Consider the following 107,297-nt stretch of genomic DNA (forward strand, 5'->3'; position numbering starts at 1 on the left):
CTGCATCCAACTGGCCGGCGAACTTGCCACCTTCACCACCGACCGCAAGCGTGCGACAGACTTTGCGCCCTATCGGCATGACGACCTGAAGGCGACCTTCGCGACGGTCTTCGACGATCTGCGCGCCTCTCTATCTGCCGTGCTGGAACAAGCGGCGGTGGCGATCGAACTCGCCGAACGTCGGCACGGGGTCCGCGTCGGGACGATCAACGACCGCTCGCTGCTCAAGGATGCCGGTTTCGTACTGGCGGTGCGAGCGGAAATGCCGGCCGAGGACGTGCGGCGCAAGCTGCCGGCACAGATCAAGGTGGGACCGGTCGAGCGCATCGCCGAACTGGTCAATGTGGCCTTGCCTGGCATCCCTGTCCGACCGTTGCCGGTGCTGCCCCGCCAGCTACCCTATCGCTCCGGCACCATTTACTTCGAACTCGACACCAAAAATCCGCTTTGGAAGCAACTCGATACGTCGGGCGCCATCGCCCTGCACCTCGCAGGCGACTTCCCGGGTCTCGAAATGGAACTGTGGGCGCTGAGAGAATGACGAATGATTCCACATCCTCGTGGCATGATCTGCCGACCGTCGTCGAACTGACCGAAGACGGCGTGCGGAAAAAACACTCTGCCCAGAAAATGGCGGAAATGCTCAACGACGTTCTCGATTCTCCGGAAGGCAGACCTATGCACGATCTGCCGAAATCGCTTCCGGCAGGCGGCTGGTCGGTCGAGACGCTTGTCAGGAATTTCCGCTTCGGAGGCGAGGAGGTGCCGACGCTCGTGCGCTCGGCAGCACCCCTGCTCAATCTCGCTCACGCCCTGCGCTATACCAATGAGCAGCCGGATATGGACCAACTTCGCCGGGTCGCCGTCGAAGCTGTCGGCCGTTACGAGCGAGATCTCGCAGGCGCCCGGATCAGCCCGGAACGGGCACGCGCTGCCCATTATGTGGTCTGCGCCACCGTAGATGACGTCGTGCTCAGCAAGCCCTGGGGCGTGCGCGCCGGTTGGGCGCGGTCAGGTCTCGTCTCGACCTTCCATATGGATGTCACGGGTGGTGACCGGGTGTTCGATCTGCTCGACCATTTCCATCAGAGCCCAGGTTCGAACAAGGACCTGCTCCTCCTTATCTATCTCAGCCTTTCGCTCGCATTCGAAGGGCGCACTCGGGTATCGCCGCGTGGCAACCTGGAACTCGGACGCATCCGCGACAGCCTCTACAAGACCCTGCTTGGCCAATATGGCGTGTTCGAGCGCGAGCTTTCCCCCCACTGGAAAGGCGTCTCGGCCCGCCACAAGCCGTTGCGCACTGCCGTCGTGCTCTGGACGCTGCTGTCGATCCTGGCGCTGGTCTTCGGGCTCGGTTACCTGTTCTTCACCATGTCGCTCAACCGGGCCTCCGACGGCACGTTCGAACGGCTCGCCAGCCTGCCGCCGCGCGATACGCCGAGCGTCCTGATAAAGCTGCCGGAGCCGCAACCCGCCCCGGCTGTCGCCGAGGTCAAACCCGTCGAGCCGCCGGCTCCCCCGCCCGTGCAAAAGCCCGTCCCGACCAGGCTCGACAACCTGCTCGCCTTTCTCCAGCCGGAGGTCGAAAAGAAACTCGTCAGCCTATCGGATTCGAACGGCCGGCTTCTCGTCCGCATCAACAATTCCGGCCTGTTCGACACAGGCAGCGCCGAGGTCAGCGGAAAGTTCCGCGACCTAATCCGGAGGATCGGCGGGGCGCTTGCCGCCGAGAATTTCCGTGCCGTCGTTGTCGGTTATACCGACAACGTGCCGATCCGGACCATCCAGTTCCCCTCGAACTGGCACCTGTCCGAAGCCCGTGCCAAGGCGGTCGGCGACATCCTGATCTCCTATACCGGACCGGAAGCTATCCTCACCGAAGGCCGGGCAGACAGTGACCCGATCGCCGGCAATGACACGCCCGAGGGCCGCGAGATGAACCGACGCACAGAAATCCTGGTTTTGACGAACCCGAGCGAGCGCCTGACCGACGCCGGCCTCAAGACGCCGGCCGTCCAGTCGCAGACGCAAGACACACCCATTGTGCCCGCTGACGGAGGGGCCGCGCCATGAACCCCTTAAGCCTGTTTTATACGCTGCGGTCCTATGTCGAGGCCTATGCCGGCCTGATCGGCCGCCGCTTCATCTCGGTTATCTGGGTGGCGGCCCTCTGCGTCGTCATCTGGTTCTACGGATACCTTGCCGCCTATGGCAGTTTGCGGCCGCTCGCCAGCGTCAACAACCGTCTGATACTGATCGGCGTGATCATTGCCGCCTGGCTCGCCTATCTCATCTTCACCGTAATCCGTGATCGTCGTCGCGACAAGAAACTCGTCGCGGGCATTGAGGGCAATGCGGAGGCAGACGCGGCCGCCAGCCAGCAGGAAGAAGTCGGCGAAATCCACAACAGCCTCAAGGAGGCGTTGCGGCTCCTGCGCCGGCTGACCAAGAAGCGCTTCGGTTATATCTATGAACTGCCCTGGTACGTCATCTTCGGAGCGCCCGGTTCCGGCAAGACGACGGCGCTTAGCAATTCCGGCCTTAAATTTCCGCTCGGGGATGCGCTGGGTAGCAATTCGGTGCAGGGCATTGGTGGCACCCGCAACTGCAATTGGTGGTTCACCGACGAAGCCATCCTTATCGACACCGCCGGTCGTTATACCACCCAGGACGATCTAAACGGCACGGCCAAGGCCGGCTGGGAAGGATTTCTCGGGCTCCTCCGAAAATACCGGCGTTCGCAGCCGATCAATGGCGCCCTCGTCACCCTGTCCACCGGCGACCTGATGACCCCCGACCCGGAAGCGCAGCGCGAGGAACTGCGGGCGATCCGCAAGCGGCTGTCCGAGCTGGACGAATTCCTGCATGCGCGCGTCCCGGTCTACCTGGTGCTGACCAAGGCGGATCTGCTCGACGGTTTCGTCGAGTTCTTCGACGGCTTCAACAAGAGCGACCGCGAGCAGGTCTGGGGCACGACCTTCGGGTTGGACGAAAGCTACAAGGCGGCAGACCTGCCCGACCGGTTCATGGAGGAATTCGGACTGCTGCAGGAACGGGTCGGCGCTATGCTGATCGAGCGGCTGCAACAGGAGCCCAATCCAGAACTGCGTGGCCGGATTTTCCGGTTTCCGGCCGAGCTCGCCTCGTTGAAGGAGCGGCTGCACGAGGTGATGACCGAACTGTGCTCCGGCTCCAAACTGGTCGAGCCGCCGCTTCTTCGCGGCGTCTATTTCGCATCGGGCACCCAGACGGAAGAGACGATCACGGCGGCTACGGCGGCGCCGCGCATGCGGCGCAGCTATTTCCTGTCGCGCCTCTTCAAGGACGTCATCTTCGATGAAGCATCGCTGGTGTCGCGCGACAAGCGGCTCTCAGGCCGGCAACTATTTTTCCGGCGCGCCGCCTATGCGGCTGCTGTCCTTGTGCTGGCAATCGTGCTGGCAAGCTGGACCGCCACCTATTTCCAGAACGCAACGGCGCTGGCGAGCGCTGAAAAGCGCATCGACGCCTACGAACAATTGGTGCGCGGTGTTCCCGTGCGGGATGTTTCGGACGCGGACTTCCTCCGCATCCTGCCAGCACTGGACAATCTTGCTGCTGTCACCACCGACTTTTCGAAAGGCCGCGTATGGCCGATCAGCTTCGGCCTCGACCAGGAAAGCAAGGTCGCCGGCCGTCAACGAGATGCCTATCAGCGGGCGTTGAACGCATTGCTACTACCGCGCATGCTGGTGCAGCTGCAAAAGCAAATGACCGACACCACGGATGTCAAACGGACATTCGACGCGCTTAAACTCTACGGTATGCTGGGAGGACTTGGCCCGATGAACGCCGAATTTGCCTCGCTTAAGTCCGAGGACATGTTTACCGCGCTTTATCCCGGGGAAGGCAGAGCGGCAGCCCGTGAGGCACTGATCGCGCATGCTAGTGCCATGGCGAAAGGTTCTCTGCCGCCGATCGAACTGGACAATGCGCTGGTCGCCAAGGCCCGTGAAACGGTCCGCGCGCAGAGCACCGCCGATCGCGCTTACGACATCCTGGCGGATCATCGCCAGTCGCGCGCCCTGCCGGCCTGGAGCCCTGCAACAGCACTTGGTCCGCTTGGGGAAAAAGCCTTTGAGCGGGCATCCGGTGCGCCGATCACCGACGGCATACCGGGTCTGTTTTCCGCTGCAGGCTACCGTGCAGTCGTCCTTGCAAAGATTAGCGATGCGGCCCGCGAGGCGATTGACGAACAATGGGTGCGCGGCGCGGCCAACACGGCGGGTATTACCGTCGATACGGTCGCTCAGGCGGCGTTGCAGCTTTATTTCGACAAGTTTGAACAACGCTGGTCCACCATTCTCGTCGACATGCGGGTAAAGCCGTCGCAGACGATAGCGGATGCCGCCGAGACCACACGCATCCTTGCCAGCGAACCAAACCCGATCGAGTCGGTCGCGAAATCAATCGTCGGAGCAACCGATCTTCGCGGACCGAGCGCTGAAGTCGCCTCCGCCAACAATGACGACCTGCCGGCCTCGACAACGGTGCTTGCCAGTGCCGCCAATGCACCCGATCCTTTTGCACGGTTGCGCGAAGCGCTGGACGCATCGTTCGGTCAATCCCCGCTTCCGGACCAATCCAAGGATGCCCCGAAGTCGCAGATCGGCCAGCTGAAACCCGCGCTGCAGAAAGTCCAGGAGCAATTGTCGCGGGCAACCACCTCGACCGCTGAGGTGGCAAAGGTCTTCGACGTTGACGGTCAACTCACCAATGCCAATCAGGATCTGTTACAGCAGGCCCGGCGTTTGCCGGCACCCGTGGATACTTGGATGGCAGGGGTTGCGGCCGATGTCGGATCGCTGGCGGTCAAATCTGCCCGGACCCGGATCAACGATGCCTGGACGGCAGAGGGCGCGAGCTTCTGCTCGAACGCCGTTGCCGGCCGTTACCCATTCGATCGGGAATCGCCGCGTGACATAGCGATGAGCGATTTCGTTCGGCTGTTCGGACCGAAGGGCCTGTTTAAGACGTTCTTCGCCTCCAAGCTCGCGGCTTTCGTCGACACGAGCGCGACGCCTTGGGGTTGGAAAGGCACATTCGGATCGGCAAGCATTCCGAGCGAAGCAATCGCTCAGTTCGAGAACGCCGACAAGATCAATCGCGCCTTCTTTCCGGACGGCAGCGAGAACCCGTCGATCTCAATCGACATCAAGCCGATCGCTCTTTCGGAAAATGCCAATGCCGTCATGCTGGAGATCGAGGGCGAACGCGTCGTCTATTTCCATGGCCCGATCCAATCGAAATCGATTACCTGGCCGTCCACCCAGGCCAGCAACGTGTCACGGCTGGCGTTCCAGCCGGGCGGTTGGCAGCAGGCCTTGACGAAAAACGGGGACTGGTCCCCCTTCCGTCTGTTCGATGATGCCAATATCAGCATGCAGGGCGATAATCTGTTCCGGGCGAAGTATCAGCAGAACGATCAGACGGCCGAATTCGACGTACAGTTCGGCTCCGTCCTCAACCCGTTCAAACTGGGGGCGCTGAATGCCTTCTCCTGCCCCACACAGTTCTAAGCGGCAGGCCATGGCCGAGCGCGCTGCCCTGGAGCAGAACCCCACCGACACGGACCGGCTCGGATTCTTTGGGAAGTTACGTACCCACGGAGATTTCGTCTCGATCGGCATGGGGCGTAGTCTGCAGACCTTCCTTGATGCCTGGCTTCAGGCCGGTCTGCAGGCCGTTCAGCGGGATGGTGGCAGTGACTGGGAACGGCAGTTCCGGGCTATGCCCTCCTGGCGTTTCGTCGTCGGGCGGGCTCTTTGGGGGCCGGCGACTATCGCCGGCATCATTGTTCCGAGCCTCGACCGCGTCGGTCGCAGCTTTCCGCTGGTGCTGGCGGCGCAGTTGCATGACTTTGCCGGCCATCCACGCCGGATCCGTCAGGACGAGACATGGTTCACAGCAGCGGAAGCGATTGCCGAGACCTGCCTGCGCAAGGATTTCGACATCGACAATTTCACGTCGCGTCTGAGTAAGTTGCGGGGCTTGCGGCCGGCCGATCTCGCCGAAGACGATTTCGGCCCGAACTCGTCCTCCGTATCCGGCAGCCTCTGGTGGAGGATCGATCCGCAAGACAGGCAGGTCCGCGAGTTTCGCAGCGTGGGCGCACCTCTTCCAGAACATTTTGCCAAACTTGTACATAACGGATCGGCCGGGCCTGTGCCGGAACCAAGGCCTGTGCAATCGCAATCGCAATCCCGCCCGGTCGCACCCGCCGCACCGGTCGGCGCGTCGGCACGTTTGACGCTTGAGCATCGCTACGCCATTCATCCGGGCACGCGGCTTACCGTCACGGCCGATGCTGTGCTGATTGCGCAGAACCCAGTTTTGTTTGCCGTGGCCGACGGAGTGGGGGACGGCAACGGTGCGGTCGAAGCGAGCAGGCTTGCCATTCACACGCTGAGCAAAAGCGCTGTGCAGGACACGATAGAAGCGCTAGTACAGGAGGTGAAAGGTAAGCTTGGTCGCGCCCACGGCCTGCTGCAGTCGGCACACCTTTCGTTTGAACGCGAGCCTTCATCCGCCAGCATCGTCGTGCTCTGCGTGGTTCAGGACCGTTTCGCGCTGCTCTGGGCTGGAGATGCCCGTTGCTACCTGATCCGCCACGGAATGATGCGGTGCCTGACGCGTGACCACATCGAGATTGGCCTGAAGCGCAAGCTGTCTCGCAGTATCGGTACGAAAGGACAGCTGGTTCCGGAAGTCCTTTCCGGTGAGTTGGAGCCCGGCGATCGCATATTTTTATGCAGTGCGCCGCTGCCTCGGGTGCTGCGGGAACGCAGCATGGCTGAAATCCTCCTGTCTTCGACCCTCGATGAGGTTTCCAACGTCCTCATTCAGGAAGGGCTGATCGCAAATTGCCGCGATAACATCAGCGTGCTCGTGATCGATGTGACATCGAATGAGGCCTGACACTCTCCAAATTGCACTGGAAGAAACCGCCCGGCGTTTTTCCAAGCTGTGGCACGTACTGAATCACGGCACAGACGGCCCTCATTCACCGGAAACCCGCAGGATGCTGGTGGACCGGGTGCGTGACGCGCTCGACCGCGGTCAGGCCCGGCTGGCTGACACAGACGGGCAGTTCATCGCCAACAGCTTTGCCCTCGACGCGTTAGTCCATCAGGGACCGACGACCGAGGTGCATCGCGCCCGCCACCGCGATCTTGGCACTTTCCATGCGATCAAGATGATCCGCCCGGATTGCGCAGGGGACGCGGGCGCCCGTGACCTGCTGCTGCGAGAAGCGGCGATCGGCCTGACGGTGCGGCATGGCAACGTCGCCAGCACGCAAACGGTGATAAGGCTGGAGGACGGGCGGCCAGCCTTGGTGATGGAATGGCTGGAACACCGGTTATCGACCGCCTTGCACACGAGACAGCTATCCGCTGCGGACGTCATCGCCGTCATAACGGCGATACTGTCGGGGCTCGACGCGATCCACGCCGTGGGCTTCGTGCACTGCGACCTGTCGCCGGTCAATCTTCTGATGGCAGGCAAGAATCTTTCGCAGATTAAGATAGCGGATTTCGGGATCGCGCTCGGAACCGGACATCGGCATGGCGAACTGGATCTCTCCTTTGCTGGCCAACCGAATTTTGCGTCGCCGGAACAGAAAGCCGGGCAGCCGCTGGACGGGCGATCCGATCTTTACTCGGCCGGCCTTCTTCTATCGCTGCTTCTGCGCCATTGTAGCGACCCCAGCGATAAGATAGAGGCCCTGAAGGCAATCTCGATCCAGCTTTCCCGCAAGATGCCGGCAGACCGGCCGCAGCACGCGAAGGCCGCCCTGATGATGCTAGCCAACCTTGGCAAATCCGATCCGATCGGCGCTTACTGAGTTCCTGCACCCGGTAGGGGCGCGGCCGCCGTCGCGGCGCTTTTCTGGTATATGTTGAAGAACTTCGCGAAATCCACCAGTCCCGAATTGCTCGCATAAAGGATATCGCCGTCCATCACCCGGAACTGCTGCATCAGCGACAGGTTGGATACATCCTTCAAATCGACGCGGTAGATTGCCGGCCTGGAGGTCGTCGAAGGTGCGCCCGGATACTTGGCTGAGGTCGCCGACGAATAGACCGGCTGATTGCGCACGACATAGAAGTTGCTGGCGTCGGCGCGATCGTCCAGCAGCCCACCTGCCCGACCCAGCGCCTGCGCCAGGGTAAGCTTGCCAGGTTCGAACTCGAATTCACCGACGCTCTTGAACGCGCCGAAGGCGGTGAAAGTGGTCGCATCCTTGCCGAGATAAAGCTGATCGTCCGGCAGGAGGTAAACGTTCTGGCTGGCGTCATCGAGGATGCGGCTAAGCGGTGCACTGGCACGCTGTTTGCCGCGGATTAGCGTAACGGTCGACGCGCTGGGCGTGGAAGAGGCACCGCCGGCTAGCGCGATCGCATCCAGGACGCGCTCCTTGCGAGCAGTAAGCGGAAAACGGCCGGCCGAACGTACATCACCATTGACTGTGAAGCCGCTTGTCGGTTTGTCGACAACAGTCACAATCGCCTGCGGGTTGACGGCCGAACCCTTGAGGCCGCTGACGATGCGCGCCTGGAGGGCTTCCGGTGACGATTCCAGGACGCGCTGCCGCCCGACGAAAGGCAGCGTAACCGAGCCAGACGAGTCGACAGTAAAGCGGCCAAGATTGAGAGTCTTGCTCTGGGTAGACGAAAACAGACCCTCTTCGCCCGTATCGAGAATGGTAACCTCGACAACATCGCCCCGGCGAAGCCGGGTGTCGGCAAAACCGCCCGAGCGCATCAAACTCAGTCCGGGATCGCTCGCCGTGTAAATCAACGGAGTCACACCTGGCGGATACATCGGAGCATCGGCAAGCCTCACGACCGGAATCTTTTTGCCCGTATTTGGATCAGTCGCACTGTAAAAGCCACCCGCAGTTGGCCCGTCCGATGGTCTAGCACAGGCACTTAAAATTGCCACGAAGACGAAGGGTGTCAGCTTTCGCATCACGTATCCATCTGAAGAAGATCATTAAACCAATGAAATATCACCAGCTATCCTAGCGACAACCTCCACGAGCCCTAAAAAACGAAATGTGACGATAAAGAGGCAGAAGTTGTGACTTATCCGCCACCAGCCATGTCTGCGCCGACGCGCCCTCCGATATGCTTGGTCGAAGGATTGTCGTAGCCGTTACGACAACTTGAAACGAGGCCTATTAAGTTGCCATTGGTCTTGGCATAGGCACCGATACCACTTCATGGCCGGCAAGGCATTTTGAGTTTGCCAGGTGTCGGTTCGGCCCGACCGATAGGGTGCGTCAGCTTGCTTGGAAACAATGCCCTCAAGCGGCAGGCGGCAGGCGGATTTCAAGACAGCGTCACCACCGGTCTCGAAATGTTCGACGAAGCGCAGACGCGGGTCTTCGCCCGAATTCGATAACAGCGCTGCCAGACGGTCCTTGCGCTCTGTCAGAGTTATTTCCCGCAGATCTTCGTCTCTAACGAACAGCAAATCGAACCCGAAATAGACGAGATCATATGTTTTGCCCTCCGACAGTGCGGCCTGAAGTGCTGCGAAGTCCGGTGCGCATCTCGGATTTGGCGCGTTGCGCAACGGCCGGCTTTTTCTTCGTCGCTTGAGCTTTCACTACGGTCTTTGTACCGGCTTCGCGCTCTTCAGCCGCAAGACCGTGATTGCTGTCCCAGATAGCGCCGGCTTCAACCACCCCGCCCTCAAGCATGAACGGCTTCGGTTTCTTTCCCTTGCCGGCAGCGATGGCTTCCATAGTCCGGCCCGATGCGACCGAGGTGTCATTGTCATCAAGGACCGCTGCGCCATTCTCTTCGACGGCCGCCTCATCGCGATGTTTGATCAGAAGCCAGTTGGTGCGTTTGCCGCCATCGCGGTCATACCGCATGCGCACGAGAACGAAGCTCCCATGCAGCCGGTTGCCCTTCAAGGTGAACTTGAAATCTCCCTTGGCGAGCGCCTCCTCGGGCGTCTTGTTTCCCTCCGGCTCCCAGTAGCCACGATCCCACAGCATCACTGTGCCACCGCCATATTGGCCTTCCGGGATCGTGCCTTCGAAGTCGCCATAATCGAGAGGGTGATCTTCGACCTCGACGGCAAGTCGCTTGTCGTGAGGATCGAGCGAAGGGCCTTTGGTCACTGCCCAGGATTTAAACACACCATCAAGCTCCAGCCGCAAGTCGTAATGCAGGCGCGTGGCATCATGCTTCTGGATCACGAACCGCCAGCGGTTCGAGGCCTTGACCTCGCCGCTCGGCTCGCCCATCTTTTTGAAGTCGCGCTTGGCGCGGTAGGTCGAAAGATTGTCGGCCACTCATCGATCCTCTACGCATACGAGTACGCAGCCGGCATGGCGCCGCCTGCGAGAATGCTCATCGGCCGGAGACGCGGATCGCGCCAGCCTCACCCAAACTGCGTTGGACAGCGGCGATCTGGCTGTCTGATATGTCGGCCGAGACCTCGATCTCCCCTTCAAGTGCAGCGTCATCGCGATCGCCGCCCTCATGGGAAGCGTCGCCGCCCGACGGCTTTGAACCGGCGGTATTTGCGTCCGTGGCGGACTGGATGAAAATGTCCGGTCTGGAGATGCCGTGCTGCTGAACCAGGTGTTCGACGGCAAGGTCGGCGGCCGCTCGCGTCTCGAAAGTCGCCCGGATCGTGGTAGTGCTGTCGTCTGCCATGTCCCTGTCTCCTGTTTTTAGCCTCAGTTTAACAAACGCCCCAAACACTCCGGTGGTTTCGCGGTCCTTATGTTCAAACAGCACGAATGTTGGCTTATTCTGCGAAGACTGTTATGTTCCCTTTTTGTTTCCATAACCGGCAGTGATTGACCCATGAGTGCGATGATGCAGCCCACCGTCCGAAAAATTATCCACGTCGACATGGATGCTTTTTACGCGTCGGTCGAACAGCGGGATAACCCCGATTTGCGTGGGAAACCGCTTGCAGTCGGTGGGTCGGCTGCTCGTGGCGTGGTGGCTGCAGCCAGTTATGAGGCGAGGGGCTTCGGCGTCCATTCGGCAATGCCGTCGATCACTGCCAAGCGCAAATGCCCGGACCTGATTTTCGTGCCCCCACGCTTTGACGTCTACAAAGCCGTCTCCCAACAGATCTGCGAGATTTTTGCAGAATACACCTCGTTGATCGAGCCACTGTCGCTTGACGAGGCCTATCTCGACGTGACTGAAAACCTGAAAGGCATGGAAATTGCCACCGAGATTGCGCTGGAGATCCGCGCAAAGATCAAGCAGGCGACCGGATTGAATGCGTCTGCCGGGATTTCCTACAACAAGTTCCTCGCCAAGATGGCGAGCGATCTCAACAAGCCCAACGGCCAGGCGGTGATTACCCCGAAGAACGGACCGGGCTTTGTGGAGTCCTTGGCCGTCAAGAAATTTCATGGGGTAGGTCCGGCGACAACCGAGCGTATGAGGAAATACGGGATCGAAACCGGCGCCGATCTCAAGTCGAAGTCGCTTGCCTTCCTTACCGAGCATTTCGGCAAGTCGGGGCCTTATTTTTACGGCATTGCTCACGGGGTCGATCAACGTCAGGTTCGCCCGGACCGGATCCGGAAATCCGTAGGTGCCGAGGACACGTTCGTTCAAGACATCGACAACCTCGATCTGGCCAAGGCCGAGTTAGCGCCACTTGCAGAAAAGGTCTGGCGCTACTGCGATGCGAACCGTATCGGAGGCAAGACCGTGACCGTGAAGATCAAATATTCCGATTTCACCCAGGCGACGCGAAGCCGGTCGGTCGCGTTGCCGTTTGCAGGGATGCACGAGCTTCTCGAAGTCGCGTGTGGTCTGTTGACCACTGTTTTCCCTTTCAAGCGATCGGTTCGATTGCTTGGAGTCACTCTTTCCTCGCTCACCAACAACCAAATCGCCGTGGCCGATAGATCACCGCAGCTCGATCTCGATTTCTGAGCAGTTCCGGAGTTTGAAAGGCAGGTCAGCATCGCTGAATTTTCCAACGCAAGGGTTCGCGTCATCGATCTGGAGACCGGCGGTAATGGACCGAACGACGTCTGCGAGATCGGATGGCAGGACGTCGTCACCGATGAGGACGGCAGATGGCAGATCACGGATGAGCGCGGCGCGTTGTTCGTCAATCCGGGGCGACCGATCTCGCCGGACACAATGGCGGTGCATCATATCCTTGACGCAAATGTGGCTGACGCACCCTACTGGAAACAGGTTGCCGCCGGCATCCTTCGCCCGGCAGGGCGGATCGATGCGTTGGCGGCCCACCGAGCATCCTTCGAGCAGCGGTACTGCACCCCGCGTTTCACCGGAGGCACGCCATGGATTTGCACCTGGAAATGTGCGCTGCTTGCATGGCCGGAACTTCCGCGCTTCTCCAACCAGATGCTTCGATACCAGCGGATGCCCGAAGGTCTGGATCATGAGACTGGATTGCCCGCTCACCGCGCAATGCCTGACGCTTATGTCACAGCCCATCATCTGCGCGATCTCCTCAACGAACGATCGCTTGAGACCCTTTTGGCGTGGAGCAGTGAGCCTGGCCTTCTGCCCCGCGTGCCATCTGGTCCGGATCGCGGCAAGGGTTGGGATCGCCTCAGTGATACGACGCTGCAAGAATTCATTCATGATCGGGATGTCGACATCCGGTTTAGCGCACAAACCGAGCTGACGCGGCGTGGAGACCGTGAACAGCCCCAGGTCGGCGAACCCGCACAACGGACATTTTTGTGATGTGACACGCTCAGACACGGCCACATATTTCCACGAGCGGCCGCGGCGGGCGAGCCATTGAGCGAGAGAATGAAGAGCATCGGAGTTTTCAGCATCGCGCCGGCCCAACGGGACGGGAAAGCGGGAATTCTCGACACGGTTGGGCCGGAGGATGGGCAGCCGCAGGAGGCTTAGCATAGCGCCGCAACGCGGAAGGCGGGACCGACTGCCCCGGCAAAACCGTTCCGTAGATCTTCTGCCTACGGTGCCGACAGACTGACTACAAGCAATGGCTCGAAGCTGTTTTGCGGAGGGGATCGGACTGAACTGCTGGCCGCTTCAGCATCCAAGGACGGAAGCCGCGTGCCAGTTGGCCTGGTTGGTTCACTGTCCCTCATCACGGTTTGGTGTTACGTCGCTGAGGGGTGATACCCCAAACATCCTGCGGTACTCGCGATTGAACTGCGACTGATTATCATACCCGACTTCGAAGGCGATCGTGCCTGCCTTCGAACCACCGAGATGCAATCTGCGACGCGCCTCGTGTAGTCGCAGTCGGGTTCGGAACTGTAATGGGCTCGATCCTGTTGCCGATTTGAAAGCACGATGAAACGACGTGATACTCATTCCGGTCATTTGGGCAAGGTCGGCAACGCTCAAAGCCTTGTTGAAATGTGCCTTGATCCAGGCTGTTGCTTCGGCAATTCTGGATATCTGGGTACCAGTTGTCCCGGATTGCCTGACGAGGGCTGAAAGGCTGCCGACGAGAAGCCGGTAATGGATCTCGCGTTTGATGAGGGGTGCGATTACCCTTATATCCGCTGGCCGATCCAGAAGCCGAACAAGCCTCTCGAAAGGCTCGAGGATGTCTTCGCTTTGTGATGCCGTTTTGGCACCGGCCGTTTCGCTGATCCCGCCGCGGCACTCTTGTTCGAACATTAGATCCACGATGAGCTCCGCGTCGAGATCAAGGGTCAGCGCAAAGTGTGGCTCCAACGGCGTTGCCTCGGTGATGTTGGCCGAGACTGGCAGGTCGATGACCGCGACCAGGTAGTCATCGGGGCCCACATCTAACCGCGTACGATCCAGAGAAATTTGCTTGCGCCCTTGCAGAACAATGCAGATCCGGGGGTTGTAGAGACTTCGTACCGGTTCCGTGGGATGATCACTGCGGAACAAGGTCAATCCAGGTACCGCCGTTGCCTGCTTTGACCCCCGGCAATGCGCCCGCAAATGATCTATCAACCGCCGTTTCGTCGTTTCCATGGAGACTCACGTTAAAGGAATTGGAAACGAACTGCAGCACGTCGCGATGGAATTGGTAGGATTGTGCAACACTCTGGAAGTCCTGATCTAAGCGTCATGGTGTGTGGGTCCCATCTTTCATGCAAGGCCGCGCGGTCTTGCTCATTTGAAAAGGGAAACACAATGACTGACGATGTATCTGTCTGGCTGATCACCGGCGCCTCATCAGGATTAGGACGAGCACTCGCCGAAGCAGCGCTCAAGTCTGGCTACAACGTCGCGGCGACAGCCCGGCGTCCCGAAGCTCTGGCTGACCTGGTGCAAAAATATCCCGATCGCTGCGTTGCGACAACACTCGATGTGACCGATCCTGCGAGTGTCAGAGCTGCGGTTTCAGAAATCGAAAGCGGATTCGGTAAGATCGATGTTCTGGTCAACGCCGCTGGCTACGGATACTTGGCCGCCATCGAGGAAGGCGAGGACGCGAATGTGCGTGCGCAGTTCGAAACAAATGTCTTTGGACTGCTCGATGTCACCAAGGCCGTGCTGCCTGGTATGCGCAGCCGTCGAAAGGGAGCGATCGTCAATCTGTCCTCCCTGGGCGGTTTGGTCGCTTTTGCGGCAACTGGTTATTACCATGCGACCAAATTCGCCGTCGAAGCTTTATCGGAATCACTCTCGCACGAAGTTCAGCCGCTGGGGATCAAGGTTCTCATTGTCGAGCCCGGTGCCTTCCGGACAGATTGGGCCGGCCGCTCCATGGTTGAATCGCCGGTTGTCATTGAAGACTATGCAGAGACGGCGGGGAAACGTCGATTGGCTACGCGTTCCGTCTCGGGCTCACAGCCCGGCGACCCGGCAAAAGCTGCGGCAGCGATCATCAATGCAGTTCAGTCCGAGAGCCCCCCTCTTCGTCTCCTTCTCGGGTCGTCGGCACTGAAGATTGCGCGTGATCGACTTGATGCCCTTCGAGTAAATTTCGACGCCACAGCCGATGTCACGACCGGCGTCGATTTCCCGGCGATGTAAAAAGATCCGGGAGAGTTTGTCCTAAGATATGGCGTTGTGCCTGGGTCCGCACGATCATGAGCCGGGTGCCGAAAGAGCTCATCGGCGTCTGTTCCGCAATCGCAGTATTCAGCAAGCCGCGATCATCGACCGCGTTGGCGCAAATCTTCTAAATTTGCAGCGCTGCAAAATGCCCACTAACATATCGAGCAAATCTCCGAATTTCGCGACAATAGATCATCAGGATGTCCTCGGTCATCGGGACCAAACTCTGCGATAAAATCGGAACGGTGACCAAACATCTTTGCGATCGCGCGTTCCAGGTTCTCCGGCGAGAATTGAAGGACGGCGTTCCGGTCGCTGAGCGGAATATAAGCCAAGGAGTTGCGGCCGGGGACCCGTACCGCTTGGTAAAACCGGAGATCGCGTCCCGCGCATCTATCATACAATGCGATCCTACCGGCTGCGGACGACCTATATCCGAAGACGATGTAGTCAATTTTGAATGGCGAACTCAAAAGCCTCTCGCCTTTGTGGCTGGTAATACGCCACTCTTTCTCATGTGACCACTCGCGGCCTTTTGAAAACCAGATTGCGTTGTGCCATCTCTTGTCCTGACGCAGAAAAAAGTCACGCGCGAGAACCGGTCTGGAACGGCGGCTGTAGATCACAGGCCTGATTATCATGTCCTCATTGATGAACTCGCCCCCCTGGAGGCACAGCATAGCCGATCAGGAGTCCTGAATGTCCTCCCGCGTAGTAGGACCAAAGGAGGTTACTGTTTCCGACCGACGAAAAGGAATGAACGCCCATCATATAGAAGGCATCTCTGATGAAACTCGAATTGTTGAGGATCTGAAGCAGTATTTCCTTCGGGAAATCTTTCACCTTTCCATCGACAAAGTCATATCCATCTGCGGTCTGCACAAACTGCGAAGCGTCCATCTCCGCAATCGCGTGCAGTATTTTTGTGTCTATCTCCCTCCGCTTGAGGGGGCGGATCTCCGGTTGGACATCAAAAGGATCGTTTAGCTTCGAGGGTAAACTTACCCAAATTCTATTCTCTACGATCGCTGCAGATCGGTAGTCCGCAAAGGTGCAGTACTTGTAGAGGAAACGCGGTCTGCGTTTCACCTTCGCAATAAGTTCGAGCGTCTTGGTCGACCTATGATGAAATAATGTTTCCATGCTTCCACAACGTTTGGTCCGCTTTTGCGTCACTACAACAAGGCTTTTGGCACACACTATAGGATTCGGATCGCGCGTCTGCGTAACGCATGTCAGCTGCCTCCGCAATCTAAGCGTCTATTCGAGCGATTTTCGGTACTGGCAAATACGCGTTCACTGCATCCCTCGATTGGGAGCGATTTTACGTATTCGTTCGCAAAGCCGAAGAGAGATGCCTGAAGGTGCACTGCGCCCCTTTCTAGTTCAAAAGGCTTCCCCGCAGAAACTGCGCATATGCTCAGCGAATTGTACCATCATCTATGGCGCTTTAAGCAGCTAAGGTTTTAGGCGTTACCGGTTCTCAATCCGAGGCGGCATCGCCATAATCCGCCTTCAACGGATTTAAATTAGCGATAGTCCAAAGCGTGAGCGACTTGGCTATAAGAAATCCGACCTTATTCGTGTTGAAGCCTGATAGGGAACATATCTTCGCCGTGATGGTGCAAGCAGGTAGAGCACTGATCGCGGTGGGCGCAGATGCGGCAGCCGCACTGCACGGGGCTACGCCCCGATCTGCTATCCTCAGGATGTCACAGCGGCGATGATCGAAGCGTTTCGTTAATAATAAATACAATGTCGATTGACGGAGCGCTATCCTAAAAGAGTACCCAGTCACAACCTGCGGAGATTACACGAAACAATATCCGCATATCTGCGGAGAATACGCTTGCTATTCTCCGCATCCAAGGCTTATCGTCTAGGCATGTCCTATATCTGGCAGTCTCCCCATTGGCCGAGATTCGAATGGAAACTCGACCACCTTTCATCCAGGATCGCAGCCGTGCGCCTCGATCAGGGACGCCTAATCGGCCGCGTCGAAAGCCTCGGTTTTCACACGCGGGAAGCGACGGTTCTGCGCACGCTCACGGACGACGTCGTCAAGTCGTCGGCGATTGAAGGAGAGCGGCTGAATGAACAACAGGTGCGATCATCCCTGGCAAGACGGCTCGGCATCAATATCGATGGATACGTGACGCCCAACCGCTCGGTTGAGGGCATCGTCCATATCACGCTCGATGCCACGATCAACTGCGCGGAACCACTGACGGCAGAGCGACTGTTCCAATGGCATGCGGCCTTGTTTCCGACCGGCCGCAACGAATGGGGCCAGAAGCTTCGCGTCGGCGATTGGCGTGACGATACAGGTGGCCACATGGAGATCGTCTCCGGCGCATTCGGACACGAGAAAGTGCATTACGTAGCTCCACCTGCCGATTGCTTGGACGCTGAGATGTCAGCCTTCCTCGGATGGTTCAACGGATCGCATGACCTCGACCCTCTCGTGAAAGCGGCAACTGCCCACCTTTGGTTCGTCGCCATCCATCCTTTCGGCGACGGCAATGGCCGTATAACCCGCGCAATTGCCGATATGGCGCTTGCACGCGGGGATGGAGGCGCCCAGAGACTTTACTCCATGTCCGCGGCGATAGAGAGATCGCGTACGAGCTATTATGAAGCGCTGCAGTCGATCACGAGCAAAGAAGCTCTCGACATCACGAGCTGGATCGAGTGGTTCCTGGATCGATTGGGCAATGCTGTTGGCGACACGCTGCAAACCCTCGACAACGTCATGGTCAAGAATAACTTCTGGCAGGCGCATGCAGCAAGCGATCTCAATCCGCGGCAAGCCAAGGTCCTCAATCGATTGCTAGAGGGCGACTTCGAAGGCAAACTCACATCGACGAAGTGGGCAAAGCTAACGAACGCATCGCAGGACACGGCGTCTCGCGACATTGCGGACCTGTTGGCGAAAGATATTTTGCGAAAAGGCGAGGCCGGTGGACGCAGCACGGCCTATGAATTGGCTCTGGATTTTCCGATAAAACACGCCCCCCGATACGAATGAACGATCCATTTGCCCGTGCGGGCGCCCCGCCGCTGCTCTGCTGCCGACGCCAGTGCTTTGTTGAATTTGGCTCGGTTGTCGGCATGTCGTGGTTGGCTATCCAACGGGCGCGGACGCGGTCTGGCAGCCGATAGAAAGATATTAAGTAGATGGCACGTAAGAACAGAGATGATTTTCCTTCGCGGGACGTCGAGGCGGAGCCCGTAATCTGCCCGCTCTGCGAGAGAGCGATACCCGACGACCAGATCGAGGACCACCATCTCGTTCCCAGGAGTAAGGGTGGCAAGATCAAGGTGCCTTTACACCGAATATGTCATAGCCACCTACATGCAGCCTTCACAGACGCTCAGCTGGCGAAGAAGTTCTCCACGATCTCCGCTATTCTCGATGACCCCTCGATTCAGAAGTTCGTCGGTTGGGTGAAAACAAAACCACCTGGCTTCGATGATGAAGCAAAGGAGCGTGGCCGTCGTCGATGAAAGTTGGCCAGGAGACTGCGTGCGTTAGTCATGGATTGAAGATCGCCAGCACGTTGTCTGTCCGGTTCAATGCTCTGACCCTCTCTTCGCCCGATAAAGCGTCAATGCCGCGTAATTCGCCTTGAACGGATATGAACCAACGGTCCTGTTTCTAGAAATTCCCGCGGTGACGAATTTATTGTGAGCCAGAATCTTAGCCGAGCTGGACGACTGAGTTGAGGCCAGCTCTTGACTGTAGGGTTTTGGGGTCGAGGATGAAATAGCTACCATGAACGCGGGCCGGCCTCAATGACCGCTTCCGACCCCATGATGGCCATTCAAGGCTTCTGATCCCGCTCAGAGAGCAGACGTTACTCGAAATGGCAATGGGACGGATGGCAGATCCCCTTCATAGAGAACTTATCGCCCTTGAGGCCTAGCGGGCGGGAACACGATGCACTTGCTGCGTTCGTCCGGGATATCGAGGCGCGCTTGACGTCGGCGGCACCGCTTAAACGTGCTCGCCAAGAGGTATCCTTTTGAAACCCAACCCCCGACTAAAGCAATCTTCTCACTCGTCAAAGCGGTAGGCCGGCACTCATCTGGTGCTGCCCGCGCGTTGGTATGCCTAATGAACTTATTGCCCTTTTGATGTTCCGGTCTTCCTCGCCTACGATCATGCGAGAGGGAATACGGAGCGTGGCCCGCTCCCGTCTCAAGAAGAGGTTAATTGCCTAAGGTATGTCTTAACGGAGAATACCGGCGTCCCGAGCCGCGAGCCGGAACGCGACTTCGGCGGCGGACGCATTACTGCGGCCCTCGACGGCATCCATGCAGACCCGCTTGGCAATGGTGAAGGATTCACCGCCTCTCTTCGGCCAACAGGTCATTAAATATGCAACCGCTTCTCTGCTATTGCGGATGCTCTTAAAGTGATCGCCGGACTCGATGGCAACCTCGATCGGACGGTCCCACAGATCATGGTCCATCATTCATCTCTCGTTTCAGACTGTTGCGGAGAACGCCATCGAGTTGGGCTCGTTCCAGCCTAGGGCTTTGGTCCCAGACGGGCCTCTCGTGGGAGATGAATAGCTTTCAGGAACATCTGCTCATAGCCCATAGCGGATCTGCGAAGCGCTGGCGTGTTGCTCATCGCCGCTGTCGGAAGAGTCGTTCAACAGGTTGAGTACTTAAATGGGCAGCGGATCGAGCATTTTTCTCAATTCCAGTGGATCTTTTATGCCGAACAAGAACCAATTCACGAGATCACGAGCGATTTCCTGCGCGTCTGGATGGTCCAGTGGAATGGATTTATCATCACAGACCTCTTCCAGCACTCTTCTTAGGAGAGCAATATCCCCTGGCTCCAATGTGTCGTGTGACGAAAATACCATTGCGGCCCCCGAGTGTTCCACCGAAGTAGTAGAGTAGCCGCGCAGTTGCGAAACCCGCAAGAGCTTCTAGTATTCTCAGACTTCTGTCCGATGCTGAACCGGTCCACCTGGCAGCCACTAGGGCGCCTCCTATTTTCACGGCACGCCCGTGACCACAAGATACTCGAATCGCTCCCTTTCCAACTGTGATCGATCGGATGGTAAGCCGTAATTCAGTCAAGGCGCTTTACGCTGGCAGTACCAATGCACCTATCTCGCCGGACTCAACGGGAGCCGAGGAACTGGATGGATCAATTGAGCGGGCACTCGAAGAGACACTCGGCTGAGGCGCGCTCTGTGGTCGGCTTATGTCGTTTTACTGTGCGAGGTGCCTGAACCGTTCTGTAATCCAACAACAAGAACCTGATGGAAAAGAGGAAAAGGCGGTCACGCCGAATTAGGACCTCGGCAGGCTTTCTCAGGCTATATCGCCGCCGAGATGGCCGGGGATGCTGCGTTAACAGTGACCAGTCGGTTGAACGTTAACACATCAAGCTTGGGCGCCCGCTCATGACGGTTTTTGCTCGTTGCCCCATAATGAACTTTGCTCGGACTTAAGTCCCGCCGGCTCGGTCGGGCGGAACATCATGATATCTTTCGCATTCTGTTGCCGAACCCACGGGGTAACATTTTGATGAAAGCGGTTTTGGTCATACTCGGAGGATCTGTCCTCGCAATCAGCACCTTCATGGGTGGGTTGATATCGGCGGCTATGTTCACCAGCCATCACGAGCCAAACCGTCTAGCCACCAGCGCTGATGTCTCGCAGCTTTGGACCAACGAACCAGCCAGGGTTAATACGGCCGCTCAATCACTTGAGCGTATCCCAGCGCGCTCACCGTCGCTGCAGACAGCAGAACTAGGCGCTGGCCCAACCACGCCTCTGATGGTCGAAGGAAATGTTTCAGTACGCAGGCCCGACGATACCGGACGCTCGCAAGGCTTCGCCTCTATAGATCCGCAACCGGAGCTGGCCGCTGAGCATTTGCAGTGGTGCGCCAATCGATACCGCTCCTACAGACCACGTGACAATTCCTATCGGTCCTTCAGCGGCGCTCGGAATCAATGCGAGTCCCCATTCTCCGCAACACAGGACACCGGCAGCTCAAGCGCCGGAGATGCTGGCGGAGCCATCGGTAATCGTCGTGGTCACGGAATCGAGCCGCGTCAGTCCCGTCAGTTCGTCCTCGATCTTGCGGGCGACCTCAGTTTCAAGCTGCGAGGCCGCCGCGCCATCGAGAGACGCACTGATCTGGATCGTCGGAAGATCCATGTCGGGAAAGTTCTGGATGTCGAGACGGTTGAACGCCCACAGGCCGCAGCCTGTCATCAGAACGAACAGCAGGATTGGTGGAACGGGATAGCGGATGGACCAGGAGGAAAAGTTCACTTCTTCGCCTCCGTCCCGGCCACAGCAGTGGCATCGACCACCCGCACCACAGAACCGTCCGCGAGGAACGCGCCGCCGGAGGTCACGACTTCGTCGGTCTTCTGAATTCCGGCAATGACCTCGACCCGGTCGCCTTGCCGCCGGCCGGTTTCGACACGCTTGCGTGACACCGTCGGCTGATCGGTTGCGTTGAGAATGAACACGTAGGAAAATCCGTCGCGCAGGGTGACGGCCGTTGCAGGAACCGTCAGGGCGTCGGTCGCGCCAAATTCGAAATTGCCGCTGACGAGAATGCCGGTCTTGGGTTGGGGCAATCCTTCGGCCGGCTGCAGCGCCACATACACAGTTACCCGACCGTTTGCGGTGGATGTCGTCGGGGATACCAGCCTCACCTCGCCGCTGACGTCGCCGAGTGGCGTCGGGATGAGGGCTTTGGTGCCTTCCTTGACATCGGCCAGCCGCTTGACCGGCAGCTCTGCCTGCCACTCGACCCGGTTCTGGCGGATCAGCTTGAACAGTTCGTCGCCGGCATTCACCACCTTGCCAAGCGAGGCGGACCGTTCGGAAATCACCCCATCGTCGATCGCGTAGACCTTTGTGCGATCAAGGGTCAGCTGCGCGGATGCCAACGCAGCCTTCGACGATGCAAGCGCCGCTTTCGACTTGCGCTCCGTGATCAGATACTCCGTCGTCTGCTGGTTTGAGATCGCACCGGAGCCGGTCAGCCCGCGGGCGCGGTCGCCGTTCGCGACTGCCTGGTCGAGATCGGCCTTGGCCTGCTCGACGCTTGCCTGCTGCTGTTCGAGTTCCGCCTGCGCGGTGTCCGCGTCGAACTGGACCAGCAGGTCACCCTTCTTGACCGCCGTCCCCACATCCGCCTTGATGTCTATGATGCGCAGACCACCCGTCTCGGCCGAGATAACTGCCTCATGCCAGGCGGCAAGCCGACCGCTTGCGGGAATGAGCACCGGCCACTGCAGCATCTCCGGCTTCGTCAGGCTGACGGTGAGTGCAGCCGCGCCGGCCGTCGCCTGATTGGCTTCCTGGGCCGAGGTGACGTGGACAAAGGCGAGACTGGTGACGAAGGCGAGCGCCATTTTCGCAAGAAAGCGGGTGTGTTTGCGCATTATTTTGTTCCCTGTGCAGAGGCAAGGCTCACAACCGGGGCGGACCAGCCGCCTCCGAGCGCCTTGTAGAGGGCGATCCAGTACTGGACAGCGTCGCGCCTGATTTCGATGAGGGTGATGGCCGCCGACTGCGCCGATCGACGGGCTTCTTCGCGGTCGAGAATGCTGACGCCGCCAGACGCCCAGTTCTGGTCGACGGCGCGGAAGTAGCGCTGGTAGTTTTCGGCAGCGTTGCGCGCATCGGAGATCCGCCGCAGCGCTGTATCGACACGGACCATAGCCGTTTCAACTTCGGTCACGGCGCCAAGCACGCCGGACTTGTAACTTGCGACCGCGATATCATAATCCGCGACGGCGCTGCGTACCGCTGCCCGTCGTGAGCCGCCATCCAGTAGCGGCACCGATAGCGCTGGACCGAAAGACCATGGCACCGAGCGGCCGGTTACCGTCGACTGACTGATCGAAATCGAGCCGCTGAGGCTAAGGCTGGGATACAGGTCGGCCTTGGCCGCCCCGACGTCGGAGATCGTCGCGGCGACCTCGGCTTCCAGCGCGTTGACATCGGGTCTCTGACGCAGGACCTCGGCGGGCACGGACGTGATACACGCGGCGGATGGTTTAGGAATGCCTCGTTTGCCCTGGTCGAGCAGGCGGCGGACCGCCGTTTCGTCGCCGCCGGTCAGCTGTGTGAGCGATTTGACCAGAATTTCGCATTCACCGCGCTGGGCCGTTAGACTTGAAGAAGAAGAAGCAGCGCTTGCCCGTGTCAGCGCCAAGTCGGCTGTCGACGTTAATCCGGATTGGGCCGACCTTTCGGTGGCGCGAATGGTTGCCGTCTGCGACGCAAGCTCTTCCCTATAGAGACGCTCCAGCTCGCGACAGGCGCGATACTGGACGTAATCGTCGGCCACTTCGGCAGCAACTGAGATCCGGGCATCGTGCCAGGACCAGACCTCGCCATCGGCCCGAGATTGGGCGGCCCGGACCTGCTGTTTGGTCTTGCCAAACAGGTCTAGCTCCCAGGCGGCATCAAGCCCCCCGCTCTTTGTCGTCCCTGCCGCCAGTCTGTTGCTGCCGTCGCCCCTATTGCCCTCCCGGTCTGCCGAGGCAGAGCCGTCGAGCGATAGGAAAAGCCCGGCCTTGGTGCTGTCCAGCGTTGCCCGCGCCTTGTCGATATTGGCGACCGCTTCCTGAACCGTTGGATTTTCGCGCTCGGCCAGGCGCAACAATGCTTCCAGCGAGGGATCCTTGAAGCTTGCCCACCAGGCAATGAGATCCCTCGAGCGGCCGCCATGCGGCACCGTCGCATGCCAGGACGACGCAACGGGCGACACGACCGGATTGAGGGTGGCAAGGCTCGTGCAGCCAGTGAGCATGGCCGCGACGACCGGTACCGGAAACAAGGGAGAAAAAATGCTGCGCATCGATGGAGGGCCGCCCTTAACTGGAGGCCGCACTATAGGGATCGCGGTGTTAATGTCGGTCAAGACCGTGTTAAGTTGGGTAAAACCGCTGTCTTCCTGGTCCGGAGGTCGTAAAGCTGAAGTCATTGAAGGGGCGGAAGCAGGGCATGGCCAAGGTACTTCTGATCGATGACGATACCGAGCTCACCAACCTGCTTGGTGAATATCTGTCCGAGGAGGGCTTCGTTGTCGAAACGACGGCAGATGGTCGCGTCGGCGTGGCGGAAGCCATGTCGTCCTCGACCGATCTGATCGTGCTCGATATCATGATGCCACGGATGAACGGCATCGAGGTCCTGCGCAAGATCCGTCAGGTGAGCGAGGTGCCGGTTCTGATGCTGACGGCCCGCGGAGACGATATTGACCGTATTGCCGGTCTGAACCTCGGCGCAGACGATTATGTGTCCAAGCCATGCTCCCCCGGCGAACTCGCCGCGCGCATTCGCGCCATCCTACGCCGGTCCGGCCGAACCGAACGCGACGGTGCGACAGACGAGATCAGGACAGGCGAACTGGTCCTCTATCCCTCCAAGCGGAGGGCCGAGTGGCGTGCCGCACAGTTGGAACTGACCGGTACCGAATTCAGCCTGCTGGAGGTGCTCGCCCGCTCCGCCGGACAGCTCGTTTCCAAACAGGACATTTCGCTTCGCGCCTTCGGCAAGCCGTTGACCGCGTTTGATCGCCGGATCGACGTCCATATCAGCAGCATCCGGCAGAAGCTCGGGGCGCGGCCGGATGGGCAGCCCTGGATCCAAGCGGTACGCGGCCGTGGCTACCAGTTGCTGGAAGGCTAGCCATGAACCGCCTGTTCTGGAAATTCTTCACGGTGGTCTGGCTGGCCATGGCCGGTTCGATCGCGATCCTTTTTGCAATCAGCACGCTGTTCCAGTCGCCATTCGAGGAAGAAGTCGCCGCACGCGAGCTGGCCCTGACACTGGAGACTGCAGCGCAGGTGCTACAGGCCGACGGTGTGGAAGCGGCAGCCAAGCTGGCGGCCGCCGTGCGGCGGACTGGTCGCGACATCCCGGTTACCATTACAGCGGTCGGACCGGCAATCGACTGCACAGCGCACGATGAGGATGCGCTTGTTCGAAACGCCGTGCGCGACGGGGACTGCTACCGGATTAAGATTGCCGGTCCGGCGCCGAGCATGATCGCAAAAACCTGGCCGCGGGCAGTTCCATGGCTGGCAGCCCTGCTTGCGGCGGCGGCCTCCGCCTATTGGCTCGCGCGTCACTTCATTACCCCGGTCGAGCAATTGCGCTACGGGCTCCGAGCGCTCGCCGAAGGCAAGCTTGACGTGCGGATCGCCCATACGATTGGCGCCAAGCGCGACGAGATCACAGCGCTGGCACATGACCTGGACATTACCGCCGCCCGGCTCCAGGAACTTCAGGTCGCCCAGCAGCAGTTGTTTCACGACGTGTCGCATGAACTGCGCTCACCTCTGTCGCGGCTGCAGGCCGCCATCGGAGTGCTCCAGCAGAACCCGGCGCGGCTTTCGGCAATGATCGAGCGGATGGGCAGGGAGGTCGAGCGTCTCGATGAACTGGTCGGCGAAATCCTCACATTGGCCCGGCTGTCGGATCGCGATACACCGCGCTTCGAGCGGCAGACGCTGGATGTCGTCGATCTCCTGCGGGAAATTGTGGAAGATGCCGGCTTTGAGGGGCAGGAGCGCGGCATCACTGTCCAATATGAGGGCGTCGACAGCTTCGTTGCCTCAGTCAACGGCGAACTCATCTACCGCGCGCTGGAGAACGTCATCCGCAACGCCATAACCCATACCAGGGCTGGCACCGCCGTCCGCGTCGCCTCCACGGTCCCGAACCGACAACTGGTCGTGACCGTCGAGGACGATGGCCAGGGCGTGCCGGACGCGGAACTGGAGGCGATCTTCAAACCTTTTTCGCAGAGTTCCGCGGTGACCACCCGTTCGGGCTTCGGACTGGGCCTTGCCATCACGCGAAGGGCCGCGGAGTGGCACGGCGGCGGCGCGATGGCGGAAAACAGGGCCGCCGGCGGCCTTCGCGTGTCCATCACGTTCCCTGCCCTTGACGCAAGCCTGTCATCGCCCGTTGCCCCGTAATTAGGCGAAGGTACGCTGCTGTTCCCGCTTCTCTCCAAAACGGGCGAGGAGAGCGCTATGTTCGACGTCTTGGAAGACTCTGTCGAATTCATACGGTTTTGGCCCGAACGAGAATCACGGAATTCCTGTATCAGGCGGCGGCTTTCTTCAAGACAAGGACGCCTTTCGAAGGGATACAGGAATTGTCGAGATTGATAGACCCAATTATCCGGGCCGCACGGGCCGACGAGATTATTAGGTCGTGTTGAAAAAGCGGGTTCCCATCTAATCAGCCGAAGCGCTATTGAGTCAGATGCAAGAGGTGGCGGCGCTATGCCGGCCATCGCCTGATGCGACAATCCACATCCGACGCCTTGAACCAGTTCGAACCTTCAACAGTGCGCCTCGTCACCCAAACACTCTGTAAGGCCAACTTTCTTGCATAGGTCGAGCGGATTCAAAAGCTCTCGCAAGAGGAATGACGAACCTAGCCTCAATATTCGTGAAGGACACGCGGTATGCGAACTGGTCTTCGTGCGGCATCGGCGTCGAGATAAAGTGTAACGGAAACGACCAGTTCGCCTGCCCCCTCAATCCGGCCGGGACCGGCGCTTTCGCGGCGTTTTGAATTCTATGGCGCGGAGCTATGTCCCGTTTGTAGACCATGATCGCTACGGTTGGGTTTAGTGGTAGTCTTGGTACCACGGCCAAAGACAGGGCGAACCAATTTAACGAGTTCAAGAACAAAGGGCGGGACCGCTGCCAGCACGAACAAAAAAATCTTTGAAGGCTATTTGCGAAGTTTTGTAGAGCCAATGGTGACCGGCGATAAGTTTCCTACTACTCCAAATTCTTCAGATAGATGGACAGCAGCTGCGTCTGCGAGGAAATGCCGAGCTTACGGTAGACGTTGCGGCGGTGAACCTTCACGGTTCCTGTGGATATGCCAAGCCGCAGACCGATCGATTCCGACGAATGCCCCTGCAGCACGAGCTCGATGATCGACGCCTCCCGTTCCGTCAGGTTGAGATTGCGCCAGACCCTGTCGGCCGCTGGATGCGCCGATTTTCGCCTGCCCTTCGTGCTCTTCGCCAAGGCCGCATCGAACCGGCGCCCGAGATCCGGCCAGGCGTGATGAACCAGCCCGGCGACCATCGGCTCGGCCTTCTTCAGCAGCGCAAATTCGGCGCCCGAGAATACGCCTGAGCCTTCCCGCCGCATCAATGACAGGACGATCGTGATCCCCTCCTCCAGAGCGATGAAGAAACCGATCTCCTCGGCCAATCCCGTCTGGGTATAGTAGCTGCGAAAATATTCGCTGGAGAAGAAGCGATCCGGGGCAAGCTCGCGCATCCGCCAGACACCCGGCTTAGGCTCCCGAGCGGCGTGATAGAACGGGTCGAGCAGGAACGGACCGGCCTGATAAAGGCTGACGAAGACCACATGCTCTTCCGGCGTGAACGTGCTGTAGAGATCGATCGGGCGCTCTTTCTCCCGGTAGGCGAAGATCACGGCATAATCGAACGTTACCAGCGCGCGCATCAGCGAACAGAAATTGCGCCCGGCCTCCTCGTCACCGGTAGCGATGCCGCCGATCATCGGCCCAACCGTTTCGAACAATGCTTCCAGATCAATGCCCATGCACGCTGTCCAGTCTTTGCAAAAAAGAACGGCAATTGCCTCCAGGGTATACACCTTCCACGGCAGCAGACGCCTTGAAATACCTCTTTCGGGGTATATACCGCAAACAACCTGCTTGAATAGGTTAACAACAGACGGTGAGAAACGGGGCGGTCGCAGGATTGTCCGGTATTCTAAAAAACAACCGCGGGGAATGAAGACGTGACAGCTGCTCCAGCGAACGACATCGAGTTCCGTTCGGTTACCAAGCGCTATGGCAGCGTAACCGCAGTATCGGACATCAATCTGGCCGTGCCGAAGGGCGCGTTCGTGGCGCTGCTTGGCCCCTCCGGCTGCGGCAAGACGACGTGCCTCAGGATGATCGGCGGCTTCGAGCAACCCAGCGAAGGCACGGTGCTGATCGATGGTCGCGAAATGAACGGCGTGCCGCCGTATCACCGGCCGGTCAACATGGTGTTCCAGCATTACGCCCTTTTTCCGCATTTCGATGTCGAGCAGAATGTCGCCTATGGCCTGAAACAGGCGCGGCCAAAGCTGGCCGCATCCGAGATTTCCGCCCGGGCGCGTCAAGCCCTGGAGATGGTCCGTCTGGGCGGCTTCGAAAAGCGCCGGATCCATGAAATGTCCGGCGGCCAGCAGCAGCGCGTCGCGCTTGCCCGCGCCATCGTCAACAAGCCCTCTGTGCTTCTGCTCGACGAGCCCCTGGCGGCCCTCGACAAGAAGCTGCGCACCGCCATGCAGATCGAACTGCAGACATTGCAGAGCGAACTCGGCATCACTTTCGTGCTGGTCACCCATGATCAGGAAGAGGCGCTGTCGATGAGCGACAGGGTTTGCGTGATGAATGCCGGCCGCATCGTCCAGATGGCGAAGCCCCAGGACGTCTACGATAAGCCCGCCGATCTTTTCGTCGCCGATTTCGTCGGCAAGACCAACCGGATTGCCGCAACGGTCGAGGCCGACGGCTCGACGTTGCGCCTTTCCAACGGCACGGCGCTGGCTGCGAAATCCGGCTTGAAACCGGGCGTCGCGACCGTGGCGCTGCGACCGGAAGCGATCGAACTGACGCGGCAGGCAGGCAAGGACGCCGCCGGCTTGGCCGGCACCGTCACACACCGCATCTTCCTCGGCTCTACGGCCGAGTACCAGATCAGCGTTGACGGCCTTGGCGATTTCCTCGTGACGGCCGACCGGCGCAGCGTGCAGGAAAGCGGCCTCGTCGAGCCGGGCGAACGGGTCGTACTCACCTTCGATCCCGGCAAAATGCATGTTTTTCCGGCCTGAGGAATGGTCGTACACGTCAAGACAAAAAAGGGAACACAGTCATGACAAAGTGGTACAGAGAAAATGCCTCGATCACGGCCGAAAATCTTGCGGATGAATGGATGCGCCTGAAGCGTGGCTCGGTCACCCGCCGCCATTTCCTTGGCGTCACCGGCCTCAGCCTTGCGACCGCGGTTCTTGCCCGCCAGCCGGGCATCTTCAGCTCGCCGGCCTATGCGCAGGACCTCGGCACGACCATGTCGCTCGCCACCTGGCCGAACTACCACGATCCGGCAACCTTCGAAGCCTTCACGGCCGCGACCGGCGTCGCCGTCGAGGTCAACGTCTTCGGCTCCAACGAGGAAATGCTGGCCAAGCTCCAGGCGGGCGGCACCGGCTGGGACCTGTTCGTTCCGACCAACTACACGATTTCGACCTATGTGAAGCTCGGCCTGATCGACCCGCTCGACATGTCCAAGCTGCCGGCCTTCTCGCAGGCCAGCCAATCGCCGCGCTTCACCTCGGAAGGCGCGGTCGACGGTACGACCTATGCCCTGCCGAAGAACTGGGGCACGACCGGCATGGCCGTCAACACCTCCAAGATCAAGACCAAGATCACCTCCTGGAAGGACTTCTTCGAGGTCGCCATGACCGAGGCCGATGGTCGCGTCCTGGTTCACGACTACCAGCTGACCACCATTGGCAGCGCGCTGGTGTCCCTCGGCTACTCATTTAACTCGATCAAACCCGAAGAACTGGCCAAGGCGGAAGAACTGCTGATCAGGGTCAAGCCGCATCTCTATGGCATCAACAGCGACTACCAGCCCGGCATGCGCGCCACCGATGCGTGGATGACTATGTGCTGGACCAATGACGGCGCCCAGCTCAACCGCGACATGCCGGAGATCGCCTATATTCTCGGAAGCGACGGTGGCGAGATTTGGACCGATTTTTATGCCATCCCGAAGAGTGCTGCCAACAAGCCGGCCGGCTACGCGCTTCTCGACTACCTGATGAAGCCGGAAAGCGCAGTCAAGGAGCACATCGCCAATGGCGCTCCGACGACCGACAGCCGCGTGATGGCTTTGCTTCCCGCCGACGTCACGTCCAACAAAATCGTCTATCCCGACGAAGCGTCGCTCACCAAGCTCGAATTCGGCGCCGCCGTGACCCTGACCGACCCGGCTCGCGCGGAACTGATGGCGCGCTTCAAGTCGGCTTGAGGATATAGCCCCTAATCCGGCTTGCCGGCCACCTTCTCCCCGCTTGCGGGGAGAAGGACCAAGCGGCAACTCCCTCACGCGACCGAATTGTTTTCGCGATGAACGAACCCCGACCTCAATAGTCCCCTCTCCCCGCAAGCGGGGAGAGGGCTAGGGTAAGGGGTAAAGCCCACACATGACCTACAAAGCAGGACCACTTTTATGCCCCTGACGACAGACAGAAAACGACAGCTGACGACCGCCGCACTTGTCGCGCCGGCGGGTCTCTGGCTGTTCGTCTTTCTCGTCCTGCCGTTCATGGCGATGGTCGTCTTCGCCTTTGGCGAGCGCGCGCCGGAGGGTGGATATCAAGCGGCATTCACCTTCGCACAGTTCGCCAATCTTCCTTCGCGCGCTGCGGCCTTCTGGAACACGATGATGATCGCGCCGGTCGGTGCTTTCCTTTGCCTGATCGTTGCCTATCCCGTCGCCTATTATCTGTCGATCAAGTCCAATCCGAAATACCGGCTGGTGCTCGTCTCCCTCGTCGTGGTGCCCTTCTGGACCAGCCTGCTCGTGCGCACCTATGCCTGGATGTATATCCTCGGGTCACGCGGCATTCCCAATCTGCTCGGCATGATCGGCATCGAGGACGTCCGTCTGCTCAATACGCCCGGCGCCGTGCTGCTCGGCATCGTCTATGGCTACCTGCCGCTGATGATCATGCCGATCTATGTCAGCCTGGAGAAACTCGACCGCCGCTTGCTGGAAGCTTCGGCGGATCTTGGAGCGAAACCGGTATCGACTTTTTTCCGTATCACCTTGCCGCTTTCTCTTCCTGGCGTCATGACCGGTGTGGCATTGGTGATCATCCTTCTGCTCGGCGAATATCTGATCCCGCAATTGCTTGGCGGCGGCAAGGTGTTCTTCATCGGCAATGCGCTGGTCGATCTTTTCCTGCAATCGCGCAACTGGCCCTCCGGCTCGGCAATCGCCGTCACGCTAGTCGTCGTGGTGGTTCTCGTGCTCAGCGTCGCCATGCACATCGCCTGGAAAGTTTCCGGCTCCAGACAGGTGGAACTCGTCTGATGCGTACACTCGTCACCTCCGTCTATTTGTTCCTCTACGCACCGATCGCGCTGGTCGTGCTGTTCTCGTTCAATGCGGGCCGCAGTGCCAGCGAGTTCACCGGCTTTTCGACCATGTGGTACAGCAAGGCGCTCGGGAACACCTTCCTGATCACCGCCCTTCAAAACAGCCTGATGATCGCCTTCACCAGCGCTGTGCTGGCGGCGGTTTTCGGCACGATGGCGGCGCTTGGCATGCAGCGGCTGAGCAGCCGCGGTCGCGCTATCTTCGACGGATTGTTTGCCGCAGCCATTGTCGTTCCCGGCGTGGTCATCGGCATTGCCACGCTGGTGGCGCTGGTCGAGGTCTTCTCCTTCCTCAATCCGGCGCTGGCCTCGATCTGGCCTGGCGACAAGCCGCCGCAGCTCGGCCTCGGCTATGGCTCGATCATCGCCGCGCATGGCCTGTTCTCGCTGGCGCTCGTCACCATGATCGTCAAGGCGCGCATAGCCAGCCTCGGCCGCGATATCGTCGAGGCCTCGAGCGATCTTTATGCGACGCCGTTCACGACGTTCCGCCAGATCGTTCTGCCGCAGATCCTGCCATCGGTTCTGGCCGGTTTCCTGCTCGCCTTCACCTTTTCGTTCGACGACTTCATCGTCGCCTTTTTCGTCGCCGGCTCGAAAACGACACTACCGATTTATGTCTTCGCCTCGATCCGACGCGGCGTGACGCCGGAAATCAACGCGATCGCCACGATGGTGTTGGTCGCTTCGCTTCTGATCATCCTTATTGCCCGCGTGCTGATGCGGGACAAGACAACAAAAGTGCAGGCCGGAGAGTAAAACATGATTCTGAAAAATCGGGTGGCCATCGTAACCGGCGCTGGCTCCGGCATCGGCCAGGCGGGCGCCATGATCATGGCCAAAGAAGGCGCCCACGTTGCCGTTGCCGACCGTAGTGCTCCGGGTGCCGCCGAGACGGTATCGATGATCCGCGATGCCGGCGGCAGCGCCGAAAGCCTGATCCTCGACGTCACCGACGACATTTCGCTGGAGGACGGCATTGCCTCCGTGCTGAAACGTCATGGCCGTATCGACATTCTTCACAATCATGCCGGCGCGCAGATTGCCGGCGACCTGGAACAGGTCGAGGTTGAAGGCTTCGATCGGTCCTGGAGCCTAAATGTCCGCGCGCATTTCATGGCCGCCCGCTTCGTTATGCCGGCGATGAAGGCGCAAGGCTCCGGCGTCATTCTCAATACTTCCTCCTCCTCCGGCGTGCTCTACGACCGCGAGATGATCGCTTACACCACCACCAAACACGCCGTCATCGCCATGACCAGGCAGATGGCTGGCGACTACGCGCGGTTCGGCATCCGCGTGAACGCGGTCTGCCCCGGCTGGGTCGATACACCTTTCAACGGACCCTTCATCACCCAGATGGGTGGGCGCGATGCGATCGAAGCCTATGTGCGCGAAAAGGTGCCGATGGGGCGATGGGCCCAGGTCGAGGAAATCGCCGAGTCGATCCTCTTTCTCGTGTCCGACCGTTCATCTTATATGACCGGCCAGATCTTGGTGGTTGATGGTGGCGAAGCCGTAGTCTGATATTGTAGTTATTACAGTCTATCGGCTAAAGCCGCAGCCGCCTTGGAAGGATGTGAACCTTCGGTGCTCGCTGCGATTGATTTAGCCACTGAACCGGAATTCAGTGGCCTCTGCAAAGATTTCATGTACCTGATCGGTGGCGCGCTGCTTCAGGAATCGAACCTCGCGGACGCCTGCCGGCGCCTCGTCGCGGCCGTATATGCCTAATGCGCATGTTACCGCATCGGAACGTAGCCGATCGCCTTGATGGGATTCGAACATCCGATTGTTCTGCCACCGCTGAGATTAGCTGGGGGATCTCAGTGCTAGTACATAACCCGACCGAACGGGCCGGGCGGAGCGGAAACAAAATCGCGCAGGTAGAAAGACCCGAGCGGTGGCTGGAAGGAGCCTCTTGGGCACCGCCGCGCGTCTAAGGTAGCTTCTCGACCTCCGTTAGTACGGTGACTGTCGTGGACAGACACCTCACGCGAAACCAGTGGGAGACGATGGTTCCTGAAGCGGAATGGAAGCTCAAACCGAGCTCGACTTCAGGTAACAATTCTCGCTGGTACTGGCGTCATAAACGAGAGGTTATTATTTGACCAATTGGTCAGCTTTTCACCTGACCGCCGCTCGGTTTTCTCATTGATGCGATCGATATTCTAGTGAAAACAAAACGCTAGATAGTGGCATGGATTTTGCTGCATTGGATGCGGTGCAAACACTGCCATTAGGGGAACGCCATGACCAACAAGCCTCAGTTACCAAAGGCAACGTCATCCAAGTCAAGCTCGATCTCGCGCCGCATGCTGCTAGGCAGTGCTGCAGCCGGAGCTGCTGCTACGACATTCGGCAATTTTACGATCTTGTCACGCCAGGCGCAGGCCGCCGAGCCGCTGCGCGTATTGTGCTGGCCAGGTTATGAAGAGAAGGACGTAATCGCTGAGTTCGAGGATCTGCACAAGACCAAGGTCGAGTTCAAGATCTATATCGGCGGCGAGCAGATGCTGCAGTTCTTCGCCCAGACCGCTCCAGGCACGTTCGATGCGATCATCTCGGATGCCGAGTACGTTCAGAAGCTGAAGGCCAACAAGACGATCGAAGCCTACAAGACCGACGGTTTTGCCGAGTTGGCCAACTACCACCCGAAGTTCCGCGACTTCGCGCCGACCAAGGGGGAGACAGCCGGCACCGTTTACGGCATTCCGACGCGCTTCTCGTTCTACGGCATCTCCTACAATACCGACGAAATGTCGGCCGAGCAGGCTGGCGACTGGAATTCGCTTCTCGACAAGAAATATGCCGGCAAAATCGGCATGTTTGACTGGTACCTGCCGAACCTCGGCAATGCAAGCCTCGCCGTCGATCCGGGCAACCAGACCCCTTACGCAATCACTGACGACCAATTGAAGAAGGTCAAGGAATTCCTGACCAAGCTTCGGCCGCAGATCGGCATGTTCGGCTCCTCCAACCAGCCGATCGCTCAGGCAATGCTGGCCGGTGACATCTTCGCCTCGCCGACCGGCGACCTCGACATCGACCTGAAGCTTGCCGGTTACGACAACTTCTCCTCGACCATTCCAAAACAAGGCGGCATCCGCTGGCAGGAAGTGGCCTGCGTCTGCTCGGCGTCGAAAAACAAGGATCTCGCCATGGAATGGGTCAAGTACATGACCTCACCAAAGGTCCAGTCGAAGCTCGTCTATACCAAGGCTTTCAAGGCGCGCGGCCCGAACATGAAGATCGTCGATTACTGGGACGCCGATCAGAAGAAGCTTCTGTCCTACGTTCCGGACCCGGCAAACCCCGGCAAGATGCTGGTCGAGACGCTGATCGACCGCTCCATGCCGCGCGGCCTGCCGGCCAACCAGCCGGAACAGGCCTGGATCGACATCTTCAACGAGTTCAAGACGGCCTGATCTCTCCCCATGACAGGCGTTCCGGCTTGCCGGGACGCCATCCCCTGATTTTTTCCGGATGACCCATGACAGCCGCTACCGCCGATCTCGAACTTCTGTCGATCACCAAAAACTTCAACAGCTTCGTTGCAGTGGACAGCGTCAACCTCAAGGTCGGGCGCGGGGAATTCGTGGCGATCATGGGGCCGTCCGGCTGCGGCAAGACCACGCTCCTGCGGATCCTAGCCGGCCTTGAGACCGCCTCTTCCGGCCAGCTCTATATCAGCGGCAAGGATGTCTCGGATGTCCCGGTCAACCTGCGCTCCACCCGTCTCGTGTGGCAGAACTACGCTTTGTTTCCGCATCTCGACGTCGGCGGCAATATCGCCTTCGGCCTGACGCTGAAGCCTTACGACAAGGCGGTCGTCGCCGGCAAGGTGAAGGCGATGGCCGAACTCGTCGGCCTTTCCGATTTCATGGGCCGCAAGATCAGCCAGCTTTCCGGCGGCCAGAAACAGCGCGTAGCGCTTGCCCGGGCGCTGGTGACCGAGCCGGAAATCCTGCTGCTCGACGAGCCCTTGTCGGCACTCGATGCACATTTGCGGATCCGCATGCAGGGCGAACTGCGGCGTATCCAGCGGCAGCTGGGCATGGCCTTCATCTATGTCACCCACAACCAGGTCGAGGCATTTTCGATGGCGGACCGGGTGGTGGTCATGAACAAGGGGCGGATCGAGCAGATCGACGCGCCCGAAGAAATGTATGCCCGGCCAAAGACGGAATTCGTCGCCCGTTTCGTCGGCACCAACAATCTGTTTACCGGCCGCATCCAGGAGATCGGGCATGATCGCGTCATCGTCCACTGCGCCCATGGCCAGGTGGTGGTGATGACCGACGATCCGCCGCCGGTCGGCGCGTCCGTCTTCGTGGTGGTGCAAGCCGACAAGCTAACGCCAGCGCCGATTGGGTTGGCCGGCGAAAACCGCCTGGATGCAACGTTGCGCGGACGTGAATATGCCGGCTCCCACAATATCTATCTGCTTGACCTTGTCGACGGGACTGAGGTCAAGATGACCATGCCGCAGATCTTGCCCGTCGAGATCAACCGGCCCGTCACCGCGTGGTTTTCACCGCAAAACGCCGCACTGATCCGGGGTGCCGCATGAGTTCGATAGACGAGGCCCCGCCCAGCCGGCGTATGAGGACGCCGAACGACAGTCCCCTAAAGGTGTGGTTCCTGGCGCCGCTTGGCCTCTGGCTGATCTTGCTGTTCCTGCTGCCGCTGCTTTTCCTTCTGTGGATCGGCTTCTGGCGGGTCGAAAATTTCCAGGCCATTCCGGATTTTTCCCTTAGTAATTACACGGACATTTTTGCAAGCTTCTTTTCGAAGTCGCGTTACGGACTGGCAATGATCCAGTCGCTCTGGGTGGCGATCACCACCGCCTTCTTTGCCACCATCCTCTCCTACATGGTGGCGCTGTCGATCGCCTTCGCCGTGCCGGCCCGCTGGCAACGGCTCGCGCTTCTACTTGCCATCGCGCCGTTCTGGTCGAGCTATGTGTTGCGGCTTTATGCGTGGCAGACGATCCTGTCGCGCAACGGCGTGATCAATTCGATTATGAGGCTGGTCGGCCTTTCCGACTACCGCATCGATATCATCTACACGCAGATCGCTACCCGCATCGGCCTCATCCATTATCTGGCGCCGATCCTGATCGTCATCCTCTATGTCAGCATCCTAGCCATCGACCGGGTGCTGATCGAGGCAGCAAGGGAACTCGGCTGCACCCGATGGCAGGCATTTACCCGGGTCGTCCTGCCGCTGTCGCGTTTCGGACTGATGACCGCGGGAAGCTTCGCGGTCATCGTGTCGCTTGGCGATGCGCTCTCCGGTAACCTTTTGGGCGGCGGTGCCGGTACCTCGATCATCGGCAAGCTGCCGACCTATGCCTCGATGATCATGTCGGACTATTCGAGTTCGACGAACCTGCCTCGGACGTCGGCGCTCGCGACCATCCTGATCGCCGTCATGGTTCTGGCGCTCGCTGTCGGCTTCGTGCTGGCCGACCGGGCGCGCCGGAGGATCGGCTGATGCGCGGCAACCCCTGGATCTTCGCCGGCCGGCTGTGGCTCGGCCTCGCCTATGCCTTCATGTTCCTGCCGCTCGTCGTGCTGGTGCTGTTCTCGTTCCAGAAGAACCGCTTTCCCGGCTTTCCGCTGCAAGGCTGGACCTTGCAATGGTACGACAAGCTGTTTTCCGACGGCACGCTCCTCAATGCGCTCGGCAATACGATGATCGTCTCGCCGGCGGCAGCCACGATCGCCACCGCGATCGCCTTTTTCGCGGCCTATGCCTTCAACCGCTTCGCCTTTCGCGGCAAGACCGCGTTCCTGGCGCTCGTCACGCTCCCGATCCTCATCCCGCCGCTCATTCTCGGCGTCGGCTTCCTCGGCCTGCTTGCCCGCATCCATCTGTCCGGCACGCTATTTGCGGTGTTCCTGACCCATGTCGTGCTGATCACGGCACCGGCTCTCGCGATCATCCAGCTCCGCCTGTCGCAGATGCCGGTTTCGCTGGAGGAAGCCGCCTGGGATCTCGGCGCCACCGAATGGCAGACCGTCAAGAAGGTGGTGCTGCCCTTTGCGCTCCCTGGCATTTTCGGAGCCTGGCTTCTCGCCTTCACCTTCTCGTTCGACGAATTCATCATCGCCTGGTTCGTCTCCGGCTTTCAGCCGACCCTTCCGGTGGCGATCTATTCGGTGCTGGTCGCGGCCATCGATCCGTCGCTGAATGCGATCGGCACCATCGTCTTCGGCATATCCTGCCTGGTCCTGATCGGGCTCGAACTGGTGCTGCTGCCGCTTCTCCTCGGCAAGTCCGAAAATCAATCATAGAGCATGTCCATGACCCTTCTCTTCAGGAATGCCACCATCCTCTCCATGGACAAGGTTCATGGGACGATGCCCTTTGCCGGCGACCTTCTGGTCGAGAACAACCTCATCGCCGCGGTCGGCATCGACCTTGCCGTGCCTGTAGAGGCGCGCGTCATCGATGCCAGCGGGAAACTCCTGATGCCGGGCCTCGTCAACGCGCACATGCATTCCTCCGAGACCTTCTTCAAAGGCCGCTACCAGGGTACGCCGCTCGAAGTCTGGATGCTCTATTCCTACCCGATCCTGATGAAGGGCCCGATCCCGGAACGGCTGCTCTATCTGCGAAGCCTGTTGACGGCGATGGAATCGCTGAAGGCGGGCGTCACCACGATGGTCGATGATTTTTTCGATCCGCCGGGCTTCGAACTCACGCGTCTGAAGCGGGTCTTTGACGCTTACGAGGACGCCGGCATCCGCGCCAACGTCTCTCATTGCGTCATCGACAAACATGTCCTCGATACCATGCCCTATCTGCGGGACATCATCCCGGCCGATCTGCAGGCCGAGGTCGATGGTCCATCGATCACGACAGCCGACTACATGGCGTTTTGCCGCGACGTCTTCGCTTCCCAGCATGGTCGTGCCGGCCGGCTGGGCTTCATGGTCTCGGCATCCGCGCCGCAGCGCTGCTCGGTGGAGCTGATGCAGGCTTGCCTGGCATTGGCGCAGGACAAGGGTGTGCCTTACCACACGCATGTGCTGGAAACAAAAACGCAGGCCGTTACCGGGCCGGAGTTCTACGGCAAAAGCCTGATCCGCTATATGCATGAACTGGGCCTGCTCACCCCCAATACCACGATTGCCCATTCGATCTGGGTCAGCGACGACGATATGGCGCTGATGGGCGCAGCAGGCTGCTCCGTCGCCCACAACGCCGTTTCCAACCTGAAGCTCGGCTCCGGCATCGCGCCGATCCGCCGTCTGCTGGATGCCGGCGTGCATGTCGGTCTCGGCACGGACGGAATGAGCAGCAACGACACGGCCCGCATTTTCGACGTCATGCGGTTTGCAGCCTTGCTGCACGATGTCGCGGCACCCGATACCGACCGCTGGATAACGGCTGCCGAAGTGTTGCGCTCGGCAACGATAGAGAGCGCCCGCACCGCAATGCTCGACACCATCACCGGCTCGCTGGAGGTCGGCAAACGTGCCGATCTGATCATGCTCGATCTTTCCGGATACGACTACATGCCGATGAACCGGCTCGACCATCACCTGGTCTATTGCGAAAACGGCTCCAACATCCGCATGGTCGTGGTCGATGGCAGGATCGCTGTCGAAGACAACAAGCTTCTGACGGTCGACGAGGTGCAGATCTTCGCGGAATTGCGGGAACTGCTGCCCGCCTACATGGCCGAACATGCCGAACTTGAAAAACTGAACGCCCGCTTCGAGCCCTATATGCGCGAAATGTATCGGCGGGCGACGATCCAGGATATCGGCATGAACCGCTATCAGGGCGACCTGCCGCTCTGGCCCGGCGCAAACCACCGGGGAAGCTGAAATGTCGGCCTTCATCCCGGCCCAGGTTATCCGCACCAAGCGCAACGGCGAGCAACTTTCCGCCGACGAGATCCGCCGCTTCGTCGAGGGCATTTCCAGGGTCGAGGTGTCCGAGGCGCAGATCGGCGCCTTTACCATGGCTGCCTTCCTGAACGGTATGGCGCCCGAAGAGACCGCAGCGCTGACGCTCGCGATGCGGGATTCGGGTGAGGTCGTCGACTGGTCAGGCACCGGCATTTCGCCCGAAACGATCATCGACAAACATTCTAGCGGCGGCACCGGCGACGAGAAGGTGAGCCTGATCCTCGCACCGCTGGTGGCGGCCTGCGGCGTGCACATGCCGATGATCTCGGCCCGCGGACTTGGCCATACCGGCGGTGAGGTCGATTTGATGGAGGCAATCCCGGGCTGCGATATTGCCCCCTCGACCGCCGCTTTTCGCGACGCGGTGCTATCCGCAGGCGCTGCCATTATTGGGCCGACGCCAAAACTGGCGCCGGCGGATGCGGCGATCTATTACGTCCGCGACGTGACGGCGACGGTGGAATCGATTCCGCTGATCACCTCGTCGATCCTCTCCAAGAAACTGGCGGCCGGCATTTCCGGTCTGGTGATGAGCGTCAACTACGGTTCCGGCGCCTTCATGCCGACCTATGAGGCGGCCGAACAACTCGCCTCTAGCCTGATCGCGGTCGCCGGGATCGCCTCGTTGCCGATGGTCACTCTGATCGCCGAGATGGACGAGGTGATGGGCGATGCGGTCGGCAGCCGGCTGCAGGTCCGCGAAGCCATCGATTTCCTGGCGGGAAGAAAGCAGGAGCCGCGTATGCGGCACCTCGTCATCGACCTCTCCGCCGACATCCTGCTGATGGCCGGCCTTGCAAAATCCGCTGACGAGGCGACGGCGATGCTCGATGAAAATCTTGCAAACGGCGCCGCGCTCGATCGTTTCGGCCGGATGATCGTAGCTCTCGGTGGCCCTGCCGCTCTGGTCGAGAACCTCGACGACTATTTTCCGCCGGCACCCATCGTCGGGCCGGTCCTTTCCACTTTCCACGGCCATGTACAGCGGGTCGATGCCTATGCAGTCGGGCTTGCCATGGTCGGCCTCGGCGCCGGCCGCAAGGTTGCCAGCGATGCGATCGACCATGATGTCGGGCTCTCGGGCATCGTGCATGTCGGCGACCATGTCGCGGAGGGCGATCCGCTCTGTTTTCTCCATTGCCGTTCGCCGGCAGATTTCGACAGCGCGGCCGATGCGATCCGCGCCGCCATCACGCTTGGACCGACTGCTGCCGCACCCCGGCCTGTCGTTACCGGGCGCCTTTCCACACTCGATCAGAAAAGCTGAGACACCCATGCCTTTTGCCCAGGAACATGCGATCACCGACATCTGCATTCTCGTCAAAGACGCGCAGCGTTCCGTCGACTTCTATGTCGGAAAGCTCGGTTTTCAGCTCAACCGGCAGGCCGAGGGTTTTGCCGAGTTCATCGGTGCCGGACTGACGCTTGCCTGCTGGGAGATCGACCATTTGAGCGACAATACCGGCGTTTCCAATGCCAAGGCGGATGGGCCGCACAAGGCCTGCATCGCAGTCCGTGTGCCATCGCCATCAGCGGTCGATGATGCCTATTCCGAACTGAAGGAGAAGGGGGTGCCCTTCTATGGAGAACCAGCCGATTATGTCTGGAACGCGCGCGGCGCCTATTTCACCGGGCCCGACGACGAACTCTGGGAAATCTATGCCTGGAAGGACGGCGGCTCTATGGGCAATTTCTAAGCCGCCGAAACGGTTATATCAGCTGGCAGCTGCCTCCACCGGCGCATACCGCCAGGGTTCGACGGTCGCCGGCCGGCCTTCGATGGATAGCGTCGCAGTGCGCGGCGCCGTCTCGGAGATCACCTTGCCGCGGCGAACGACCGCCAGCCGGTTCGGTTTTAGTCTGACGGCTTCGATCGCATCGCGCGCGTCCAACAGCACGAAATCGGCATTGCAGCCGGGCGCCAGGCCGTAACCGTCGAGACCGAACACTTTTGCGGGGTTTTCGGTGATCGCCTTAAAGTTGGCTTTGACGGCATCACGGCTGGTCATATGGCCCGTATGCACCGCCATATGGGCGACTTCCAGCATGTCGGCGCTGCCGAACGAATACCACGGATCCATGCAGCTATCCTGACCAAAGGCGACATTGACGCCGAGTGCCATCAACTCGGGCACCCGCATCATGCCGCGGCGCTTGGGATAGGTGTCGTGCCTCCCTTGCAGGACGATATTGGCAAGCGGGTTTGGCACGCAATGGATCTGCGCCTCCGCAATAAGCGGCAGGAGCTTGGAGGCGTAATAGTTGTCCATCGAATGCATGGATGTCAGATGCGATCCAGCGACCCGGCCTTGAAGCCCGAGACGCTGGGTCTCGTAGGCGAGACTTTCGATATGCCGCGACATCGGGTCGTCGGTCTCGTCGCAATGCAGATCGACCATCAGCCCGCGCTCGGCGGCGATCTCGCACAGCGCCTTCACCGAAAGCCGGCCGTCTTCCATGGTGCGCTCGAAATGCGGAATGCCGCCGACCACCTCGACGCCCATGTCGAGCGCCCGAATGAGATTTTTCGCAGCCGTCGGCGCGCGGAAGAACCCATCCTGCGGAAAGGCAACGAGTTGCAGGTCGAGATAATCCTTCACCAGATCGCGGACTTCCAGCAGCGCTTCGACGCCGACGAGACGGTCGTCGCAGACGTCCACATGCGAGCGGACGGCAAGCAAGCCTTGAGCAACGGCGAGATCGCAATAACGCAGCGCCCGCTCGATCACGGCGTCCCTGGTCAAAAGCGGTTTCAGTTCGCCCCAGAGCTGGATACCCTCGAGCAGCGTGCCGGAGCGGTTGAGCCGCGGCGTGCCAAGCGACAAAGTTGCGTCCATGTGAAAATGAATGTCGATAAAGGGAGCCGTCACCAGCCTGCCGCCGGCGTCGATGATGCGGCCAACCTCCGAGGTGATCCCGACTTCGACCGCGACGATCTTGCCGCCGGAAACGGCGATATCGATGCCGGTCCGGTCATCGGGGAGATTGGCATTCTTAACGAGTAGATCAAAGGTCATCGGTTGGCTCCGAATGTTGATGTGTGTCGCTCCCCAGATTGAGCATTGATCGCCGATTTTCTTTGCCGGATCCGGTCGTTGTCATTTCGCCAGACTAGATGTAACCTGACCAAGTCGTCAATTTTTAGTAGGCTCCTGTAGCAGGAAATGCAACGCCGCGCCTACCCTGCAAATCGCAGTTCGTTTATATCGCTGCAAAATAGGAACACGTGGCAAAAGCCACGGGGGAAAGGATAGTCCATGCCTCGGACAGCCGAAAGACTCGACGAGAAAATCCGTGCCCGCAATATCAGGATCATCCTCGATGTCGCAACAGAGGTGTTTTCGCGCAAGGGATTTGACGGCACCAGAATTGCCGAGATCGCGGAACTGTCGAAACTTCCTAAGGCGAACATCTATTATTACTTTTCCTCCAAGCAGGAAATTTACTCAACCATCATCGCGCATCTTATCGCGGGTTGGGACGATGCCTTGTCCAAATTGCGTGCCGACCGGGATCCTGCGGATGCTCTGCGCGACTACGTCCGAGCCAAACTCGAATACACGCGAGGAAACCCTCGGGAATCGCGGCTTTTTGCAAGCGAGATTATACAGGGAGCTCGCTTCCTAAGCGAAAGCGATCGCGCTCACATGCGTGCAGCCACCGACAAATATGTCGCTGTTCTCGATCAGTGGATGCAGGAAGGGCGTATGGTGACAATTAACGCGCGGCATTTCTTCATCATGCTTTGGGGAGCGACACAGTTCTACAGTGATTTCGAACCACTCGCCTGCGACGCCCTTCACAGAAAGACAATCAGCGCTGAAGACTACCATGTAGCGGCTGAAACAATTGTGAACTCGATTGTAGGCGGCGTAATCCCTTCGTGCTCAACTGATAAACTCCTCTGAGTACATTAAGTGGGGTATCCAAGACATACAGATGCCTTGCAGCCATACGGCCCTCTTGCTCCGACGCAGCTCTCGCTGCTAATATTCTTGATCGGATTTGGGGAGACCAGCAGGCGGCTTAGGTTGAAGCGCCCGTGATCCAACCCGAGGGGTCGCTCCGTTTTTCCACTGAGAAGTGAGCCACCTCTTAGTATGATTTTTCCGATCAAGGTTTGGTCACGGGATCGGCTGTTTTCTCCTCTCGCCGGCCATTTCGTGAATGCAAGGTCTTAAGGGATTCGAACCCATACGCGATCAATGCAGGTTCAATCTAAGCGGCTTGGAGTTACGGGATCCCTATGTGTCGATAGGTATTGCTCTGGATTGCCTGTGTCGTCGTTCAGCAGAAGCCGCCTGCGGGTGATAGCCTCGTGAAACTTCGCACCATGGATCAGGACGTCGTCGTTGAAATCAAAGCCCGGGTTGTGCAGGGGCGCGGAATCCACGCCGTTTCCGAGGAACACGAAGCAACCGGGGACGAAATCGAGGAAGCGGGCAAAATCTTCGGAAGCCGTCATCGGTTCCGCTCTTGCCTCTATGCTACCATGTTCGAGCACTTCGCTTGCGGCAGCAAAGGCCTCATCGGTCAGTGATGTATCGTTCAACAGCGGAACGAACTCACGAGTATAGTTCACCTCGCACGAGAGGTTGTAGGTCAGAGCCGTCCCTTCAGCGATGATGCGCATCTGCTTTTCTATCTCAGTGCTGACCTGCGGATAGAAGCTTCTTGCATCACCCAGTATCCTGGCAAGGCCCGGCAATGCATTGCGCGTGCCGTCGGTTGTCAGTTCGGTGACGGAAACCACGCCTATGCTGGTCGGATCAAGGCGGCGGGATACGATTGTCTGCAGGTTCATGACCAGAGCACAGGCTGCAACGAGAACCTCGTTGCCAGCGTGAGGCCGGGCGGCATGCCCCCCGACACCTCTGAGAACGATCTCGAAATTGTCTTCCGCCGACATGATTGCGTCTGCCCGTGTCTGGAAATGCCCGACCGGCAGACCCGGCATGTTGTGGATGCCGTAGATCTCATCGAATGGAAAGCGCTGCATGATCCCGTCATCGATCATGGCAAGCGCACCCTTCCCCCACTCTTCCGCCGGTTGGAAGATGAAACGAACCGTACCATCGAAACCGCCCTCTTCCGCCAGAAGTCTGGCTGCGCCGAGCAGCATCGCCGTATGGCCGTCGTGGCCACAGGCATGCATGACACCAGGATTTTGTGACGCGTAGGGCAAATCCGATTGTTCCGATATACGTAAGGCATCCATGTCGGCTCGCAGCGCGATCGAACGGTTGCCGGCTCCACGTCTCAATGTTCCCACCACACCCGTGCCACCGACACCTTCGACGACATCGTCCAGTCCAAACTCTCGAAGCTTCGTTGCCACGAAAGCTGCCGTCTGCTGTTCCTCAAAGCCGAATTCCGGGTGGCTGTGAAGATGCCGCCGCCATTTACGCATATCTGCGGTCAGTCGATTGATATCCATGGTTTATTCCTTTCCCGCCATTTCGCCGTCCACAACATCGGGTGAAACGCCGACGATGTCCTGATATTTTCGGGGATCGGTGGCGCCTTCGGTATTGACCAGGAAGATACGTGAACGATCGTCGATCGACAGGGCCGCTTTGATTGCGGGATCGGCGACGGCCTTCAGCAGCCCGGCTAGGCCGACACCGCCGCTTTCGCCGGCTACGATGGCCCGATCGCCACCAGCGGGATAAGCCAGACGCTTCATCACCGAGACCGCGTCTTCTTCATCGACGGTCATGAAGGCGTCTGCGACGCGGGACAGAATGCGCCAGGCGACGAGGGATGGCTCGTAGCATTCCAGCATCGCCATGACGGTCGGCTCCGTGTGCGGAACCGTCACTGGATGTCCGGCACGCGCCGTCTCGAACAGGCAGGCCGCGCGGGCGGGGTCGACCACGGTGAAGATCGGTCGGTCCTCGCCAAGCACGATTGCAAGATGACCCGCGACGGCCGCCGCAATGCCGCCAACGCCGGATTGGATGAACACATGCGTCGGCGGCAACTGCATCTGCCTCAGCGCTTCGCGGACAAGTACCGTATAGCCCTGCATCACCAGACCAGGGATCCGTTCGTAACCGGGCCAGGATGTATCCGAAACGACGGTCCACTGACGTTCCTCAGCGACGCTGGCGGCCATCTTGACGGAGTCGTCGTAGCTGCCATCGACCCGGATCATCTCTGCTCCGAACCGTGCAATCGCCGCAACACGCTCATTGCTGACACCGGCGTGAACGAAGATTGCCGCTCGCGCGCCGACGAGAGAGGCGCCCTGCGCGACCGACCGGCCATGATTGCCATCGGTCGCGCACGTGAAGGTCATCGTTTCTGCGACATTTCGGACAGCGGGGGACTGAAACTCAGCCATATCGACCGCACGTCCGAGGAGCGCTCCCGCTTCTTCGAGGACGAGACAGACAACGGCGTAGGCGCCACCCAGCGCTTTGAAGCTACCCAGCCCCAGCCGATGCCCCTCATCCTTGATATGGATGGCGGCAACACCTGCTTCAGCCGCCAGCGCGGGCAGTGAGACAAGCCGCGTCTCGGTGTTGTTGTCGCGATATTTTAGATGGCGCTCCACACCAGCGGCGGCGGCAATGCCGAGCGTTTCCGCATCGGCCGGTTCCAATGGGCGACGGTAATCCCGGTTGGTATTGAGAATGAACATCATGGCCTCGCTTGTCTCGTTATGAAAACATATTGCAGACCAAGCGAAAAAAGCGCTGATAATGAACCCTGCTTCTGCAATTTTGTTTCATGAGGCTCGCCATGTCCGGCTCTTTTCCACCGCCGCTCGATGCCTTCGACCGCAAGATCCTCGCGATTCTGCAACGCGACAATACCACGCCGCAAAGGACGATCGGCGAGGCCGTCAACTTGTCGGCGCCCTCGGTTCAGAGGCGGATCAAGCGGATGACGGAAGACGGCGTGATCCAGGCCAATATTGCCGTCATCGATCCGGTGGCTGTCGGCCAGGCAATCACAATCTTCGTTGAAGTGGAGGTGATCAGCGAGACGGCCGATCAGATCGAACAGGCCAAACGGGTCTTTGCCGCCGCCCCAGAAATTCAGCAGTGCTACTATGTAACCGGCGAAGCTGACTTCATGCTCGTCATCGTCGTACCCGCCATGGCGGAATACGAGGCGCTGACCCGCCGCCTGTTCTTCGGCAACAACAATGTCAAACGCTTCCGGACATTCGTCGCCATGGATAGGATCAAGGTGGGCTTAAGTGTTCCCACCTGATGGCTTATCAGAGCCGAGGGGCACGACGTGAATGACCGGTTCAAATGAATCGCGCGAGAAGAATTTCCGTTGCCCGCCATAAAGCCCGCCGCGTCTGTTCGTCGTCCGCGGGCGGGAAAGGTTTGAGATCGGCGGCATTTTTGACCGAGACATAGGCTCCGCTTCGACTGCCGAACGCAGGATCCGTCGCGAGCCGCGTTATGATGTGAGCGCCTCGCTCCGGATCGCCGATCCTGAGCCAATTGAGAAGCTTGGCGAGCGGGCCGGAAAAACCCAGCTCCCGTCCGAGGCCGGTGACGTTGAAGCCCGGACACAAGCAGTTGGCGACAATACCTGTGCCGTCCAGTTGCCGCGCGAGTTCAAGCGAGAACATGATGTCGAGGAGTTTACTGCGTCCGTAAATCCGCGACGACCCCCGGGCGGTAAACGTGGCCGTATCGGTCAGATCCTTTTCGATGTCGAGACCGCGACTTTGACGCGATGCCTGCGAGCCAACGGTTATAATCCGGGCCGGTGCAGACCGCATAAGCGTTTCACGCAGGGTTTGCGTCAAAAGCCAGGGTGCGAGATAGTTGACGGCGATCATTTCTGCAAAGCCTTCCCTGGTGATGCGCTGCTCGAAGGCGTGGAGACCCGCATTGTTGATCAAGACATCGATATGGGGATGCTGCCGGGCGATCTGCCTTCCGGTGGAGACCACGGCTCCCAGGTCAGAAAAATCTACGTGATGAACATCGACGCGTGTGCCCGGGGCTGCCGCTTTGATCAAGGAGCGGGTTTTATCCGCCTTCTGCCTGTTGCGCGCCGTGAGGATGAGGTCAGCACCCTGGCGTGCAAGAGCAACGGCCGCGCGTTGGCCGATGCCGTCAGTGGCTCCGGTGATGAGTATTTTAGGTCGATTGGCCATAGTCAGAACCACCATTTAGTTGCTATAAGTCAACAGACCATATTTGTTGATATATGTCCACTATAATGATCAAAGAAACGGCGGGACTGAAACGATGACCCACGCAAAGCTGTTGGCAGATCTCGGCGGCGAGATCAGCGCGCTGCTGGTGGCGTCTCGTGCTTTGTCAGCCGCATCTGCCGCACGTTTCCACCCTTCTGTTCAGCCCGCAGCCTATCAACTGGCGGTGGCGATTTCGGCCAAGGGTTCGGCAAAGGCGGGGCAACTGGCGGAACTGCTCGACATGGACAAGAGCGCCATCAGCCGGCTGGCAAAATCCCTGTGCGAATACGGACTGGCGCAATCCTCACCCGACCCCGTTGACAAACGGAGCACGATCTACAGCCTGACGAATGAGGGACGAGAGCGGTTGAAAGCATCAAACACCGCCAAAGCGGGCGCCTTTTTCGGGCGCTTAGAGGGATGGAGCGAAGACGAACTCGCTCAATTCATAAGCCTGCTCAGGAAATTCAATCGCGGCTAGGCCAGGCGACCTGAAGGGGGCCGATTATTGCGTCACAGCATAAGCTGCGACGTATGGAGTACCGTTGATCACCAGTTCGCGCGTCCCGGCGATTCTGCCGACACGGCCGCTCGCCGGAAAATCAATTAAACGACGAGCAGCCGTGACGATCCGTTCGTCGACCATGACGGCAGCTGAGGGATTGTCAGCCTCGATAAAGGTGAAGATCGCGTCTCGATCTGATAAAGCATACGCTGACCAAATAAGCTTCACGATTTACGCGTCGCTGCTTTAAGGCGCGCCGCCGCTCGCCGTTTTTCGAAATGAGCCTCAACTTCAGCATCCGGCGCGTCCGGTCGCGTGTCATTCAGCGCTTCAAGGACCTTGCCGCGAAACCAAGTATCGTGAGCTTCGCTACCTGATATAAGTTCGAGCGGTAATGCTCCCTCGTTCGCCGTCCGGGTGAGTAGGATACGAACTGCGTCCGACACTGTAAGGCCCATGCTTTCAAGCACCGCTGAGGCGCGATCTCGAACATCAGCATCAATGCGAGTTTGAACGAGCGCGTTCGAAGCCATAGTTATCTCCAACTGAAAGAGCAGTTGTAATACATATGAATTACGACGTCTATAGAAGATTTCCGTGTACGCCACACCGCTGCGTTCTTCGCCTTGAAGGGAATCGAACCACCGGCGCGTTCACTGGAGATTGATGCTGTTCTGTGGTGGAGGGCATTGCGTGCAATAATTCAGCCAAAGCTTGGAAGCATTTCGCTACCTACACGTGATGGGTGGTCCGTTTTGAGATCAGATTGCGCCCAAAACGGACCGAATGCGTCAAAGCCCGCCCAGGCTCAGATACTTGATGTGGAGATAGTCCTCGATCCCATGAGATGAACCCTCACGGCCGATACCGCTGTCCTTTACCCCGCCAAACGGGGCTTCCGGTGTCGTGATCACTCCGGCGTTGATACCGATCATACCGCTCTCGATTGCGCGGGCAACGCGGAAAGTACGTGCCAAGTCACGCGTGAAGAAGTAGGCGGCAAGGCCAAACTCGGTAGCGTTAGCCGCGTCTATGCCCTCCTGTTCGTGCCTGAACCGGAATAGCGCTGCGACAGGGCCAAATGTCTCCTCATGCGCAATCAGCATGTCGGGGGTGACATCGGCGATCACCGTTGGCTCAAAGAACGTTGCACCCAACGCGTGCCGCTGGCCGCCGGTAAGAATACGTCCACCCCTGGCCTTGGCGTCCTCGACATGCGCTTCAACTTTTTTGACGGCCGCGTGGTTGATGAGCGGCCCTTGCTCAACGCCTGCCTCAAAGCCGTTGCCGACCTTCATCTGCTTGACGCGCTCAGTCAGTCTCCGGGCAAACTCGTCATAGATACCGTCTTGCACATAGAAACGGTTGGTGCAGACGCAGGTTTGGCCACTGTTGCGGAACTTGCCGGCGATAGCCTGTTCGACGGCCAGATCGAGATCCGCATCGTCGAAGACGATAGTCGGTGCATTGCCGCCCAGTTCCATCGACAGCTTCTTCATGGTGTCTGCCGATTGCCTATAAAGCAATTTGCCGACGCGCGTGGAGCCGGTGAAGGTGATCTTGCGTACTTTTGCGTTGCTGGTGAGTTCACCGCCGACTGCTGCGCCATCACCAGTCACAACATTGACCACACCTGCAGGCACGCCAGCCTCTTCTGCCAGGATTCCATAGAGCAAGCCGCAGAACGGCGTGAACTCGGAGGGCTTGATGACGATGGTGCAGCCCGCAGCCAGCGCCGGCGCCACCTTGCGAGAGAGCATCGAGAAGGGGAAATTCCACGGCGAGATCGCACCGACGACACCGACCGGCTCGCGGGTCACCAAAATCTGGCGATCCTTCCAAGGGGACGGCACGATCTCGCCGTTGATGCGCCGCGCTTCTTCGGCAAACCACTGGATATAGTCCGCACCCAGCTTCATTTCTGCGCGGGCTTCGGCCAGCGGCTTGCCCTGCTCTAGAGTGAGCATGGTGGCAAACGTGTCGAGGTTGTCGTAGACGATCTGCGCCATTTGATGCAGTCGCGCGGCGCGCTCGGCCGCCGTTGTTTGCGACCAGCTGACGAACGCGGACTGCGCTGCGTCGATGGCTCTGCGGGTTTCGGCCGCACCGACCCATGGAACATCGCCGATCCAAATCTCGGTCGCCGGATTTTCCACGGCGTAAGTCCTGCCATCGTCGGCGCCGACCCATTCACCGGCGATATAGTTGGCTTCCTTCATCCAGCCATCCGCTTTGAGTTGTTCGATTGACATTGTCATTGGTTTGCCTTTTCCCAGGTCTGATGGATTGATCTATCTCAAGTGTTCACGCGGAGAAATCGCTTCCCGTGACGATCGCTTTTTTGTGCAATCGGCACGCCAAGTCGTCAGTTCCAGGGATCGCCGTTACCAAAGGACCAGTCGGAGCGATCGACATAGACCATGTTGATCATGATGTCGTCGGGACGGACGGAGAGCTCTTCCTTCAGTTCATCGGCGATGAAGCGGAAGAAAGCGAGTTTCGAAGGCTTGTCGTTGCCGACCGTGCTGGTCACCTGGATCAGCAGGAAGTCCGGCGAGCGCTCGAATCCGAGGAAGTTCGGATCGTAGATGAGATTGTCGGCGGTATGCTCGCCGACGACGATGAAGCGATCGCCGTCCGGAGCTTTCAGAACATCGACGATGCCGCGGTAAACGATGTCGGCAACGGCAGCGCGGTATTCCGGGGTCTTTCCTTTGATCAGATCGATACGTGCGAAGGGCATGGTGGTCTCCTTTGATTGAGGTTGAAGTGCAAGCTGCGAGATTGATGGCTTAAGGTTTCAGGGGGGCGGCCACGGAGTTGCCGGTTGCGCCGACGACTAGCGCTCGTCGATTTCGGTCACGCCGCTGTTGCGGTCGGCATAGGCGGACTGGAAGGATGGGCGCGCTTGCCAGCGCTTCCAATAGGCATCGATATGCTCGAAGCGCTCGTCGAGCGGCGTTGCGTTGATGGGGAATTTCGAGAAGGCGATGGCAACCGCCATGGTCATGTCCGAGAAGGTCGGCGCCTCGCCGCCGAGCATCCATTCCCGGCCGTCGGCCAGATGCTGGTTGACCAGGCTGGCATGCGCCAGGGCCTCCTTGCGGCAATGCTCACCCCAGGCGTGATTGGTGGTCAGTTCGAGCTTTGGGCCGAGGCCCTGGTGGAGAACGTGGAAGGCGGTGACAATGCGGTAGAGGATGTGAACCCAGATGCGGTTGCCCCACATGGTGTCCAGCCCCTGCTCCAGCGCCGTCTCGCCCATAATCTTGCGGCCAGGCATCGACTGATCGAGGTAGCGGGCAATCGCATCGGTCTCGGCAATGTAGGTGCCGTCGGAAAGCTTCAGGGTCGGCGTCTCGCCCCAGGGGTTCATCTTGACATGCTTCCATTGGCGCTGCTCGCCGACCGGGCTCATGTTGTAGACCTGTTCCTCAAACTGGTCCGCGATGCCCTTCTCATGCATGAAAAGGCGGAGGCGCTGCGGGTTTGGGAAGGCGGAAGGCGAGGTGAAGAGGTGAAATTTGTCAGACATTTCGAAGTTCCCTTTGTTGGCATTCATCTACCTGACGTCAGGTAGTTGATGGTCGATACCTACGCCTTGCAATTTCCCCTGTCAACGGCTATCTGTCGTCAGGTAGATAAAATATTTGGGCAACGAAAGCAGGAGAGGACGATGACGGCGGATACCAAGGATCGGATCATGGAGGCGGCACGGCTGACCGTGCAGGATCTCGGCTATGGCGGCCTCAGCTTTCGCGAGCTTGCAAAGGATGTCGGCATCAAGAGCGCCAGCATTCACTATTACTTCGCGACCAAGGGCGAACTGGGTGCGGCTCTCGCCAATCGCTATACGGCGCATTACGGGGCTGTTCTCGAGGATATGCTGACGCAGGGGCTCGACGTCGAGACATGCATGGCGCGCTACACCGAGGTCTTCGCCGACACCTTGCGTGCCGACAACCGCCTGTGCCTTGCCGGAATGCTGGGCGCCGAGCGCAACCAGCTGCCTGAAGAAGTCCAGGCCGAGGTCGTAGAATATGGCATCATGAACGAACGATGGCTGGCCCGTGTCCTGGCCATGCGCAATCCAGACAGACACGAGGAAAACGAGCGTCAGGCACGGGCGATTTATGCCGCGGTGCAGGGCGCGCAGTTGATCGCCCATACCAGAAACGATGTATCCGTCTATGAGGAGATAATTGCCACCTATCGAGCAAATCATCTCATTCCGTGAGTTTCTGCAGCTTCCGTGCTGGCGATTGGCCCTACCCTATTGATCGGCTGACGCAGCGCCAGTTTGTGCGTGGACTGACGTTGGGCGCCGTGAAGTAACCACACGAATTCCGAACTGAGCCTCTTGCAAACACAAAGGGTGGTCGCCTCCAAGGACGCAATCGGCCGAAGAAGCAAGATGGGTCATCTCATCGGGGACGCTTGACGGAGTTGCAACTCCTTCGCAATCGGAGTTAATCCCTGCCTGAGATTAAGCGGTAGGCGCTTGAGTCAGGCTGCCCTCACCACGGTTGAACCGTTTGCCCTCCAAACATCACCTGCGTCGGAAGGTTAAAGATGAAGTAAGGATTGAATACGGGCGGTGCGCGGATCTAATCCATCCGTGCCCGTTGATCGGATGTCAGTGTAATCTCAAGCGACGCGACATTCTGCGTAAGCTGCTCTGCCCGCTGGCACCTACAAGAACGGTGTCGATGCCGGGACGCTGTATCGTCCTGACCAATGCGACTTACGCCGTCGTTCCCCGCTTTCGACGAGCGATCGGCGAGGATGCCGGATCAAGCTACGCTGGCGCCAAGGTATCGTTTCTAAAGCGACGGACCGGAGGTCCTTCCTCCGGTCCGTCCTAATGCAGAAGTTCGAATTTGACGAACTACCTTGCGGCCTGAATGATCAACTTGGCGACAACGTCGGGATGAGACAGCATGACGACGTGGCTGGCAGCCACCTCGACGGCAGTCGCCTTGAGACGTTTGACCTGGTCTCGCTGTAGCTGCGGCGGAATGACCTTATCGTCCGTGGATACAACCTCGAATGAAGGCACCGTATGCCAGGCTGCCTGTGTGACGGGCGTTGAGACGGCCTTTACGCCAAACGCACCCTGTGTGGCCGCTATCAATTCACGCTCGCTACGAGGCAAATCCGGCGCGAAATAGTTGAAGATGCCTTCGTCGGTGAATTTCAGATATCCGGCATCATCCTTCACGATGAATGGCCTGCCGGGCGCATCCGGATATGGCTTCTGAGTATCGAGCACCGACTGGCCGACCTCTGGCGCGTAGGCAGCGACATACACCAGCGAATGCACCTTCGGATTGACACCTGCCTGGGTAATGACCGCACCGCCGTAGGAGTGGCCCACCAAGACCACCGGACCTTCAGCATCGGCAATGGCGCGGGTCGTGAAGGCGACGTCATTTTCCAAGGTGTCCAATGGGTTCTGGACTGCGACGACGTTCAATCCCGCCTTCTTCAGGAGGGGAATGACCTTGTTCCACGAGGAACCATCGGCAAAGGCGCCGTGCACGAGAACGACGGTCTTGGCCTTGAAGTCTGCCGCAGCGGCCGGCAGGGCGATGGCTGTGATTGCGACGACGGCGACAGCCGAGATGAGCGAGTTCAGAAGTTTCATTTTCAAGGATCCTTTTTTTGAGAATTTCTGTTGATGGGAGGGTAGGTCGGGCGCGCACTTGTCCCGTCCCGACCAACCGCAGTTGAAATCAGGCGCCAGGCTTTGCGATGAGGGATCAAGCCGCGGACATCGGCTGTCGGGATATGATCAGATTAGCGGGGCCGAAGGCGATTGGCTTCGGCCCCAGCCTTTGGCTCAAGAGCGAACAAAGGCGAGTAGGTCTGCGTTCAGGACGTCGGCGTTGACGGTCAGCATGCCATGCGACAAGCCGGGATAGGTCTTGAGTGTACTGCTCTTCAGAAGCTTGATCGACTTGTGGGCTGAATCTGCGATCGGCACGATCTGGTCGTCTTCACCATGCAGGACAAGAGTCGGTACGGTGATCGCCTTCAAGTCTTCAGTCTGGTCGGTTTCGGAAAAGGCCTTGATACCGTCATAATGCGCCTTGGCACCGCCCATCATGCCTTGGCGCCACCAATTCTGGATCACGCCTTCCTGGGTCTTGGCGCCATCACGGTTGAAGCCGTAGAAAGGGCCGGCTGGAACGTCGCGGAAGAACTGGGCACGGTTGGCAGCAAGTGCCGAACGGAAGCCATCGAACACGTCCATCGGCAGGCCCTCTGGATTGGCAGCAGTCTTCAGCATCAGCGGCGGCACTGCCGAGACGAGGACGGCCTTGGCGACGCGGCCAGACGGCTGGCCATGCTTTGCTACATAGCGGGCCACTTCGCCGCCACCGGTGGAGTGTCCGATATGAACTGCATTCCTGAGATCGAGATGGTCGACGACCGCGAAGGCGTCGGCTGCATAGTGGTCCATGTCGTGACCGTCGGAGACCTGGGCGGATCGGCCGTGGCCGCGACGGTCATGGGCAACGACCCGGTAGCCGTTGGCAAGGAAGAACAGCATCTGCGCGTCCCAATCGTCCGACGAAAGCGGCCATCCGTGGTGGAAGACGATTGGCTGAGCATCCTTCGACCCCCAGTCCTTGTAGAAGATCTCGACGCCGTCCTGTGTGGTGATCGTGCTCATGATAATATTCCTTTCTTCAGCGGTTTTTAAACTGACAGCCGACACCGGCAGCTGTCAGGGAATGCTTGTTCAGGCAGCCTTGACCTGAGCATAGGTCAATGCCGTGACAAGAGCTTCAGCTGCTTCACCGGAGGACGCGGGGTTCTGCCCGGTAATCAACTTACCATCGACGACGGTATGAACGCCCCAATCCTTCACCTTGGAAAACACCGCACCCTGGCCGACAAGCTCATCTTCCACCAGGAACGGCACGACCTTGGTCAAGCCAACACCTTCTTCTTCGGTGTTGGTGAAGCCCGTGACATAGCGACCCTGGACGAACGGCGTGCCGTCGGCATTCTTGACATGGCGCAGAACTCCTGGAGCATGGCAGACCAGCGCAATTGTCTTGCCGGCTGCGACGAAGGATTCAATCAGGCGGATGGAATTCGTGTCCTCAGCCAGATCCCACATCGGGCCATGGCCGCCGGGATAGAAGACCGTGTCATAATCCTTTTGGTCGACGCTATCGAGGCGTACGGTCTGGGCCAGCTGGGCATTGGCGTCAGCGTCGGCCTTGAAACGCGCCGTCAGCTCGGTCTGAAACATTGGCTCGTCGCTCTTGGGGTCGAGCGGCGGCTGTCCACCCTTGGGCGAAGCGAGTGTGATCTCGGCGCCCGCATCCTTGAAGACGTAGTAGGGCGCTGCCAATTCCTCAAGCCAGAAGCCAGTCTTTCGTCCGGTGTTGCCGAGGGTGTCGTGCGAAGTGAGTACCATGAGAATTTTCATCGTCGTGTCCTTTTGTTAGATGCGGCCGGCTGGCCTGAAGTTCGATCAGCCGCGCTGGCCTTTCGATGAGGTGATCATGCCATCCAGACAGGTATTGGAGAAATTTACTTATTGGATTTTAGATATTCACATGACATTACAACTCAATGAAATATGATCTGAATCTCTTGCCTGTTTTCCTGGCCCTCATGAAGGAGCGCAGCGTAACGCGAGCCGCCAACCGGCTTGGCATTACGCAGCCAGCGCTTTCGAACTCATTGAACCGGCTGCGCGACATGTTGAAGGATCCGCTGTTCATCCGCGAGCGATACGGCATCAGACCGACACAACTGGCGGAAGAAATCGCGCCGACTATAGAGGCAGCCCTGGCCCAACTCGACGATCTGATCGTCCATCAGCAAGATTTTGAGCCGGGAAATGCGGAGCGCTTGTTCATGATCGCGCCCAACAGCTATGTCGAACTGGTCCTGATGCCTCCGTTGGTCGCTAGGCTGCGCGAGCTTGCGCCAGGCATTAAGCTTCGCTTGACGCCCTTTGGCAACGATCTTGCTGAGACCGGCGTGATATCTGGAACAACGGCCATGGTGCTTGGAAGGGTTATCGACCCACCTGACAACCTCGTCGTTCAACACCTGATGGACGACGGGCTAGAATGTATCGTACGGCGGGACCATCCACACGTCGCCGATCTCCTCACGCGGGATCTTTATGAGAGCCTGAGACACGTCAATGTTCTTCCGCCTGGGCGAATACGGGCGGGTGTTTTCCAGGCTCTGGGGCAGCAGAATCTCAAGCGCGAGGTTGCCGTTTCCGTCACGCACTTCCTCGCGGTTCCGGAGATGATCGCTGTTACCGACTACTGCGCAACTCTGCCCCGACTGATTTGTCGCTGGCTAGAACGCGACCCCCGGCTCAAGGTGGTACCAGCGCCAGTCGACCTCGGAACGTTCCCGGTCGAAATGGCTTGGCATGTCCGCTATCGTCACGATCCCGCGCATCGCTGGCTCAGAGGCGTGGTGAGCGAGCTCGCCAAGTCTCTAACAACCTTATGAGAACGGCGTAGCCGCCCCCCGCCGCAAGGTGCACCTGTCAGTCAAGCATCCATTCTCACTGATGCGCCAAACGCCGCAAACCGCATGCACGCGACGACCGACCAGCTTCTTCATTGGAAGCTGCAATGACCTTAAGCGGCCCCAGCAAGCAGGTCGGCCGCAGTCGCCCCGCGACCCGGTAGATCACGTTAATCCCCGTGCCGAGCATCATAGTTCCGTCTCGCCACTTCGAGATCGTCCAGATGGTTGATCGACCAGTCGTACACGGCTCCGAACGGAACTTGCAGCGTCTTTCCCAGCGGCGTGATCGAATATTCCACGGCGACCGGGGACGTGGCTAGAACCCGGCGGGCGATCAGGCCGTTGCGCTCGAGCCGTCGTAGCGCTTGCGTCAAAGCCTTGTGCGTGACGCCTTCTAGCCGACGCCTCATCTCGTTGAAGCGAATGGGGCGGTCGCTCAGAAGGGTGAGAATCATGACCGCCCATTTATTGGCAACCTGATCAAAAAACGATCTTGCAGCGCAGTCCGCAAAGAAAACGGGATCGACGTCGGTCGGCACGATATCCTCCAATATACCTACGCACTGTCAAGTGCGTAATTGAACCTAAGTAGCCATCGTATATCTAAGAATCCGACTTGAAAAGCAGTTGGCCGTGCGTGTTGCGCGGCTCTAATGAATGGAGACAGACGATGACTAATACAGATCTTTCACGGCGTAGCCTTTTGGGCTTTGTGGGCGGCGCGATTGCCATGGCGTCCCTGCCGGTCAACGCGATCGCTGCGACGCCGTCGCCTGTTAAGCTTTTTACGACGGAGTCCGGCAAGGGGCGCAACGTGATGCTGCTTCACGGATGGACGGCGGAAGGGGAGGACTGGATTTGGCAGCTTCCGGTGCTGGAGCCGCGCTATCGTACCGTCACCGTCGATTTGCGCGGCCATGGCCGGTCGCCGGTGCCACCGTCCGGGCACTATCTCCCGGGTGATTACGTTGCGGATATCGAGGCGTTGATTGCGGGCAGGTACAAGGGCGAACGGTTCATCTTGATCGGCCATTCGATGGGTGGGCAGATCGCGGCCCGGTTGGCTGCCCGACGCCCTGACCTGATCGAGGCAGTGGTCTCCGTTGACGGATCGCTAGGCTTCTCGGCGGAAACCGTGTCGCTATTTGGCAAAGTTGCCCACGACCTACAAACCGGCGATCCCGCGACTGTCGCTCCGGCATTGTTCGAGAGCGTCTACGACAAGGCTACGCCCGCTGCGCTCCGGCGCTGGCACGCTCGCCGTGTTCAGGGAATGCCGGCCCATGTCGTGCGCGAATCATTTGGCCCGTTGTTCGTTGGACCCGATCAGGTCGGAACGGGTGCGCAGAGCGAGCAGTTCCTGAAAAGTGTGAAAACGCCGTTCTACCACCTTTGTCGTGATCCGGAGCAGGCTCGACGGATGCAGCCGTGGTTTTCTCATTCTGCCTCCAAGGTCGAAGCCTGGGATCATGTCGGACACTGGGTCATGCAGGATCGCCCAGATGACGTGAACGCCGCGATAACGGCATGGATCGATCAGATCTAATCGCGCCTTCATTAAACACCCCGTAAACCGGTCCGCTGTCCCGTCCTACCGAAGGTTGGCGGTGTCGTCGAACTTACTCGGAGAAGCGGGCCTGAGTGCATTCCCTCCCCTCGGACAGGTGCAATGAGACGCAACATAAGGGCGTAGAGAAAGGCGACCCATGCGCCGACGTCGTGCGCCGCAAGGCCGTAGCGTTTGATGCCAAGGTGTGCGACGAGGGCATGGACACGCTCCGCGACGGTTTGCGTATCGTACCCGTCGAGCGGTCGGTCGCTGTCGCCTTGCCCTGGCGGGTCTATCCCGACGACGCGGTGGCGCACCCAACAGGGGCATGACGTACCGCCAGGCGAACCATGACTCGGGAAAGCCAGCGAGGAGGACGATGGTCTGGCCGACGTCTGCGCCGCCGATGACATAGTGAAGTCTGATGCCGTCGACCCGTTCGAAGTGATGTCGAAATCCAGTTGGCGCGGGCGGTAGGTTCAAGTCGTTCAATGTGTCTCCTTCGGGAATAAGGGGGCAGCAACCCACATTCACGCTAACGGATGTCAACGCGGCTGATGGTCGAGAATGGATGGTCAAAGAGACCAAGACGAAATCGGCTAGTCGAGAACTTTCAAAGCTGTTGCCACGAAGACTTCGGCGTTCGCAGTGCAGCTCCCGGTTTTTCCTAGAACGCGCATGCCATACAGGAGAGAAAGCAGCAGCTCGGCGACGGTGTCCGGATCGCTGGCAGATCCAATTGATCCGTCCTGCTGACCCTGCGAAATCAGACGAGCGATTAGCACCCTGCGATTGGAAATCTGCTCGCGCAACACAGCGCCAACATGGGAAAAATGGCCGAGCTCAACAATGCCACCAACGAGCAGGCAACCGAGCTTTCCTTCGTCGCCGCGGCTCAACCGGAGGCCTCGTAGGTAAACCAGGAATTCTGCTAACCGACAACAATTCTGGGTAAGTCTCCTAGCCAGAGATCGGACGTTCAGCCGCTTTCGGTTGTAGTCGCCTTGAACCATATCGAACGTCGACCTCTCCATATTTCGAGCCGGTTATCGCTGGCTTCTCCCAGTTTGTGTTTCCTACAAGCCGAGTCCGTTGCCTTGCACGCGATCTAGGGCAAAGCTTGTGATGTCGGCCTTTGAGGCAGCGGCGCTAGTCAGCGAATGAGCGCTGTGGTGTCGTTGCCGTTTTGGGGCTTGCTCCCTGCAGGAACAGCGTGACAGCCGCCTCGATCAACGTCTTTGCCTCGTCTGCCGTTGGAGGTTTGGCAACCCCAAGGCCCGCGTCGCGCATCGGTTCGGCAAACACCATCGACATCAGCATCCTTGCAGCAAGGACGGGATCATTCAGCGATAACTTTTTCGCTGCTACATAGGCTTGGAGATCACGTGCCAGGGGCTCGATGCCGAACATCGCGATAGCCGCGATATAAAGATTTGCCATTTCAGCAAACCGCGCACCCTCGCTCATGAACAGTCGATAGGAGGTAATGCCCCTTGTGGAAAACGCCAGTTCCGCAAAGGCATGAAGATGGGCTGCGAGCCTTTCTCGAGGAGGCACATCGAGATCAAGAGGGCCGAGACTAACGAGCGTCGGGGCCATACTCGCATTCATGACAGCGTGAAGCAAATCCACCTTGGAATTGAAGTGCTTGTAGACCGTTTTTTTTGATATTCCGGCCGCCGTGGCGATCCTGCCGACATTGGCCTGCTCATAGCCGCGAGCGAGAAACTCGCTCGTTGCCGCTTCGATAAGCCGTGATCTGGCGTCCGTGCCCTCCATCCTATCCTCCAAAAAAACAATCCCCCACTGGAAACCGATGGGTTTCCAGCCTATGTCATTACCCACTGCAGTTAATCGGAACGGGTGATCGGGTCAAACACCGCTCTCCCATCTCCTGTCCGAAGCGCAATGCCAACCATGTCGCAGGCCGACCGCCAAAGCGAACGTCTCGAGGAGCAGCACTATGCCGAAGCTTGAGCCCATACCTCAGCCAAAAGGATTGCCGATCCTCGGTCATGTGACCTCCATCGATCCTGGCGCACCGATCCAGAGCCTGATGCGGCTGGCGCGAGATCTTGGACCGATCTATCGCTTCGAGACCTTCGGGCGAGAAATCATCATCGTCAGCAGCCAGGAACTGACGGCCGAACTTTGTGACGAGAGCCGTTTTCGCAAAGCGTTGCACCCGCCGCTGCGGGAATTGCGGGCGGTCGCGAAGGACGGGTTGTTCACCGCTTATGACGAAGAACCGAACTGGGGAAAGGCGCATCGCCTGCTGATGCCCGCGTTCGGGCCGCTTGGGCTGCGCAATATGTTCGACCGGATGCTCGACGTGGCCGAACAGATGATGGTGCGCTGGGAGCGGTTCGGTGCGGGCGCAGAGATCGATGTCGCCGACAATATGACCCGGCTGACGCTCGATACGATCGCGCTTTGCGCTTTCGATTACCGCTTCAACAGTTTTTACCAGAACGAAATGCACCCATTCGTTGCAGCCATGACCGGCGCGCTGGAGGAAGGGGCCGACCGCTCGCGACTTCCTCAAGGCGCCTCGAAGCTGATGTTGCTGCGCAATCGCCGTTTCGAAGCCGACACGAAGACTTTGCGACAGGTCGCCGATCGCCTGATCGAAGAACGGCTGGGCGATCCGAGGCTTGGAGAGCGCGGCGACCTCCTGGACGTGATGCTGACGGCAAAGGACAAGGAAACAGGGGAAACGCTGAGCCGGGAAAATATTGGCTACCAGATGATCACCTTCCTTGTCGCGGGCCATGAAACGACAAGCGGCCTGCTGAGCTTCGCAAGTTTTCTGCTGCTTAAAAATCCGGAGGTGTTGACCAGGCTTCGCGCCCATGTGGATGGCGTGCTGGGAGGTGACACCCCGACAGTTCAGCACCTCGAGCGACTGAAATACGTCGAACAGGTTCTGATGGAGACGTTGCGGCTCTGGCCGACCGCCCCCGCCTTCGCGGTGCACCCCCTCCAGGACACGACGATCGGTGGCAAATATGCCGTTAAGACCGATGATGTTCTCCTGGTCCTGTCTCCCATCTTGCACCGCGACCGCAAGGTCTGGGACGAGCCGGAGGCGTTTCGCCCGGAGCGCTTTACCCCGGAGAATGCCGAACAGCTGCCACCGCATGCCTGGAAGCCGTTTGGGAATGGGCAAAGAGCCTGCATCGGCCGCGGGTTTGCCATGCAGGAGGCAACGTTAGTGCTGGCGATGATGCTGCAACGCTTCGATATCGAGCTTGTCGACAGGAACTCTCAGCTTGTCGTCGGCGAATCCCTGACGCTGAAGCCGAAAGAACTTCGCATACGGGCGCGGCGCCGGGATATTCCGGCAGGTACGCCAATAAGCCGAGCCCCCATAGCTTCGGCCCGGCCTCTCTCCAGGCCGCAGGCAAACACGTCGATAGATCGCGGGCCGCTGCTTGTTCTTTACGGCAGCAACACCGGAACCTCGGAGTCGTTTGCGCAGAAGCTTGGAAGCGAGGCACAGGCGCGCGGTTACCAGGCGATCGTCGCAACTGCTGATGAATATGCGTCTGGTATTCCAGATGGCGTACCGCTGGTCGTGGTCACGGCGTCTTACGAAGGCCAGCCTCCGGACAATGCAGGGCAATTCCTTGCCTGGGCGGAAGCCCTTCAGCCTGATGCGCTCAAGGGTCGCCCGGTCGCCGTGTTCGGCTGCGGCAATCGTCAATGGGCGCGCACCTGGCAGGCGGTTCCGAAGCGTGTAGAAGCGGCTCTCCTGCAGGCGGGAGCGATATCCATTCTCCCACGAGGCGAAGCCGACGCCGGGGGTGATCTGTTTGGCGCATTTGACGAGTGGATGGGGGCATTCTGGCCGGCTCTTGCCCGGGCTCTTGGTCAGGAAGCTCCGGAAGAAACGACCTCTACTGCAGCTATCGAAGTTGAAATCCGCAAAGGCGAGCGCGAACGGCTGTTGCGGCTGGAGGAACTGCAGCCGGGAACGGTCGTATCCAACACCGAACTCGTCGATATCACCAAGCCCGGGACGCGCTCCAAACGGCATGTGGAAATCAGACTGCCGAAGGGAATGTCGTACCAGACCGGCGATTACCTGGCGGTGCTTGCGCGCAATCCCGCAGACGTCGTGGCACGGGTGCTCCGCAGGTTTGGCTTGAGTGAAGATACCGAGCTCGTCCTGCACGGCTCGCCCGGGGCGTCTTCTTCCCTTCCGCTCGACAAACCGATCACCGCAGGCGAGTTGTTTGCAAACTATGTCGAGTTGCAGCTGCCGGTGACGGAAGCGCAGGTGCGAATGGTGGTGGAGGCCATTTCGTGTCCGCCAGAACGGCGGGAGGCGGAGCGGCTTGCCGATCCTGGCGTCTACAAGGCAGAGCTGCTTGCAAAGCGGGTCAGCCTGCTCGAACTCACCGAGCGCTTCATGTCGGCTGACTTGCCCCTGGGCAAGTTCCTGGCCGCCCTGCCGCCTATGAAGGTTCGCCTTTACTCGATCGCCTCGTCACCACTGGTAGCGCCCGATGTCTGCTCCTTGACGCTCTCCGTTCTCGATGCGCCGGCGTTATCGGGCAACGGTCAGTTCAAGGGCGTTACCTCGACCTTCCTGGCGGAGGCGCAGACGGGCGATCCTGTTACGGTCGCGGTTCGCCCCAGCCAGCGCGGTTTCCGCCCCCCGGAAGATAACTCCGTTCCGATCGTGATGGTGTGTGCCGGAAGTGGCATCGCGCCGTTTCGAGGCTTCCTGCAGGAGCGGGCTGCGCGCAAGGCAGCAGGTGCGCGGACAGGTCCAGCTTTACTCTTCTTCGGCATCCGCGATCCGGAAACGGACTATCTGCACCGACGGGAACTTGAGGCCTGGGAAGAGGATGGCGTGGTGTCCGTCCACCTCGCCTGCTCCGGTTCATCGAAGGCCCAATATGTTCAAGATCGGATCTGGGAGGATCGCAAGCAGGTCGAAGACCTATTCCGGCAGGGTGCGCATGTTTATGTCTGCGGCGACGGCGAGAAGATGGCGCCCGCGGTGCGGGATGCATTCCTCAACATTTATCGTGAGACAACGGGCGCTTCGTCCGAGGAGGCACAGGCATGGGCCGACCGGATAGAGCGCGAGTCCGTGCGGTATGTCGCCGATGTGTTCAGCTGAAATGAGAGACTATCAAGTGCCGGATCAAATCGCTTTTCCGTTTCTCTCATTGCGCCGGGTCGGTTGGGCTTTGCTCGCGCTTGTCTTCCTGGGCGGTTGTGCATCGCGGCCTGATCAACCAGCCATCGAGATTGGCGCGACCAGTCAACCGGTAGGCTCCACGGTGACCGTATTTGCGGCGACGACCCGATCCGTCAAAGAACAGAAAGGCTCCGTCGTCTATACAGCGGACAAGGCATTTGCCCTGAGCTACGCCCGGTTCAGGATTGCGGTTCCCGCGGCCAGCAAAGGCAAGGTCGGTTATAGCCTTTCTGGCTTCTCGGTTCTGGACCGCAAGATATTGACGCGGACGGAGTTTCTCGACCAGGTTCAGACACAGGCCTCGACCCGGAGCTCCATCGGCTTGCCGAGGATCGGTATCTACGTCCACGGTTTCAACAACAATTTTCCGGAGTCACTGTATCGTCTGGCTCAGATGAAGGAGGCGTCCGGTTCCGATGCCGTGCCGATCCTGTTCTCCTGGCCGTCCGAAGGGACTGTTGGCGGATATGGTGCGGACCGGGACTCTGTCACCTATTCGCGCGACTACCTTGCCGACCTTCTGCTTGACGTCACCAAAGGCCGTAGGCGCGGCGACGTGATCCTGCTGGGCCACAGCATGGGAGCGTGGCTGACGGTGGAGGCTGTTCGCCAACTCAAACTCTCCGGCCATGACGAAACGCTTGCTCCTCTTCAGCTGGTTCTGGCAGCTCCCGATATCGACGAGCAAGTCTTCCGGCAGCAGATGAAGGTCATCGGAAAGCTACCGATCGCTCCGGTGATCCTGGTGACGAAGGATGACCGCGCGCTGGATATATCGAGGCTTCTGGCAACGGACAGGCGGCGGCTTGGCTCGCTTTCCGTCGATAGTCCGGTGGTGCGCCAAGAAGCTCTCAAGGAGGGAGTGCAGATTATCGACATCTCCGAACTGACATCGATCGATCCACTCAATCACGACCGGTACCAAGGTCTTGCACCTCTCTTTCAGCAGCTAATGTCGAGGCGGATCGGTGAGAGCAAACTGAAGCAGCCGGGCTCGTTCGAACTGGCGCGTGGCGCCGCCATCGTTCCAGCAGCATCGGAATAGCACCATGGCCGCAGCTACAACCGACCGCTTCCAAGCCAAAGCCCTCGTCGTCGAGTGCCGTTCGGACTACGCGCTCGATTACGAGCTCATGCTGAACGGCTACGGATACGACGTGGTGTTTGCGCCAGGAGCCGCAGCCGCCGGTCTGGCAGTGCTTGAATATCCGGAGATTGCACTCGCTCTCATCGATGCCGATACGGTTGAAACCGCGCGGTGCCTCGATGTCATCGGTGGCATCCGCGCAATCCCGATCGTCGTGATTGCCTCTCCGGAAGTGCTCAATGCGGAAGCAATCCCCTCCAATGTCCGGATATGCCGGAAGCCGATCGTGATCCGCGAGGTCGAGCGCCTGGTGACTGGGATAATCAACGAGAAGGAGACGTAATGTGACTGTTACAATGTTTAAACGAGGACTGGCGGCAGCCATGATGCTTGTTGCGGCCCAGGCTGGAGCGGCCGAGCCGATCGAAGGCAATTGGAGAACAGCCAACGGCGACACTGCCCAGATCGCCAAATGTGGACGCGGTTTCTGCGTGACGTTGAAGACGGGCAAACATGCCGGCAAGCAGGTCGGATCGCTGTCGATAGTGAACGGTGAATATACCGGCAGGATCACCGATCTGGACAGTGACAGGACCTATAGCGGTAGTAGCACCGCAGCAATACATGTTTTCGTTGCACACCGCTGATAGGCCATGTCGAGTATGAAGATTATTCGATCAACGCGCCTCGCCAATATTCGGTGAGCGCTTCGTAAAGCTCTTCCTTGAATTCCGGCTGCAAATCCGCGAAATCCGGCGACGAAATTGGCTTTGTGTCAGGGCCGAGCGCCTGCCATAGCCCGCAAGTCAGCGCATAGCTGCGTGTCAGCAGCTGGATGCCCCGGCCTTCTGTCAACCCAAGAGCTTCCTCCAAAAGACGCCCTCCATGAGCCAGCCTTTTCATGAAGAACTCCTTTAAGTCCATCAATGCGCTTTCTTCAAGGTTGCGCTCGAGCATCGATCTCTGCGCGTCCAGCCGAAGCAGCTCGCGATGGTCACTGATATAGGCGGAATAGGTAGACAGAAACGCTACGGTCTTCCCCTCTTTCGTGGGACAACGAATGCTCCCTGAATTTTACGGCAGTTGAACATGCTCGTTCGGTATCCGCAGCCGGTTCGTCACACGCGGTAGCGATTTCTGCTGAAGCGTGCGTCGTCGGCCCGGTGGGCGCCGGACAGTTCGATTCAGTCGACGGCAAGCCCGATACGCGCCTTATCCTTCGATACGATAATGGTCACAATCCGCCCTGAGACGCTTTGCATCGGGACAAACCCGTTCTTCCCCATCTGTTCCGGAAACCGGCTGTCGGCGGAGTTGTGACGGTTGTCCCCTAGGACAAAGTAATGGCCCTCCGGCACCTCGAATGGACCCGCGTTGTCCATGCCGGCGGACGAAGGGGCATCGCTCATTCCAATCCGGTAGCGCCGCCCGCCGGGCGCGGTTTCCTCAAACACCTTCACATTCTTGTCGAAGCTGTCCTTGAATGCGCCATCGATCCGCGCCTGCGCAAGCGCATCGCCGTTGATGAACACAACGCCGTCACGCAGTTCGACGGTTTCGCCGGGAAGGCCGATCAGGCGCTTGACGTAGGTCGTCGGTGTGTCGGAATAATTTGGCACGGTTTCGAATGTGATGATGTCGCCTCGCTCCGGGGTCTCGCCTTCGGCATAGCGCCTCTGGACAACCATTTCGCGTTCGAGCAACGTCGGCGCCATCGATGTCGACGGTTGCACGAACACACGGAGGCCGCAAAAATCCCGGCGAAGGCGTTCCGGGTTGCAATCGCTTGGTGCGACTGAGGCAAGACCGGCCGCGGCCTTTTCGGCCAGAATAGCCAACTGCTTCGGATCGCTCTCCCAGACACCGCTTTGCGCCAGATACAGCGGATAGGCGGGCTGGATAAAGGCCGTGAACTCCCGCACCCTCTCCGACGGCACTTCTGCGTCTACGGACATCGGCACCGCCAGGACGGCTGCCAACGAAATCGCGTAGCTCCGAAACTGCACCATCGCCGATCTCCCTCGTCTTGACGCGAAATAATCTATGACGGCAATGCATAAGGTGGATGACATGATTCATCTCCAGCAAAGGGCACGTTTGCACCCATCCGAAAGATATCTCACGAGCTGTGGGGCGGTCGCCAACTCTCAAACAAGCACATTTTGTTTTCGCAGTAGGCGATCACGTTAGAATGTCGTTGAGGTCGCGAGCATTTTGCCCCTCGGAGACATGTAATAGCCGAGGTTTTGTTGTTCCGCCACGCACAGGCTTAGCAGCGGCCTGGCATACACTTCAAAGGATAATGTCGCGGGGGGAGCGCAAGATCTGTGCGCGCCGCGTCGATTCGAGCGCGTTTAAGGCGTCAAAATCCCGGAGCATGCGGAAGTTGAGACCTGTCTCCTGTTCGACAGTCGCGATCGTCGTTTGAAGATTGTTGGACTGGAGATCTGCCAGGCTGTTCTGCCGAAGGTTCGTGAACACCTTCGCTTCGTAGAGCGCCTGGATCAGCTTTATCTGGCCGAGGATAAACGCAGTCGCTGCAAATTCACCGCTTGCCTTTTCGACGACAACTACCTTCCAGAACGACACCGGGATTCGCCAGGGGCCGCCCGGCCGCTTATGCCCGTATTCCGGGTCGTCGCCGCGATAGATCGGGCCGGCAAACACGGTCATCCGCCTCTCCTTGGACTGGGCCCGGTCCAGCACGTAGTCCTCGACGTCGAGCCATTGGCCGGCGTTAAAACCTTGGACTTGCGGCGCTGCGTTTGTATAGTGAAATGTGTGTTCGTCAGCGATGCGCGCATCCTCGACGCTGTCACCCCAACAAGGATCGAAGCGACGGACAAGATGACCGCGGCTGAACTGCACGGGATCCTTGCCAAGCTTCTTCTCGTAAAAGTTTGCGGCCGACTGGAAAGCCTCGTCCATTCTGGCATCGACCCGGAAGCTTCCCTCCCGCTCACCGGGATGTTTGAGCGAATCCCCCCGAACGTTAACGGCGGTCAGGATCGGAAATTTCCGTTCGCGGTGCACCACCGTCGAGAAATGCAGATAGTCGAGCTGATGGCCCTGCCCGCTCTTGAGAGGCGCCGCGCTCTCTTTTTGCTCCCCAAGGATGTCGTCGATATTGATCGGAAGGCTGGGTAAAAAGTCCGGTTCGTAGCCAAGTTGGAACCTCGTTCCCCATTGTGTCCATTTCGACGCCTTGTGAGGCGCGGCATCCTTCTCGCTCAGTGCGTCGAATGTTCCCGGCGCAACGTCAGCCGGCCGAAGAGGCTCGACCCCGAGGCCCTGTTCGATGCGAGCCAGCGCTTCACCCGCGTCCACGTCCATGAAGCGATGGCGTTGCAGCAGAGAGGAGATCGCGCTGATACGCACCCCTTCATTGGCAAGCCACTCGGGCTCGAGACCCTGGTCGAGCTTCTTGCGGTTGTCGCCGCCCGGCTTGGGAACAGCCTTATGATGGATCGCGACGACCTGCCACTGGTCATTGAGAACGGGAGCCCCGGAAGATCCGGGCTCTGTATCGGTCGTATAGTGGATGAAGTGCTGAACGTCATCGTCCTCGTCGGAGGGTAACTCCACGATCTGACACGCCCTAACAGCCATCTGTTTCGGTTGACCACCCGGATGTTGGATGAGCGTGACCCATTCCCCCTCAAGGCCCTTTCCTGACAGCGGCAATAGGGGGAGAAACCCGAAACGTGTAAGAGGCACGCCACCGACCGAAAACGGCACAACCCCCACCAGCGTAATGTCATTCTTGATGTCGGTAAAAAATACGTCGCTTGGCGCCAAGTTGAACTGGACGGGCGGCGCCAACACACCCTCTTCGTCATGTTCGTAGCCAAACTCTGCCTCTGCTTGTGCAGCGTCAGCGCGAGAACTCAACACGTGATTGTTGGTCGCAAGGATCCGCGGGCCGACCAGGAAGCCTGACCCAAACCATTCTCCGCCAGCGGTCGGGACCCTTATGCGACAAACTGCGCGGCCGGCCGCAAGGCCCCGGCTGAGGAAGTTGATCGATACGAGATCACTGAGTCCGATCACCCGTTCGAAAGCGTTGGGATCGCTGCCGTCGTCGCTCAAGAGCGCGCGCCGTATCGGCGCTCGACTCTGGTCTTGCTCAGCGAGGCCTGCAGGCCGAACAGCTCGCATGTCTTGAAGCGATTTCTCGATGCGTTTCCCGAGAGCGTCATCCTGCTCGACAATCACGTCCTTGCGAAGTAACTTCGCGGTCTGCGATAAACGACTGCCAACCACTGCCATGACTTCCCCCGTCCGTCGAGGGTTTGAGAATAAACCAATCGAGACGGGCCCTCTCCCGCCCCTCGGCCCAGCAATTGCAGTCAGCCCCCTGTCGGGGTCGGGCCTCACGGACACGTAGCGGCGACGAAGGCGTCATCCAGCACTTTTGCCAGCCGGATGCCACCCTCGCCCAACTTCCGATCAAGGAGATCGAGATGATCCTGCCGGTACTTGTCGTCCAGCACGCGATTTGCCGGTAGCGACTGGATGAGTTGAATGGCCTCCTTGTGTGACTCTTCTGCCCAGGCAACAGGCGTGCCTGAAGCGATTGCGACCGCGTCGTCGGTCTTCAGCCAGCCGCTCTCCAAGCGGTCCACGTAGCCGCCCCACGACCAAGTTGTCTTCTGAATGAGGGCTGCGTCCCATGCGGAGTGAAGACTGGTGTTGAACGGGGCATTCCCGTTGATACCCTGCCTGGTCACGATCGTCACGTCGATCTCGTTGCCACCCCGCGCGTCTTCGATCGCATGTAGCGGCTGGTGAAGATCGCCAACGAAATGAATAAGGAATTTGAGGGCGCGCACCCGGTCAGCGGCGGGCAAGCCCCCGCAGGCAACGATCTTTTTCGCGCGCTCAATCGCCGCGATGATACAATCACCAAACACCGCGTCTGCTTTGCAGTCCCGGGAAGCATCGTACGTCGTCGTCGCTGAAGGAATACCCACGAAGTGCCAGTTGGTCGTGGTTTTGTCCCTGGCGCGTTCGTCGTCTGCCCAACTCGCGACGGCGGCGAGCGACCAGCCTTGTCCAAGGAGCGAGGAAATGCCTACCTGGGTCGTTGCGCTCACCCGATGTTGTGCCACCTCTCCGACGATCGAATGGCCCTCCTCTCCCCAAGCCGATGCCGATGTACTTGCCCCAACGACCATCACCGCTGCCAAAACAATCCGCATTTATCCACCCCCCAGCCTTCCTCAATTCCCGCAGTAATTGCAACAAATCTAGTTTGGGAACGCAACAGAATTATTTCGAGCGGATACAAGCCCTTTATCAGTGCGAAAGTATGCCCGGATGGATTTTTCGAAATTTCCGCGCTCCTCTCTGCCTGATCTCGAAATCGGAGGTCTTGAGCGGATGTGAACCGACGACCCGATTTTTCACGCCGGCGCGATAGCAACGGTATGAAACTGCAGTACATCATAGGCATCGTACAACTTCCAGTACCATATCCGGTCGAGGCTATTAGGGTCGCGTTCACCTGTCTTTGGAAAATTGCCGCCTTCCTTTTGACGAATCGGATGAGGCGTCGTCTAGGTCAACAACTCGTCCGCTGTCCCGTCGCCGAGTAGCCTTCGGTCCCAAGGCGGCTCGCCACGGAATTTATCAACCAGGAAGTCGATAAATGCGCGTGCACGCGCGCTTTGATGGCGCGTTGATGGATGTACCGCGTACATCGCGATCGGCGGTCGCATGTGTTTTGCAAGAATGATCGAAAGCGCTCCCCTCCGAACAGCGTCGTGAACGATGAAGGTCGGCAGCATCGCCACTCCAAGACCCGCAATGGCCGCTTCCCGGACAGCATCCCCGTTCGCGAAGTCGAGCCGTGTTTTCACATTCGGCACCACATCATTCGCGAATTTCCAATATGAAGCTTCCTCACGGTTGGAGTAAACGATTCCAGGAAAGCGGGACAGGTCGTCGGGTTTCTGCGGCTTTCCAAAATGCTCAAGCAACGCTGGGCTGGCGACGCACGCGTGCCGAATGATCACAAGCCGACGAGCAATCATTGACGAATCCGGTAACTGGGCAATCCGGATTGCGAGATCAAAACCATCCCGAACCAAATCGACCATTCGGTCGTCAGTGTCGATCGATAGCGAGACATCGGGATGGCGTTCCAGAAACTGTCCTACCGCCGGGGCCAGGCAGTGCACTGCAAATGAGACCGGGGCGGCGACACGGATGCTCCCTTTCAGTTCACCGCTCGCGCTCGATGCAGCTTCCTCGGCTTCTTCGAGCGCCGCTAAAAGCGCCATTGCCCGTTCGTGCAACGCGCGGCCTGCTTCGGTGAGTTGGATCCGGCGTGTCGTACGATCGAACAGCCTAGCCCCTAGCCTGTCTTCAAGGTCGCGGATCCGTCGGCTAACCGCTGATTTTGCTATGCCGAGACGCTTCGCCCCTGCACTAAACCCGCCTTCTGAGACAACCGTAACCAACGCCTGCAAGGCTTCAAACCGATCGGACATGGTCTCATTGTGAGCGAAAAATGTCATCTCATCAAGTTCTCGTTTGGAGAACAAATTGTGCTTGGAAGAGTAGCTTTTCGAGAACACCGAAAGGGGTAGTCTGGCCGAAGTTCTAGCGATGGAAGTGAGTATGATGGCAACCAAGACCGACCGGTTGATCAGTGTGCGTCCGCGTTCGTTCTCCGGGACTGGCCATCAGCAAACTCTCTTACCGTGACCCGCGCTTCCATGGCTTGTGGTCAGTCGTCCATCTCGAACTGAATGCTCAACCAACCAAGAAAGAGACCATCCATGACAAGCGAAACAATCCGCAATCCCCTAACCGATCATCTCATCACGCCAGAGAATTCGGCTCTCCTCATCATCGATTACCAGCCTGTCCAGGTCTCGTCGATCCGATCAATGGACCGTGATGAACTCGTCTTCAACATCACCGGCGTTGCAAAGGCAGCGGTCAACTATGGCGTGCCTGTCATACATTCAACTGTGAACGTTGCCAACGGCCTAAACAAGCCGCCGATCCAGCAGCTGCAGGATGTCCTCGGTGACCTCAAGGTCTACGACCGGACCACCGTCAACGCTTGGGAAGACGTCGAATTTAAACAAGCAGTCAAGGCACTCGGGCGTCGAAAGCTTATCATCACCGCACTTTGGACGGAAGTGTGCTTGGCTTTCCCCGCTCTTGACGCCCTGCGGGAAGGCTATGAGGTCTACGTTCCTGTTGACGCGGTAGGCGGAACGTCCGTCGCTGCCCACGAGGCTGGCCTCCGTCGGATCGAGCAAGCTGGCGGCAATATGACCAGCCGCGTCCAGTTGTACTGCGAATTCCAGCGGGATTGGGCTCGCAAAGCAACCGTCCCAGGTTTCATGGACGTCTTCGAAAGCTTCGATGGGTTCAACCCTGAGAAAGCCGCAGCTATCGCGTCGGCCTAAGGCCAGTTGAAACGTCTTGTGGGCGGATAAGGCTCGATATCAGCCGACCAGTACTGCTTGGCAATGTTCTGGCTGTTGCGGATCACGTGGTAGGCGATCTTCGGATCGCCTCCTTCGAATGTGTCGGGATCGGCGCCGCAGATCAGGCAATACATCCTCTGATGAATGACGCTGGCGCCGAGCCCTCCTCTCCCATGACTCTCAATTCCGCCGCGGTCTGCGCCGTGGCGGCCTCCAGCGACAAGGCGACTGCATCGGCGAGCGTCTTGTCCGCCCTGATGATGATCTCCGAGATCCGTCGCTCTGTCGGCGTGGGTGCCGGGCAATTCTCTGTCACATGTCACTCCCGCGATCGATTGATGGTCGGGCTCTGCCGCCCCCTGTTCCCTTGTCCGGGTCAGAAGCGACACATAGTCCTTCGCGCTGCTGATAAAGAGCGCATCCGTTTCCGAAACGATCCCGAGCTTTGCCGCTCGCGCGTCGATCGCCGCCTCCAGCCGCTCGACGAATTGCGGATCGGATAGCCGCGCCTGATCCGCCAGGGCCTGCACGACCAGCGTCAGCGAATAATGTTGCGCGGAGCGGATAAGCTCGCGACGCTCGCGCCTGTCCCTGTAGAGATCCTCGCTCCGCTCCCTCTTTCTCCGCATGGTCTTGCGGTCTACGCCTTCCCTTTCCCAGTGGCGCGCCACGTTGCGCCCCGCATAGAGGATCTTCCAGGCGATTTGCGGATCGCCGCCCGCAGCCGTCGCGGGGTCAGCACCGCAGAGGCGCAGAAACGGATGGCGCATGACGCCATCGGCGAAATAGTCCTGCCGGGAGCGGGTGTCATCGGCACCCTGAAGATGATGACCGGCAGTTAGTGCCGCATGTTCGATCGCATCATCGACAGCCGCCATCAGGATCCTGTCCGCATCCCGCAGCGGATTGCTTTCGTCAACCATATCATTCTCCCTTGCCGCTTGACCGCTTCACTTGCGGAGCACGTCCTGCCACTCTGGATGCCGCTCGATCTGCGCTTTCGCAAAGGGGCACAGGGGAATGATCGAGACCCCATCGCGCCGTGCATCCTCGATCGCCTGACGAACAAGACGTTCCCCGACCTTTCGGCCCCGCAAGGCGGCAGGCACATCCGTATGGTCGATGATGATGAGTTGCGCGCCGGCGCGGCTATAGGTCATCTCCGCTTCGACGCCGTCGATGACGAGGTGGTAGCGACCCTTGGAAGCACCATCCTCCCGCTCGACCTCGCCGGCAACCGCCGATGGCGCAGCCTGCGACGGCCTGGCCTTCAGCGCGCGCACCTTGCCGCGCTCGCCATGGCTGCATTCGAGCAGATCCCTGTCCCAGCCACCCAATTCGGCGGCCGCCTCATAGGTCGAGACCAGGAAGGAGAGAAGCGCTGCATCCGGATCGCTTGCCGTCTGCACCGCCTCATAAGGCAGGATGAACTCCGACAGACCCTCATGCCAGAAAGCCGCATCCGGCTTGACGGACGCCGTTCGGAAGCCACCCGGCGCGGGATAGGCATAGGCGTAGAAGGCCGGATAGTCTATGCCGCCGCCGCCCGGCCAGAAGCCCGCCGACGACACTTCGTGATCATAGGCTTCCTGCGCCACGTCATCCGGCAGGGCCGGAACACCGCCGGGATGAATGGGCGCGGGACGACCGGAGAACCGTGTGACGGCCAGGTCGAAACTCCCCCAGAAGAGGTGCACCGGACTGGACTTGCCGAGAAAGGATGTCCGAAACGTCTTGAAGACACCGTCAATGGCCATCAGGGCCTGATGAAATCTCCGAACGGCTTCGCGGTCGTAAGGCCGGTCCCGATGATCCTCCTCGAAGGGCACCGGATCCGCCACCTCATTCGGCTGACCGTGGAATTCCGGTGTTCCACCGAGCTCGGAAATCAGTCGAATGAAGGCCGCATGGAACTCAGCGATCGTCATGTCGTGCAGAGCGAGCGAGGCCTTGCGCCCGTCGCCGCTCGTTCCCAAGACGCGGTGATCGTGAAAATCGAACGCGATCTCGATGCCGGGGCCGTCAGGGATGAGCGAGGATGTCAGACCGGACGGCGCGACATAGAAAGTCGCGTTCCATGAATGGTTGAGCCAGGGGGTATGGGCCAGTCGATATTTGCCGACCACTTGCAGGTAGAGATGCAAGGCCGAGCACGTTTCACGCCAGCTGAGATAATCGAGGGTAGGCCATTTGCTGCTCATGGGATATCCAATCTTAGAAAGAGGGCGAAGGGATGACGGCCTGGGCGAACCGGTCGCGCTTGCCGGACGCGGTTGCGCCCGGACCCTCAGTCCGGAAGCGGGATGTGCTCGTCGCGGTCATCGGCAGGCAGATCGAAGCGACCCTTGCCCCAATTCTCTGCCCGCCATTCCGCCTTGGCCGCTTCGATGCGCTCCTTGGATGATGCAACGAAATTCCACCAGACATAACGCGGGCCGGAAAGCGTCGCACCGCCGAGGATCATCAAACGCGCGCCGCGCTCGCCTGCCGCGACGGTGATCTTGTCGCCCGGACGGAACACCATCATCTGCGGCGCTTCGAAGCTTTGACCGGCGATCGAGATCGATCCTTCGACGATATAGATGCCCCGATCCTCGTGGTTGTCCGGCATCGGGAAGAGCGATCCGCTCTCCAGTGTCACATCGGCATAGAACGTCTCGGAGAACATGGTGGCCGGCGCTACCTCGCCATAGGCATTGCCGAGGATCAGCCGCACCGTGGTTCCGCCGTCCTCGATGACCGGCAGGGAGGCCTTGCCGTGGTGCTCGAAGCTCGGATCGACATCCTCGTGGCTGTCTGGCAGGGCGAGCCAGGTCTGGATCCCGAAGAGGCTGCTCGGGCCGGTGCGCGCAGTGGCCGTCGTGCGCTCCGAATGCGACACGCCGCGGCCCGCGACCATCCAGTTCAGCTCGCCGGGCCGGATCACCTGATTGGCGCCGGTGCTGTCGTGGTGATGAAAATCGCCGCGATAGAGATATGTGACCGTTCCAAGGCCGATATGCGGATGCGGCCGGACATCGATCCCCTGCCGTGTGAGCAGTTCGGCAGGTCCAGCCTGATCGAAGAAGATGAACGGACCGACCATCTGGCGCTTTGGCGCCGGCAAGGCACGGCGCACTTCAAAACCGCCGATATCGCGCGCACGGGGAATGATCAGGGTTTCAATTGCATCACTGCTGACCTCATCGGGACAGCCTGGTTCGATTGCCGGGTTCCAACTCATGTCTGGTCGCCTTTCCTTTGTTTACCAGGCGCGGATTTGCACGCGGCGCCCTTCTTGCTGCTCGTGTCCCGGAACTCGCCATGCGGCCGACGCCGGGGTGATGATGGTCTCGAGATCCGGCGCCGGGCTGGTTGCCTTCCCGCAGGACCTCTTCGGGCTCAAGCTCTCGTTTGATGGGCTCTGGCACCGCTGAGCGGTTCGGGAACGGGTCGGACATGCAGGTGGCCCGCACCCGACATAGCATTGCCCTGCACCTGTTCGGACAGGCGCTCATAGTCGCGGCGACGGACGTCTTCCGCCGCTTCCTCGACCTCTATCTCGGCAAAGCCGAGCGCACGCAGGCCGGCCGCGCCCATCTGGTAGGCGGATTCAACGGTTTCGCGGATCTCGAAATCCACGCCGGCGCGAATCAGTTCGACGGCGTGACCGCGATCGTAGCTGCGCACCAGTATCTTGGCCTGGGGGAATTCGTGCTGTGCCAGCTCCACGATATGGAGGGCAGCCTTGGGGTCATTGATGCAGACGATCAGCGCATCGGCCGTACCGGCGCCGGAATGGTGCAGCGTATCGAGGCGTGTGCCGTCACCGAAGAAGACCTTGAAGCCGAAACGCTCTGCTTCACGGATCCGGTCGGGGTTGGAATCGATGACCGACAGGTGGACGCCCTTTGCCAGGAGGAGTTGCGAGGCGATCTGTCCAAAGCGGCCAAAGCCGATGATAAGCACCCGGCCGCTCAGATTTTGCGCGGCTTCGACACCATGCATCTGCGGCGCGCTGCGCAGGAAACGGTCCGCCGCAATCATCAGGAGCGGTGTCAGCGCCATGGAGAAAATCACCACCGTCGTGAAGACGGAATTCGCACGCGCATCGATGACGCCGCCCGTCGCGGCTGCCGCGTAAAGCACGAAGGCGAATTCGCCGCCCTGCAGGAACATCGAGGTTCGATGGATTGCGTCGTGAACGGAACTGCCGAAGACACGCGCAACACCGAAGACCACGGCGCCTTTTGCCAGCGTGAAAGCGAAGAGCATGGCCAGAAGAAGAAGCCATTCGGCGGCAACAACGGAAAGGTCGAGCGACATACCCACCGCCAGGAAGAAGAGCCCCATCAGCAGGCCGCGAAACGGCTCGACATCGCTTTCGATCTGGTGCCGATAGCTCGAGCTCGACAGCATGACACCGGCGAGGAAAGCGCCCATCGCCATGGAAAGCCCGGCCATATCCATGAGCCAGGCAGCGGCGAGCACCACCAGCAGGGCGCCGGCCGACATGACCTCGCGGGTCCGCGCCCGTGCCAAGAGGGCGAAGAACGGGTTCAGCCCCCACTTTGCCACGCCGATCAGTACAAGCAGAGCGCCAATGCCCAAGAGGATGCTCGTCCACCCGGCCTGGCCGTCCGATAGGGGAGAGAGAAGGGCCACGACTGCCAGGAGCGGCACGATCATCAGATCTTCGAATAGAAGAATGGAAACGGATTGCTGCCCCTCCGGCGTGGAAACCTCGCCACGATCCTGAAGCACCGACATGATAACGGCTGTCGAGGAGAGGACGAAACCGGCGCCCGCAATAAAGGCGACGGGGGCGGACAGGCCGAAGACCAGCATTCCCGTCAGGGCAAGCGCGGCAATGCCCAGCGCCACCTGCAGCAAGCCGAGGCCGAAAATCTGCCCGCGCATGGACCATAATTTCTGCGGGCGCAATTCCAGTCCGATCACGAACAGGAACATAACTACCCCAAGTTCGGAGAAATGCAGGATGGAAAGCGTATCGGTAAAGAGGCTGAGCACCGATGGGCCGACCAGGACACCGGCGGTAAAATAACCGAGCACCGAGCCCAGGCCGAGACGGCGAAACAGCGGCACCGCCGCAACGGCGGCTCCCATCAGAACAATAGCAGGACCGATCGTCTGTCCCAGGCTCACGTCAGCCATGCACTCACCTTCAATTCGGCCGCCTCAACGACCGACATCAGCCGACGGCGCCTTTTCGCTCCTTCGACGTTTCTAGGTTGAACATCCCGCCGACGCCGACATGATTGGTAGCCTTGCAACAACTCGCTAGATAGTCGCGCAAACTGCAATAATCTGTCTCGAAAAACGCAACGCCTAATGGAGGCTATCCGCGTTACCATTTCTCTAAGACACGCCGACGGCCGGTTGCACATGGCCGGCTGCAAGGGACAAGTCCGCATTCATCGACAGAGAGGTTACCATCACCCAGTCTCCAAGCAAATCTGCAAATACGCAGCCAGGCAGCGATGCAAGGGAGGCTCACCTCCCGGACCGGTCCACCCGTCGCCGCTCATTCCTCGCCGATACGGTGGCGCTCCTGATTTTCTTCACGGCAACCGGCGCGCTCAACGAGCGCTTCATTGCCGGCATGAGCTGGGAGGAAGTCTGCAATGCCCGGCTCCTCGGTGCCGTACTCATGGTTCCGGTGGCACGGCCCTATGGCTTGTGGCGGGATTGGATGATGAAGCGCGCCGGCGAGGCCACGATGTCGCAGCTCTTCTGGGACAGCCTCTCCCTGATGACGTTTCAGGTGCCGATCTATGCGGCCATCATAGCCATCAGTGGCGCCAAAGGCGGCGGCCTGCTGAGCGGCGTTCTCGGCGCGGCCGTCATGATGCTAGTGCTCGGCCGCCCCTATGGCGCCTTTCTAAACACGGTGCGACGGCTCTTCGGCCTTCCGAAGGGTGGCTCGAAGCCGATGTCGTTAAACACCGAGACCGGATCGCCTTGATCGCGCTTGGCCGCTATCGGAAATCGTTGCCGGCAGGGGCGATGCGGACGACCACACGGATGGCCCCGGGCCATCGCTGTTTGCGGCACCGTCCCCCGCCGTCGCTTTAAAGACCGCCCTTGCTCGTCGGGGTCGGCGTGTTTAGCAATTGCTGCTCCCAGAGATAGGCAATGCCGCTGCCGCTCATGTGAGAGATCAGCACTTCCGTCAGTTCCTCGACATGCTCGGTGCGTGCCCAGTCCCGCTGCCACTCACCCGCCAAAGCCATCCACGTCATCATGTTGACGCCGGCCGCGATCATCCGCTGGATAGCGACCTGATGCGATTCCAGCGAACTTCCGCCCGAGGCGTCGGTAATGACGGTCACGTCCCAGCCTTCGCCGGCGGCCTGAATGGCCGGCATCGCCACGCAGACCTCCGTCCACAGACCAGCAATGATCAGCTGCTTGCGGCCCGTCGCCTTGACCAGCTCGACCACTTTCTCGTCCTCCCAGGTATTCACCCAGGTGCGGTCGATGACCTCCTGGCCAGGGAAGACATCGGTGATATGCTTGAAGATCTTGCCGCCGCGATCGGCGATCACGCTGGTGAGAATGGTCGGAACGTTGAAGGCTTTCGCCAGCTTGGCCAGGGCCGTCACGTTGTTGACGATCGCTTGCGGATCGTGGCTATTGAGATTGGTCAACTGATAGGGCTGGTGATCGATCAGAACGAGGACGGAATCCTCGGGCCGAAGCAGGGTATCGAGGCCGTTACGAAAGGTCATGGAAATATCCTATGTTGGCGGTTCGTCGGGCGTTCGCAGGCTGACTGCATCGGAGGGCTCTCCTACGCGACCAGCCAAACCTGACATTCTCTTACCCACGCTGGTAGCCGCAGGACGCGTGACGCGATGTTGCAGGAAGAGGAACACGAATTGGACATTGAGGATCTGAGGATATTCGTCGAAACCGCAGATGCCGGCGGCGTATCTTCAGCGGCGCTGCGTCTAGGCATGTCTAAATCGATGGTCAGCCGCAGGATCGCACAACTGGAATCAGAGCTTGGCGTGCAGTTACTCGCCAGAACCACCCGTGGCATTGCGCTGACGGAAGCTGGTGCAACTTTCAGGGAATACGCAGCCCGGACTTTTGCGGAACTGGACGTGGTCCGGGAAACGATCCTTCCAGCAGGAGAGCTTCGAGGCCGTATACGCGTCGCCGCACCGCTCACATTCGGCCCGACGCATTTTGCTCCCGTTCTGTCTCAGATGGCACGCCTGCATCCACGTCTGCAGATAGATTCCTCCTATACGGACCGCTTTGTCGATCTTGTGGAGGAAGGTTTCGACTGTGCGATACGCGTCGGGTATCTGCCGGATTCAACTCTGGTGGCGCGGCGCATCGGCCCCTTACTTGGCGCGCTGGTCGCGAGCCCTGCCTATATCGAGGCGCATGGTGCTCCCGCCACGCCGGACGAAATCGTCAATCACGAAGCCGTTCTTCGCACCAATGAGGCTTGGCAATTTACGGTGGACGACAAGATCGTTACGGTTCGCCCTCGGGGACGCTTCGTCGCCGACAACGCCGTGTCGCTGGTGGCGGCTGCACTCGACGGTTTGGGACTCGCCTACGTTCCAGAACTGCTGGTTGCCGATCATATCTCGTCAGGCGCCCTTGTGCCGATTATGAAATCTCATCCAATTCCGCCTGCCGCAATCTTTATCGTGCGACCGCCTAGCCAGTATCCGTCACGGAAAATACGGGTGCTCACTGACATGCTGATCGAATGCTTTGGAACTTCCTCTCCTGGAGGCGATGCGTAGGCCTCAGCGAAGGATCGCCGCCTTGAACCAATTCGAACCTCCGACCGGTAGTTCGCCAGGCACAAATCGGAAAATCCGTGCCTTGACCTTCAACGTATCGATAAGAAAGTTGAACACGAACATCTCACGCGGGGCGACAACCAGATTTGGCGGATCCCGCGTCCCGCAATTAACAAATTCATCGCGCCGGCCGGTCGGCAACCTGAACTCTTCGTCTCGGTTGTTAAGACCGACAAAATTACCTGACAGCTCGAAGGGCCTGGCACCGGATCGCCTCGCGAATTCCAGCAGAGCAAGCTCATAGCCGTAGCCGATCCAGGCCTGCTCGCCGAGTTTGCCCAGCAAATCGTCTCCGGGAAGCCATCCAAATTCAGCCACTTCAGTGAGATCAGGAATGATCATGGAACCTCCTGTTCCCGGAATCTAAGCCGAAGTCAGCCATAAATTCCAGTTATCCCCGCTGTGCAGATTTGCCGAGCCTGCTCTGGTCTTCATCCATTTCTGTTGACGGGAGTCAACGCTATGATCGAAGGCACAATCGTTGCAATGCTACCCGACCATGCCTCACGATGGGCTGCCAGTTTGCGCGATTGCTGGTATGTCTGATTAGCCATTACCAGACTACGAAGATGCTGAACCAACGGGGATTTTTCACCTTGTCTATCGATCATCGAGAGATAGGTGAGGAGAGTTTTCAACCCTTCGGCCGGGATTAGCAGACCATCAATGTCCGCAGCGGAAGACGCCTCTTTGATATCGTTGAGCGACCTCACCCATTCTCTCAGTAATACCTCTTGGAACGGCTCGCCTCTGGTATCGCCAGACAGGGTGAGAGCTAGCATAAAAAGCTTTTCTGGACTCTGATCCACCCAGCGATCGAAAACGGGGACTGCTACCTGACCCGGACCCTGCGGCTTGAATCTGGCGTCCGTGGTTACCGTGGTGATGGTGCCAAGGTTAGCCTTAAGGTGATCTGCTAACTCGCTTTGCAGTAATCGAAGCTCTGCCATGTTGACCGGCCACCACTGCGAAAACTCTTGCGCACGGTAAAATCCAATCACATCGATTGAAAATTTATGGCGTAAAGTTTCACGCTTCCGAACCTGCATCATAGTAAAGGAAGGAAATGCCTCGTCTTCACCATTTCGATCGAAATCTCGCAGAGGATCGACGAGTACAGCGAGCGCTCGAGAAGATGGTTCTTTTTCCAAGAGCCTCACGATCCGGTCAATTTGATTTAGCTTTCCGCCGAATAACCTGAGGCGCGATCCGTGTGGATATGGGAAGTCATTGTCCCGACTAGACCGTTCTAGCTGCCACCACTGAACAAGGTCCTCAAGCCAGTTCTGCATTTCCTCGTCTGTCACACCGTTTGAGCGGGGGTACTGAGACGGTAGTTTGAGCGAGCCCTTCCTCGTATCCGACGGGTCGTAGTGCACGATAAGGGTTTCGCCGATGTGGGATTTTGCTTTCTGAACGGCGCGCGCGTAGAGCTCGTCGAGATTAGATCCTTGTACAATAACCGGCGCGCCTTCCACATTCCGCAGACCGACAAGCGTAAGAGATACAGGCTCCGACACTGTTAAATCGAGCGCCGTGCGGGGGAGGTCAATTCGTTCGACCGAGATCTCCGGCGTATACGGGAGGCCTTTTAGCGTTAGCAACAGCGCCGCGTCATGATCTGCTCCATCTTGTAAAGTACCCGCAGACACGACGGCGATGCGATGCGGAGAATCGGGATCGGTGGACTGAACGTATTCGTAGCGAAAATTATGCTCGTGCTTGTGCCCATGAATTGCCGCAGCAACATTCGTTTCTTTCAAGACGGAGCGCAACTGTTCGAGATTGGTGATGCCCTCGAAAGGTTTGTACTCCACCCGAAAACTTGGCGACCTAAGATGGTGATGCATGACGGCCAGCCTTACCTGCGAGCCCGCTGTAGGTTGCGGTGTATCATCGACAGTCTGGCGAAATACCTTCAATTGGTCATTCGAGATATTCGCCATATCGTAATCAAGAAGGCGCCCAAGTGCAGCTTTCACTTGTTCCTCGAGGATTCCGTTGCCCTGAGCCATTTTCTTCGGCAACTCATCCCAGACAGTTGCCAGGTCTTTGGGAACATTTGCGCGAACCTGCGACCAATTGCTCGTATTCAAGGGGTATATGGCCCATTGAGCGTCGTCCGCGACGAGGCGATGTCGAACCGTATCTGAAGGCTTTTGGGGATCGAGGCCATCGATCCATGGAACGATGCAACCCTTGTCGCGCCACACGGAAGCAAAATCTGCGTAACGTTCTTCCGAGCCCGGCGGCGATCCCTTCAGAACATCGTGGTTTCCTGGCGTGGAAACTATCTTGGCGGCGTCGATTCCGAATTCTTGGAAGGCGTCAACAATTGATTGGTATGCCGCGTCGTGGCTGCCTTTCGACCCCTTGTCTTGCGCGTCTCCGGCAAAGATCACAGCCTCGAGTGTGAAATGTCTACCCCGAAGATAGTCGGCGATTGAACTCAGCAATTCTCCCGTGGCCGCAATCCGGCTCGGGTTTTCGATCTTGGGAATCGAAGGCGACTTGATTTCGTCGCGCTTCAGTATGCCTGCCAGGTGTAAATCGGTGAGGACCAGAAATCGTGCTTCGCTCGCCATTCGTTCAACCCTGCTGATCGGCTGGGATGAGAAACTGGCGCTCAGTAAGCTGTTGCCTGCGAACCAGGACTAGTGCTTCTAAATCGAATTTGTGTTCAGCAGCGAGAACGAAAATCCACTGGAGCATGTCGAGATTGGCTTGTTTTGCAATCGGGAGGAATTCTTCGAAGTGATCGATTTTTTCACAAGCATCGCAAAACCTACCTGAAGCGTCCGCAATATCCTCCAGAAGTCCGGAAACGAACTTGGCATCGGCTCTCACCTGGAAATCACGATCCAACCGCTGAGAAAGAACGTTCGCAGCGCTGAGCATCACCAAAAGAGCGTCCACAAGCGTCCGGCTCAAAACCGATAAATCATTTGGATGCAAAGCGACGCGGCCGGCATATTTGGCGTAATGCAAACCATAATGCTTGAGCCGATCCATGCGCGACAGACAAATAATGTCGGTATGGTTGCGTCTGTCATGTTGAAATTGCTGCTGCTGCCACCGAAGTAATGTTTCCGGCTTCATTGCATCCAAGCTCATTTGCTTCCTCCGGTTATTTCTGTGGCTGCTTCGTTGAAGATAGACTTTAGCGCCGTCGCTATTTCAAGAAGAATTTTCGCGCCCCTTGCAAATCCGGTTGTGTAGGATTATCTTACGGGTCGGTAAGGAGTTCGTACCAATGACCAAAGATGAAGTCAAGAATGCCCTGCTGCAAGTGCTCGATCGCGTACAGTCGCTGAGCGGATGCCCAAGTCCTGCTCTCAAGGGCTCCGATGTTCCTGGAAAAGTGCTGGAGAGCTTCGACAGTACAGTTTGGCCAGTCGCGACTGGTTGGCTTGCGAAGAAGCTCGACATCATCATCCCCAATGATGTCCATATCTTCGGAACGTTGGACGGAAAAACCCTCCTAACTATCGACGAAAGCGTTGACCTGGTCCTCGCGAAGAAGCAAAGCAAGCCCCCGATTACGGTCGCGGCGGAGTAGTACATGAGCGAAAAAGATAGACAAAAAAGAATTGCGGACCGGATTAAGGAGGCACGGCAACTGTCAGGCCTGAGCCAGGGGCAGGCTGCCAAGATGCTGGAGATGCACAGGCCGACGATCAGTGAGATCGAGAACGGTAATCGGAAAGTGTCAGCGACCGAGCTCGCACAGTTCGCGGAAATCTACGAGGTTTCAATCAATTATCTGATGGGAGAAGGCCCAGATCAGATGAACCCCTCAGACCCGAAGCTTCAGCTTGCCGCCAGAGAACTGAGCAAACTGAGCCCAGATGCGTTGAACAGTTTGATGCGCGCGCTTGCGGTCATCCAGGGGGACGATAAGGATGACAATTCTGATGACGGCAAAGCGTAATCTCATCCTACAGGCATCCCAAGCGGCAGCCGACGCGCGTGATCAAGCAGGCGTAGACGATATCGATCCGATCGACGTTTACACGGTTGCGGATCGGCTCGGTTTGCGAGTGCGTTTTCTCAAGGTTAGTATGGAAGGGCTCTACAAGAAAGGCCCTCCCGCGATTACCTTTTTATCGTCGCTGCGGCCGGTTCCAAGACGCGCCTTCACGTGTGGACACGAGCTCGGACATCATTGGTTCGGGCATGGATCGACGATTGATGAGCTTAAAGAGGACGACCGCAAGTCGTCTGATAAGCCAGAGGAAATCTTGGCTGATGCGTTTTCGTCGTTCTTGTTGATGCCATCGATAGGTATCCGGAGGGCTTTCGCATCCCGCAAATGGGACATTTCGGCCCCATCACCGCTTCAAATAGCAACGGTAGCAAGCGAATTTGGCGTTGGGTATGGGACTCTAATCTCTCATTTGACCTATGTGCTTCACCACATAGACGTGGAGCAACGGGCCGCTCTACTGAAGACGAAACCCCAGCAAATACGGCGCTCTTTTATCGCCGACGACACACTGACAGCTCTGCCGGTCTTCGACCGACACTCGCTAACCTCCACTGTCGACCTCGACATTGGCAATGGTATCGCACTTCCCATGCTCAGCGAGATCAGGGGCGAAGGTTTGGACTATCTGCAAGATGGTGGGGATTTCGCCATCTATAAAGCGACAAAGCGCACCCAATTAAAGGTTCGGACCGGCATGCGTCAAATGACTGTGCGTATCGGCCCTACGGAATACGAAGGCTTGATGAAACACCGACACGTTGAGGAGGAAGATGATGACTAAGTCCGGATCGCCACGGTTGATTGAGGCAAGCGGTCTTTCGATCGCGTGGGGCCATGTCCTGTCTGAGCTGACAGCACCCGGTTGCACAGAAATTTCGCCGCTGACACTTTCGATCACTGGTTTTGACGAGGGATATCCCGTGGAGAACCAGAATATTCGAGCAGCGCTCGATCATTGGTTGGAAATCACAGGCAAACGGGGATGTGAAAATGTCGCATTCACGATTTTTCCCGAACGATATTATTTGCTCGCGCAAGGCAACCGCGCAGAGTTCTTCGAAATGTACCGAGAGGCATTTCAACGCATCCAAAAATTAAATCCGCAAAACAACAAGAAAGGCTCCTACTTCCAGCGGCTGATAGATTTTGAGGGCGGGGGCAAGGGTTTCAATCAGTTGGAGTGGATCCTTGCCGAATACGAACGTCGCCCAAGCGGCCGCAGATCCAGATGGCAGGCGACAACTTTCGATCCACACCGTGATGTCAGCAGGACATCGCTTCAAGAATTCCCATGCCTCCAGCAGGTCAGTTTCACGTTCTCCGAAACGAACGGCTTGATCGTCAACGCCTTCTATGCGACGCAGCAGATCATCCGAAAGGGATACGGAAACTACCTTGGCCTTAGCCGACTTGGTCGTTTCATGGCGCATGAGATGGGATTGAAGATGGAACGGCTCAACGTATTTGTAGGCGTCGCTCAAGCGGACGATCTGAAAAAAACGGACCCAGATTTTCTTGCAATGATGGCCGTTATTAAGGCCGAACTGCAGAACGCCCCGGTTCCCGCGTGACTGCTGAACGAAAGCTTGCGTCGCAACCATTTACAATAGGCTCGAACCGGTTTTCGAGCCTTGAGGTTACGCCGGTTTTCGACGCCTATTGGCAATTTGCTGCGGAGCGGCAGGAAATCTATTTCCGAAGAATTGAGAGGCGGCTCGGTCCTTGGACCGACGATCCAATCCTGAAGCAGTTTCGATTCACCAACGCCTATCGAGCCGCTGATCGTGTCAGCCAATACCTGATACGATCAGTGATTTACGACCCAAACCTCGATCGAAATCCCGACGAGATTTTCTTTCGCACGATCCTGTTCAAGATTTTCAATAAAATCGAGACCTGGGAGGTCCTGACCGAGCAATTGGGCGCGCTCACATGGAACGCGTTCCAGCCTGCTGCGATCGATAAGGTCCTCTCCAAAGCCCAGCAGAATGGAGGCCGAATTTACTCTGCGGCCTACATCATGCCTCCTGTAAAATTGGGGCCGACTGACGGGGTGAAGCACCGCGGACATCTGGCTCTTCTTGAACTCATGATGCGGGAACGGGTTTATGAACGCATTCAGGAAACGCAAAGCCTGAAGCAGGTCTATGAAATTTTGACCGCCTTTCCGTCGATAGGTCCATTCCTCGGCTATCAGCTGACGATCGATCTCAACTACTCGTCGCTGATCCATCATGAAGAAAGTGACTTTGTTGTCGCCGGCCCCGGAGCTCTCGACGGTATTTCAAAATGCTTCGTAAACGCCGACAATCTGCAGCCTGCCGATATTATTGAGTTCATGACTGACCGCCAGGAACTAGAGTTCGAGCGTTTAGGTCTGAACTTCAAATCTTTATTCGGCCGCCGCCTACAGCTTATCGACTGCCAGAACTTGTTTTGCGAAATCAGCAAATATTCACGGGTGTCGCATCCTGACATCCCTGGGCGAGCGGGCCGCACCCGCATCAAACAGGGTTTTCGCGAGCACGGCGACGCGCCGCGACCGTTCTTCCCGCCCAAATGGAATCTTACCGTGCCGACAGGTGTCAACCTGACGCAATGACGACTGCGGCTGCAGCGTTCTGCGTATGCGTAATACTCAGAAGCCAGGACTTGATCTGCATCTCCTTAGCCCGGAGAGCGGCTTGGCCAGAAAGATGAATGGTGGGCTGACCGGCTGACGCGCGGATTTCAATCTCCGTCATTGCAGTGCCCTGCTGTAGACCACCAAGCACTTTTAGGACAGCTTCTTTGGCAGCAAATCGACCGGCCAGACGGTCGATTTGGCTGGTGCTGTTCGCCGCTTCGCCGAGCTCAAAGGGGCTAAATACTCGGCCCAGCACTACGATATCGTCTAAGGCATAAAGCGCGCGGAACTGCGGGATTTCTACGAGGTCAAGACCGATACCAATAAGAAGCACGCTCTAACGTGCCGCACTCTTGCGCAATTCCGGATCTTTGATCTTATCTATGGCTTCGCGCCGCTCCTCCGAAGCTCTCTGAGCCTTCTGCAAAATCACTTCCATCGCAGGGCGATGTTTCTCAATCGCAGTCGAAACCTTTTCGCCGGATTTCGGTGGGCCGCTGCGAGGCGAAAAACTTGCACTTTTCCAAGCCATTTCATTCCTCCATCTCTTTGAACCGGTCTGCAAGCATACCAAAAAACTCTTTCACATCGGTTTCGATGCTCGTGATCATCGTACCAACAGTTTCGTCTTCCGGCAAATCCCGTCCACCATCTATTTGCACCACGAAGCGGACAGGCCCATCACCAATTGAAATGGGTATGCACAGGACCCATTTCAAATCACTTCGAAGGGCCTTGCGACGCAAGCGATGTTCCGGAGCCGTCAAACTGAACTCTGGAGACAGTGGAGCGAGTTCAAACCAGCTATCGCCAGTCTTCCAGGCTTGCCCTGCCACTGTCCCATCGATTGGGATCAACATCCGCTCATCATGATGACCTTCATATCCAGTTGAATACCGAAGCCGCAAAGATCTCGTATGTCCTACGTCCGGGATTGCAATAGCAACGCGGACTTTCGGGTTGCGCTGGTCAAGCGCCGCTTCGATGACGTCGTCGACAAGCCCTTTGGTAAAACGGCAAGCTTCAGCGTAGGTCTCGGGGGTTTGAAAGAGCCATTTGTCCAACTTCGCCGTAGCCGCCGTTTCCGCGTCCAGAACCTCTTTAATGGCCCTGTCAACGGACAGGTCGAACTCGAGAAGATTCAGGCTTGTTGAAAGTTCAAGCCGTTCAGCTTGGCCGGCAGCACGGAGGTTAAGTTCGGAAGAGCCGAACAATCCGGTTTTAATGAAAGCTCCAAGCCAATTTAGCCGATTGAGGATGCGCCTTTCCGTGGCTGTTTGAATCTCGATGGCCAGAGTGATGGCATCCGGATCAAGTTCACGCTCTTCATCAAACGACCAGGCAGGAAGGTTGGAGACAATTCCTCCGTCCATGTGCAAGTTGTCGTCAATGATCAGCGGTTCGAATATGATCGGAAGGGAGATGGAGGCAGCGACCGCATCCGCTACGGGGACATTCGGCGTTCGCTCAGGAGAAAAAAGCTCCATCTTCCCGGTCGTCAGATTGGCGCTTACGATCTTGAGGATCGGCCGACCGTCGCGGCCAAAGTCGCCCATTCGAACGACGCGTCCCGGTTCCGATGGGAACATCCGCTGCTGGAGAAGGATGCCAAGGGCTTCAGAAAACTCCCGCGATCTGGCAAGTCCTGATAATAGCGAGGTTACAACGCAACAGAGACAAATTATCAATGCAGCGAAAATAGCTGCGGCGAGATATATTCTGCCCCATGCCAGGAGCGCGCCGACCAAGATTAGAGTGAGCGCAACGCTGACCAGCGAGACGCACAAAATCGTCGGCAACATCGGCATTGCAGTGCGAAAAAGCCAGACTTTCCACCATCCCCATCTACCGAACAGATGCTTTGCCTGTTTGATGGAGGGCCTGATCTCACCAAGCCGCGAAATGACGGAAGATTTGTCGAGTGGGTTCAGAAGCTCATCTGCAGAGAACCCCGAGGCCTTTAGTGTTGCAACCAGAGCTCCAGCGGATGTGCCAGAGAGCCCCCTGAAATCAACACCCTTTGCTTCCAGCGCTCTGAGAGCGCCAAGATGAATCAAGGCCTTCGCACCGCCCCCGGCAAACGCCACAAACATTCGATGTGTCAAACGCTTTCCACTGCTCGTTTATGATGTTGACCGTTCTTACCAAACAGAAGTGGAAAGCGGAACTATGAAGACAAGATCAAGTGGCCCCTTCTCATATCCAGACGTTGCTGTTTCCAGGTCCGGTAACCCCACGTGGATCGGCGAACGCGCATGCTGGCCCCGCGATCATGGCCCTACTCTACCGACTAGCGGCGTTGGTGGCCCCAGGACTTTCAACCTGACCACCCTTCCGGACAAACCACCGGCAGAACCCGGCTGGGGCCTATACCTCCTGCTTCGCCGCCGTTGGATTCCAGAAAGGCAACGAAGACGAGCCTGCCTTATCCAGAACAATCCCAACGCTCTGCTCCGCTCTCGTAACTGCGACGTAGAAGCTGGAAGCGGAATTTGCCTCTAGATAGGCGCCAGATGCGATGAACTTGGCGATGGGCGCGGTCGGGACTATCAGGACGCGTTCATACGTCATGCCCTTTGACACTTTGAAATTGAAGTAGTCAAGATCGAAGGCCTTGCCTGAATTGACGCTGTGTCGCAAGCACTGAGGCTGGAAGTGACGAACGTATTCGGTGACGTGCTTTGTCGATACCAGAAACACGCCATCGTGATCCGTAACTGTTCTGTTCTCAGACTGCGTCTCGGGGAACTTCCAAGACGGGTCGAAGATGCTGTCAGAGAATTTCGCAACGACGGGATGGCACCGCGAAGTCGTCACGCTCTCCACGATTTCAAGCCGCCCTTTAGCCTGACGCTCACGCGCCCACTTGACCGACCCCGCGTACGAGTATTTTGCATTCTTCGAACTACGCGGATTTGTCGCGAGCACCGACTGACGGATGTCGCCGACCATGCGAATGTCGACCGAAGAATCCAGCAGCACGTCGATGATTTCCCAATCGTGAGCGCTGAGATCCTGAACCTCATCGATCAGGATTTCGTCGTAGATGCACTCCAGCCTCTTCAGAAGCGCCCCCTTACTCCGGGCAACCAACTCGTGAGCGAGGCGTCCAAGTTCACATCCGTATGCAGCACCGTTGGAGTCCAGAAATCGACCAATGCCGGTTGACATGCGATGGGGACGCCCATCGAAATTGAAGCCTAAGACACGTTTCCCGGCGAACTTGAACGGCAGGAAGGGCCTGGCGAAATGTCGTAGGAGGAAGGTGAACCAGCCCATCACTTCGACATGATGGTGGTCGCCTGCGTACTGCTTCAGCCGGCTGATCAGTTCTTCTTGATTGGCTTGCGTATAGGTCAAGACCAGCACGCGGCGCTCGCGCGACACTGAAGCGCAGTGCTCAACGATGCTTTGTGTCTTCCGAGAGCCTGCGACCGCGAGCGTCAGATGGTTAGCCATGCGCGAACTTGACAGCTTCCAGCATGCACGCCGGCGGAACAATCTTTTTTTCTGAAGCGCTGATTCGAAGAGCTGCCTCGGTCTTTTCCCTGGTCATCCATTTCAGCAGGTCTGCATGATCGGCGATCCCAAGAATGTCCCGAAGCAAGACTTCACCGGTGTGGTGAATCAGTTGTGGCTCAAGCGTCTCACCGTGGGTGACCTCACCGATGAAAAGTTCGCGTACGCCCTTCTTTAGCCACTTGTCTACAGGACCGCGAAGCTCATCTGGGTCAATGCCATCGTTGTCCCGTAAAGCTGTTATCGGCTTGCCGAGTGCAGCACAGAGTTCCAGGCCGCGAGCCAGCGAGAGGCCGCGCATACTCAGCACGTCGATCCCGCACGCCATCGGACGCTTCCCGTACCGATCATGGAAAATCCGCTCAAACACGATCTCGTCGGACGGTCCTTCGACCAAAACGATTTTGTTCGCAAGGACGATGCGCAGCGTGTCATATCCGGGAAGCTTCTTGAAGTAGTTGACTGTCTCCGGGTCGAGCGTTGAGAGCTTGGCGGTGACATCATGGCCCATCAAAAGAAGGGCATCCAGTCCCAAGCGATTGAGCACGAATGAGCTGTGCGTAGTGATGAATAGCTGTTGCTGCTCACCCGCAAGTGACTCGATTCTCGAAAGCAGAGTGACGAGGCTGGTGTGCGTCAAATGGTTCTCGGGCTCTTCGACCATAACGAACTTGGCGCGGCCGGCGTGCCGGTTCATCGCGAGCGAGATCTTGATTGCCGATTGCTGCCCCTGACCAGACATACTGAATGGAACGTCATCCACGTGCGGGGTGACGACACCTTCCCACGAAGTTCTCGCGCTTTGATCCATTGCAAGCGCGATCGGCCGGTTGTGCAGGGTCGCGTGCACGGAACTCATTCTCGTATTGACGGCATTCAATGCAGTGTTGGACAACGAAGCCTTTACACGGCGGTATTCGAGCGAAATCTGCGCTCGCTCCGCGGGCTCCAGTTGGTCGCCGAGGATTTGGCGCATATGATAGTCGATACCAGATGAGGTCCGGACGGTGTGCGAGTTGATCACCGCAGTGGCCAGGACCTTCGGCCGTGTCGTCAGTTCCTTGTCTGCAAATGACCGCCATTCACAACGGTAATACTCGACCGGGAGAAGAGAGGTCGGAGCCTTGGCCCACTCTTCCAGTTCTGCCGCGTAGTCCGGATTCGCGGAAATCCGCATGCTCACGCCAGGACATGCCGTCGTCGGCACATGCGTGTTAACTGCACCACATAGGATTTGCAGCTCCGGAACATCCTCGAAATACAGCTCAATCAAAATCTCCGGAAAACTGACTGGAACACCGCTTACTCGCTTCTTGATGAACTCCTCAACCACGGCTGTGTTGAACCAGTGCGGATTTAGTTCCTCGGAGACGCTGCGGCCGTTGATCCGGCCTGTGAGCGCAAGCGCGACAGCTTCCATGAGCGTTGACTTGCCAGACTCATTGGCTCCAACAATCAGGTTGAATTTCCGGTTCGGCTCGACCGACAGATTCTTATGTATTCGGTAACCCTGGACCTTGATTTTTCGAATCATCCCGTCCTCCTCCATTCCCGATTTTTATAGAGCGCTTTTTCGATTTCGGACGCAATCGCGGTATGGTTCACCCAGGGGAACGCTCAGCCAGATTCAATCCTTCGTATCGCAGCTTGGCAAGTCAGTGTGAATAGTAAGCGTGGTTGACCCTGCGGGTCAGCCGCAATGTAGGAGGGACGCGGCACGGGCCGATCTGGTGCCTGCGGCGACAACAGGCTCCGCAGGCACCAGATCGGACCGTGCAACGCGATCCACACAGGCGATTTCCGACCGCCGCTTTTTGACTTCGGCAAGCGTCGCCTAGGCGCTGTAGAGCACGCATCTGCAGGGCATTCTTGATCCATTTCCTCACAAGGTTGCGTTGACACCGCCCCCCCCGCTCATCACAGCATGAAAGGAGGACTACAATCGAAACGGACCACACTCTTCACTGGACAACATCACGCCCGGTGAATTCGCAATGAAAATGGCTATGGAAAAACTGGCCGCATAAGGCCAGATTGAAAACCAAAGACTCTCCTGAAAACTGGAGGGAAGATGGGTCTTAGGCCAGTTAAAAGACTAGTATCGGGATCCGGGCTCAGCCCGACAAGGCCTGCGTGAAACCTCCCATCAAACCGCCGACAAAAGAACCGATTTTCGTGTAGGTCGAAGCGTCAAGTTCATCGTTACCCGCCACGGTCTCTTCGACACTTTCACCAAGACTCGGATCAGTGGGTTTGGCCTGTACAGCGGCTATGCCTCTCGACGTCAGCTGCACGTCCTGGAATATGTAGCTGCTGTCCATCATCAAGTGGATTCTACCGCTGCGAATAAGGTTCTCCTCGAGCATCCACCTCAAGATGTCGGCAAAAATCACGGGAAGATCCTCGTCGGTATCGATCCCGTCGGACAAGATCTTATAAGCGTCATCCTCTGTGAATTCGACGCGACGAAGTCCGACCTTGATCAAGTGCGCCAAAATGCGGCCCATGATTTCGTAGTGATTGTCCATGGTAGTCACGCACCACCTCCTAACTCTGAGATCATAGGTTACACGACCTCTCAAACCGCTGATCATACATACATAAGGTGATGCGAGACTATTTGAAGCTTGGGGTGATTGTCGCAAAATTCGTAGGCGATCCGGATGACCGCATTGCCGTCGGCAATGTGCTACCCGATCGTCCGCCTCGAGGCCGGTTTTCCAACCATGGAAAAAGTTGTTGCGGATACGCGCGAGCGCATGAAAAACGGCTGAGGCGTCGCCGCAATGCGGAGGTGTAGCATTAAACCGAAGACCGAGGCCGGCTAAGTTTTCAATCACTTTTGGAGGATCAGCGATAATGCGAGACGCCTCCACATCCGCATTAACGAGTTGGTAATACTTGCCGCCAAACGCCTGGCCGACCTGATCCCAGCTGATTCCAGGGCTAGGCGGCTTAAGGCTGAACGTCTCTCCCTCCTGCCCAAAGGCCCACTCGAAACGAGAAAACCTGGAAAAGAACTGGATCGGGGCCGCATCCATTTGTGCCGAGAGGGTAGCAACCACTTTTCCCCACGAATCTTATGTCATGGCAAATCCCTAGTTCTCGGTGCTATGACATTGTGGCTGAAAGTGTAGCACTTATCTGACGACCCTTCCACTACAGCACCCCCCACGCCCGAAACCTCCCCCTCCCCGTCATCTCCGCAAGCCGAGTTCCAAAACAATACGCCGCGCCGCCTGCGGCGTGATATCGAGCGTTTTCGCCACCATCCCGGCCGACACCAATGGCTTCGCCATCACCAGATCGACCAGCTCCGGCAGCTTTGAAGACGTCCGGCGTCCCGCCAATTTGCGCTCCATCATCTGCCGAGCAAGCGCCAGCCGGTCGTGCTCTTTCATGCCGATCTCTGCGGCCGCGATCAGGCCGTGAGCAATGGCGAGCAACCGGGTCTCCCGATCATGATGCCGGCGCCGATCGACGGGAATGGTTTTCAGTCCGAGGTTGATGGCTGCGAGATGGCCGCCGGTGGTGACGCCGGCTTGGCGCAGGATCGAGGCGGAAAACAGCCGGCCGAGCCAGGGCGCGTGCTGCAACACCGAAAACTCGTTCCAGGCATCGAGGGCAACAATCGCCTGCAGCACCGCCGGCAGATGTTCTGCCTGCCGCAGCACGCCGCGCTATTCGTCGAGCCTTGAATCCTCGTCCCAATCGAGATCATAGATCATCGGATCTTTTTCGGCCCCGCCGCCACGGCCGGGACTTGTCGCGTTTGCGATCGCCGCATCCGATCGGGCGAGCACGGCATCGATGGCGGCGTAGTCGATGCCGGGAAGATTTTCGATGTCGTCGACATCTTCCCCCTCCCCTTCCGCGTCGATCGCCACCGCCGGCCGAACAACTCCGGCCGGCGTCGCCTGGTCCCCGACGCCCGACCCGATCTCCGAGGTCTTCCGCAGCGAGCGGATGCCGTCGGTAGAGAGCGCCCAATCCGGGGATTGGCCGGCGATCCGCCGACGGGTTCGCAGCACGTCGCGGGCGATTGTCAGCTCATGGGTGGGTGTGCGAAATATCCTTCGTGGCGTCGTGGAGTACGAGGTCTTCGAGATGCACGAGTTCGCCGTCGATCCACAGCGAAGCGCACGCGTCAACGTATTGCATGCGCTCGATCCAGCCCGGACCGACCGGCGAGCGGGCGATGCGCTCGTCCATACGCGCAAGCGCAACACCGATGTGGCTTTTAGTTCGTGATTTCAAACAAGCAAATATCATATGCCCGTTAGGTTTAGCCGATCATTACGACACGATTTTCCGCTGACGATTTCAGTAAAGCTCCAGCTTTGCCGGAAGCGATTTCACGATCGAAGCTTGCCGGCGGCGCTCGATCTCGGACGGGCACTGTTCGTGCTCTTCCTCGCCGTTATCAGGCGCGACGATGGCGCGATGGCGAACAGACCACTTGTTGCTCTGATCCTCGTGAGCGCTTTCCAATCCGTCCTTTCGGGCCTGCGTTGGGGTTATGGTGTCGAAAACGTCATGTATCTGGCGCCCATAGGTGCTGCCACCGTACCGCCGCTGGCCTATGCGGGGGTGGCAGCGCTCGTCCGCAAGAGCAGAACGCCGTTGTTGCGGCGTCTTGCTCTCCATGCCCTTCCCGCTGGCATCGTCGTTCTCCTGCTCGTGACATCCTGGCGGGATGGAATCGACGGCGTGCTGATTGCGACATTCGTCGCTTATGCGGGGGCGATTTTATCTCTCATGCGGCCCGGAGCGGACGCATTGCGGCTTGCCCCCTTCGAGGGTACGGCACCCGCCTATCGCGCCATTCTCTTTGCGGCCTTTGCGCTTCTATTCTCGGCGGCGATCGATGTTTTCGTGTTTCTCGATCTGGCCTTTACGCAAGGAGGCTATGTCCGCCCGGTGATTCGCAATTGGAAATCTCGTGCTGCTTGGTATCCTGTCGATCGCCGCTGCAGCGGTGAGCCGTAGCCATACGCCCGTCGAGATCATCGAGGCCGCACCGGAGTCCGATGTTCCAGAAGACACCGAAACCCTCACCGCAGTCCGAGCGCTGATGCAGGGCAAGCGCGTCTATCGCGATGCCGACCTCAACCTCGACCGGCTGGCGCGAAAGCTTGGCATTCCTGCCCGTCAGATTTCCACGGCGATCAACCGGGCGACGGGCAAGAACGTCTCGCACTATGTCAACGAGCACCGGATCGCGGAAGCCTGCGAACTGCTCGCCGAAACCGACAAGTCGGTGACCGAGATCATGTTCGAGGTGGGGTTCCAGACCAAATCTAACTTCAACCGCGAGTTCCGCCGCGTCACCGAGATGACGCCGCTCGAATGGCGCGAGCGCAAGGTAAAGCCGTCCTAGATCGCGATCCAGGACGTCCGAAAACGCGTTTTCGGTCTCGCTTTCGTGCCGTCCGGCCATCATGGCGGCATGAACACACATCCCAAGCTTGTCACCGACCGCGAACTGAAACTCGCCGAAACGCTGAGGTCATTTTCCCTCCAGCCCGTTTCCCACGATATCGAGCCGCCGAAACGCGAGATCCGGCGTCTTGTCCTTTTCGCCCTCGTTTTCGCGCTGATCTCCGGAACCGCCATAGGCATCGCCGTTTATCGGCCGGATCTGGCCGGCCGTATCGAGACCATTATTGCCGCGCCGCCGAATTCCGCAAACAGGGCGGATGACGATGTTTCCGTCCCTGATGACGCGAACGTTCATCAAGGCGGAGAGCAATCCGCAGTGCATGTTCCCGTCCCCGCCGTTCGCGAGATCACCGGATCCGGCTTCGTGGTTGCGCCGCGCATGACGACCGTTTTCTCGAAATATGAAGGCAGGATCACGCAGGTTTCCGTGGAGGCGGGCGATGTCGTCGTGGCAGGCCAGGTTTTGGTCACGCTCGATGATGCCGGTGCGCGCTTCGCACTCGAACAGGCGAAAGCCGCAAAATCCGCGGCCGAACTGCAATTTGCCGCCCGAACGATCGACCTTTCACAGGCACGCAACTCAATGGCCCGCATCGAAACGCTTACTGCCCGTCAGGCGACATCGAGACAGGCGCTGGAAGAGGCGCAGGCGGCATTTGATCGGGCATCGAACGCCTTGGCGCAGGCCCGGCAGTCTGCGGACAACGCCGGCATTTCCATCCGCATTGCGGAAGAACGGCTGGACGAATTCACGGTACGCGCCCCTTTTGCGGGCACAGTCGCTCGCCTTGACGCCAATGCCGGTGACACCGTTCTGGCGCGGGTCGATAGCGTCCGCGAGAGCCAGAGCCTGCTGACGATCACCGACACGACCAGCATGGTCGTCGATGCGGATATCGCGGAGACCTATATCACAGCGCTGAGAACAGGACGCCGCGGCGAAGCGGTGCTGGACGGGTTTCCCGATCGTCCCTTCGATATCGAGATCCTGCGGCTGGCACCGGTGGCCTCAGCGGAAAAAGGCACCATCACGGTGCGCTTTTCGCTCGACCGCCCGCCCAAAGGCATCCGGCCGAATATGGCCGCCCGCATCCGCATCCCCCTCGACGACACCGGAGACATGATCCCATGACAGACACACAGGAACCCTACATCGCGCTGAGCGGCATCCGGAAGGGCTACAGAATCGGTGGCGAAGCCATCCCGATCTTCTCAAACCTCGATCTTGCCATTCCGCGTGGTGATTTCGTCGCCATCATGGGGCCATCCGGTTCGGGCAAATCGACCCTGCTCAATATGCTCGCCGGCATCGACCGGCCGGATGCGGGGACATTGCGCATCGGCTCAAGCCGTCTCGACCAGATGGGCGAGGCCGCGCGTTCGTCCTGGCGGGCGCACCACATGGGCATCGTCTTCCAGTTCTACAATCTGCTGCCGATGCTGACTGCCGCCGAGAATGTCGAGCTGCCGCTGTTGCTGAAGCCATTGAGCGCCAGGGAGCGGCGCACCCGGGTGGATAAGGTTCTCGATCTCGTCGGGCTTGCCGGCCGCGAGAAACAATATCCGGCCATGATGTCCGGCGGCCAGCAGCAGCGCGTCGGCATCGCCCGCGCCATCGTTTCCGATCCGGGCCTGCTGCTCTGCGACGAGCCGACCGGCGATCTCGACCGCAAATCCGCCGACGAGGTTCTGGAGATGCTGCGTTTCCTCAACCGGGAGCTGGGAAAGACAATTGTCATGGTGACCCATGACCCGCAAGCAGCGCTTTACGCCAAACGGACGCTGCATCTCGACAAGGGTGATTTCATCGAAGAGAAGAGGGCCGCCTGATGACCTTTCTCGATCTCGCCCGCAAGAATGCCTGGCGAAAGCCTTTGCGCACCGTGCTTCTGATGGTCTGCATCGCCATCGCTTTCCTGATCTATGGCCTCACCGCCAGCTTCCTTGCCGGCACACAAGGAACATCTGCGGCCAGCGACGATATCCTCGGCGTCATGAGTGCGGCTGGACGGACGCAACCCCTGCCTCTGGCGAACATGTCCCGGCTCACGACCGATCCCGATATTGCGGCGGTCGGCTATATGACGCGGCTGCGCGGCTTCGTCGAGGTCGAGAAGAACGTCGTCGCTGTCAGCGCCGCCGATCCCGCCTTGCTGATTGCCGTCAACGGCAAGGGTCTCGGCCTCACGCCCGATCTGTTGGCGGCGATCGGCGGGGCGCGCGACAAGGTGCTGGTCGGCGGGGCGCTGGCGCAGGCGCAAGGCTGGACGGTCGGACAGAGCATCACGGTCACGGCCTTCGACACTGCGAAACAGGACGGCAGCCGCGACTGGCGGTTCGAGATTTCAGGCATCTTCGAAGGCGAGAACGCCGCAACCGACACCTACTTCATCATTGCCCGTTATGATTACGTGAATGCGGCACGGGCAAGGGGCAAGGATACGGTCGATGCCTTCATCGTCCGCCCGCGCGATGGGGTGTCATCAGGGCAGCTTGCCGCCCGCATCGATGCGCTTTTCGCCAATTCCGCTGCTCCAACGCGCACCCAGTCGGAAAAGCAGTTCCTCGAAGCCTTCCTGCGCCAATATGCCGATATCGGCCTGATCGTGAACCTCGTCGTCGGCGCGGCCTTCTTCACCCTGCTGATGATCGTCGTCAACACCATGGTCTTTGCCGTGCGCGAACGCACCTTCGAGATCGGCGTGCTGAAGACGCTCGGCTTCTCTCGGTTGAAGGTTATGATGCTGGTCCTCGGTGAGACCCTGTTTGTTTTCACCGTGGGCGGTGGTATCGGCCTTGCGCTGGCCAAGCTCGCGACCACGCTTGCAGGCCCCGACCTCGGCCTGGTCTTCTCCCCGCTGATAGCCGCCAAGGCGCTGGCCATCATTGTCGTCCTCGGCCTTGCCACCGGCGCTTTGCCGGCCTTCAACGCGATGCGCACTCCCATCATCAAAGCTTTCAGAACAAGGTAACCGCCATGTCCACCCTTATGAAGCAAACGCGTGTGATGATCCGCGCCAATCTCTCAAGCCTGCCGCGCCGGCTGGCCATCTCGCTTTCCATGGCCCTGTCGGTCGCATTGGTTGTCTGCGTGCTGGCCGGCTTCCTCGCCATGGCCAAAGGCTTTGAGACCGTACTGACGGGTGCCGGTTCCCCCAGGGTCGCCGTCGTGCTGGGTGGCGGCACCCATCAGGAGGCGGGTTCCGACATTCCGGCAAGTGCCATCCGCACACTCGACGCCATGACCGGCGATATCGGCGTTTCCCGCGACACAGCAGGCAATTTGCTGTCGTCCCGCGAACTCGTCGTACCCGTCGATGTGAAACAGGCAGAGGACGGCACCACGCGGACGCTGGCGCTGCGCGGCATGGACGCGGTTGGCCCTATGATCCGCGATGGCATCACGCTTTCGCAAGGACGTTTCTTCGCACCCGGCGCCCGCGAAATAGTGGTCGGCGACCATCTCGCCGCCGAATTCGGCCTCCATGTGGGCGATACGGTGCGGCTCGGTGCGGTCGACTGGACGGTCGCGGGCCATTTCTCCGCCAATGGCAGCGCTTTCGAATCCGAAGTCTGGGGGCATCTCGATGCGGTGCGCGCCGCCTTCGACCGACAAGGTCAAGTCCAGAGTCTCTGCCTCCGCCTCACCAGCCCGGCTTCCCTTGGAAGCCTGCAGGCAAAGCTCTCGACCATCACCTCGACACCGCTTGTCGCCGTCTCCGAGGCCGATCTTTACGCCGCACAATCCGGGCGCACGGCCAGCCTCATCCGCCTGTTCGGCTGGCCGCTTGCCCTTCTTATGGCGGTAGGCGCGACGGCGGGCGCGCTCAACACCATGATGAGTTCGGTTTCCGACAGGACTGTCGAGATCGCCACCATCCGCGCCCTCGGCTTCAGCCGACTTTCGGCCTTCCTCGGAACATGGGTCGAAGCCATCATTCTCGCCAGCGCCGGCGTTGCCCTCGGCCTCGCCACCGCGTGGCTCGCCTTCAACGGCTGGCAGGCCAGCACCATCGGCGCCAACAGTGCCCGCATGGCCTTTCAACTGACGGTCACACCGGACGTCATGCTCACCGCCGGCCTGCTGGGCCTCGCCATCGGCATCCTCGGCGGCGCACTTCCCGCCATCGCTGCCACAAGGCTGCCGCTGACGGCGGCGCTACGGACGCGTGGGTAAGACGACATCGGCGAAAATTATGTGTATTGTCTCAACAATCCGTTGTGAGGTCGCCGTTCGGTCGACCACCGCCTTCAGTTTCATCAGGATCGTCCAGAATGAGCATTTCATCCTGTTTTCTTGGCTTCCCCGCTCACCTCGAAGACGGTCGGACGCCTCGTGTCGTGATCTTCGGTGTGGGTCACGGCAGCACCTATCCTGGCAAGGACAGCAGTGGCTATACCCTGGCGGCCGACGCCATTCGCGCTGCAAGTCAGGACGATATCCCGCTTGTCGAACACTGGGATTTCGATTTGGGAGGGCCACTTTTCAATGGCGAGCCGGGATGCTGCATTGACGACGGCAACATATGCACTGTCATGCATGACAATGTCGGTAATCGGGCCCGGATTCAGGCGAAAATCCGCGAAATCCTAGCATTGCAAGCCGTACCGATCCTGCTGGGCGGCGATTGTTCCGTGACCGTTCCATTCCTCACAGGCTTTTCGGATCACGGACCCGTTTGGATCCTGCAGATTAACGCTCATATCGACTGGCGCGACGAGGTCGATGGCAAACGCTATGGCTATTCCAGTCCAATGCGCCGGGCGAGTGAGATGTCGCATGTCGCAGGCATGGTGCAAGTCGGTCTGCGCAGCGTCGGCAGTGCGCGCATCACCGACATCCAAGCAGCGCGAAGCTATGGCAGCCGTTTTGTAACCGCTCGCGAGATCCACACACATGGCGTCGAGGGCGCCCTGAAGCATATCCCGGAAGGAGCACGTGTCGTCGTCACCCTCGATTGCGACAGCATGGATCCGGGTATCATGCCGGGCGTAGCAGCGCGTACCCCCGGTGGCTTGACCTATACACAGGTGATTGCCCTGATTGCAGGTTTGGGCAGGCAGGCTAGAATCGTTGGATTCGATCTTGTTGAACTCTATCCACCCGCCGACATCGACGGCATGTCGGCTCTCGCTGCCTCGCGCGTCGTCGTCAACGCCATCGGCGCCATCACCCGACAGGTTTGAAGCCGGAGCTTAATGTCGGGGTCGACCGCATGAACGAAATACCATATCCGCTCGGTACTCCTATAGTGGCGGCAGGCGGCGCTTGACGGATTGGCCCTTGATCACCGCCGTGCTGGTGACGGCATGGTCGGACAAACCTTCCAAAACCGTATCCATCTCCTCGACGGACCGCACGACCAGCCTTGCCAGAAACGGATCCCCGCCGGTGATCCGGTCGCATTCTACAATCTGTGGCGTTTCCTGGATCAGCTTTTCCACCAGATGCAGCTTGCCTGGCAGCGGCCGGATGCGCACCAGCGCCCGGATCGCATAGCCGAGCGCACGCGTGTCAGTATCCACGGTGAAGTTGGCAATGACACCCGACGCCTCAAGCCGCCGGACCCGTTCAGCCGTGCTCGGGGCAGACAGGCCTACCAGCCGGCCAAGCTCGCTCATGGGCAGACGGCCCTGCGCGTCGAGCGCCGTGAGCAGGCGCGCGTCGATGGCATCGAGAGAGGAATTTTCGGATCGAAGGGCATGGGCATCTTTTGCTTTCGTCATGGGGTCGAGATTAGCGGCTTCACCTGCGATCCGCCATGGATTTCATCCGCTCCTCCGGCGATGCTGAACGCCTCTCTTCCCAGGGCATTCCATCATGATCATCGGCATTATCTCCGGGCTCACCACCTGCGCGCTCTGGGGCCTCACCTTCGTCGCGGCGCGGGCGGTGGCGCCCTTTTCCCCCATCGATCTTGCCGTTTCGCGCTACGGCCTGTTCGGCCTTGTCTCGCTCCTGTTGATGTTGCATCCAAGCTTCCGCCCGGTGGAGCTCAGTCTGCGGCGCTGGAGCGTCGGCCTTGCGCTCGGAGGGCTTGGCTATGTCGGATATTTTGTCAGCGCTGCCTTCGCTGTCGGTCTTTCTGGACCAGCCATTCCGCCCCTCGTTACCGGATTGATGCCGGTGATCCTGCCGCTGATCGCCCATCTCAACGAGAAGGCCGTGGCCTGGCGCAGGCTGGCAAGTCCCCTGCTGCTGATCGCCAGCGGTATCGCCGTCGTCAATCTCGGCACGTTCGCAGATGTGTCGTCAGGGGATCGGACAAAAGTCCTCCTTGGCGTCGGGCTGTCGTTTGCGGCACTCGCCGTCTGGGTGGTCTGTGGACTGGCGAACTCTGCCATCATGCGCAATGACGAAAATGCGCCTGACAGTCTTGCCTGGACGGGCGTGCAGGGCATTGGCGCGCTGATCGGAAGCATCCTGCTGCTTCCCTTCACATCGCTCAGTACGCAGACCGCGTTCACAGCGCCGCAAGTCGAGACGTTCATCCTCTGGTCGTTCCTGATGGGCTTTGCCGGATCATGGCTGGCAACTGTGTTGTGGGTGATCGCGGCGCGCCGCCTGCCTCTGTCGCTCGCTGCGCAGTTGATCGTCGCCGAGACAATCTTCGGTCTCGGCTACGGCTTCCTCTTCGAGGCGCGATGGCCGACATTGACCGAGGCTGCAGGCGCCGGTCTGCAGATTGCAGGTGTGTGTCTTGCCATCGCCGTCTTCACCTCAAGCACCCGCAACAGGATGGGCGGGACCAACATCGGCGCCTTGGATCAGGTTCAATCCTCGTCCGAGCTCTCCGTCTCGACGTCGTCGAAAACATCGACCGGCGCCTGAACCCGCCGGCTGAGCAGCCCGGCATCCTCGAGCATTTCGATATCGGGCAAGTCGCGTAACGTTTCAAAGCCGAACGCTGACAGGAAATGTTTCGTGGTCACATAGGTGTAAGGCGCCCCGGGCGTTGGGCTGCGCGGCCCCGACGATAGGAAACCGGCCCCGCGAAGTGACGCAATCATATCGCGACTGACCTCCTTCCCAAAAACCTTAGATAACTCGCCGCGGGTGACCGGCTGGAAGTATCCAACCGCCATCAGCACCATCGCCTCGAACTCGGACAGCGCCGCCGCCCCTCCCCGCGTCGGCGCCGAAGAAGCGCGGATAGTTTCGGCAAACCGCTGCCGGGTGCGATGCTGCCAGCCGCCAGCGACTGACACCAGTTCATAGGGACGGTCACGCAGCTCTTCGCCAAGATCGTCGATGAGCAGATCAATGCTGCAATCCTTGCCGACCACGCGGGACAACGTCTTACGAGAGACCGGCTCGGCCGAGGCAAAGATCACCGCCTCGACCCGCATCAGCCATTCTCGCCAGCGCATTTCCGGTGGCAAGTCCTCCAGCTCGCGATCATACAGGGGATCCTGCTGCCGCTCTTTCGCGTGACGCCGGGCGGCTTTGCCTGCGTTGGATCCGGCCATCGTCACAACCCAAAAATCCGAAAGGAGGCGCGGCCGGATAGTTCGCGCACCGCCTCAAAGGTTTCGAGCCGCTCGAACAGCCGGTTGACCGCCCAGCGCGATAGTATGCTGCCTGGCGCCGAGGCTGGAACCGCATCCTCGTTCAGCAATCTCTGGACGACGGGCTCAGCGCCCTTGGTGCGAAGCTTTGGCGCCACGGCCAGCAGACGTACGGCGCGGCGGTCAATCTCGGTGGTGGAGCGCAGTGCAGCGTCGACGCCATCGACCAGCGCCAGGCAGATGGCGCGCGGGTAAGCCGGTTCGCCCGGCCGGACGCGGCCTCTGCCGCCAATGGTGCGGAAGGCAGCTCCAAAACGTTCGGGCAACAGCAACGCCACGGGCTTCGGCCATTTGAGCTTATGCGCGAGGACAACCTCGGCCAGACCGAGCGCAAGCACTTCGGCATCCGGGCGAACGGCAGAGATCGCCGTTATCAGGTCCGCCACCGCGAAGGGTGCTGCTCGCCCGGACTGAATAGTAGCATCGACCAGATCGGGAACTGAGGCAAGACCATCGTCCCACCGAAGGGCAAAAAGGTCGGCGATCTCTTTGACGAATGAGGTGGTGATATGCCCGGATTGGCGTGTCAGCAATCGCGTGGCCAAAAATAGCTTTCCGGCGGGGCCGGGATCGTCGCCTGCGGCCGTGAGCAAAACTGCGTCGCGGAGAGCTGTTTCCTCTTCATTGCGGCCGAGCATTTTCGCGGCGACGGCGGCCGATTTGAGGGCGAGGCGGCCGCGCCAGCAGCCAATCCATGGCGGCGCGGCACGGATCAGATCGTTCAATGATTTCAACGCAATACCGGCGGAAAAGGCTGCGTCGGCCTCGGTGGTGTCGCGACCACATGGTAGCGCCCAGCCCGGCAGGCGGGGCGACCAGATGGGGGTGATTGAAGCGGAGGGCGCGAGCGAATCCATGCGCCGGAGTGTAAATTAGGTGCGCGGTTTTTGCCAGTAATATCGATCTCAACCGCACGGCCTGTCGCCCCGTAATTACGTCCGATAATCTTGCATTATCGGACATTCTTGTCATTATAGAGAAATGGCGCAAATCATCGACCAGAACACCGAAAATGACGTCGAGGAGACCTCAGCGCCGTCTCTCAGCACGGTCGCCGAGCGTGATGTCTCCGCGCCGGAGATGCCGAGCGACAGCCCCCTCCCCTCTCTTGTCAGCGAGAACCAGACGCCAACCCATCTTGCCAGCCTCGCCGATCGCGCCCGCAGTTATGTCGAGGCCGCCAGCTCCGCCAACACACGCAAAGCCTATGCCTCGGACTGGAAGCACTTTTCCGCCTGGTGCCGCCGATCCGGCCTCACTCCCCTCCCCCCGCATCCGCGAACCGTTGGGCTCTACATCACGGCCTGCGCCTCGGGTGCGGCTGAGCGCGGCATGAAGGCGAATTCAGTCTCAACCATCGAAAGACGTCTTTCATCGCTGTCGTGGAACTACGCCCAACGCGGATTGACCCTCGATCGCAAGGATCGGCATATCGCTACGGTGTTGTCCGGCATCCGCAACAGCCATGCTCGGCCACCCGTGCAAAAGGAGGCGGTGTTGGCTGAGGATCTCATCGCCATGCTGGAGACGCTGGATCGCGGTTCGCTGCGCGGCCTGCGGGATCGGGCCATGCTGCTGATCGGCTATACCGGCGGTCTTCGGCGCTCCGAACTGGTTGGTCTCGATCTGAAAACAGATCAGACGGAAGACGGCCGCGGCTGGATCGAGATCCTCGACAAAGGCATGCTTGTCACTCTGCGCGGCAAGACCGGTTGGCGGGAGGTCGAGGTCGGCCGAGGTTCCTCCGACGCCACGTGCCCGGTCGCGGCCGTCGAGACCTGGATCAAGTTCGCCAGACTGGCGCATGGCCCTCTCTTCCGCCGCGTCACAGGACAGGGGAAGGCGGTTGGATCGGAACGATTGAATGACAAGGAGGTGGCCCGGCTTGTGAAACGATCGGCGATGGCTGCCGGCGTTCGCGGCGATCTCAGTGAGATCGAGCGGGCTTTCAAGTTTTCCGGCCACTCGCTCCGAGCAGGTCTTGCCTCTTCGGCGGAAGTTGACGAACGCTACGTCCAGAAACAGCTTGGGCATGCCTCTGCGGAGATGACTCGACGATATCAGCGGAGGCGGGATCGATTCAGGGTCAACTTGACAAAAGCTGCCGGATTGTAGCCGTCTCAGGCGTCAGTGGTCACGATTGGTGGATCCAATAACCGCAATCCAGAGGGACTAATCACGCTCTTACATTCTCCCGTCAACTTCTTATATCTAAGACTGAAGCTGATGGAGGTACAGATGAATCGTACCAATGAAGTCGTCGAACGCGCGCTGTCCGTGGTGGCCGCATCCAAGGCTAAGCGAGAGCGTCAAGAGCAGCAGCGCCGGCAGGTTTACGAGCGCGTGCAGATCGAGTCGCGTCGGAAGCCGAACATTCCCAAAGGCGTGCAACTGCGGCTTAGCCTGCAGTAACCCAGCTAAGCTGCAGGCTTGTGCAGACTGACGTCGGGCGGCTGCTTAACCTCACCGCGTAGTATGAAATTGACAAGGCAGCGAGCGAGCCCCCACGACTTTTTCACCACAACTTTACCCGATGAGAAGCCGCGTGCGACCTTTCAGAGGATCCGGTCCCTATAACGCTTCGGGGCTACCCAACACGCGTCACGGCGACCAAATAGTCGATAACGATGACGCGCTACGAAGCGGTAGATGGGATCGCGCAAGGCGACGGGAACGATTCGGAACACCCGAACAAGTGGCCAAGGAAAGCCGAGCGTTTCATAAATGCTAAGGACAGCGTCGCTGTCTCGCTGCACCCGGTCTCCCTCCACGACGAGCAGGCTGGCAGGATCGTTCGGATCCATTCCGTGTAAGCGATATATGGACTTCCCGATCTCGCTTTGTATAGACGCGAAACGAAACACGCCCTTGAGGTCCCGTTCCAGAACAAACCGTGCGTTTGCCGAACACAGCACGCATTCGGCATCGAATAGGATGATGGGACCGGTGGAAGGCTCTGAATGAGGCGTTGCTGTCATAAGCATTCCATAGCGGTATCGACAGCCACTGAGAAGTGCATTCCAAATCAGGGCATCGAGATGCCTTCTGCGCTGTGATGTGCTTGCCTGCTGAAATATTCGCTACCGTTCTTCGAGTACCGCCAGCCCGACCATCATCAGGATGATCGATGGGCCTGTCTTGACGAGGGCACCCAGGGGTTCGATCCACATGCCTGGGGTGATGAGGGCAGCCGAGATCATGTAGAAGAGGGAGAGCCCAATGCCGGCGAGAAGGCCGACGCGACAGGACCGGCGGTGGAGGATCGCAAGACCGATCGAGATGTCCAAGAAGCTGGTTAAGACCGTGACCGCCTTCGCGAGCGGTTCGGCAAAGCCGTGATCCGTCAGGATGCGCGTCGCTGCGTCGAAGGCGACCGTTAGCGCGATGCTTCCCGAGGCAACCCAAAACACGGTAAGAATGCCGATGATCAGCGCCTTGAGCATGTAAAGGCGGGCAAACCAGCGCTCCTGCACGGTTGCGGCCGTCATCATCAGAGTACGTGGCCCTGATAGCGGATCAAGGCGGGTTTCGATCCGCCATATCGCGGGATCGCCGGTGACGCCACGCTGCATTTCCACAAGCGCTGTCGAGCGGACAGCAGGACGCCAACCGAGCCGGGAGACTAGGTCGCCCGCCCGGCTTGCGGCCGTGAGCATCCAGCCCGGTACCCGGATCCGTCGCTTTGGTCCGGCAAGGCGACGGACCAACCCGGCGAGAACGCTGCCGACGGTCGAGGCGTCCCCCTCCATCACGTCCCAGCGCGCCTGCCATTCGCGGCGGCCGGCTGTCCACTCCGCTAGCACGACTGCTACAGTGCGACCAATGTCGCGAACATCTGTCACGGCAAAGGGGCGGCTGGCGAGAGCCTCCGGCAAAGCGAACGGAAGGACCGCCAGAGAGCGCATCAGGGCGCTGCCGCCAAAGGCTGCTTGTGCAAGAACGAAGCCTGGGCGAAGGATAATGTATGACAGTCCGGACCGCGCGATCGTCGCTTCCGCCACCCGCTTTTCCCGGCTGAAATCCGTCAGGTCGTCTCGTCCCTCCCCGGGGATCGAGACATGAATAAGAATCGGCGATGCCCTACCCGGCTGCCCGTCTTCGCAGCCATCGCCAGCCTGCTGCAGGACTTCGACGAGGGTTGCGACGAAATCCCGGTTGGCGCGCGCGGCAGGCGAGCCCGGCGCATCCTGAAGCGCACCGATACAGTTGACGATGACGTCAGCCCGCAGTGCCGAGATCGCCGTCTGCAACGCGGTCTTCTCCGCATCGACAAGAGGCAACCGAACGGTCAGTCCCTCCCAGGCGGCGCTCTGCACCGGTGTAAAGCGACGGGCCACGGGGATGACCGTATGGCCTTGCGACAGAAGGAACACGCAGAGCGCCTCACCGATCAGACCGGAGGCGCCGAGAACGGCGACAATGGGGGAGCGGGATATGTCGGTCATAGGCCGGGCTTTGCAATCATGAGCCAGAGAATGACCATCACGGAGCCGAAGCCTGGAAAGCCGAACAAAAACCAGATGCGGTAGAGCCGGTGATAGGCCGGGGGCAAGGCGGTTCCCGCACAGGCGGCCTCCAGTGCGATGTCGCGCATGCGCACCTGGATCCAGACAACGGGCAGCCAGAAGGCTCCGGCG

General features: G+C 59.0%; 99 protein-coding genes and 5 pseudogenes (1 of these 104 only partly in view). 52 read left to right on the forward strand and 52 right to left on the reverse strand.

The features are described from left to right. The 5 genes in view from tssK to EPK99_RS04235 are tightly spaced (at most 10 nt apart) and all read left to right on the forward strand, a layout consistent with a single transcriptional unit that may run on beyond the window. A protein-coding gene (gene tssK / locus EPK99_RS04215) for a type VI secretion system baseplate subunit TssK (RefSeq protein ID WP_128441376.1) crosses the window boundary here: on the forward strand, positions 1-541 show its end. It extends 800 nt beyond the left edge of the window; only the last 541 of its 1,341 coding nucleotides appear in the window; its start codon lies beyond the left edge, outside the window; the stop codon is at positions 539-541. Further along, positions 538-2,076 carry a type VI secretion system protein TssL, long form gene (gene tssL, locus EPK99_RS04220; RefSeq protein ID WP_128441378.1) on the forward strand — a complete coding sequence of 513 codons (1,539 nt, stop codon included), beginning with the start codon at positions 538-540 and terminating at the stop codon, positions 2,074-2,076. The genes tssK and tssL overlap by 4 nt, the downstream gene beginning before the upstream one ends. Further along, positions 2,073-5,561: a type VI secretion system membrane subunit TssM gene (gene tssM / locus EPK99_RS04225; protein ID WP_128441380.1), complete on the forward strand. Its 3,489-nt coding sequence runs from the start codon at positions 2,073-2,075 to the stop codon at positions 5,559-5,561. The genes tssL and tssM overlap by 4 nt, the downstream gene beginning before the upstream one ends. Positions 5,562-5,571: 10 nt before the next feature. Continuing rightward, positions 5,572-6,960, forward strand: a complete 1,389-nt coding sequence (tagF, locus tag EPK99_RS04230) for a type VI secretion system-associated protein TagF (protein ID WP_128441383.1) — start codon at positions 5,572-5,574, stop codon at positions 6,958-6,960. Continuing rightward, the gene (locus EPK99_RS04235) at positions 6,950-7,888 is read left to right on the forward strand and encodes a serine/threonine-protein kinase (protein ID WP_128441386.1); all 939 of its coding nucleotides are present in this window, start codon (positions 6,950-6,952) and stop codon (positions 7,886-7,888) included. Before tagF ends, EPK99_RS04235 begins: the two co-directional genes overlap by 11 nt. On the opposite strand, the gene EPK99_RS04240 is transcribed toward EPK99_RS04235, so the two are convergent. The 3 genes and pseudogenes from EPK99_RS04240 to EPK99_RS04250 all read right to left on the reverse strand — a co-directional run bounded on the left by EPK99_RS04240 (position 7,882) and on the right by EPK99_RS04250 (position 10,721). Next, a complete protein-coding gene (locus EPK99_RS04240) occupies positions 7,882-9,015 on the reverse strand; it encodes a polysaccharide biosynthesis/export family protein (RefSeq protein ID WP_128441388.1) in 1,134 nt (377 codons plus the stop codon). The two genes, EPK99_RS04235 and EPK99_RS04240, sit on opposite strands and share 7 nt — an antisense overlap. A gap of 182 nt (positions 9,016-9,197) precedes the next feature. Further along, positions 9,198-10,354 (reverse strand): annotated as a pseudogene (locus EPK99_RS04245) (DNA polymerase ligase N-terminal domain-containing protein); the annotation flags it as partial. 58 nt (positions 10,355-10,412) lie between these two features. Next, on the reverse strand, positions 10,413-10,721 hold the full coding sequence (locus EPK99_RS04250; protein ID WP_128441391.1) for a hypothetical protein: 309 nt from the start codon (positions 10,719-10,721) through the stop codon (positions 10,413-10,415). 162 nt (positions 10,722-10,883) lie between these two features. On the opposite strand from EPK99_RS04250, the gene dinB reads away from it, so the two are divergent. Further along, a complete protein-coding gene (gene dinB, locus EPK99_RS04255) occupies positions 10,884-11,972 on the forward strand; it encodes a DNA polymerase IV (protein WP_483466560.1) in 1,089 nt (362 codons plus the stop codon). A gap of 108 nt (positions 11,973-12,080) precedes the next feature. Next, on the forward strand, positions 12,081-12,761 hold the full coding sequence (locus EPK99_RS04260; protein ID WP_245455734.1) for a DNA polymerase III subunit epsilon: 681 nt from the start codon (positions 12,081-12,083) through the stop codon (positions 12,759-12,761). Positions 12,762-13,124: 363 nt separating this feature from the next. Here the strand turns inward: EPK99_RS04260 and EPK99_RS04265 are convergent, their stop codons facing one another. Further along, the gene (locus EPK99_RS04265; protein ID WP_128441395.1) at positions 13,125-14,006 is read right to left on the reverse strand and encodes an AraC family transcriptional regulator; all 882 of its coding nucleotides are present in this window, start codon (positions 14,004-14,006) and stop codon (positions 13,125-13,127) included. Between the two features lie 162 nt (positions 14,007-14,168). Between EPK99_RS04265 and EPK99_RS04270 the strand changes: the two genes are divergently transcribed. Further along, on the forward strand, positions 14,169-15,014 hold the full coding sequence (locus tag EPK99_RS04270; protein ID WP_128441398.1) for an oxidoreductase: 846 nt from the start codon (positions 14,169-14,171) through the stop codon (positions 15,012-15,014). A gap of 669 nt (positions 15,015-15,683) precedes the next feature. Here EPK99_RS04270 and EPK99_RS04275 read toward each other — a convergent pair. Next, positions 15,684-16,181: a hypothetical protein gene (locus tag EPK99_RS04275; RefSeq protein ID WP_128441400.1), complete on the reverse strand. Its 498-nt coding sequence runs from the start codon at positions 16,179-16,181 to the stop codon at positions 15,684-15,686. 706 nt (positions 16,182-16,887) lie between these two features. Between EPK99_RS04275 and EPK99_RS04285 the strand changes: the two genes are divergently transcribed. Continuing rightward, complete coding sequence (locus EPK99_RS04285) at positions 16,888-18,066, forward strand: Fic family protein (protein WP_342633729.1); 1,179 nt, start codon at positions 16,888-16,890, stop codon at positions 18,064-18,066. A gap of 149 nt (positions 18,067-18,215) precedes the next feature. Continuing rightward, complete coding sequence (locus EPK99_RS04290) at positions 18,216-18,545, forward strand: HNH endonuclease (protein ID WP_128441402.1); 330 nt, start codon at positions 18,216-18,218, stop codon at positions 18,543-18,545. Between the two features lie 725 nt (positions 18,546-19,270). On the opposite strand, the gene EPK99_RS04295 is transcribed toward EPK99_RS04290, so the two are convergent. Both EPK99_RS04295 and EPK99_RS04300 read right to left on the reverse strand, forming a co-directional pair. Further along, positions 19,271-19,516: a DUF982 domain-containing protein gene (locus EPK99_RS04295; protein ID WP_425374168.1), complete on the reverse strand. Its 246-nt coding sequence runs from the start codon at positions 19,514-19,516 to the stop codon at positions 19,271-19,273. Between the two features lie 198 nt (positions 19,517-19,714). After that, complete coding sequence (locus EPK99_RS04300) at positions 19,715-19,918, reverse strand: hypothetical protein (RefSeq protein ID WP_128441404.1); 204 nt, start codon at positions 19,916-19,918, stop codon at positions 19,715-19,717. Positions 19,919-20,843: 925 nt separating this feature from the next. On the opposite strand from EPK99_RS04300, the pseudogene EPK99_RS26040 reads away from it, so the two are divergent. Continuing rightward, positions 20,844-21,014 (forward strand): annotated as a pseudogene (locus EPK99_RS26040) (BA14K family protein); the annotation flags it as partial. 51 nt (positions 21,015-21,065) lie between these two features. Here EPK99_RS26040 and EPK99_RS04310 read toward each other — a convergent pair. The 3 genes and pseudogenes from EPK99_RS04310 to EPK99_RS04320 form a co-directional block, all read right to left on the reverse strand. Next, a pseudogene (locus EPK99_RS04310) lies at positions 21,066-21,347 on the reverse strand (efflux RND transporter permease subunit); the annotation flags it as partial. After that, positions 21,344-22,444 carry an efflux RND transporter periplasmic adaptor subunit gene (locus tag EPK99_RS04315; protein WP_128442160.1) on the reverse strand — a complete coding sequence of 367 codons (1,101 nt, stop codon included), beginning with the start codon at positions 22,442-22,444 and terminating at the stop codon, positions 21,344-21,346. The gene EPK99_RS04315 and the pseudogene EPK99_RS04310, both read right to left, overlap by 4 nt. Positions 22,445-22,473: 29 nt before the next feature. Further along, entirely contained in the window at positions 22,474-23,898 is a 1,425-nt protein-coding gene (locus EPK99_RS04320) for an efflux transporter outer membrane subunit (protein WP_128441407.1), read from the reverse strand. A gap of 146 nt (positions 23,899-24,044) precedes the next feature. Here EPK99_RS04320 and EPK99_RS04325 point away from each other — a divergent pair, with 146 nt between their 5' ends. Then, a complete protein-coding gene (locus EPK99_RS04325) occupies positions 24,045-24,731 on the forward strand; it encodes a response regulator (protein ID WP_128441410.1) in 687 nt (228 codons plus the stop codon). 2 nt (positions 24,732-24,733) lie between these two features. After that, positions 24,734-26,026 (forward strand): HAMP domain-containing sensor histidine kinase, encoded by a 1,293-nt coding sequence (locus tag EPK99_RS04330; RefSeq protein WP_128441412.1) that lies wholly within the window; start codon positions 24,734-24,736, stop codon positions 26,024-26,026. An 819-nt stretch (positions 26,027-26,845) separates the two neighbouring features. Here EPK99_RS04330 and EPK99_RS04335 read toward each other — a convergent pair. Further along, complete coding sequence (locus EPK99_RS04335; RefSeq protein ID WP_128441414.1) at positions 26,846-27,646, reverse strand: helix-turn-helix transcriptional regulator; 801 nt, start codon at positions 27,644-27,646, stop codon at positions 26,846-26,848. Positions 27,647-27,847: 201 nt separating this feature from the next. On the opposite strand from EPK99_RS04335, the gene EPK99_RS04340 reads away from it, so the two are divergent. From EPK99_RS04340 to EPK99_RS04395, 12 genes are all read left to right on the forward strand, one after another. Beyond that, positions 27,848-28,930, forward strand: coding sequence for an ABC transporter ATP-binding protein (locus EPK99_RS04340; RefSeq protein WP_128441416.1), 1,083 nt, complete (start codon positions 27,848-27,850; stop codon positions 28,928-28,930). 41 nt (positions 28,931-28,971) lie between these two features. Continuing rightward, positions 28,972-30,132 (forward strand): polyamine ABC transporter substrate-binding protein, encoded by a 1,161-nt coding sequence (locus tag EPK99_RS04345; RefSeq protein WP_128441418.1) that lies wholly within the window; start codon positions 28,972-28,974, stop codon positions 30,130-30,132. A gap of 201 nt (positions 30,133-30,333) precedes the next feature. Then, positions 30,334-31,200: an ABC transporter permease gene (locus EPK99_RS04350; RefSeq protein WP_128441420.1), complete on the forward strand. Its 867-nt coding sequence runs from the start codon at positions 30,334-30,336 to the stop codon at positions 31,198-31,200. Then, positions 31,200-32,024, forward strand: a complete 825-nt coding sequence (locus tag EPK99_RS04355) for an ABC transporter permease (protein WP_128441422.1) — start codon at positions 31,200-31,202, stop codon at positions 32,022-32,024. The genes EPK99_RS04350 and EPK99_RS04355 overlap by 1 nt, the downstream gene beginning before the upstream one ends. A gap of 3 nt (positions 32,025-32,027) precedes the next feature. Further along, positions 32,028-32,789 (forward strand): SDR family NAD(P)-dependent oxidoreductase, encoded by a 762-nt coding sequence (locus tag EPK99_RS04360; protein ID WP_128441424.1) that lies wholly within the window; start codon positions 32,028-32,030, stop codon positions 32,787-32,789. Positions 32,790-33,514: 725 nt separating this feature from the next. Continuing rightward, positions 33,515-34,690: an ABC transporter substrate-binding protein gene (locus EPK99_RS04365; protein ID WP_128441426.1), complete on the forward strand. Its 1,176-nt coding sequence runs from the start codon at positions 33,515-33,517 to the stop codon at positions 34,688-34,690. A gap of 65 nt (positions 34,691-34,755) precedes the next feature. Beyond that, positions 34,756-35,835, forward strand: coding sequence for an ABC transporter ATP-binding protein (locus tag EPK99_RS04370; protein WP_128441428.1), 1,080 nt, complete (start codon positions 34,756-34,758; stop codon positions 35,833-35,835). Next, a complete protein-coding gene (locus tag EPK99_RS04375) occupies positions 35,832-36,761 on the forward strand; it encodes an ABC transporter permease (RefSeq protein WP_128441430.1) in 930 nt (309 codons plus the stop codon). The genes EPK99_RS04370 and EPK99_RS04375 overlap by 4 nt, the downstream gene beginning before the upstream one ends. Then, the gene (locus tag EPK99_RS04380) at positions 36,761-37,564 is read left to right on the forward strand and encodes an ABC transporter permease (RefSeq protein WP_128441432.1); all 804 of its coding nucleotides are present in this window, start codon (positions 36,761-36,763) and stop codon (positions 37,562-37,564) included. The genes EPK99_RS04375 and EPK99_RS04380 overlap by 1 nt, the downstream gene beginning before the upstream one ends. Before the next feature lie 9 nt (positions 37,565-37,573). Beyond that, on the forward strand, positions 37,574-39,106 hold the full coding sequence (locus EPK99_RS04385) for an amidohydrolase family protein (RefSeq protein ID WP_128441434.1): 1,533 nt from the start codon (positions 37,574-37,576) through the stop codon (positions 39,104-39,106). A 1-nt stretch (position 39,107) separates the two neighbouring features. Then, positions 39,108-40,457: a thymidine phosphorylase gene (locus tag EPK99_RS04390; RefSeq protein WP_128441436.1), complete on the forward strand. Its 1,350-nt coding sequence runs from the start codon at positions 39,108-39,110 to the stop codon at positions 40,455-40,457. A 7-nt stretch (positions 40,458-40,464) separates the two neighbouring features. Next, positions 40,465-40,887, forward strand: coding sequence for a VOC family protein (locus tag EPK99_RS04395; RefSeq protein WP_128441438.1), 423 nt, complete (start codon positions 40,465-40,467; stop codon positions 40,885-40,887). Positions 40,888-40,905: 18 nt separating this feature from the next. On the opposite strand, the gene EPK99_RS04400 is transcribed toward EPK99_RS04395, so the two are convergent. Further along, positions 40,906-42,207, reverse strand: coding sequence for an amidohydrolase family protein (locus EPK99_RS04400; RefSeq protein ID WP_128441440.1), 1,302 nt, complete (start codon positions 42,205-42,207; stop codon positions 40,906-40,908). Between the two features lie 240 nt (positions 42,208-42,447). Between EPK99_RS04400 and EPK99_RS04405 the strand changes: the two genes are divergently transcribed. Then, positions 42,448-43,098, forward strand: coding sequence for a TetR family transcriptional regulator C-terminal domain-containing protein (locus tag EPK99_RS04405; RefSeq protein WP_128441442.1), 651 nt, complete (start codon positions 42,448-42,450; stop codon positions 43,096-43,098). 305 nt (positions 43,099-43,403) lie between these two features. Here EPK99_RS04405 and EPK99_RS04410 read toward each other — a convergent pair whose 3' ends face one another. After that, positions 43,404-44,627: a M20 aminoacylase family protein gene (locus tag EPK99_RS04410; RefSeq protein ID WP_128441444.1), complete on the reverse strand. Its 1,224-nt coding sequence runs from the start codon at positions 44,625-44,627 to the stop codon at positions 43,404-43,406. Positions 44,628-44,630: 3 nt separating this feature from the next. Next, the gene (locus EPK99_RS04415) at positions 44,631-45,836 is read right to left on the reverse strand and encodes a diaminopropionate ammonia-lyase (RefSeq protein ID WP_128442161.1); all 1,206 of its coding nucleotides are present in this window, start codon (positions 45,834-45,836) and stop codon (positions 44,631-44,633) included. A 101-nt stretch (positions 45,837-45,937) separates the two neighbouring features. Here EPK99_RS04415 and EPK99_RS04420 point away from each other — a divergent pair, with 101 nt between their 5' ends. Further along, positions 45,938-46,414: an Lrp/AsnC family transcriptional regulator gene (locus EPK99_RS04420; RefSeq protein WP_128441446.1), complete on the forward strand. Its 477-nt coding sequence runs from the start codon at positions 45,938-45,940 to the stop codon at positions 46,412-46,414. 40 nt (positions 46,415-46,454) lie between these two features. Here the strand turns inward: EPK99_RS04420 and EPK99_RS04425 are convergent, their stop codons facing one another. Further along, on the reverse strand, positions 46,455-47,321 hold the full coding sequence (locus EPK99_RS04425; protein WP_128441449.1) for an SDR family NAD(P)-dependent oxidoreductase: 867 nt from the start codon (positions 47,319-47,321) through the stop codon (positions 46,455-46,457). Between the two features lie 112 nt (positions 47,322-47,433). Here EPK99_RS04425 and EPK99_RS04430 point away from each other — a divergent pair, with 112 nt between their 5' ends. Then, a complete protein-coding gene (locus tag EPK99_RS04430) occupies positions 47,434-47,844 on the forward strand; it encodes a MarR family winged helix-turn-helix transcriptional regulator (protein ID WP_164901689.1) in 411 nt (136 codons plus the stop codon). Positions 47,845-47,868: 24 nt separating this feature from the next. Here the strand turns inward: EPK99_RS04430 and EPK99_RS04435 are convergent, their stop codons facing one another. From EPK99_RS04435 to EPK99_RS04455, 5 genes are all read right to left on the reverse strand, one after another. Then, positions 47,869-48,096 carry a type II toxin-antitoxin system RelE/ParE family toxin gene (locus EPK99_RS04435; RefSeq protein WP_128441453.1) on the reverse strand — a complete coding sequence of 76 codons (228 nt, stop codon included), beginning with the start codon at positions 48,094-48,096 and terminating at the stop codon, positions 47,869-47,871. Beyond that, entirely contained in the window at positions 48,093-48,401 is a 309-nt protein-coding gene (locus EPK99_RS04440; protein ID WP_128441455.1) for a type II toxin-antitoxin system RelB/DinJ family antitoxin, read from the reverse strand. Before EPK99_RS04440 ends, EPK99_RS04435 begins: the two co-directional genes overlap by 4 nt. Before the next feature lie 258 nt (positions 48,402-48,659). Further along, the gene (locus EPK99_RS04445; RefSeq protein WP_245455646.1) at positions 48,660-50,087 is read right to left on the reverse strand and encodes an NAD-dependent succinate-semialdehyde dehydrogenase; all 1,428 of its coding nucleotides are present in this window, start codon (positions 50,085-50,087) and stop codon (positions 48,660-48,662) included. 146 nt (positions 50,088-50,233) lie between these two features. Next, entirely contained in the window at positions 50,234-50,611 is a 378-nt protein-coding gene (locus EPK99_RS04450; protein ID WP_128441461.1) for a tautomerase family protein, read from the reverse strand. A gap of 96 nt (positions 50,612-50,707) precedes the next feature. Continuing rightward, positions 50,708-51,403, reverse strand: coding sequence for a glutathione S-transferase family protein (locus EPK99_RS04455; RefSeq protein ID WP_128441463.1), 696 nt, complete (start codon positions 51,401-51,403; stop codon positions 50,708-50,710). 141 nt (positions 51,404-51,544) lie between these two features. Here EPK99_RS04455 and EPK99_RS04460 point away from each other — a divergent pair, with 141 nt between their 5' ends. Continuing rightward, positions 51,545-52,105: a TetR/AcrR family transcriptional regulator gene (locus tag EPK99_RS04460; RefSeq protein WP_128441465.1), complete on the forward strand. Its 561-nt coding sequence runs from the start codon at positions 51,545-51,547 to the stop codon at positions 52,103-52,105. Between the two features lie 651 nt (positions 52,106-52,756). On the opposite strand, the gene EPK99_RS04465 is transcribed toward EPK99_RS04460, so the two are convergent. The 3 genes from EPK99_RS04465 to EPK99_RS04475 form a co-directional block, all read right to left on the reverse strand. Further along, positions 52,757-53,515 carry an alpha/beta fold hydrolase gene (locus tag EPK99_RS04465; RefSeq protein ID WP_128441467.1) on the reverse strand — a complete coding sequence of 253 codons (759 nt, stop codon included), beginning with the start codon at positions 53,513-53,515 and terminating at the stop codon, positions 52,757-52,759. Positions 53,516-53,710: 195 nt separating this feature from the next. Next, positions 53,711-54,547, reverse strand: coding sequence for an alpha/beta fold hydrolase (locus EPK99_RS04470; protein ID WP_128441469.1), 837 nt, complete (start codon positions 54,545-54,547; stop codon positions 53,711-53,713). Positions 54,548-54,616: 69 nt separating this feature from the next. Next, positions 54,617-55,315 carry a type 1 glutamine amidotransferase domain-containing protein gene (locus EPK99_RS04475; RefSeq protein ID WP_128441471.1) on the reverse strand — a complete coding sequence of 233 codons (699 nt, stop codon included), beginning with the start codon at positions 55,313-55,315 and terminating at the stop codon, positions 54,617-54,619. 146 nt (positions 55,316-55,461) lie between these two features. Between EPK99_RS04475 and EPK99_RS04480 the strand changes: the two genes are divergently transcribed. Beyond that, entirely contained in the window at positions 55,462-56,367 is a 906-nt protein-coding gene (locus tag EPK99_RS04480) for a LysR family transcriptional regulator (protein ID WP_128441473.1), read from the forward strand. Between the two features lie 188 nt (positions 56,368-56,555). On the opposite strand, the gene EPK99_RS04485 is transcribed toward EPK99_RS04480, so the two are convergent. After that, positions 56,556-56,927, reverse strand: coding sequence for a winged helix-turn-helix transcriptional regulator (locus EPK99_RS04485; RefSeq protein ID WP_128441475.1), 372 nt, complete (start codon positions 56,925-56,927; stop codon positions 56,556-56,558). Positions 56,928-57,058: 131 nt separating this feature from the next. Here EPK99_RS04485 and EPK99_RS04490 point away from each other — a divergent pair, with 131 nt between their 5' ends. Further along, positions 57,059-57,934 (forward strand): alpha/beta fold hydrolase, encoded by an 876-nt coding sequence (locus EPK99_RS04490; RefSeq protein ID WP_128441477.1) that lies wholly within the window; start codon positions 57,059-57,061, stop codon positions 57,932-57,934. A gap of 11 nt (positions 57,935-57,945) precedes the next feature. Here the strand turns inward: EPK99_RS04490 and EPK99_RS04495 are convergent, their stop codons facing one another. From EPK99_RS04495 to EPK99_RS04505, 3 genes are all read right to left on the reverse strand, one after another. Further along, positions 57,946-58,350 carry an alpha/beta fold hydrolase gene (locus EPK99_RS04495; RefSeq protein WP_245455648.1) on the reverse strand — a complete coding sequence of 135 codons (405 nt, stop codon included), beginning with the start codon at positions 58,348-58,350 and terminating at the stop codon, positions 57,946-57,948. Positions 58,351-58,536: 186 nt separating this feature from the next. After that, positions 58,537-58,836 (reverse strand): hypothetical protein, encoded by a 300-nt coding sequence (locus tag EPK99_RS04500; RefSeq protein WP_128441480.1) that lies wholly within the window; start codon positions 58,834-58,836, stop codon positions 58,537-58,539. A gap of 250 nt (positions 58,837-59,086) precedes the next feature. Then, positions 59,087-59,716: a TetR/AcrR family transcriptional regulator gene (locus tag EPK99_RS04505; protein ID WP_128441482.1), complete on the reverse strand. Its 630-nt coding sequence runs from the start codon at positions 59,714-59,716 to the stop codon at positions 59,087-59,089. A gap of 184 nt (positions 59,717-59,900) precedes the next feature. Here EPK99_RS04505 and EPK99_RS04510 point away from each other — a divergent pair, with 184 nt between their 5' ends. The 4 genes from EPK99_RS04510 (at position 59,901) to EPK99_RS04525 (ending at position 64,886) form a co-directional block, all read left to right on the forward strand. Next, positions 59,901-63,071, forward strand: coding sequence for a bifunctional cytochrome P450/NADPH--P450 reductase (locus EPK99_RS04510; protein WP_128441484.1), 3,171 nt, complete (start codon positions 59,901-59,903; stop codon positions 63,069-63,071). 163 nt (positions 63,072-63,234) lie between these two features. After that, a complete protein-coding gene (locus EPK99_RS04515; RefSeq protein WP_164901690.1) occupies positions 63,235-64,197 on the forward strand; it encodes an alpha/beta hydrolase in 963 nt (320 codons plus the stop codon). A gap of 4 nt (positions 64,198-64,201) precedes the next feature. Further along, positions 64,202-64,582, forward strand: a complete 381-nt coding sequence (locus tag EPK99_RS04520; RefSeq protein WP_128441488.1) for a hypothetical protein — start codon at positions 64,202-64,204, stop codon at positions 64,580-64,582. A 13-nt stretch (positions 64,583-64,595) separates the two neighbouring features. Further along, entirely contained in the window at positions 64,596-64,886 is a 291-nt protein-coding gene (locus tag EPK99_RS04525; protein ID WP_245455736.1) for a DUF2147 domain-containing protein, read from the forward strand. 22 nt (positions 64,887-64,908) lie between these two features. Here the strand turns inward: EPK99_RS04525 and EPK99_RS25220 are convergent, their stop codons facing one another. The 5 genes from EPK99_RS25220 to EPK99_RS04550 form a co-directional block, all read right to left on the reverse strand. Continuing rightward, positions 64,909-65,301, reverse strand: a complete 393-nt coding sequence (locus EPK99_RS25220) for a hypothetical protein (protein ID WP_164901715.1) — start codon at positions 65,299-65,301, stop codon at positions 64,909-64,911. Positions 65,302-65,423: 122 nt separating this feature from the next. Then, positions 65,424-66,248: a signal peptidase I gene (gene lepB / locus EPK99_RS04535; RefSeq protein ID WP_164901691.1), complete on the reverse strand. Its 825-nt coding sequence runs from the start codon at positions 66,246-66,248 to the stop codon at positions 65,424-65,426. 283 nt (positions 66,249-66,531) lie between these two features. Continuing rightward, positions 66,532-68,508 (reverse strand): DNA/RNA non-specific endonuclease, encoded by a 1,977-nt coding sequence (locus EPK99_RS25620; protein WP_128441496.1) that lies wholly within the window; start codon positions 68,506-68,508, stop codon positions 66,532-66,534. Between the two features lie 104 nt (positions 68,509-68,612). After that, the gene (locus EPK99_RS04545) at positions 68,613-69,440 is read right to left on the reverse strand and encodes a S1/P1 nuclease (RefSeq protein ID WP_128441498.1); all 828 of its coding nucleotides are present in this window, start codon (positions 69,438-69,440) and stop codon (positions 68,613-68,615) included. A 357-nt stretch (positions 69,441-69,797) separates the two neighbouring features. Further along, a complete protein-coding gene (locus EPK99_RS04550; protein ID WP_205909044.1) occupies positions 69,798-70,760 on the reverse strand; it encodes a LysR family transcriptional regulator in 963 nt (320 codons plus the stop codon). A 264-nt stretch (positions 70,761-71,024) separates the two neighbouring features. Here EPK99_RS04550 and EPK99_RS04555 point away from each other — a divergent pair, with 264 nt between their 5' ends. Then, positions 71,025-71,666: a hydrolase gene (locus EPK99_RS04555; RefSeq protein ID WP_128441500.1), complete on the forward strand. Its 642-nt coding sequence runs from the start codon at positions 71,025-71,027 to the stop codon at positions 71,664-71,666. Here EPK99_RS04555 and EPK99_RS25625 read toward each other — a convergent pair. The 4 genes from EPK99_RS25625 to EPK99_RS04580 form a co-directional block, all read right to left on the reverse strand. Next, positions 71,663-72,610, reverse strand: coding sequence for a hypothetical protein (locus EPK99_RS25625; protein ID WP_245455650.1), 948 nt, complete (start codon positions 72,608-72,610; stop codon positions 71,663-71,665). The genes EPK99_RS04555 and EPK99_RS25625 overlap by 4 nt on opposite strands. Before the next feature lie 27 nt (positions 72,611-72,637). Beyond that, positions 72,638-73,888 (reverse strand): DUF5996 family protein, encoded by a 1,251-nt coding sequence (locus EPK99_RS04570; protein ID WP_128441502.1) that lies wholly within the window; start codon positions 73,886-73,888, stop codon positions 72,638-72,640. An 86-nt stretch (positions 73,889-73,974) separates the two neighbouring features. Further along, positions 73,975-74,910: a pirin family protein gene (locus tag EPK99_RS04575; protein ID WP_128441504.1), complete on the reverse strand. Its 936-nt coding sequence runs from the start codon at positions 74,908-74,910 to the stop codon at positions 73,975-73,977. Between the two features lie 158 nt (positions 74,911-75,068). Continuing rightward, on the reverse strand, positions 75,069-76,841 hold the full coding sequence (locus EPK99_RS04580; RefSeq protein ID WP_128441506.1) for a monovalent cation:proton antiporter-2 (CPA2) family protein: 1,773 nt from the start codon (positions 76,839-76,841) through the stop codon (positions 75,069-75,071). A 280-nt stretch (positions 76,842-77,121) separates the two neighbouring features. Here EPK99_RS04580 and alaE point away from each other — a divergent pair, with 280 nt between their 5' ends. Continuing rightward, positions 77,122-77,652 (forward strand): L-alanine exporter AlaE, encoded by a 531-nt coding sequence (gene alaE, locus EPK99_RS04585; protein WP_205909071.1) that lies wholly within the window; start codon positions 77,122-77,124, stop codon positions 77,650-77,652. Positions 77,653-77,758: 106 nt separating this feature from the next. On the opposite strand, the gene EPK99_RS04590 is transcribed toward alaE, so the two are convergent. After that, on the reverse strand, positions 77,759-78,418 hold the full coding sequence (locus tag EPK99_RS04590; RefSeq protein ID WP_020808264.1) for a hydrolase: 660 nt from the start codon (positions 78,416-78,418) through the stop codon (positions 77,759-77,761). 150 nt (positions 78,419-78,568) lie between these two features. On the opposite strand from EPK99_RS04590, the gene EPK99_RS04595 reads away from it, so the two are divergent. Further along, entirely contained in the window at positions 78,569-79,456 is an 888-nt protein-coding gene (locus EPK99_RS04595; RefSeq protein ID WP_164901692.1) for a LysR family transcriptional regulator, read from the forward strand. Between the two features lie 3 nt (positions 79,457-79,459). Here EPK99_RS04595 and EPK99_RS04600 read toward each other — a convergent pair whose 3' ends face one another. From EPK99_RS04600 to EPK99_RS04610, 3 genes are all read right to left on the reverse strand, one after another. Beyond that, complete coding sequence (locus EPK99_RS04600) at positions 79,460-79,858, reverse strand: hypothetical protein (protein ID WP_128441513.1); 399 nt, start codon at positions 79,856-79,858, stop codon at positions 79,460-79,462. Between the two features lie 89 nt (positions 79,859-79,947). Beyond that, on the reverse strand, positions 79,948-82,101 hold the full coding sequence (locus EPK99_RS04605) for a metallophosphoesterase (RefSeq protein WP_128441515.1): 2,154 nt from the start codon (positions 82,099-82,101) through the stop codon (positions 79,948-79,950). Positions 82,102-82,105: 4 nt separating this feature from the next. After that, a complete protein-coding gene (locus EPK99_RS04610; RefSeq protein WP_128441517.1) occupies positions 82,106-82,630 on the reverse strand; it encodes a hypothetical protein in 525 nt (174 codons plus the stop codon). Positions 82,631-82,769: 139 nt separating this feature from the next. On the opposite strand from EPK99_RS04610, the gene EPK99_RS04615 reads away from it, so the two are divergent. Genes EPK99_RS04615 through EPK99_RS04635 form a run of 5 tightly spaced genes read left to right on the forward strand, consistent with a single transcriptional unit; the run spans position 82,770 to position 86,106 of the window. Beyond that, entirely contained in the window at positions 82,770-83,075 is a 306-nt protein-coding gene (locus tag EPK99_RS04615; RefSeq protein ID WP_128441520.1) for a hypothetical protein, read from the forward strand. A gap of 3 nt (positions 83,076-83,078) precedes the next feature. Beyond that, complete coding sequence (locus EPK99_RS04620; protein WP_113559408.1) at positions 83,079-83,447, forward strand: helix-turn-helix domain-containing protein; 369 nt, start codon at positions 83,079-83,081, stop codon at positions 83,445-83,447. Then, the gene (locus tag EPK99_RS04625) at positions 83,431-84,285 is read left to right on the forward strand and encodes an ImmA/IrrE family metallo-endopeptidase (protein WP_205909046.1); all 855 of its coding nucleotides are present in this window, start codon (positions 83,431-83,433) and stop codon (positions 84,283-84,285) included. The genes EPK99_RS04620 and EPK99_RS04625 overlap by 17 nt, the downstream gene beginning before the upstream one ends. After that, positions 84,278-85,075, forward strand: a complete 798-nt coding sequence (locus EPK99_RS04630) for a thymidylate synthase (RefSeq protein ID WP_128441524.1) — start codon at positions 84,278-84,280, stop codon at positions 85,073-85,075. The genes EPK99_RS04625 and EPK99_RS04630 overlap by 8 nt, the downstream gene beginning before the upstream one ends. Next, entirely contained in the window at positions 85,072-86,106 is a 1,035-nt protein-coding gene (locus EPK99_RS04635) for a nucleotide kinase domain-containing protein (RefSeq protein WP_128441526.1), read from the forward strand. Before EPK99_RS04630 ends, EPK99_RS04635 begins: the two co-directional genes overlap by 4 nt. Here the strand turns inward: EPK99_RS04635 and EPK99_RS04640 are convergent. The 6 genes and pseudogenes from EPK99_RS04640 to EPK99_RS04665 form a co-directional block, all read right to left on the reverse strand. Further along, positions 86,090-86,464, reverse strand: coding sequence for a holo-ACP synthase (locus EPK99_RS04640; RefSeq protein WP_128441528.1), 375 nt, complete (start codon positions 86,462-86,464; stop codon positions 86,090-86,092). The genes EPK99_RS04635 and EPK99_RS04640 overlap by 17 nt on opposite strands. Before the next feature lie 199 nt (positions 86,465-86,663). Beyond that, positions 86,664-88,223 (reverse strand): patatin-like phospholipase family protein, encoded by a 1,560-nt coding sequence (locus EPK99_RS04645; protein WP_128441531.1) that lies wholly within the window; start codon positions 88,221-88,223, stop codon positions 86,664-86,666. A gap of 274 nt (positions 88,224-88,497) precedes the next feature. Continuing rightward, on the reverse strand, positions 88,498-89,589 hold the full coding sequence (locus EPK99_RS04650) for a UvrD-helicase domain-containing protein (protein WP_128441533.1): 1,092 nt from the start codon (positions 89,587-89,589) through the stop codon (positions 88,498-88,500). Beyond that, positions 89,582-91,183: an ATP-dependent nuclease gene (locus EPK99_RS04655; RefSeq protein ID WP_128441535.1), complete on the reverse strand. Its 1,602-nt coding sequence runs from the start codon at positions 91,181-91,183 to the stop codon at positions 89,582-89,584. Before EPK99_RS04655 ends, EPK99_RS04650 begins: the two co-directional genes overlap by 8 nt. 580 nt (positions 91,184-91,763) lie before the next feature. Further along, complete coding sequence (locus EPK99_RS04660; protein WP_128441537.1) at positions 91,764-92,714, reverse strand: hypothetical protein; 951 nt, start codon at positions 92,712-92,714, stop codon at positions 91,764-91,766. 94 nt (positions 92,715-92,808) lie between these two features. Then, positions 92,809-93,921: pseudogene (locus tag EPK99_RS04665) on the reverse strand (RHE_PE00001 family protein). Positions 93,922-93,969: 48 nt separating this feature from the next. Here EPK99_RS04665 and EPK99_RS04670 point away from each other — a divergent pair. The 6 genes and pseudogenes from EPK99_RS04670 (at position 93,970) to EPK99_RS04695 (ending at position 100,278) form a co-directional block, all read left to right on the forward strand. Further along, positions 93,970-95,029, forward strand: a pseudogene (locus EPK99_RS04670) (helix-turn-helix domain-containing protein). 69 nt (positions 95,030-95,098) lie between these two features. Then, positions 95,099-96,223, forward strand: coding sequence for an efflux RND transporter periplasmic adaptor subunit (locus tag EPK99_RS04675; protein ID WP_128441540.1), 1,125 nt, complete (start codon positions 95,099-95,101; stop codon positions 96,221-96,223). Continuing rightward, complete coding sequence (locus EPK99_RS04680; RefSeq protein ID WP_128441543.1) at positions 96,220-96,921, forward strand: ABC transporter ATP-binding protein; 702 nt, start codon at positions 96,220-96,222, stop codon at positions 96,919-96,921. The genes EPK99_RS04675 and EPK99_RS04680 overlap by 4 nt, the downstream gene beginning before the upstream one ends. Continuing rightward, positions 96,921-98,063: an ABC transporter permease gene (locus EPK99_RS04685; protein ID WP_128441545.1), complete on the forward strand. Its 1,143-nt coding sequence runs from the start codon at positions 96,921-96,923 to the stop codon at positions 98,061-98,063. The genes EPK99_RS04680 and EPK99_RS04685 overlap by 1 nt, the downstream gene beginning before the upstream one ends. A 5-nt stretch (positions 98,064-98,068) precedes the next feature. Next, positions 98,069-99,268, forward strand: a complete 1,200-nt coding sequence (locus EPK99_RS04690; RefSeq protein WP_128441547.1) for an ABC transporter permease — start codon at positions 98,069-98,071, stop codon at positions 99,266-99,268. A 98-nt stretch (positions 99,269-99,366) separates the two neighbouring features. Further along, positions 99,367-100,278, forward strand: coding sequence for an agmatinase (locus EPK99_RS04695; RefSeq protein ID WP_128441549.1), 912 nt, complete (start codon positions 99,367-99,369; stop codon positions 100,276-100,278). Positions 100,279-100,338: 60 nt separating this feature from the next. Here EPK99_RS04695 and EPK99_RS04700 read toward each other — a convergent pair whose 3' ends face one another. Then, entirely contained in the window at positions 100,339-100,818 is a 480-nt protein-coding gene (locus tag EPK99_RS04700) for an Lrp/AsnC family transcriptional regulator (RefSeq protein ID WP_128441551.1), read from the reverse strand. A gap of 94 nt (positions 100,819-100,912) precedes the next feature. Between EPK99_RS04700 and EPK99_RS04705 the strand changes: the two genes are divergently transcribed. After that, positions 100,913-101,923 (forward strand): DMT family transporter, encoded by a 1,011-nt coding sequence (locus EPK99_RS04705; protein ID WP_128441553.1) that lies wholly within the window; start codon positions 100,913-100,915, stop codon positions 101,921-101,923. Here EPK99_RS04705 and scpB read toward each other — a convergent pair. Then, positions 101,866-102,561, reverse strand: a complete 696-nt coding sequence (gene scpB / locus EPK99_RS04710) for an SMC-Scp complex subunit ScpB (protein ID WP_128441555.1) — start codon at positions 102,559-102,561, stop codon at positions 101,866-101,868. The genes EPK99_RS04705 and scpB overlap by 58 nt on opposite strands. A gap of 2 nt (positions 102,562-102,563) precedes the next feature. Further along, on the reverse strand, positions 102,564-103,517 hold the full coding sequence (locus EPK99_RS04715; protein WP_128441557.1) for a DUF1403 family protein: 954 nt from the start codon (positions 103,515-103,517) through the stop codon (positions 102,564-102,566). 124 nt (positions 103,518-103,641) lie between these two features. Here EPK99_RS04715 and EPK99_RS04720 point away from each other — a divergent pair, with 124 nt between their 5' ends. Together EPK99_RS04720 and EPK99_RS25225 are read left to right on the forward strand one after the other, a co-directional pair. After that, a complete protein-coding gene (locus EPK99_RS04720; RefSeq protein WP_128441559.1) occupies positions 103,642-104,775 on the forward strand; it encodes a site-specific integrase in 1,134 nt (377 codons plus the stop codon). 123 nt (positions 104,776-104,898) lie between these two features. Continuing rightward, positions 104,899-105,072 (forward strand): hypothetical protein, encoded by a 174-nt coding sequence (locus tag EPK99_RS25225; RefSeq protein ID WP_164901693.1) that lies wholly within the window; start codon positions 104,899-104,901, stop codon positions 105,070-105,072. 143 nt (positions 105,073-105,215) lie between these two features. On the opposite strand, the gene EPK99_RS04725 is transcribed toward EPK99_RS25225, so the two are convergent. From EPK99_RS04725 to EPK99_RS25630, 3 genes are all read right to left on the reverse strand, one after another. Beyond that, positions 105,216-105,638 carry a thiol-disulfide oxidoreductase DCC family protein gene (locus EPK99_RS04725; protein WP_128441561.1) on the reverse strand — a complete coding sequence of 141 codons (423 nt, stop codon included), beginning with the start codon at positions 105,636-105,638 and terminating at the stop codon, positions 105,216-105,218. A gap of 102 nt (positions 105,639-105,740) precedes the next feature. Further along, the gene (locus EPK99_RS04730; protein WP_128441563.1) at positions 105,741-107,105 is read right to left on the reverse strand and encodes an SDR family oxidoreductase; all 1,365 of its coding nucleotides are present in this window, start codon (positions 107,103-107,105) and stop codon (positions 105,741-105,743) included. After that, the coding region (locus EPK99_RS25630; RefSeq protein ID WP_245455652.1) for a DUF2269 family protein at positions 107,102-107,297 on the reverse strand (196 nt) is incomplete at its 5' end. The genes EPK99_RS25630 and EPK99_RS04730, both read right to left, overlap by 4 nt.

Source organism: Neorhizobium lilium (genome assembly GCF_004053875.1).
Taxonomy (GTDB): Bacteria; Pseudomonadota; Alphaproteobacteria; order Rhizobiales; family Rhizobiaceae; genus Neorhizobium; species Neorhizobium lilii.

Bases quoted from the DNA above. Each gene is read 5' to 3' on its own strand.
- tssL (WP_128441378.1), top strand. From the start codon at position 538: ATGACGAATGATTCCACATCCTCGTGGCATGATCTGCCGACCGTCGTC.
- tssM (WP_128441380.1), top strand. From the start codon at position 2,073: ATGAACCCCTTAAGCCTGTTTTATACGCTGCGGTCCTATGTCGAGGCC.
- tagF (WP_128441383.1), top strand. From the start codon at position 5,572: ATGGCCGAGCGCGCTGCCCTGGAGCAGAACCCCACCGACACGGACCGG.
- EPK99_RS04235 (WP_128441386.1), top strand. From the start codon at position 6,950: ATGAGGCCTGACACTCTCCAAATTGCACTGGAAGAAACCGCCCGGCGT.
- EPK99_RS04240 (WP_128441388.1), bottom strand. From the start codon at position 9,015: ATGCGAAAGCTGACACCCTTCGTCTTCGTGGCAATTTTAAGTGCCTGT.
- EPK99_RS04250 (WP_128441391.1), bottom strand. From the start codon at position 10,721: ATGGCAGACGACAGCACTACCACGATCCGGGCGACTTTCGAGACGCGA.
- dinB (WP_483466560.1), top strand. From the start codon at position 10,884: ATGATGCAGCCCACCGTCCGAAAAATTATCCACGTCGACATGGATGCT.
- EPK99_RS04265 (WP_128441395.1), bottom strand. From the start codon at position 14,006: ATGGAAACGACGAAACGGCGGTTGATAGATCATTTGCGGGCGCATTGC.
- EPK99_RS04270 (WP_128441398.1), top strand. From the start codon at position 14,169: ATGACTGACGATGTATCTGTCTGGCTGATCACCGGCGCCTCATCAGGA.
- EPK99_RS04275 (WP_128441400.1), bottom strand. From the start codon at position 16,181: ATGGAAACATTATTTCATCATAGGTCGACCAAGACGCTCGAACTTATT.
- EPK99_RS04290 (WP_128441402.1), top strand. From the start codon at position 18,216: ATGGCACGTAAGAACAGAGATGATTTTCCTTCGCGGGACGTCGAGGCG.
- EPK99_RS04295 (WP_425374168.1), bottom strand. From the start codon at position 19,516: ATGATGGACCATGATCTGTGGGACCGTCCGATCGAGGTTGCCATCGAG.
- EPK99_RS04300 (WP_128441404.1), bottom strand. From the start codon at position 19,918: ATGGTATTTTCGTCACACGACACATTGGAGCCAGGGGATATTGCTCTC.
- EPK99_RS04315 (WP_128442160.1), bottom strand. From the start codon at position 22,444: ATGGCGCTCGCCTTCGTCACCAGTCTCGCCTTTGTCCACGTCACCTCG.
- EPK99_RS04320 (WP_128441407.1), bottom strand. From the start codon at position 23,898: ATGCGCAGCATTTTTTCTCCCTTGTTTCCGGTACCGGTCGTCGCGGCC.
- EPK99_RS04325 (WP_128441410.1), top strand. From the start codon at position 24,045: ATGGCCAAGGTACTTCTGATCGATGACGATACCGAGCTCACCAACCTG.
- EPK99_RS04330 (WP_128441412.1), top strand. From the start codon at position 24,734: ATGAACCGCCTGTTCTGGAAATTCTTCACGGTGGTCTGGCTGGCCATG.
- EPK99_RS04335 (WP_128441414.1), bottom strand. From the start codon at position 27,646: ATGGGCATTGATCTGGAAGCATTGTTCGAAACGGTTGGGCCGATGATC.
- EPK99_RS04345 (WP_128441418.1), top strand. From the start codon at position 28,972: ATGACAAAGTGGTACAGAGAAAATGCCTCGATCACGGCCGAAAATCTT.
- EPK99_RS04350 (WP_128441420.1), top strand. From the start codon at position 30,334: ATGCCCCTGACGACAGACAGAAAACGACAGCTGACGACCGCCGCACTT.
- EPK99_RS04355 (WP_128441422.1), top strand. From the start codon at position 31,200: ATGCGTACACTCGTCACCTCCGTCTATTTGTTCCTCTACGCACCGATC.
- EPK99_RS04360 (WP_128441424.1), top strand. From the start codon at position 32,028: ATGATTCTGAAAAATCGGGTGGCCATCGTAACCGGCGCTGGCTCCGGC.
- EPK99_RS04365 (WP_128441426.1), top strand. From the start codon at position 33,515: ATGACCAACAAGCCTCAGTTACCAAAGGCAACGTCATCCAAGTCAAGC.
- EPK99_RS04370 (WP_128441428.1), top strand. From the start codon at position 34,756: ATGACAGCCGCTACCGCCGATCTCGAACTTCTGTCGATCACCAAAAAC.
- EPK99_RS04375 (WP_128441430.1), top strand. From the start codon at position 35,832: ATGAGTTCGATAGACGAGGCCCCGCCCAGCCGGCGTATGAGGACGCCG.
- EPK99_RS04380 (WP_128441432.1), top strand. From the start codon at position 36,761: ATGCGCGGCAACCCCTGGATCTTCGCCGGCCGGCTGTGGCTCGGCCTC.
- EPK99_RS04385 (WP_128441434.1), top strand. From the start codon at position 37,574: ATGACCCTTCTCTTCAGGAATGCCACCATCCTCTCCATGGACAAGGTT.
- EPK99_RS04390 (WP_128441436.1), top strand. From the start codon at position 39,108: ATGTCGGCCTTCATCCCGGCCCAGGTTATCCGCACCAAGCGCAACGGC.
- EPK99_RS04395 (WP_128441438.1), top strand. From the start codon at position 40,465: ATGCCTTTTGCCCAGGAACATGCGATCACCGACATCTGCATTCTCGTC.
- EPK99_RS04400 (WP_128441440.1), bottom strand. From the start codon at position 42,207: ATGACCTTTGATCTACTCGTTAAGAATGCCAATCTCCCCGATGACCGG.
- EPK99_RS04405 (WP_128441442.1), top strand. From the start codon at position 42,448: ATGCCTCGGACAGCCGAAAGACTCGACGAGAAAATCCGTGCCCGCAAT.
- EPK99_RS04410 (WP_128441444.1), bottom strand. From the start codon at position 44,627: ATGGATATCAATCGACTGACCGCAGATATGCGTAAATGGCGGCGGCAT.
- EPK99_RS04415 (WP_128442161.1), bottom strand. From the start codon at position 45,836: ATGTTCATTCTCAATACCAACCGGGATTACCGTCGCCCATTGGAACCG.
- EPK99_RS04420 (WP_128441446.1), top strand. From the start codon at position 45,938: ATGTCCGGCTCTTTTCCACCGCCGCTCGATGCCTTCGACCGCAAGATC.
- EPK99_RS04425 (WP_128441449.1), bottom strand. From the start codon at position 47,321: ATGGCCAATCGACCTAAAATACTCATCACCGGAGCCACTGACGGCATC.
- EPK99_RS04440 (WP_128441455.1), bottom strand. From the start codon at position 48,401: ATGGCTTCGAACGCGCTCGTTCAAACTCGCATTGATGCTGATGTTCGA.
- EPK99_RS04445 (WP_245455646.1), bottom strand. From the start codon at position 50,087: ATGAAGGAAGCCAACTATATCGCCGGTGAATGGGTCGGCGCCGACGAT.
- EPK99_RS04450 (WP_128441461.1), bottom strand. From the start codon at position 50,611: ATGCCCTTCGCACGTATCGATCTGATCAAAGGAAAGACCCCGGAATAC.
- EPK99_RS04455 (WP_128441463.1), bottom strand. From the start codon at position 51,403: ATGTCTGACAAATTTCACCTCTTCACCTCGCCTTCCGCCTTCCCAAAC.
- EPK99_RS04460 (WP_128441465.1), top strand. From the start codon at position 51,545: ATGACGGCGGATACCAAGGATCGGATCATGGAGGCGGCACGGCTGACC.
- EPK99_RS04465 (WP_128441467.1), bottom strand. From the start codon at position 53,515: ATGAAACTTCTGAACTCGCTCATCTCGGCTGTCGCCGTCGTCGCAATC.
- EPK99_RS04470 (WP_128441469.1), bottom strand. From the start codon at position 54,547: ATGAGCACGATCACCACACAGGACGGCGTCGAGATCTTCTACAAGGAC.
- EPK99_RS04475 (WP_128441471.1), bottom strand. From the start codon at position 55,315: ATGAAAATTCTCATGGTACTCACTTCGCACGACACCCTCGGCAACACC.
- EPK99_RS04480 (WP_128441473.1), top strand. From the start codon at position 55,462: ATGAAATATGATCTGAATCTCTTGCCTGTTTTCCTGGCCCTCATGAAG.
- EPK99_RS04490 (WP_128441477.1), top strand. From the start codon at position 57,059: ATGACTAATACAGATCTTTCACGGCGTAGCCTTTTGGGCTTTGTGGGC.
- EPK99_RS04495 (WP_245455648.1), bottom strand. From the start codon at position 58,350: ATGTCATCGGCGGCGCAGACGTCGGCCAGACCATCGTCCTCCTCGCTG.
- EPK99_RS04505 (WP_128441482.1), bottom strand. From the start codon at position 59,716: ATGGAGGGCACGGACGCCAGATCACGGCTTATCGAAGCGGCAACGAGC.
- EPK99_RS04510 (WP_128441484.1), top strand. From the start codon at position 59,901: ATGCCGAAGCTTGAGCCCATACCTCAGCCAAAAGGATTGCCGATCCTC.
- EPK99_RS04520 (WP_128441488.1), top strand. From the start codon at position 64,202: ATGGCCGCAGCTACAACCGACCGCTTCCAAGCCAAAGCCCTCGTCGTC.
- EPK99_RS04525 (WP_245455736.1), top strand. From the start codon at position 64,596: ATGTTTAAACGAGGACTGGCGGCAGCCATGATGCTTGTTGCGGCCCAG.
- lepB (WP_164901691.1), bottom strand. From the start codon at position 66,248: ATGGTGCAGTTTCGGAGCTACGCGATTTCGTTGGCAGCCGTCCTGGCG.
- EPK99_RS25620 (WP_128441496.1), bottom strand. From the start codon at position 68,508: ATGGCAGTGGTTGGCAGTCGTTTATCGCAGACCGCGAAGTTACTTCGC.
- EPK99_RS04545 (WP_128441498.1), bottom strand. From the start codon at position 69,440: ATGCGGATTGTTTTGGCAGCGGTGATGGTCGTTGGGGCAAGTACATCG.
- EPK99_RS04550 (WP_205909044.1), bottom strand. From the start codon at position 70,760: ATGACATTTTTCGCTCACAATGAGACCATGTCCGATCGGTTTGAAGCC.
- EPK99_RS04555 (WP_128441500.1), top strand. From the start codon at position 71,025: ATGACAAGCGAAACAATCCGCAATCCCCTAACCGATCATCTCATCACG.
- EPK99_RS25625 (WP_245455650.1), bottom strand. From the start codon at position 72,610: ATGGTTGACGAAAGCAATCCGCTGCGGGATGCGGACAGGATCCTGATG.
- EPK99_RS04570 (WP_128441502.1), bottom strand. From the start codon at position 73,888: ATGAGCAGCAAATGGCCTACCCTCGATTATCTCAGCTGGCGTGAAACG.
- EPK99_RS04575 (WP_128441504.1), bottom strand. From the start codon at position 74,910: ATGAGTTGGAACCCGGCAATCGAACCAGGCTGTCCCGATGAGGTCAGC.
- EPK99_RS04580 (WP_128441506.1), bottom strand. From the start codon at position 76,841: ATGGCTGACGTGAGCCTGGGACAGACGATCGGTCCTGCTATTGTTCTG.
- EPK99_RS04590 (WP_020808264.1), bottom strand. From the start codon at position 78,418: ATGACCTTTCGTAACGGCCTCGATACCCTGCTTCGGCCCGAGGATTCC.
- EPK99_RS04600 (WP_128441513.1), bottom strand. From the start codon at position 79,858: ATGATCATTCCTGATCTCACTGAAGTGGCTGAATTTGGATGGCTTCCC.
- EPK99_RS04605 (WP_128441515.1), bottom strand. From the start codon at position 82,101: ATGGCGAGCGAAGCACGATTTCTGGTCCTCACCGATTTACACCTGGCA.
- EPK99_RS04610 (WP_128441517.1), bottom strand. From the start codon at position 82,630: ATGAGCTTGGATGCAATGAAGCCGGAAACATTACTTCGGTGGCAGCAG.
- EPK99_RS04615 (WP_128441520.1), top strand. From the start codon at position 82,770: ATGACCAAAGATGAAGTCAAGAATGCCCTGCTGCAAGTGCTCGATCGC.
- EPK99_RS04620 (WP_113559408.1), top strand. From the start codon at position 83,079: ATGAGCGAAAAAGATAGACAAAAAAGAATTGCGGACCGGATTAAGGAG.
- EPK99_RS04625 (WP_205909046.1), top strand. From the start codon at position 83,431: ATGACGGCAAAGCGTAATCTCATCCTACAGGCATCCCAAGCGGCAGCC.
- EPK99_RS04630 (WP_128441524.1), top strand. From the start codon at position 84,278: ATGACTAAGTCCGGATCGCCACGGTTGATTGAGGCAAGCGGTCTTTCG.
- EPK99_RS04645 (WP_128441531.1), bottom strand. From the start codon at position 88,223: ATGTTTGTGGCGTTTGCCGGGGGCGGTGCGAAGGCCTTGATTCATCTT.
- EPK99_RS04650 (WP_128441533.1), bottom strand. From the start codon at position 89,589: ATGGCTAACCATCTGACGCTCGCGGTCGCAGGCTCTCGGAAGACACAA.
- EPK99_RS04655 (WP_128441535.1), bottom strand. From the start codon at position 91,183: ATGATTCGAAAAATCAAGGTCCAGGGTTACCGAATACATAAGAATCTG.
- EPK99_RS04675 (WP_128441540.1), top strand. From the start codon at position 95,099: ATGAACACACATCCCAAGCTTGTCACCGACCGCGAACTGAAACTCGCC.
- EPK99_RS04680 (WP_128441543.1), top strand. From the start codon at position 96,220: ATGACAGACACACAGGAACCCTACATCGCGCTGAGCGGCATCCGGAAG.
- EPK99_RS04685 (WP_128441545.1), top strand. From the start codon at position 96,921: ATGACCTTTCTCGATCTCGCCCGCAAGAATGCCTGGCGAAAGCCTTTG.
- EPK99_RS04690 (WP_128441547.1), top strand. From the start codon at position 98,069: ATGTCCACCCTTATGAAGCAAACGCGTGTGATGATCCGCGCCAATCTC.
- EPK99_RS04695 (WP_128441549.1), top strand. From the start codon at position 99,367: ATGAGCATTTCATCCTGTTTTCTTGGCTTCCCCGCTCACCTCGAAGAC.
- EPK99_RS04700 (WP_128441551.1), bottom strand. From the start codon at position 100,818: ATGACGAAAGCAAAAGATGCCCATGCCCTTCGATCCGAAAATTCCTCT.
- EPK99_RS04705 (WP_128441553.1), top strand. From the start codon at position 100,913: ATGATCATCGGCATTATCTCCGGGCTCACCACCTGCGCGCTCTGGGGC.
- scpB (WP_128441555.1), bottom strand. From the start codon at position 102,561: ATGGCCGGATCCAACGCAGGCAAAGCCGCCCGGCGTCACGCGAAAGAG.
- EPK99_RS04715 (WP_128441557.1), bottom strand. From the start codon at position 103,517: ATGGATTCGCTCGCGCCCTCCGCTTCAATCACCCCCATCTGGTCGCCC.
- EPK99_RS04720 (WP_128441559.1), top strand. From the start codon at position 103,642: ATGGCGCAAATCATCGACCAGAACACCGAAAATGACGTCGAGGAGACC.
- EPK99_RS25225 (WP_164901693.1), top strand. From the start codon at position 104,899: ATGAATCGTACCAATGAAGTCGTCGAACGCGCGCTGTCCGTGGTGGCC.
- EPK99_RS04725 (WP_128441561.1), bottom strand. From the start codon at position 105,638: ATGACAGCAACGCCTCATTCAGAGCCTTCCACCGGTCCCATCATCCTA.
- EPK99_RS04730 (WP_128441563.1), bottom strand. From the start codon at position 107,105: ATGACCGACATATCCCGCTCCCCCATTGTCGCCGTTCTCGGCGCCTCC.